This window comes from Actinomadura barringtoniae, assembly GCF_017573505.1.
Classification (GTDB): Bacteria; Actinomycetota; Actinomycetes; order Streptosporangiales; family Streptosporangiaceae; genus Spirillospora; species Spirillospora barringtoniae.
In genome coordinates, this window is the sequence record NZ_JAGEOJ010000018.1 from 114931 (window position 1) to 226550 (window position 111620).

112 protein-coding genes and 1 riboswitch (2 of these 113 only partly in view) are annotated in these 111620 nt (G+C 71.2%); of the genes, 60 read left to right on the plus strand and 52 right to left on the minus strand.

The features are described from left to right. The 6 genes from J4573_RS38060 to J4573_RS38085 all read right to left on the minus strand — a co-directional run. Nucleotides 1-859 carry the 5' portion of a YeiH family protein gene (locus J4573_RS38060; RefSeq protein WP_208260971.1) on the minus strand. Its footprint begins 218 nt before the window's first position, so only the first 859 of its 1077 coding nucleotides appear in the window; its start codon is at nucleotides 857-859; its stop codon lies off the left edge, out of view. Beyond that, a complete protein-coding gene (locus tag J4573_RS38065; RefSeq protein WP_208260972.1) occupies nucleotides 856-1401 on the minus strand; it encodes a cysteine dioxygenase family protein in 546 nt (181 codons plus the stop codon). The genes J4573_RS38060 and J4573_RS38065 overlap by 4 nt, the downstream gene beginning before the upstream one ends. Nucleotides 1402-1521: 120 nt before the next feature. Further along, a complete protein-coding gene (locus J4573_RS38070) occupies nucleotides 1522-2427 on the minus strand; it encodes a LysR family transcriptional regulator (protein ID WP_208260973.1) in 906 nt (301 codons plus the stop codon). Between the two features lie 39 nt (nucleotides 2428-2466). After that, nucleotides 2467-3045 (minus strand): copper resistance CopC family protein, encoded by a 579-nt coding sequence (locus J4573_RS38075; protein WP_243774232.1) that lies wholly within the window; start codon nucleotides 3043-3045, stop codon nucleotides 2467-2469. Nucleotides 3046-3083: 38 nt separating this feature from the next. Next, the gene (locus tag J4573_RS38080; RefSeq protein WP_208260974.1) at nucleotides 3084-3800 is read right to left on the minus strand and encodes a YcnI family copper-binding membrane protein; all 717 of its coding nucleotides are present in this window, start codon (nucleotides 3798-3800) and stop codon (nucleotides 3084-3086) included. Nucleotides 3801-3986: 186 nt separating this feature from the next. Further along, nucleotides 3987-4589 (minus strand): hypothetical protein, encoded by a 603-nt coding sequence (locus J4573_RS38085; RefSeq protein WP_208260975.1) that lies wholly within the window; start codon nucleotides 4587-4589, stop codon nucleotides 3987-3989. A gap of 157 nt (nucleotides 4590-4746) precedes the next feature. Beyond that, nucleotides 4747-5003: riboswitch (cobalamin riboswitch) on the plus strand. A 105-nt stretch (nucleotides 5004-5108) separates the two neighbouring features. Here J4573_RS38085 and J4573_RS38090 point away from each other — a divergent pair. From J4573_RS38090 to J4573_RS38105, 4 genes are all read left to right on the plus strand, one after another. Continuing rightward, nucleotides 5109-7391 (plus strand): ribonucleoside-diphosphate reductase subunit alpha, encoded by a 2283-nt coding sequence (locus J4573_RS38090; protein ID WP_208260976.1) that lies wholly within the window; start codon nucleotides 5109-5111, stop codon nucleotides 7389-7391. After that, nucleotides 7391-8386 (plus strand): ribonucleotide-diphosphate reductase subunit beta, encoded by a 996-nt coding sequence (locus tag J4573_RS38095; protein ID WP_208260977.1) that lies wholly within the window; start codon nucleotides 7391-7393, stop codon nucleotides 8384-8386. Before J4573_RS38090 ends, J4573_RS38095 begins: the two co-directional genes overlap by 1 nt. A 66-nt stretch (nucleotides 8387-8452) precedes the next feature. After that, nucleotides 8453-8602 carry a hypothetical protein gene (locus tag J4573_RS38100; RefSeq protein WP_208260978.1) on the plus strand — a complete coding sequence of 50 codons (150 nt, stop codon included), beginning with the start codon at nucleotides 8453-8455 and terminating at the stop codon, nucleotides 8600-8602. 96 nt (nucleotides 8603-8698) lie between these two features. Beyond that, nucleotides 8699-9301 (plus strand): superoxide dismutase, encoded by a 603-nt coding sequence (locus J4573_RS38105; protein WP_208260979.1) that lies wholly within the window; start codon nucleotides 8699-8701, stop codon nucleotides 9299-9301. Nucleotides 9302-9334: 33 nt separating this feature from the next. Here the strand turns inward: J4573_RS38105 and J4573_RS38110 are convergent, their stop codons facing one another. From J4573_RS38110 to J4573_RS38140, 7 genes are all read right to left on the minus strand, one after another. Further along, on the minus strand, nucleotides 9335-9868 hold the full coding sequence (locus J4573_RS38110) for a DUF6879 family protein (RefSeq protein WP_208260980.1): 534 nt from the start codon (nucleotides 9866-9868) through the stop codon (nucleotides 9335-9337). Nucleotides 9869-9899: 31 nt separating this feature from the next. Then, on the minus strand, nucleotides 9900-10415 hold the full coding sequence (locus J4573_RS38115) for a DUF6879 family protein (protein WP_208260981.1): 516 nt from the start codon (nucleotides 10413-10415) through the stop codon (nucleotides 9900-9902). Between the two features lie 14 nt (nucleotides 10416-10429). Continuing rightward, a complete protein-coding gene (locus tag J4573_RS38120) occupies nucleotides 10430-10834 on the minus strand; it encodes a hypothetical protein (protein WP_208260982.1) in 405 nt (134 codons plus the stop codon). After that, entirely contained in the window at nucleotides 10831-11031 is a 201-nt protein-coding gene (locus tag J4573_RS38125) for a DUF397 domain-containing protein (RefSeq protein WP_208260983.1), read from the minus strand. Before J4573_RS38125 ends, J4573_RS38120 begins: the two co-directional genes overlap by 4 nt. A gap of 81 nt (nucleotides 11032-11112) precedes the next feature. Then, nucleotides 11113-11469, minus strand: coding sequence for a hypothetical protein (locus J4573_RS38130; protein WP_208260984.1), 357 nt, complete (start codon nucleotides 11467-11469; stop codon nucleotides 11113-11115). A 34-nt stretch (nucleotides 11470-11503) separates the two neighbouring features. Next, nucleotides 11504-12361: a helix-turn-helix domain-containing protein gene (locus J4573_RS38135; protein WP_208260985.1), complete on the minus strand. Its 858-nt coding sequence runs from the start codon at nucleotides 12359-12361 to the stop codon at nucleotides 11504-11506. Nucleotides 12362-12367: 6 nt separating this feature from the next. Next, on the minus strand, nucleotides 12368-12871 hold the full coding sequence (locus J4573_RS38140) for a DUF6879 family protein (protein WP_208260986.1): 504 nt from the start codon (nucleotides 12869-12871) through the stop codon (nucleotides 12368-12370). A 397-nt stretch (nucleotides 12872-13268) separates the two neighbouring features. Between J4573_RS38140 and J4573_RS38145 the strand changes: the two genes are divergently transcribed. The 8 genes from J4573_RS38145 (at nucleotide 13269) to J4573_RS38180 (ending at nucleotide 21077) form a co-directional block, all read left to right on the plus strand. Next, nucleotides 13269-14870 carry a serine/threonine-protein kinase gene (locus J4573_RS38145; RefSeq protein ID WP_208260987.1) on the plus strand — a complete coding sequence of 534 codons (1602 nt, stop codon included), beginning with the start codon at nucleotides 13269-13271 and terminating at the stop codon, nucleotides 14868-14870. 5 nt (nucleotides 14871-14875) lie between these two features. Further along, nucleotides 14876-15292, plus strand: coding sequence for an acyl-CoA thioesterase (locus J4573_RS38150; protein ID WP_208260988.1), 417 nt, complete (start codon nucleotides 14876-14878; stop codon nucleotides 15290-15292). Nucleotides 15293-15309: 17 nt separating this feature from the next. Then, nucleotides 15310-16413, plus strand: a complete 1104-nt coding sequence (locus J4573_RS38155) for a zinc-dependent alcohol dehydrogenase family protein (RefSeq protein WP_307797231.1) — start codon at nucleotides 15310-15312, stop codon at nucleotides 16411-16413. Nucleotides 16414-17075: 662 nt separating this feature from the next. After that, nucleotides 17076-18203, plus strand: a complete 1128-nt coding sequence (locus J4573_RS38160) for a CopD family protein (RefSeq protein WP_243774233.1) — start codon at nucleotides 17076-17078, stop codon at nucleotides 18201-18203. Between the two features lie 113 nt (nucleotides 18204-18316). After that, nucleotides 18317-19312 carry a cupredoxin domain-containing protein gene (locus tag J4573_RS38165; protein ID WP_208260990.1) on the plus strand — a complete coding sequence of 332 codons (996 nt, stop codon included), beginning with the start codon at nucleotides 18317-18319 and terminating at the stop codon, nucleotides 19310-19312. Nucleotides 19313-19406: 94 nt separating this feature from the next. Beyond that, nucleotides 19407-20054 carry a cupredoxin domain-containing protein gene (locus J4573_RS38170; protein WP_208260991.1) on the plus strand — a complete coding sequence of 216 codons (648 nt, stop codon included), beginning with the start codon at nucleotides 19407-19409 and terminating at the stop codon, nucleotides 20052-20054. Nucleotides 20055-20064: 10 nt separating this feature from the next. After that, nucleotides 20065-20547, plus strand: a complete 483-nt coding sequence (locus J4573_RS38175) for a copper resistance CopC family protein (RefSeq protein WP_208260992.1) — start codon at nucleotides 20065-20067, stop codon at nucleotides 20545-20547. Next, nucleotides 20544-21077: a hypothetical protein gene (locus J4573_RS38180; protein WP_208260993.1), complete on the plus strand. Its 534-nt coding sequence runs from the start codon at nucleotides 20544-20546 to the stop codon at nucleotides 21075-21077. Before J4573_RS38175 ends, J4573_RS38180 begins: the two co-directional genes overlap by 4 nt. Nucleotides 21078-21086: 9 nt before the next feature. Here the strand turns inward: J4573_RS38180 and J4573_RS38185 are convergent, their stop codons facing one another. Further along, nucleotides 21087-22520 (minus strand): amino acid permease, encoded by a 1434-nt coding sequence (locus tag J4573_RS38185; protein WP_208260994.1) that lies wholly within the window; start codon nucleotides 22518-22520, stop codon nucleotides 21087-21089. A gap of 119 nt (nucleotides 22521-22639) precedes the next feature. Further along, entirely contained in the window at nucleotides 22640-23419 is a 780-nt protein-coding gene (locus J4573_RS38190; protein WP_208260995.1) for a PaaX family transcriptional regulator C-terminal domain-containing protein, read from the minus strand. Between the two features lie 74 nt (nucleotides 23420-23493). Here J4573_RS38190 and J4573_RS38195 point away from each other — a divergent pair, with 74 nt between their 5' ends. The 9 genes from J4573_RS38195 to J4573_RS38235 all read left to right on the plus strand — a co-directional run bounded on the left by J4573_RS38195 (nucleotide 23494) and on the right by J4573_RS38235 (nucleotide 33143). Beyond that, a complete protein-coding gene (locus J4573_RS38195) occupies nucleotides 23494-25278 on the plus strand; it encodes an acyl-CoA dehydrogenase family protein (RefSeq protein ID WP_208260996.1) in 1785 nt (594 codons plus the stop codon). Continuing rightward, complete coding sequence (locus J4573_RS38200; protein WP_208260997.1) at nucleotides 25275-26192, plus strand: crotonase/enoyl-CoA hydratase family protein; 918 nt, start codon at nucleotides 25275-25277, stop codon at nucleotides 26190-26192. The genes J4573_RS38195 and J4573_RS38200 overlap by 4 nt, the downstream gene beginning before the upstream one ends. 58 nt (nucleotides 26193-26250) lie before the next feature. Further along, nucleotides 26251-26814: a PaaI family thioesterase gene (locus J4573_RS38205; protein WP_208260998.1), complete on the plus strand. Its 564-nt coding sequence runs from the start codon at nucleotides 26251-26253 to the stop codon at nucleotides 26812-26814. A gap of 4 nt (nucleotides 26815-26818) precedes the next feature. After that, on the plus strand, nucleotides 26819-27589 hold the full coding sequence (locus J4573_RS38210; RefSeq protein ID WP_208260999.1) for a crotonase/enoyl-CoA hydratase family protein: 771 nt from the start codon (nucleotides 26819-26821) through the stop codon (nucleotides 27587-27589). A 144-nt stretch (nucleotides 27590-27733) separates the two neighbouring features. Then, a complete protein-coding gene (locus J4573_RS38215; protein WP_307797234.1) occupies nucleotides 27734-28942 on the plus strand; it encodes a L,D-transpeptidase in 1209 nt (402 codons plus the stop codon). 64 nt (nucleotides 28943-29006) lie between these two features. Continuing rightward, nucleotides 29007-30260, plus strand: a complete 1254-nt coding sequence (locus J4573_RS38220) for a cytochrome P450 (RefSeq protein ID WP_208261001.1) — start codon at nucleotides 29007-29009, stop codon at nucleotides 30258-30260. A 7-nt stretch (nucleotides 30261-30267) separates the two neighbouring features. Next, nucleotides 30268-31371 (plus strand): NAD(P)-dependent alcohol dehydrogenase, encoded by a 1104-nt coding sequence (locus J4573_RS38225; protein WP_208261002.1) that lies wholly within the window; start codon nucleotides 30268-30270, stop codon nucleotides 31369-31371. Beyond that, a complete protein-coding gene (locus J4573_RS38230) occupies nucleotides 31364-32011 on the plus strand; it encodes a TetR/AcrR family transcriptional regulator (RefSeq protein ID WP_208261003.1) in 648 nt (215 codons plus the stop codon). The genes J4573_RS38225 and J4573_RS38230 overlap by 8 nt, the downstream gene beginning before the upstream one ends. Nucleotides 32012-32039: 28 nt before the next feature. Next, complete coding sequence (locus J4573_RS38235) at nucleotides 32040-33143, plus strand: winged helix DNA-binding domain-containing protein (RefSeq protein ID WP_208261004.1); 1104 nt, start codon at nucleotides 32040-32042, stop codon at nucleotides 33141-33143. Here J4573_RS38235 and J4573_RS38240 read toward each other — a convergent pair. Continuing rightward, nucleotides 33140-34048, minus strand: a complete 909-nt coding sequence (locus tag J4573_RS38240; protein ID WP_243774234.1) for a 2-hydroxyacid dehydrogenase — start codon at nucleotides 34046-34048, stop codon at nucleotides 33140-33142. The genes J4573_RS38235 and J4573_RS38240 overlap by 4 nt on opposite strands. Before the next feature lie 110 nt (nucleotides 34049-34158). On the opposite strand from J4573_RS38240, the gene J4573_RS38245 reads away from it, so the two are divergent. The 6 genes from J4573_RS38245 (at nucleotide 34159) to J4573_RS38270 (ending at nucleotide 39000) form a co-directional block, all read left to right on the plus strand. Then, nucleotides 34159-34608, plus strand: coding sequence for a VOC family protein (locus J4573_RS38245; RefSeq protein ID WP_208261005.1), 450 nt, complete (start codon nucleotides 34159-34161; stop codon nucleotides 34606-34608). 3 nt (nucleotides 34609-34611) lie between these two features. Continuing rightward, nucleotides 34612-35574: a helix-turn-helix transcriptional regulator gene (locus J4573_RS38250; RefSeq protein WP_208261006.1), complete on the plus strand. Its 963-nt coding sequence runs from the start codon at nucleotides 34612-34614 to the stop codon at nucleotides 35572-35574. Between the two features lie 27 nt (nucleotides 35575-35601). Next, nucleotides 35602-36663: a nitronate monooxygenase gene (locus tag J4573_RS38255; protein ID WP_307797236.1), complete on the plus strand. Its 1062-nt coding sequence runs from the start codon at nucleotides 35602-35604 to the stop codon at nucleotides 36661-36663. Between the two features lie 240 nt (nucleotides 36664-36903). Further along, nucleotides 36904-37728, plus strand: coding sequence for a polysaccharide deacetylase family protein (locus J4573_RS38260; RefSeq protein ID WP_307797237.1), 825 nt, complete (start codon nucleotides 36904-36906; stop codon nucleotides 37726-37728). 73 nt (nucleotides 37729-37801) lie between these two features. After that, nucleotides 37802-38101, plus strand: a complete 300-nt coding sequence (locus tag J4573_RS38265) for a DUF3140 domain-containing protein (RefSeq protein WP_208261007.1) — start codon at nucleotides 37802-37804, stop codon at nucleotides 38099-38101. A gap of 122 nt (nucleotides 38102-38223) precedes the next feature. Then, a complete protein-coding gene (locus J4573_RS38270; protein ID WP_372442977.1) occupies nucleotides 38224-39000 on the plus strand; it encodes an MgtC/SapB family protein in 777 nt (258 codons plus the stop codon). Between the two features lie 9 nt (nucleotides 39001-39009). Here the strand turns inward: J4573_RS38270 and J4573_RS38275 are convergent, their stop codons facing one another. Continuing rightward, nucleotides 39010-39444, minus strand: coding sequence for a MarR family winged helix-turn-helix transcriptional regulator (locus J4573_RS38275; protein WP_208261008.1), 435 nt, complete (start codon nucleotides 39442-39444; stop codon nucleotides 39010-39012). Between the two features lie 9 nt (nucleotides 39445-39453). Beyond that, nucleotides 39454-40464: a nucleotide-binding protein gene (locus tag J4573_RS38280; protein WP_307797239.1), complete on the minus strand. Its 1011-nt coding sequence runs from the start codon at nucleotides 40462-40464 to the stop codon at nucleotides 39454-39456. A 293-nt stretch (nucleotides 40465-40757) separates the two neighbouring features. On the opposite strand from J4573_RS38280, the gene J4573_RS38285 reads away from it, so the two are divergent. The 6 genes from J4573_RS38285 to J4573_RS38310 all read left to right on the plus strand — a co-directional run bounded on the left by J4573_RS38285 (nucleotide 40758) and on the right by J4573_RS38310 (nucleotide 46048). After that, the gene (locus J4573_RS38285) at nucleotides 40758-40982 is read left to right on the plus strand and encodes a hypothetical protein (protein ID WP_208261010.1); all 225 of its coding nucleotides are present in this window, start codon (nucleotides 40758-40760) and stop codon (nucleotides 40980-40982) included. Nucleotides 40983-41120: 138 nt separating this feature from the next. After that, entirely contained in the window at nucleotides 41121-41465 is a 345-nt protein-coding gene (locus J4573_RS38290) for a hypothetical protein (RefSeq protein ID WP_208261011.1), read from the plus strand. Nucleotides 41466-41561: 96 nt separating this feature from the next. After that, complete coding sequence (locus J4573_RS38295) at nucleotides 41562-42209, plus strand: DUF4328 domain-containing protein (protein ID WP_208261012.1); 648 nt, start codon at nucleotides 41562-41564, stop codon at nucleotides 42207-42209. A 52-nt stretch (nucleotides 42210-42261) separates the two neighbouring features. Further along, nucleotides 42262-42735, plus strand: coding sequence for a nuclear transport factor 2 family protein (locus J4573_RS38300; protein WP_208261013.1), 474 nt, complete (start codon nucleotides 42262-42264; stop codon nucleotides 42733-42735). Further along, nucleotides 42732-43325 (plus strand): DsbA family oxidoreductase, encoded by a 594-nt coding sequence (locus J4573_RS38305; RefSeq protein ID WP_208261014.1) that lies wholly within the window; start codon nucleotides 42732-42734, stop codon nucleotides 43323-43325. Before J4573_RS38300 ends, J4573_RS38305 begins: the two co-directional genes overlap by 4 nt. 14 nt (nucleotides 43326-43339) lie before the next feature. Then, nucleotides 43340-46048 (plus strand): ATP-binding protein, encoded by a 2709-nt coding sequence (locus J4573_RS38310; protein ID WP_208261015.1) that lies wholly within the window; start codon nucleotides 43340-43342, stop codon nucleotides 46046-46048. A gap of 3 nt (nucleotides 46049-46051) precedes the next feature. On the opposite strand, the gene J4573_RS38315 is transcribed toward J4573_RS38310, so the two are convergent. After that, nucleotides 46052-46951 (minus strand): alpha/beta fold hydrolase, encoded by a 900-nt coding sequence (locus tag J4573_RS38315; RefSeq protein WP_208261016.1) that lies wholly within the window; start codon nucleotides 46949-46951, stop codon nucleotides 46052-46054. Between the two features lie 101 nt (nucleotides 46952-47052). After that, nucleotides 47053-49737, minus strand: a complete 2685-nt coding sequence (locus J4573_RS38320; protein WP_208261017.1) for a helix-turn-helix transcriptional regulator — start codon at nucleotides 49735-49737, stop codon at nucleotides 47053-47055. Between the two features lie 78 nt (nucleotides 49738-49815). Between J4573_RS38320 and J4573_RS38325 the strand changes: the two genes are divergently transcribed. Both J4573_RS38325 and sigJ (J4573_RS38330) read left to right on the plus strand, forming a co-directional pair. Then, nucleotides 49816-50556: an SDR family oxidoreductase gene (locus J4573_RS38325; RefSeq protein WP_208261018.1), complete on the plus strand. Its 741-nt coding sequence runs from the start codon at nucleotides 49816-49818 to the stop codon at nucleotides 50554-50556. Continuing rightward, entirely contained in the window at nucleotides 50553-51431 is an 879-nt protein-coding gene (gene sigJ, locus J4573_RS38330; RefSeq protein ID WP_208261019.1) for an RNA polymerase sigma factor SigJ, read from the plus strand. The genes J4573_RS38325 and sigJ (J4573_RS38330) overlap by 4 nt, the downstream gene beginning before the upstream one ends. 3 nt (nucleotides 51432-51434) lie before the next feature. Here the strand turns inward: sigJ (J4573_RS38330) and J4573_RS38335 are convergent, their stop codons facing one another. Genes J4573_RS38335 through J4573_RS38345 form a run of 3 tightly spaced genes read right to left on the minus strand, consistent with a single transcriptional unit; the run spans nucleotide 51435 to nucleotide 53086 of the window. Further along, nucleotides 51435-52028 (minus strand): NADPH-dependent FMN reductase, encoded by a 594-nt coding sequence (locus tag J4573_RS38335; protein WP_208261020.1) that lies wholly within the window; start codon nucleotides 52026-52028, stop codon nucleotides 51435-51437. Continuing rightward, on the minus strand, nucleotides 52025-52474 hold the full coding sequence (locus tag J4573_RS38340; RefSeq protein WP_208261021.1) for a MarR family winged helix-turn-helix transcriptional regulator: 450 nt from the start codon (nucleotides 52472-52474) through the stop codon (nucleotides 52025-52027). The genes J4573_RS38335 and J4573_RS38340 overlap by 4 nt, the downstream gene beginning before the upstream one ends. Nucleotides 52475-52498: 24 nt before the next feature. Further along, complete coding sequence (locus J4573_RS38345; protein WP_208261022.1) at nucleotides 52499-53086, minus strand: TetR/AcrR family transcriptional regulator; 588 nt, start codon at nucleotides 53084-53086, stop codon at nucleotides 52499-52501. 23 nt (nucleotides 53087-53109) lie between these two features. Between J4573_RS38345 and J4573_RS38350 the strand changes: the two genes are divergently transcribed. Next, a complete protein-coding gene (locus tag J4573_RS38350) occupies nucleotides 53110-53460 on the plus strand; it encodes a cupin domain-containing protein (protein WP_208261023.1) in 351 nt (116 codons plus the stop codon). Between the two features lie 45 nt (nucleotides 53461-53505). Here J4573_RS38350 and metE read toward each other — a convergent pair whose 3' ends face one another. After that, nucleotides 53506-55773: a 5-methyltetrahydropteroyltriglutamate--homocysteine S-methyltransferase gene (gene metE / locus J4573_RS38355; protein ID WP_208261024.1), complete on the minus strand. Its 2268-nt coding sequence runs from the start codon at nucleotides 55771-55773 to the stop codon at nucleotides 53506-53508. A gap of 118 nt (nucleotides 55774-55891) precedes the next feature. Between metE and J4573_RS38360 the strand changes: the two genes are divergently transcribed. Then, nucleotides 55892-56782 (plus strand): LysR family transcriptional regulator, encoded by an 891-nt coding sequence (locus tag J4573_RS38360; protein ID WP_208261025.1) that lies wholly within the window; start codon nucleotides 55892-55894, stop codon nucleotides 56780-56782. Between the two features lie 6 nt (nucleotides 56783-56788). Here the strand turns inward: J4573_RS38360 and J4573_RS38365 are convergent, their stop codons facing one another. Continuing rightward, the gene (locus J4573_RS38365; RefSeq protein WP_208261026.1) at nucleotides 56789-57682 is read right to left on the minus strand and encodes an NAD(P)-dependent oxidoreductase; all 894 of its coding nucleotides are present in this window, start codon (nucleotides 57680-57682) and stop codon (nucleotides 56789-56791) included. 71 nt (nucleotides 57683-57753) lie between these two features. Here J4573_RS38365 and J4573_RS38370 point away from each other — a divergent pair, with 71 nt between their 5' ends. Then, nucleotides 57754-60867 carry an AfsR/SARP family transcriptional regulator gene (locus tag J4573_RS38370; protein ID WP_208261027.1) on the plus strand — a complete coding sequence of 1038 codons (3114 nt, stop codon included), beginning with the start codon at nucleotides 57754-57756 and terminating at the stop codon, nucleotides 60865-60867. Nucleotides 60868-60874: 7 nt separating this feature from the next. Here J4573_RS38370 and J4573_RS38375 read toward each other — a convergent pair whose 3' ends face one another. Further along, on the minus strand, nucleotides 60875-61855 hold the full coding sequence (locus J4573_RS38375) for a zinc-binding dehydrogenase (RefSeq protein ID WP_208261028.1): 981 nt from the start codon (nucleotides 61853-61855) through the stop codon (nucleotides 60875-60877). A 194-nt stretch (nucleotides 61856-62049) separates the two neighbouring features. Here J4573_RS38375 and J4573_RS38380 point away from each other — a divergent pair, with 194 nt between their 5' ends. Genes J4573_RS38380 through J4573_RS38390 form a run of 3 tightly spaced genes read left to right on the plus strand, consistent with a single transcriptional unit; the run spans nucleotide 62050 to nucleotide 65187 of the window. Next, nucleotides 62050-63273 (plus strand): ABC transporter permease, encoded by a 1224-nt coding sequence (locus J4573_RS38380; RefSeq protein WP_208261029.1) that lies wholly within the window; start codon nucleotides 62050-62052, stop codon nucleotides 63271-63273. Nucleotides 63274-63286: 13 nt separating this feature from the next. After that, entirely contained in the window at nucleotides 63287-64438 is a 1152-nt protein-coding gene (locus J4573_RS38385; protein ID WP_208261030.1) for an efflux RND transporter periplasmic adaptor subunit, read from the plus strand. After that, entirely contained in the window at nucleotides 64435-65187 is a 753-nt protein-coding gene (locus tag J4573_RS38390; protein WP_208261031.1) for an ABC transporter ATP-binding protein, read from the plus strand. Before J4573_RS38385 ends, J4573_RS38390 begins: the two co-directional genes overlap by 4 nt. A gap of 41 nt (nucleotides 65188-65228) precedes the next feature. On the opposite strand, the gene J4573_RS38395 is transcribed toward J4573_RS38390, so the two are convergent. Next, a complete protein-coding gene (locus J4573_RS38395; RefSeq protein WP_208261032.1) occupies nucleotides 65229-65408 on the minus strand; it encodes a hypothetical protein in 180 nt (59 codons plus the stop codon). 84 nt (nucleotides 65409-65492) lie between these two features. On the opposite strand from J4573_RS38395, the gene J4573_RS38400 reads away from it, so the two are divergent. Further along, a complete protein-coding gene (locus J4573_RS38400; protein WP_208261033.1) occupies nucleotides 65493-66674 on the plus strand; it encodes a sensor histidine kinase in 1182 nt (393 codons plus the stop codon). Next, nucleotides 66659-67291 carry a response regulator gene (locus tag J4573_RS38405; RefSeq protein WP_208261034.1) on the plus strand — a complete coding sequence of 211 codons (633 nt, stop codon included), beginning with the start codon at nucleotides 66659-66661 and terminating at the stop codon, nucleotides 67289-67291. The genes J4573_RS38400 and J4573_RS38405 overlap by 16 nt, the downstream gene beginning before the upstream one ends. On the opposite strand, the gene J4573_RS38410 is transcribed toward J4573_RS38405, so the two are convergent. Continuing rightward, nucleotides 67239-68144 carry a LysR family transcriptional regulator gene (locus J4573_RS38410; RefSeq protein ID WP_208261035.1) on the minus strand — a complete coding sequence of 302 codons (906 nt, stop codon included), beginning with the start codon at nucleotides 68142-68144 and terminating at the stop codon, nucleotides 67239-67241. The genes J4573_RS38405 and J4573_RS38410 overlap by 53 nt on opposite strands. Before the next feature lie 109 nt (nucleotides 68145-68253). Between J4573_RS38410 and J4573_RS38415 the strand changes: the two genes are divergently transcribed. After that, entirely contained in the window at nucleotides 68254-69543 is a 1290-nt protein-coding gene (locus J4573_RS38415; RefSeq protein WP_307797240.1) for an aspartate aminotransferase family protein, read from the plus strand. 28 nt (nucleotides 69544-69571) lie between these two features. On the opposite strand, the gene J4573_RS56375 is transcribed toward J4573_RS38415, so the two are convergent. Continuing rightward, nucleotides 69572-70336 (minus strand): AraC family transcriptional regulator, encoded by a 765-nt coding sequence (locus tag J4573_RS56375; RefSeq protein WP_307797241.1) that lies wholly within the window; start codon nucleotides 70334-70336, stop codon nucleotides 69572-69574. A gap of 86 nt (nucleotides 70337-70422) precedes the next feature. Here J4573_RS56375 and J4573_RS38425 point away from each other — a divergent pair, with 86 nt between their 5' ends. Beyond that, a complete protein-coding gene (locus J4573_RS38425) occupies nucleotides 70423-71217 on the plus strand; it encodes an NAD(P)H-binding protein (protein ID WP_208261036.1) in 795 nt (264 codons plus the stop codon). Here the strand turns inward: J4573_RS38425 and J4573_RS38430 are convergent. Beyond that, the gene (locus tag J4573_RS38430) at nucleotides 71184-72515 is read right to left on the minus strand and encodes a cytochrome b (RefSeq protein WP_208261037.1); all 1332 of its coding nucleotides are present in this window, start codon (nucleotides 72513-72515) and stop codon (nucleotides 71184-71186) included. The two genes, J4573_RS38425 and J4573_RS38430, sit on opposite strands and share 34 nt — an antisense overlap. A 122-nt stretch (nucleotides 72516-72637) precedes the next feature. On the opposite strand from J4573_RS38430, the gene J4573_RS38435 reads away from it, so the two are divergent. After that, nucleotides 72638-74149 (plus strand): MFS transporter, encoded by a 1512-nt coding sequence (locus J4573_RS38435; protein ID WP_208261038.1) that lies wholly within the window; start codon nucleotides 72638-72640, stop codon nucleotides 74147-74149. Here the strand turns inward: J4573_RS38435 and J4573_RS38440 are convergent. From J4573_RS38440 to wrbA, 4 genes are all read right to left on the minus strand, one after another. Then, nucleotides 74115-74507: a nuclear transport factor 2 family protein gene (locus J4573_RS38440; RefSeq protein WP_208261039.1), complete on the minus strand. Its 393-nt coding sequence runs from the start codon at nucleotides 74505-74507 to the stop codon at nucleotides 74115-74117. The two genes, J4573_RS38435 and J4573_RS38440, sit on opposite strands and share 35 nt — an antisense overlap. Before the next feature lie 2 nt (nucleotides 74508-74509). After that, on the minus strand, nucleotides 74510-74962 hold the full coding sequence (locus J4573_RS38445; protein ID WP_208261040.1) for a MaoC family dehydratase: 453 nt from the start codon (nucleotides 74960-74962) through the stop codon (nucleotides 74510-74512). Between the two features lie 79 nt (nucleotides 74963-75041). Continuing rightward, complete coding sequence (locus J4573_RS38450; protein WP_243774235.1) at nucleotides 75042-75524, minus strand: GNAT family N-acetyltransferase; 483 nt, start codon at nucleotides 75522-75524, stop codon at nucleotides 75042-75044. Nucleotides 75525-75744: 220 nt separating this feature from the next. Next, on the minus strand, nucleotides 75745-76359 hold the full coding sequence (gene wrbA / locus J4573_RS38455; protein ID WP_208261041.1) for an NAD(P)H:quinone oxidoreductase: 615 nt from the start codon (nucleotides 76357-76359) through the stop codon (nucleotides 75745-75747). 141 nt (nucleotides 76360-76500) lie between these two features. Here wrbA and sigJ (J4573_RS38460) point away from each other — a divergent pair, with 141 nt between their 5' ends. Continuing rightward, nucleotides 76501-77373 (plus strand): RNA polymerase sigma factor SigJ, encoded by an 873-nt coding sequence (gene sigJ, locus J4573_RS38460; protein ID WP_208261042.1) that lies wholly within the window; start codon nucleotides 76501-76503, stop codon nucleotides 77371-77373. A 9-nt stretch (nucleotides 77374-77382) separates the two neighbouring features. On the opposite strand, the gene J4573_RS38465 is transcribed toward sigJ (J4573_RS38460), so the two are convergent. From J4573_RS38465 to J4573_RS38475, 3 genes are all read right to left on the minus strand, one after another. Beyond that, entirely contained in the window at nucleotides 77383-78180 is a 798-nt protein-coding gene (locus J4573_RS38465) for an endonuclease/exonuclease/phosphatase family protein (RefSeq protein WP_307797242.1), read from the minus strand. A 55-nt stretch (nucleotides 78181-78235) separates the two neighbouring features. Beyond that, nucleotides 78236-78985 carry an SDR family oxidoreductase gene (locus J4573_RS38470; protein WP_208261043.1) on the minus strand — a complete coding sequence of 250 codons (750 nt, stop codon included), beginning with the start codon at nucleotides 78983-78985 and terminating at the stop codon, nucleotides 78236-78238. Between the two features lie 103 nt (nucleotides 78986-79088). Beyond that, complete coding sequence (locus tag J4573_RS38475) at nucleotides 79089-79676, minus strand: TetR/AcrR family transcriptional regulator (protein WP_208261044.1); 588 nt, start codon at nucleotides 79674-79676, stop codon at nucleotides 79089-79091. Nucleotides 79677-79783: 107 nt separating this feature from the next. Here J4573_RS38475 and J4573_RS38480 point away from each other — a divergent pair, with 107 nt between their 5' ends. Then, on the plus strand, nucleotides 79784-80830 hold the full coding sequence (locus tag J4573_RS38480; RefSeq protein ID WP_208261045.1) for an aldo/keto reductase: 1047 nt from the start codon (nucleotides 79784-79786) through the stop codon (nucleotides 80828-80830). A gap of 37 nt (nucleotides 80831-80867) precedes the next feature. Here J4573_RS38480 and J4573_RS38485 read toward each other — a convergent pair whose 3' ends face one another. Continuing rightward, nucleotides 80868-81836: a hypothetical protein gene (locus tag J4573_RS38485; protein ID WP_243774236.1), complete on the minus strand. Its 969-nt coding sequence runs from the start codon at nucleotides 81834-81836 to the stop codon at nucleotides 80868-80870. Nucleotides 81837-81937: 101 nt separating this feature from the next. Here J4573_RS38485 and J4573_RS38490 point away from each other — a divergent pair, with 101 nt between their 5' ends. After that, nucleotides 81938-82549, plus strand: coding sequence for a TetR/AcrR family transcriptional regulator (locus J4573_RS38490; protein WP_208261046.1), 612 nt, complete (start codon nucleotides 81938-81940; stop codon nucleotides 82547-82549). 19 nt (nucleotides 82550-82568) lie between these two features. On the opposite strand, the gene J4573_RS38495 is transcribed toward J4573_RS38490, so the two are convergent. Then, nucleotides 82569-83405, minus strand: a complete 837-nt coding sequence (locus J4573_RS38495; protein WP_208261047.1) for a hypothetical protein — start codon at nucleotides 83403-83405, stop codon at nucleotides 82569-82571. Nucleotides 83406-83502: 97 nt separating this feature from the next. Next, a complete protein-coding gene (locus J4573_RS38500) occupies nucleotides 83503-84132 on the minus strand; it encodes a DJ-1/PfpI family protein (protein WP_208261048.1) in 630 nt (209 codons plus the stop codon). Between the two features lie 92 nt (nucleotides 84133-84224). Between J4573_RS38500 and J4573_RS38505 the strand changes: the two genes are divergently transcribed. Next, nucleotides 84225-85187, plus strand: a complete 963-nt coding sequence (locus tag J4573_RS38505) for a GlxA family transcriptional regulator (protein ID WP_208261049.1) — start codon at nucleotides 84225-84227, stop codon at nucleotides 85185-85187. A gap of 10 nt (nucleotides 85188-85197) precedes the next feature. Here J4573_RS38505 and J4573_RS38510 read toward each other — a convergent pair whose 3' ends face one another. Then, nucleotides 85198-85950 (minus strand): aminoglycoside phosphotransferase family protein, encoded by a 753-nt coding sequence (locus J4573_RS38510; protein ID WP_208261050.1) that lies wholly within the window; start codon nucleotides 85948-85950, stop codon nucleotides 85198-85200. Between J4573_RS38510 and J4573_RS38515 the strand changes: the two genes are divergently transcribed. From J4573_RS38515 to J4573_RS38530, 4 genes are all read left to right on the plus strand, one after another. Then, nucleotides 85949-86251: a hypothetical protein gene (locus tag J4573_RS38515; protein ID WP_208261051.1), complete on the plus strand. Its 303-nt coding sequence runs from the start codon at nucleotides 85949-85951 to the stop codon at nucleotides 86249-86251. The genes J4573_RS38510 and J4573_RS38515 overlap by 2 nt on opposite strands. Further along, nucleotides 86248-86625 (plus strand): MerR family transcriptional regulator, encoded by a 378-nt coding sequence (locus J4573_RS38520; protein WP_307797245.1) that lies wholly within the window; start codon nucleotides 86248-86250, stop codon nucleotides 86623-86625. Before J4573_RS38515 ends, J4573_RS38520 begins: the two co-directional genes overlap by 4 nt. 5 nt (nucleotides 86626-86630) lie before the next feature. After that, a complete protein-coding gene (locus J4573_RS38525) occupies nucleotides 86631-86963 on the plus strand; it encodes a YnfA family protein (RefSeq protein ID WP_208261052.1) in 333 nt (110 codons plus the stop codon). 165 nt (nucleotides 86964-87128) lie between these two features. Next, nucleotides 87129-88274: an FG-GAP repeat domain-containing protein gene (locus J4573_RS38530; protein ID WP_208261053.1), complete on the plus strand. Its 1146-nt coding sequence runs from the start codon at nucleotides 87129-87131 to the stop codon at nucleotides 88272-88274. Here J4573_RS38530 and J4573_RS38535 read toward each other — a convergent pair. Beyond that, nucleotides 88255-89208, minus strand: coding sequence for a YhjD/YihY/BrkB family envelope integrity protein (locus J4573_RS38535; RefSeq protein ID WP_208261054.1), 954 nt, complete (start codon nucleotides 89206-89208; stop codon nucleotides 88255-88257). The genes J4573_RS38530 and J4573_RS38535 overlap by 20 nt on opposite strands. A 164-nt stretch (nucleotides 89209-89372) precedes the next feature. Here J4573_RS38535 and J4573_RS38540 point away from each other — a divergent pair, with 164 nt between their 5' ends. From J4573_RS38540 to J4573_RS38550, 3 genes are all read left to right on the plus strand, one after another. Then, nucleotides 89373-90545 carry a PP2C family protein-serine/threonine phosphatase gene (locus tag J4573_RS38540; RefSeq protein ID WP_208261055.1) on the plus strand — a complete coding sequence of 391 codons (1173 nt, stop codon included), beginning with the start codon at nucleotides 89373-89375 and terminating at the stop codon, nucleotides 90543-90545. Between the two features lie 63 nt (nucleotides 90546-90608). Beyond that, entirely contained in the window at nucleotides 90609-90974 is a 366-nt protein-coding gene (locus tag J4573_RS38545; RefSeq protein ID WP_208261056.1) for an ArsR/SmtB family transcription factor, read from the plus strand. Further along, nucleotides 90971-91612 carry an SRPBCC family protein gene (locus tag J4573_RS38550; protein WP_208261057.1) on the plus strand — a complete coding sequence of 214 codons (642 nt, stop codon included), beginning with the start codon at nucleotides 90971-90973 and terminating at the stop codon, nucleotides 91610-91612. Before J4573_RS38545 ends, J4573_RS38550 begins: the two co-directional genes overlap by 4 nt. Before the next feature lie 64 nt (nucleotides 91613-91676). Here J4573_RS38550 and J4573_RS38555 read toward each other — a convergent pair whose 3' ends face one another. Both J4573_RS38555 and J4573_RS38560 read right to left on the minus strand, forming a co-directional pair. Continuing rightward, a complete protein-coding gene (locus tag J4573_RS38555; protein ID WP_208261058.1) occupies nucleotides 91677-94115 on the minus strand; it encodes an ABC transporter permease in 2439 nt (812 codons plus the stop codon). Then, on the minus strand, nucleotides 94115-94846 hold the full coding sequence (locus J4573_RS38560) for an ABC transporter ATP-binding protein (RefSeq protein ID WP_208261059.1): 732 nt from the start codon (nucleotides 94844-94846) through the stop codon (nucleotides 94115-94117). The genes J4573_RS38555 and J4573_RS38560 overlap by 1 nt, the downstream gene beginning before the upstream one ends. 86 nt (nucleotides 94847-94932) lie before the next feature. On the opposite strand from J4573_RS38560, the gene J4573_RS38565 reads away from it, so the two are divergent. Then, nucleotides 94933-95538: a response regulator transcription factor gene (locus J4573_RS38565; protein ID WP_208261060.1), complete on the plus strand. Its 606-nt coding sequence runs from the start codon at nucleotides 94933-94935 to the stop codon at nucleotides 95536-95538. A 28-nt stretch (nucleotides 95539-95566) separates the two neighbouring features. Here J4573_RS38565 and J4573_RS38570 read toward each other — a convergent pair whose 3' ends face one another. The 3 genes from J4573_RS38570 to J4573_RS38580 form a co-directional block, all read right to left on the minus strand. Then, nucleotides 95567-96277 carry a sulfotransferase family protein gene (locus J4573_RS38570; RefSeq protein WP_208261061.1) on the minus strand — a complete coding sequence of 237 codons (711 nt, stop codon included), beginning with the start codon at nucleotides 96275-96277 and terminating at the stop codon, nucleotides 95567-95569. Between the two features lie 91 nt (nucleotides 96278-96368). Then, nucleotides 96369-98441, minus strand: a complete 2073-nt coding sequence (locus J4573_RS38575) for a sensor histidine kinase (RefSeq protein ID WP_208261062.1) — start codon at nucleotides 98439-98441, stop codon at nucleotides 96369-96371. Between the two features lie 89 nt (nucleotides 98442-98530). Beyond that, the gene (locus J4573_RS38580; protein WP_307797246.1) at nucleotides 98531-99397 is read right to left on the minus strand and encodes a helix-turn-helix domain-containing protein; all 867 of its coding nucleotides are present in this window, start codon (nucleotides 99395-99397) and stop codon (nucleotides 98531-98533) included. Between the two features lie 102 nt (nucleotides 99398-99499). Between J4573_RS38580 and J4573_RS38585 the strand changes: the two genes are divergently transcribed. Both J4573_RS38585 and J4573_RS38590 read left to right on the plus strand, forming a co-directional pair. Next, nucleotides 99500-100051, plus strand: coding sequence for a YceI family protein (locus J4573_RS38585; RefSeq protein ID WP_208261063.1), 552 nt, complete (start codon nucleotides 99500-99502; stop codon nucleotides 100049-100051). A gap of 19 nt (nucleotides 100052-100070) precedes the next feature. Then, nucleotides 100071-100937 carry a 3-methyladenine DNA glycosylase gene (locus tag J4573_RS38590; RefSeq protein ID WP_208261064.1) on the plus strand — a complete coding sequence of 289 codons (867 nt, stop codon included), beginning with the start codon at nucleotides 100071-100073 and terminating at the stop codon, nucleotides 100935-100937. Here the strand turns inward: J4573_RS38590 and J4573_RS38595 are convergent. From J4573_RS38595 to J4573_RS38615, 5 genes are all read right to left on the minus strand, one after another. Further along, nucleotides 100927-102120 (minus strand): MFS transporter, encoded by a 1194-nt coding sequence (locus tag J4573_RS38595; RefSeq protein ID WP_208261065.1) that lies wholly within the window; start codon nucleotides 102118-102120, stop codon nucleotides 100927-100929. The two genes, J4573_RS38590 and J4573_RS38595, sit on opposite strands and share 11 nt — an antisense overlap. 188 nt (nucleotides 102121-102308) lie before the next feature. Then, on the minus strand, nucleotides 102309-104195 hold the full coding sequence (locus J4573_RS38600) for a M1 family aminopeptidase (protein WP_208261066.1): 1887 nt from the start codon (nucleotides 104193-104195) through the stop codon (nucleotides 102309-102311). A gap of 103 nt (nucleotides 104196-104298) precedes the next feature. Further along, nucleotides 104299-106755, minus strand: a complete 2457-nt coding sequence (locus J4573_RS38605) for a M4 family metallopeptidase (protein ID WP_208261067.1) — start codon at nucleotides 106753-106755, stop codon at nucleotides 104299-104301. 231 nt (nucleotides 106756-106986) lie between these two features. Continuing rightward, nucleotides 106987-109725, minus strand: a complete 2739-nt coding sequence (locus tag J4573_RS38610; RefSeq protein WP_208261068.1) for a helix-turn-helix transcriptional regulator — start codon at nucleotides 109723-109725, stop codon at nucleotides 106987-106989. A gap of 127 nt (nucleotides 109726-109852) precedes the next feature. Then, a protein-coding gene (locus J4573_RS38615; RefSeq protein ID WP_208261069.1) for a DUF5682 family protein crosses the window boundary here: on the minus strand, nucleotides 109853-111620 show its 3' portion. Its footprint extends 1127 nt past the window's final position; only the last 1768 of its 2895 coding nucleotides appear in the window; the start codon falls outside the window, past its right edge — the gene reads right to left on this strand; the stop codon is at nucleotides 109853-109855.

The following is a 111620-nucleotide window of genomic DNA, read 5'->3' on the forward strand; positions in this document are numbered from 1 at the left end:
TCACCAGGAACCCGGCCACGAAGAGCGGGAGCAGCGGCGGCCGCTTGGTGCTCTCGCCCTCCTCGGACGGGGCGGCGGTGGCGCGGCGGCGTACGGTCACCGCGATGATCGCCACCAGCGGCGCCAGCATCGCGACCCGCATCAGCTTGACCAGCACGGCCTCCTTCAGCGCGGCCGGTCCGGCCGTCTGGGCCGCCGCGACGACCTGGCCGACGTCGTGCACGCTCGCGCCGACCCAGCGGCCGAACGCGGCGTCCCCGAGCCCGAGCGGGTGGTGCAGCAGCGGGAGCACGCCGATCGCGAGCGTGCCGCAGAGCGTCACCACGGCGACCGCGTTGGCGACGTCGCGCTCGTCGCTGCGGGTCGTCTGGCTGACCGCGCCGATCGCGGACGCGCCGCAGATCGAGTAGCCGGTGGCCACGAGCAGGGGCTGGTCGCCGGGCAGGCCCAGCTTGCGGCCCATCCACAGCGTTCCGGTGAACGTCACGAGCACGACGCCGAGGACCATCAGGGCGGTGAGCCAGCCCAGGCCGAGCACGTCGGACAGGCTGAGCTGCAGGCCCAGCAGCACGATCGCGACGCGCATCAGGCGCTTGGCCGAGACCGAGAGCCCGGGGCGCGCGATGCCCTGGGTCAGCGTCCGTACGGCGGGCACGTGCGCGGCGGCGATGCCGAGCACCATCGCCGCGGTGAGCGTCGGGATGGCGGGCACCAGGTCGTGGACCAGCATCGACACCGCCACGCCCAGGGCCGCCAGGCACAGGCCCGGCGCGTTCCTGCGCAGGCCTGGGGGTACGGACAGGCCCGCGGTGGGGCGGACGAGGGAGCGGGGCGGCCTGGTCCCGAGGGCCTGGCTCACGACTCGGGGTAGGTGCGTCGGATGCTGCTGCCGAGCCGGGAGATGTCAGCGCCGTACAGATGGATCGAGATCGCCTTCGCCGTACCGGAATTGCACACCCTGTGGATATCTCCGGGCGGCGCGAACGCCGAGATCGAGCCGGTCGGGTTGACCACGTCCTCGATCGGCACCAGGCGGGACGACTGCCCGTCGGAGGCCAGGAAGTAGCGGCACTCGCTCTCCTCGCCCTCGTGCACCCCCGCCACGCACCACGACACGTGATCGTGGATGCAGGTGCGCTGGCCCGGCATCCAGACCAGCGCGACGACCGAGAAGCTGCCGTCGGGCTCGGCGTGCAGGACGTGCTGCCGGTAGCGCTCCGGGTCGCCCTCGCGCTGCTCGGGCGTGAGCAGGCCGGGGTCGCTCAGGAGCGGGCGCAGCGCCTCGCCGACCAGGTAGGCGGTCGGCTCGGGGGCCAGCCCGCGGCCGACGATCTCGCGGACCGCGTCGATCACGCTGTCGAGAACGACGGTGTTCTTGGTGGCGGTGGTGAGTGCGGTCATGACCCCCAGGGTCATGACCGGAACCCATAACGTCTAACGACGATCTGTTAGGCCCTTCAAAGGGCTGGTTATGGGTCCTCTAGGGCGGCTCGCCGAGGTCAGCAGCCGACGCGGGGCGGGTCAGCAGCCGACGCGGGCGGCGGCGGCCTCCTTGAGCTCGCGCAGGACGAGCTCGACGGCCGGGATCCGCTGGTGGTCCTTCAGAACGTACGCCGACACCTTGCGCGTCGGCTGCCGCGCCACCACCCGCCCGGTGACCTTGGAATGGCACAGGAACGACAGCACCAGGGCGGGCATCAGAGCGATGCCGACCCCAGCCGCCACGAGGCTCTGGACGGCGAGGTTGTCGTCGGTGCTGAAGACGATGTCCGGCACGTACCCCTCTTCCGCGCACAGGTGCAGGAGGTTGGCCCGGCAGCGCGGGCATCCGGCGATCCACCGCTCGTTCGCCAGATCCTCTAGTCGTACGGCGTGATGGCGTACGAGGGGATGCCCGGTCGGGAGCAGCACCGTGAGGAGGTCCTCCATCAGCGGGACCTCGAAAAGCTCGTCGGGCAGCTCGGCCTGCGGGCCCGGATAGGTAAAGGAGAGCGCGATATCGCTTTCCCCGCGTACGAGCCGGTGCAGGGACTCGGGCGGCTCGGCCTCCTGCAGCTCCACCCGTACGCCGGGATGGCTGGCCAGCAGGCTCGCCATGGCGGTCGGTACGAGAGTGGCGTTCGCGCTGGGGAACGCGCAGATCCGCACCAGCCCGGTCTCCAGCTTGGCCAGGGCGCGAAGCTGCTGCTGCGCGGCGGCCAGATCGCCGACGATCACCTCGGCGTGCCGGGCCAGGACGGTGCCGGCCTCGGTGAGCTGGAGGCCGCGCCCGGCCTTGGTGAACAACGGCATGCCGACGGCCCGTTCCAGCGCCTTCATCTGCTGGGTGATCGCGGGCTGGGTGTACCCGAGCGCCCGTGCGGCGCCCGAGTACGACCCCTCCCGGACCACTTCCTGGAACGTGCGGATGTGCCGAGACTCGAGCATGCTCGAATCATAAGCAGAACTTTGAGATGATCCGTGAGATCAGCTTCGGCGTTTGAGGACCATCCCACCGCCGCCGATCGCGATCACCGCCAAAGCGATCAAGCCGATCCAGAGCCAGCCGTTCGAGCCGCCTCCGGAACTGCTGCGCTGGCCGGCCTGGGCCGTGGCCGACGAGTTCGCCGCGGGCGGCTGCTGAGCGTCCGGCGCCGGAGCCGCCGACGACCCGGCCGATCCGCCGGACCCGCCGGACCCGCCGTCTGAGCCTTCCACGGTGAACTTGTAGCTGCCCGTGACCGGGTGGCCGTCGGTGGCGACCACCCGCCAGCCCACCGTGTACGTCCCGTTCGGCAGCTGGGCCGAGAGCGGCGCGGTGACCTTGTTGTCCACCGCCTGCGCCGCGCCCACGGTGACCTGCTTGTTCGCCGAGTCGGCCAGGACGACCTTGGGGAACGAGACGGGGTCGGCGTAGGTCAGCTCGATCTGCGACGGCGAGGCGATCGTGGACCCGGACTTGGGGTTGGCCGACGTGAGCGTGGTGTGCGCCGACGCGGGGGCCGCCACCGAGGCCACGATCATGGCCGTGCCGGCGCCGATCATCGCGAGTTGCCGCATCCTCATCGGGCGCCTCATGACCTGCTGCTTCATGACCTGCCGCCTCATGACCGGGCGCTCCGCGCCCGCGAGATGCCGTAGCCGCCGACCGCGATGCCGATCACGCCGGCCGCCAGTCCCAGCCCGCCGAGCAGGCGGGCGGTGCCGTCGTCGGCGCTGTCGGACGCCTTGGACTCGGCCGCCGCCTTGACCGTCGGAGCGCCGCTCGCCCCTGTCGCTGAAGTGTTCTCCGCGGTTTTGGGGGTCAGTTTCAGGACGGGGGCCGGGTGCTCGGGCTCCTCCTGACCGGGCTGCTGGTCCTGGTCCCACTTGACGACCTCGCCGCCGGTGTAGGTCTGCTCCGCCGTGAACTTCAGGTGGTCGGTGTCGGTCGGCATCGAGCCCATCGACACGTCGAACTCCTGGAACTGCCCGGCGTCGATCTTGCCGCCGGACCAGGTGATCCGGGAGACGGCCTCGGTGATCGTGCTGCCCTCGGCCTTGATCGGGGTCTTGAGCTTGGACTTCTCGACCTTGGCCGTCCAGCCGGGGACGGGCCGTACGGAGACGAAGGCCAGCGGGTGGTCGGTCGGCAGATCCACCTGGACCTTGGTGGTGCTCGCGTCGTCCCTCTCGTTCGGTACCCGGAAGGAGACCTTCGCGAAGCCGCCCTGCTCGACCTCGTTCGGGTTGACGGTGACATGGGCGGACGCGGCCGTGGCGAAGCCGATCACGGCGAAGGTGGCGAGGCCGGTGGTGGCCGCGAACTTGCGGATGGACATGGAAACTCCGTTCAGGGGATGTTCGAGGGTGCCTGAGAGACGGAGCGGCCAGTGTGGCCGTCCGTGATGGGGCGAGAGGCGTCCCGCGCTAGGGCGCAGGCGCCACGCGGCGTCCCGCGCGGTCTGCGCGAGGGCCGTTCGGCGTCCCGCGCTGGTGCGCGAGCGCCCCGGAGGCGGCACCGCGCGCTAGTGCGCGAGTGCCCTCGAACGGAACGGAGGTCCGCGTCGTACGACGTGATGCCTGATCACACGCCCTGGGCGTGCGGCCGGGACCGGAGTCGCGGCCACCGTGCCGGGGACGGTCGGCGGAGCGGCGGGCTCGGTCAGGAGCAGGGCCAGAACGAGCCTGACCGGCCGTTCGGCCCGGTCCGCCAGCCGCCTGGTCAGCGCCCAGGCCGCCCGCTCGCCGCGGCGCAGCCACCAGGCCGACAGGATCGCGGCGGCGATGTGGGCCAAGGTCATGGCGTTCCCGGAGCCGTGCTCGGGCATGACCTGCGCGGGCATCCCGGACGCCGCGTGGTGCACGACGGGGGAGGCCGCCTTGCTGAACAGGCTGTGCAGCACGAACTGGCCGCCCAGCAGCCCGCCCATGATCGTGGGGAGCGAGCGTTCATGCCCGGCCAGCGCCCCGGCGACCAGCAGTACCCCGGCGAAGCCCACGATGACCGCCCACGCCGGAATGGACGCCGGGGACATCACCGCGTGGGCGACGGTCGCCAGCGTCATGCACACGGTGGCGAAGACCACCGCGCGCGTCAGGCGGAAGAAAGGGCTGAGGGTCAGGGGCATCGCGGGCCTATCGTGTCATATGCCGGGGGTACGGACCGCTCCGCCCTCACGGTTCAACACGCCTACATCTTGGGGTGTCCCAAGATCGGATCATCTAGATGTAGGGTCTTCCTCGTGCTGGTTCGCCCGCGTCGCGGCGGGGTGAGCTTGCGCGGGGCCACACCCGAGTCCCGGTGGCCCCACGCTTGTTCACCGCCCGCGGCGTGGGCGTCGTAAGAGGGAACCCGGTGCGGCTGTGTCGACCTGATCGGCTCCGCCAATTCCGGGACTGCCCCGCAGCGGTGAACGGGAACGACCGCCGTCATGAAGCACTGGCCCGTCGAGACGGGCCGGGAAGCGACGGCCAGTAGGCCGCACCTGTCGCAAGGTGCGTTGCTCGTGAGTCCGAAGACCTGCCATCACGGTTTCGTCCACATGGCCTCGTGGGAGGGCCGCTGGGCAGGTGCTCGCCGTCACCGGCGTGCCTCTCCTGTTCGCGTGCGCCCTTTCACGGGCCGGGCTCGCGAGGGAAGAGAGCACGTGACACAGGAACTGATAGCTCCGCCGCTGACCACCGCCATCGAGGCCGAGGTGGCCCGCGCGTGCGCCGGGCTCGCCGACACCGATCCGCGCCGCGTCCTCGATGCCGTACGCGGGAGCGATGGCCTTGAGCCGGGGGCCTTGCGGGAGCTGGCGATCGGGGAGGCGGCGGCGCTGGTGGCCGTCGAGCCCGCCTACTCGCGGGTGGCGGCGCGGCTGCTGAGCGCCCACATCGCCGACGAGGCCGCGGCCGAGGGCGTGCAGACGTTCGCCGACGCGATCGCGGTCGCGCACGCCGAGGGGCTGCTGAACGAGGCGACCGCCGCGTTCGTCGCCGCCAACGCGACCGCGCTGAACGCGTTGGTGGACGAGGCGGCCGACGACCGTTTCGAATACTTCGGGCTGCGCACCGTCTATGACCGCTACCTGCTGCGCCACCCGCGGACCCGCCGCGTTCTGGAACGGCCGCAGTTCTTCCTGCTGCGGGTCGCGTCCGGGCTGTCGGACACGGTCGCCGAGGCCGCCGAGCTGTACGCGCTGCTCAGCACGCTGTCGTACCTGCCAAGCTCGCCCACCCTCTTCAACTCCGGCGCGCGCCGCCCGCAGCTGTCGTCGTGCTTCCTGCTCGACTCGCCGCGCGACGAACTGGAGTCGATCTACGAGCGGTACGCGCAGGTGGCGCGGCTCAGCAAGTACGCGGGCGGGATCGGCATCGCGTGGACCAAGGTGCGTTCGCGCGGGTCGCTGATCCGGGGCACGAACGGGCACTCCAACGGCATCGTCCCGTGGCTGCGCACGCTGGACTCCTCCGTCGCCGCAGTGAATCAGGGCGGCCGGCGCAAGGGCGCGGCCTGTGTCTACCTGGAGCCGTGGCACGCCGACGTCGAGGAGTTCCTGGAACTGCGCGACAACACCGGCGAGGAGGCTCGGCGCACCCACAACCTCAACCTCGCCAACTGGATCCCGGACGAGTTCATGCGCCGGGTCGAGTCGGACGCCGACTGGTCGCTGTTCGACCCGAAGGAGGTGCCCGAGCTCACCGACCTATGGGGAGAGGCGTTCGACGAGGCCTATCGCGCCGCCGAGGCCGCGGGCCGGTTCACGCGGCAGGTCCCGGCGCGGCGCCTGTACGGGCGGATGATGCGCACGCTCGCCGAGACCGGCAACGGCTGGATGACGTTCAAGGACGCCGCCAACCGCGCCTGCAACCAGACCGCCGAAGCGGGCGCGGTCGTGCACCTGTCCAACCTGTGCACCGAGATCCTGGAGGTCACCAGCGACGGCGAGACAGCCGTCTGCAACCTCGGGTCGGTGAACCTCGCCGAGCACACCACGTCGCGCGGCATGGACTGGGAACGCCTGCGGGCCACCGTACGTACCGCCGTCCGCTTCCTGGACCGCACGATCGACCGCGGCTTCTATCCGACCGGTGAGGCCGAGACGGCCAACAACAAGTGGCGCCCGGTCGGCCTGGGCGTCATGGGCCTGGCGGACGTGTTCTTCAAGCTGCGGCTGCCGTTCGACTCGGCCGAGGCGCGCGAGCTGTCCACCGCGATCGCCGAGGAGATCGCGCTGGCCGCGTACGGCGCGTCCGCCGAGCTCGCCGCCGCGTTCGGCCCGCACCCCGCGTACGCCAAGACCCGCGCGGCCCGCGGCGCCCTGCACCTGGACGCCTTCCCTCACGTCTCGCCGAGCCGTACCGCCGAGTGGGACGCCCTGCGCACCCGCGTCGCCGACACCGGCCTGCGCAACTCCCTGCTGATCGCGATCGCGCCGACCGCCACGATCGCGTCCATCGCGGGCTGCTACGAGTGCATCGAGCCGCAGGTCTCCAACCTCTTCAAGCGCGAGACGCTGTCGGGCGAGTTCCTGCAGATCAACAACTACCTGGTCGACGACCTGAAGTCCCTGGGCCTGTGGACGCCCGCCGTTCGCGACGCCGTCAAGCAGGCCAACGGCTCGGTTCAGGGGATCATCGACCTGCCCGAGGAGATGCGCACCCTCTACCGGACCGCGTGGGAGCTGCCGCAGAAGGCCCTGATCGACCTGGCCGCCGCGCGCACCCCATACATCGACCAGAGCCAGTCGCTCAACCTGTTCATGGAGACGCCGACCATCGGGAAGCTCTCCTCGATGTACGCCTACGCCTGGCGCGCGGGGCTGAAGACCACCTATTACCTGCGTTCCCGCCCGGCCACCCGCATCGCCCAGACCACCATCACGCCGTCGGCCGCCGTCGCGTGCTCCCTTGAGAACCCAGAGACCTGCGAGGCGTGCCAGTAATGCTGCTCGACCCCGGCATGGACCTGACTCTGCGGCCCATGCGCTACCCCGACTTCTACGAGCGCTACCGCGCCGCGATCCGCAACACCTGGACGGTCGAGGAGGTGGACCTGGCCTCTGACCTGTCCGACCTGGCGCGCCTCACCCCTGCCGAGGTGCACCTGGTCAACCGCCTCGTGGCGTTCTTCGCGACCGGCGACTCGATCGTGGCCAACAACCTCGTGCTCAACCTCTACAAGCACGTCAACGCGCCCGAAGCCCGCCTCTATCTCTCCCGCCAGCTGTTCGAGGAGGCCGTGCACGTCCAGTTCTACTTGACCCTCCTCGACACCTACCTGCCCGACAACGACGAGCGCGCCAAGGCGTTCGCCGCGATCGAGCACATCCCGTCGATTCGGGCCAAGGCCGAGTTCTGCTTCCGCTGGATCGGCACCATCGACAAGCTGGACGAGCTCCACACCGCCGCCGACCGCCGCGCCTTCCTGCTCAACCTGATCTGCTTCGCGGCGTGCATCGAGGGCCTCTTCTTCTACGGCGCGTTCGCCTACGTCTACTGGCTGCGCTCCCGAGGGCTGCTGAACGGTCTGGCCTCCGGCACCAACTGGGTCTTCCGCGACGAGTCGATGCACATGGAGTTCGCCTTCTCAGTCGTCGACACGGTCCGTTCAGAAGAACCCGAGCTCTTCGACGAAGCCATGACCAGGGACGTCACCCGCATGCTCGAAGAGGCGGTCGAAGCCGAAATGGCCTTCGCCGTCGACCTCTGCGGGGACGGCCTGCCCGGCATGAGCGCCGGCGACATGCGCGCCTACCTGGAGTACGTAGCCGACCAGCGCCTCACCCGCCTCGGTCTCCCTCCTCGCTACGGCACCGCGAACCCGTTCGCGTTCATGGAGCTGCAGGACGTCCAGGAGCTGTCCAACTTCTTCGAGCGCCGCGTCTCGGCGTACCAGATCGGCGTCGAAGGAAGGGTCGCGTTCGACGAGGCCTTCTGATCGTCCGGAACGGTGTGCAGAGGCTGCCCGTTGTACCTGGTGAGACGACCGAGAGAGAGGAACCCCGTGGCTTCGCTCAGCGACCGCCTCAAGAAGCTCACCGACAGCCCCAAGGCGCAGAAGGCCAAGGCCAAGGCCGAGGAGATGGCCCGCGACCCCAAGAACCAGGAGAAGGTGCGCGGCCTCCTGAACAAGGTCAACAAAAAGAAGAAGTAGTAGCGGCCTAACGAGAGAGGGCGGGTGGCCCTGACCACCCGCCCTCTCTTTATGCCTGCTAGACGCAACTGCAAGTCATTTGCAATAGTGGGGATCATGTCGAACTACTCGCTGCCCGACCTGCCCTACGACTACGCGGCACTGGAGCCGGCGATCACCGGAGAGATCCTCGAGCTCCACCACGCCAAGCACCACGCCGCCTACGTCAAGGGCGCCAACGACACCTTGGAGAGACTCGCCGAGGCGCGCGACAAGGAGCAGTTCGGCGGTCTGGTCGGCCTGGAGAAGACCTTCGCGTTCAACCTCTCCGGCCACGTGCTGCACTCGATCTTCTGGGAGAACCTCTCCCCGGACGGCGGCGACCGCCCCGACGGCGACCTCTCCGCCGCGATCGACGAGCACTTCGGTTCGTTCGAGGCCTTCCAAAAGCAGCTCTTCAGCGCCACATCCCTAGTCCAGGGCTCCGGCTGGGGCGTCCTGGCCTGGGAGCCCCTGGGCAAGCGCCTGGTCGTCGAGCAGATCTACGACCACCACGGCAACGTAGGGATGAACAGCACCCCGCTCCTGGTCTTCGACGCCTGGGAGCACGCGTACTACCTGCAGTACCGCAACGTGCGCCCGGACTACGTCCAGAAGCTCTGGTCCCTGGTCAACTGGACCGACGTCAACACACGCTTCAACAAGGCCCGCGCCGCCTAAGAACGTGCGGCGCCCGCCAGGCCGGGATCGTGCTCAGAACCTTTCCTCGTGGCCCGGCGGGCGCCGCACCCCGCGGTACTCCCCGTTCGGTACGGCCAGTTCCCAGGCCCGCTCAAACGCGTCACTCAGCGCCGCGACGACCTCAGGATCACGCGTGACCTGCGCGTCCACATACTCATCGTCGCCGTCCAAAACGTTGAAGATGGCGCACTCGTCAAGGACGAAAAAGTCGTTGCCAGGCAGCAGCAAAGCCGAGGTGAGACGCCTGGGAAGCCAACGCAGCCGCTCGTGCACGCTGGCGATATCCACCGCCATCCGCTGATACTCCGACAACGGCTCCGACACCACACGCACTCGCCGGAACGGATACCCGTCCGCCTCATGCTTCTTCAGACTCTCGGTATGGGCCGAGGTCGCCTCCCGCACGACGCCCTGATCACCCGAACGCCAAGCGTTCAACAGCCCTGAGTCGACGCTGTAGCGATCGCGCATCTCGACCTTACGAACCTCCTGCGGATCGCCCGTCCAAAGCAACTCGCTCCGCTGCTGGCGAGAGATCGATTCCATGCGCTCCCTCTCGTGGAACGGTGTGAACGGCCTAGCGGGCCCGTTGATACTCGTAGTGCGGTACGGCCAGCTCCCAGGCAGCCTCGAAGGCGTTGATGCAGAACTTCACGACCTCGGGATCGCGGCTGTACTGGGGTTGGGACTTGTCGTCGTTGCCGTTCAGTACGTTGAACATGGCAGCTGTGCCGTCCATGACGAACGCGTCGTTGCCGGGCAGTGGAACGGCAGACACCAGGCGCCTTGGCAGCCACCGCAACTGCTCGCCCTCATCGACGGCCAGCCCGCTGAACCGAACCGCCATCTGCTGATAGTCCGAAAGAGGCTCGGACACCACCCGGACCCTGCGGAACGTCTGACCATGGGCGGTCATGGATGCCATCGATTCGGCCCATTCCGCGTAGCTGGCTTCCACCGTGTCGAGGTCCCCTGCGAGCCAGGCTTTGAGGTCATCGCCGTCCATGCCGTAGTTGTCACGCAGCTCCAGCTTCATCAGGTCGCGCGTGGCGTCAAGCAGCTCGCGCCTGCGCTGGATGGAGATCGACTCCATGGTGCTCCTTCGCATCAGTGGCATTTCTGGGCGGTGGATACGACAGCGGTGTGCAGGTGGACCGAGCCGCCGCTGATCCACTCGCCCCAGCAGACGTCGCTGCCTGACTGAAGATCGTGAAGGGCCTGGTCGTACGGCCGATCGTTGTTGAAGAAGCCGGTGCCACGCCACTGACCACGGAGCCACTCAACGGCGTCTCCAGGGCCCTTCGGTGTGAGCATCAGGGCACTTTGTGGCTTCTTTAGCCAGTCCCTAATGACTTTCGGCGCCGCCGGCGACCGCAGGTCTCGTCGCTCGGCTTCATTGCCGTACGTGCTCCCGTCCATGCGGGACAGGTAGCAGTGCCAGTGCAGCTCCCGCTGCTTCCAGACGTCCGGCGCCTCCTTCAGGTGCGCGTCGTAGTCGAAGTCCGGAATCACACCGGTATCCCTGCGACCGTCGGAAGGTCGAACTCGCCGGTCTTCACTCCGGCGATGAAGTCCGACCACTCCTGGTGGTCGAAGACCGACGTGCCGCCCCTCTCGTCAGTGACGACGACGGCCTCCCGAACGATCGCGACGTTGACGCAGCCACACGTCTCCTGCTGGCCGTCACACCTGCTGGACCTTCTGAACACGGGATCTCCTCAGGGATGGGACCCCGGCCGGGCCGGACAACGGGGTCGAGCTTGTGACAACTCAGCGGCCCGGCCGGGGAGCTATAGATGCTGTGCGCGGTTTCGAACCGGCTGGAGGCGAGCGCCCAGCTCTGCGGCGATCGGGCCGACCACGCTCATGGGGTCGTCTGCCGGTCCGAGAGACCGCCCGTCCTCAGCCCAGACGTACTGCCACTCGCCGTCGATGAAGTCGCAGACGATGTTGGTCTTGCGGGTCGGGTCCCGGATGTTGATGACGTTCAGCGTCACGAGCCCGAGCCGCTCGATGATGCCGCACGCCAGGCCCGGATGAACGGCGACGTACTTGTCCAGCTCCGACAGGCGAGCCCTGCGCTGACTCACCAGGGCCAGAGCGTCGGTCGAGAAGTCGGCCCTGTTCGTGGCCTTGTCGAAGCTCATGACAATGACGCTAAGAGCGTGTCAGCTTGTACGGCTACGAAATTGCGTCTGATTGCGCCAGACGTTCGCGAGCGGTTTCGATCAAGGCTCTGGCGGGGTCTCCGTAGACGGCCATGTCGTGGAGGATCGCGAACAGCCTCAAGTAGTAGGCGATCTCGTCGGGGCGGTTGGTCCGTACGCCGCCCGACCAGAATTCGGTTCGAACCAGCTGGTCATCGAAGCAGTAGAAGCCTTCACCTGCAAAGATCGTCCGAACCCGTCCCGGCGGGATGACGCCAAGAGCTACGTTGGGCAGCCTGGAGACGCGGATCAGGAAGTCATACTGCTCGTTCATCGCGCCAACACCGCCGACGATGTGGGCCAGCACTCCCGATTCGATCACGAAGGAGTACCGGTTCCTCCCTGAGGTGACCAGGTGCTGGCGGGAGAGACGCGCCTGCGCTGCCGCCTCCAGCTCATCGGTCGGCAACTCGAACAGGAATGCGGTCGATGCCATGACGCCGCGGGCGTAGCCCGGAGTTTGCAGGATGCCAGGCACTCTGGCCGATTCGTACACGCGCAGGAGCTCAGTGCGCTCGTAGAGAGTTGTAGCGCTGCCTTGGAGGTGTTTCTGCCCGGCGCGGAGTTCCTGCCTCCACTCCACCCACATCTGCTCGATCTCGCGATGAACCGCGATCAGTTCTGGGATCTGCCGTGCGACGGCGCAGGCGATGCACCATGCCCGGATGTCTTCTTCGGAAGGGTTCTGCTGCCCTGTGCCAATCCGCGAGACCTTCGAGGGGTGCCACCCGAGGATCGCTGCCAGCTCCTTGCCGCTCAGACCGGCATCGCGCCGGATGTCCCGGAGCCTGGTGGCGAACGCCTTCTTGGCGGCGGCTGCCTGTTCGGACAACGTCGGCTACGGCTGATATTCGTGATGCGGGATGGCCATCGCGAAGGCGGCTGTGACGGCATCCCGGCAGAACTTCACGGCTTCCGAGTCCCGATAGACCTGGAACTCGGCCCTGTCATCCCGACCATCGAGAACGTTGAACATGGCCACCTCGCCATCGAGAACGAAGCAGTCATTGCCGGGCAGCGGCAGGACCGACACGAGTCGCCTGGGCAGGTAGCGCATGTCCTCACCGGCGGCCACGGCCGGCCCCGCGAAGTCGTAGGCGTACCGCTGGTACTCCGAGAGCGGCTCGGAGACCACCCGAACACGCCGCCAGGTCCGGCCCTCGGTGAGATCGGAGGCGACCGTGTCGGCCCACTGCTGAGCCACCTCCGCGATGCCTGCGAACCCACCAGTGCGCCAGGCCGCGAAGTTGCCGGCGTCTGCCGCGTAGTTATCTCGCAGTTCCACCTTCAGGATCTCCTGGGCGCTCTGCAGCAGTTCGCCTCGCCGTTCGAGCGAGATCAATTCCATAATGCTCCTCCACGTACTTATGCACGAGCAGTTCGATCAGCGCGTCCGGTAGCTCCGCCGAGGTTTCTCTGGGCTTCAACGCTATGAGCTGCTCCTTGACCCCGTCGCTGCATCGATCGCCTTGCGCGATCCAGGTCCCCCGGGTGGTGCGGTAGAAGGCTGGACAGTCAGGGCCTACGCCGGAGCCGGGGTCCTTGCAATAGAAGGTGAGCCGCGGGACATCGTCAGCAGAGGGTGATTGCATCCGATTGCACCTCCTGGTTGGGACTATCACTATGGTTCGGCTGGTAGCTCCAAGCAAGACTGGTGCTCCGGTTACCGGCAGGTATGTCACGGGTCGCGCTGGTGTTGCGGGGGATTTCCTTGGGGATGAAGTGCCCTAGGGGGCTCAATGGGGGAGGTTGCGCCGCTGGCGCCGGACGATCCTCGGGAGATCGGCGGGTATCGGCTGGAGGGGCGGCTTGGGGCGGGCGGTCAGGGCGTCGTCTATCTGGGGCGCGCCAAGGACTGGACGCCGGTCGCGGTCAAGGTGCTGCACGGCGATGGGGACTTTGACGCGCAGCAGTCGTTGCTGCGTGAGCTGGGGGCGGCTCGGCGGGTGGCCTCCTTTTGTACGGCGCGGATCTTGGACGCGGGGCCCGTTGGGGAACGGGACGGCTATGTCGTCACCGAGTTCGTGGAGGGGCCGACGCTGGAGCAGGCCGTTCGGGACTCTGGGCCGATGGGCGGCGCTGACCTGCACCGGCTGGCTGTCGGCACGATCACGGCGTTGACCGCCATTCATGCGGCGGGGCTTGTTCATGGGGATTTCAAGCCGGCGAATGTGCTGATGTCGTCGGGTGGGCCGAGAGTGATCGACTTTGGGGTCGCTCGGCCTCCGGGTAGGCCGGGTGGGCTTGTGGTGGGGACGCCCGCTTATATGGCGCCCGAGCAGGTCGCGGGTGGGCCGGTCGGGGCTGAGGCGGATGTTTATGCGTGGGCGGCGACTATGGCGTACGCGGCGTCCGGTCGGCCGGATATGAGTGGGGTTGCTGAGCCTTTGCGGACGCTTCTTGGGGCTTGTCTCGCTCGGGAGCCGCAGGCTCGTCCGGCTGCGAGGGAGGTCTTGCTCAAGCTGTTGGAGCAGGGCGATCTTGAGGGCTCGGCCGGGCATGACACGAACGTTCTGCTTGCTGAGGGGGCCACGATCGCGGCCACTCGGCAGGTCTCGCCTGCGGAGATCGTGCCTACGCCTCGGGGACGGCGGCGTGCGTTGTTGCTCGGCGGGGTCGTGGGGTTGGCGGCGGGGGCTCTTATCGCTGGGCTGACTGTGGCGGCTTTGCGGCCTGGGGCGCCGTCGCACGAGGCTTCTACGGCGGCCAACTCCGCTACTCCAACGGTCAGTCCTGCCGCTCCTGCTCAGGTTGCGCAGGCTTCGTTGGCTGCCATGGCCTCGGCTGGGAAAGCCCGATTTACGTTCCAGAGCGAGGGGCAGGACGAGGACTACTTCAGTGGGGACGGTCGCTTCTCCTATGCGCCGACGGGGACCGCGGACTACGACATGAACGTCACCTACGGGGGTGACGAGTCGACGGCCGAGGTGATCCTGATCGGCGAGGACGACTATGTGAACGAGTCGGATGGCTGGGAGAAGGGGGCGGGGAGTGATGCCTCTGATGCTGCTCGGCGGATTCGCTGGGCCAGCTCGCCGTTCAACATCAGGGCGCTGACCTTGGCGTCGAACGACCTGCGTTCGGGCGGTGGCAGCGTTCTCCAGGGGACGGCGGGGCTGGCTGAGTTGGCCTCCGACGGGGCGGTGGGGGAGTACTACAGGGCTTATAGCGAGGCAGATCCTTCGGGGGTGGTCTCGTTCGCCATGGATCTGAACGGTGATCACACGCCTCGACAGCTGAAGTTGGAGCTGCCGTCGAACGAGGCTGGGAGCCTGACGGTCGTGGTGGGTTACTCGGGCTGGGGCGGGGCGCAGGATGTTACTGCCCCGTACGTACACTGACGCGCGTGAACAGCGACTACCTCCACTGGCAGAGCATCCCCACTCGGTGGAAGGACAACGACGTGTACGGGCACGTCAACAACGCCGTCCACTACTCGCTGATGGACACCGCGATCAACGAGTGGATGATCACCGTGCCGGGGTTCGATCCGCTGGAGAGCGACCAGATCGCCCTGTGCGTGGAGTCGCACTGCGTCTACAAGGCCGAGGTTTCGTTCCCGGACACCATTGAGCTGGGGCTGCGGGTCGGGAAGCTGGGGCGGTCGAGCGTTCGCTGGGAGGCGGGGCTTTACCGGAGGTCAGACGGAGGCCTGATCGCTGAGGGCTACTTCGTGCACGTGTTCGTTGGGCGCACAGATCGGCGTCCGTCCGAGATCGTCGATCCGATTCGCGCCGAGATGCAGAAGCTGGTGATCGCTTGACCGCCTCCCGTTCCGCTGTGCTCGTTGAGTCGGGGCGTTCGGCTCCGTACGCCGCCTCTCGGCCGCTGGAGGTGACCTCGCTCCGGCTGGACCCGCCCGGGCCCGGTGAGCTGCTGATCAAGGTGGGGGCGGCGGGGCTCTGCCATTCGGACCTGTCGGTGATCAACGGGTCGCGGCTTCGGCCGTTGCCCATGGCGCTGGGGCATGAGGCTGCGGGCGAGGTCGTGGAGGCGGGGGACGGGACTGAGTTCCGGGCTGGCGACCATGTTGTGCTGGCGTTCGTTCCGGCTTGTGGGCACTGCGAGCGGTGTGTGGGCGGGCGTCCGGCGCTGTGCGGGCCGGGGGCGCAGGCGAACGGGGCTGGGACGCTGTTGGGGGGTGGGCGCCGGTTCGTGGGTGAGGACGGAACTCGGCCGTATCACCATCTGGGGGTTTCCGCGTTCTCTGAATACACGGTGGTGTCGGCGCGTTCGGCCGTGAAGGTCGACCCTGAGCTGCCGTACGAGATCGCCGCGCTTTTCGGGTGCGCGGTGCTCACGGGCGCCGGCGCTGCTCTTTACAGTGCGGCGATCACGCCTGGCGACAGCGTCGCGGTCTTCGGGCTGGGTGGGGTCGGGCTGGCTGCTCTGCTTGCTGCCAAGGCCGCTGGTGCTTCGACGCTGATCGCGATTGATGTTGTTGAGGGCAAGCGGGAGCTGGCGGCCAGGCTTGGCGCTACCCACACGGTTGAGGGCGGAGCGGACGCGGTTGAACGGGTCCGGGAGATCACGGGTGGCGGGGCTGAGAAGGTCATCGACACGACCGGCGTCGTCCCCGTCCTGGAGCAGTCGTACGCCGCCACCCGGGCCGGCGGCACGACGGTGACGGTGGGACTTCCCGCTCCTGGCAAGGAGCTCACCCTGCCCGCCCTCAGTCTTGTGGCGGAGGAGAAGACCCTGAAGGGCAGCTATCTGGGCTCGTCGGTCCCGCGCCGCGACATTCCCCGCTTCATCGACATGTACAAGTCCGGCTCGCTCCCGGTCGACGCCCTGCTCTCCCACCGGCTCACGCTGGACGAGATCAACGAGGGCTTCGACCGCCTCCACAGCGCCGAGGCGGTCCGGCAGGTCATCACCTTCTGATTCCTCACTGCCCGTGTTCGAGTGAGTGCAGGGCAATTGCGGTTTCTGTAACAGCGTTGTCACCTGACGCAACGATTGCTCGGGCAACGTTGCTCCCCGTTGATCCACCATCACCGGGAGAAGCCGCGTGAACACCATCCGCCATCGCATGGAACGCGCCGGGCGGCGATGACGCCGCCATGGCCGCCACCCGCATAGACAGGCGGGGAGCGCTGGTCTCGGCGATGCTCGTCGGAACCGTCGTGGTCCTGGTCGGATACGCCTCCGGCCTCGGCGTGTCCTGGACGGCCGGGGCCACGACACCGCCGGGCGCCGCACCGGTCCCGCTCGTGCCCTCCGCCGCGCCCTCGCTCCCAGCGGCATCGCCGCCGCCCACCGACGGGCCGGCCGTTCCGCCGCCTGCCCCGAGCCAGCTGCCGACGTCCCCTGCGCCGGTCCCGACCCCGTCACCGACGCAGTCCTCGCCTCCGGCGCCGTCACCGTCCCCATCGGGTTCTCCGTCCCCCGGCCAGACCCCACCGGGGCAGAAACCGCCTGAGGATCGCGACTGTGCCGGGATCCTCGGCGCCATCCTCAACGCGATCACCACGCCGCTGATCGGTCCGTTGCTGCCTCTCGGCAACGCCCCGGGCTGCACGACGGATGCGAAGGGGTGAAGTGGAATGGCCGTTCCCCGCACGCGGCCGCTCCGGGCGCCGCTCGTGCTCCTCATGGCGTTGCTGTGGCTGGTCCTCGCGCTGCCGACCACGACACCCGCGCACGCATACGCGCATCCGAAGCCGAACCGGACCGCGACCCCGACGCACTCCGTGTCCCCGACGCATTCCACGAGCCCGGGCGTTCAAGAGCCTGCCGTTGCGCCACCCGCCGTCCCGCACGAGCATGCGGGCGTACGGCCGCTCACGGTCGCGGCCAAGGTCGCCGGCTTCCTGGGGATGACGGTGTTCGTCGGCGGGCTGGCGTTCCTCGCCCTCCTGTGGCCGGACGGAACGTGGCATCACCGTGTCCGTCGCGTCCTGGTGACGGCCTGGGCGGCTGGCGCCGGCGCGTCCCTGGTCGGCATCGGACTGCAGGGCCTGCAGAACGATATGCGCCCGCTGTCGGAGGTGTTCAAGCCCGACGTGCTCGGCGGCGTGCTCACCGAACACCTCGGTGAGGTCTGGGCGGTGAAGGGGCTGCTGTGGGTGCTCGCCGCAGTGGTCCTCGCCTGGGCGCTGCGCGCCGGTGACCAGGCCGTACGGCATGCTCCCTGGCGCGTCGCGGCGCTGGCGGTGGGCTTCGGGTTGCTGCGAACCACCGGCATGACCGGGCATGCGTCCGGCACGCCGCGGCCCGCGCTCAGCCAGGCGGCCGACCTGCTCCACCTGACCGGGGTCTCGCTGTGGTTCGGCGGCCTGGTGATGCTGCTCGCCGGGGTCGTCCAGCGGCACCGCGCCGGGGAACTGGCCCGGGTCATGCCGCGCTACTCGATGCTCGCGCTCGGCTCGGTGCTCGCGATCGCCGCGTCCGGTCTCGTGCTGGCGTGGCAGCTCGTCGGCTCGTTCGACGGCCTGGTCACGACGTCGTACGGGCGGCTGCTGCTGGGCAAACTCGCGGTCTTCGCGCTCGTCCTCGCCGCCGCGCAGCGCAGCAAGAAGTGGGTGGCCGAACGCCTGGATCTGGCCGTTCTGCTGCGCGGCGACGCGGTGACCGTGCGGCCCCTGCTCTATTCCGTCGCGGCCGAGACGGCCCTGCTGTCGGTCGTCCTGCTCGCCGCCTCACTACTAGTCACCGCCGCACCCGGCCGCTGACCCCCGACCGTCACGTCCGGGGCGGGTCCCGTCCGACCCCGCCCCGCCCCGGCCGTGGCTTCACCCCGCCATGTCCCAAGAAGAACAACGAAGAAAACCAGGAAGGAAGAACGATGCGACAACCCCCCGCAGAAGTGCTCGATCCGCCGGTGAATCCACGACGGCGGCTCGTGCTGCTGGTGTGCGCGGCCCTCGCGGTCGCGCTGGCGATGCTGAGCCTGATCGGGCTCAGCGGCGGCCACCGCGCCGCCGCGATCGGCCCGAACCGTTCCGTGGCCGCGTCGGGCGGGCTCACCCCGGCCGATCCGCGGCTCGCGGCGCCGGTCGCCTACCCGAACGCCCAGGCAGCCGCCGCGGCGGTCGTCCACATGAAAGGCAACGCCTTCGCCCCCACCACGCTCACGGTGGCGGCCGGTCAGAAGGTGACCTGGATCAACGACGACGCCGTGCCGCACACGGTCACGACCACCTCCGGTCCCAAGAAGATCGACTCCGGTGAGATCAAGGCGGGCGCGTCGTTCTCCTACACCTTCACCACGCCTGGCGCCTACGCCTACTACTGCGCGTACCACCCGGACATGAAGGCCGGGGTGACGGTCACCGGCGGGGCGCCCGCGCCGACGCCGACCCCGACCGGCATGCCCACCGGAATGCCCACCGGCACGCCGACCGCGTCGCCCACCGGGCACCCGATGCCGCCGTCGCCCACGCCGTCCCCGACGCAGACGGGCGGGCCGGGCACGCCATCGCAGTGCACGGGGGCGCTGAACGAGATCCTGACCGTCATCCTCCAGCACGTCTACACCGCTCACCTGCAGCGTTCCGTGTCGGAACAGGTCGCGGACGCGCTGGCGCTCGACAGCTACCTGAAGACCCACCTGGCCTGGGTGCAGATGATCCTGCAGTCGGGCGTGACGGAGGTGCAGAGCCTGCTCAAGGGCCTCCAGCCGTTGCTCCAGCACCTCTACGCGGCGCACCTGCAACGGTCGCCCGCCCAGCAGGTGCAGGACGCGCTCGCGGTCGACAGCTACCTGAAGAGCCATCTGGTCCTGGTCCAGGACATCCTCAAGCCCGGTCTGGACGGGCTGCTCGGCGGCGGTAGCTGCTGAGTGCGCTGAGGGCGGCGGACCGGCCGAGTCACAGTCGGCCGGTCCGCCGCCCACCGGAGATTCTGCCCGAGCCCCGATCCGATGGGAGAGACCCATGGGCCTGAGAGCCCTGGCACGGGCCGCCCTCGCCTGCGCGCTGTGCGCACCGCCGCTGCTCGTCGCCTCACCCGCCCGAGCGGCCGCGCCCACCCGCGCGGCTGCCGCCACCGTACGGGTGCAGATGAAGGGGTCCGCGTTCAGTCCCGCGACCGTGTCCGTACGAGCCGGGGACACGGTGATCTGGACGAACCTGGACCAGGTCCCGCACGACGTGGTGACCACGAGCGGCCCGCAGTCGGTACGCGGACCGTTGCTGCAGCGCGGCCGCTCCTGGAGCTTCACCTTCCGTACGCCCGGAACGTACTCCTACTACTGCTCCATCCATCCCGACATGCGCGCGCAGGCCGTCGTCCGGGAGTCGCCCACGAGCCCTGCGCAGACTCCCGCTCCCACGCCGACGACCACGGCGCATGGGAAGCACTCGGCGGCGGCCAAGCCCTCCACGGCCTCCGCCACCCCTGCACCCACGGCGTCCGCCATGACGCCGATGCCGCAGCAGCAGGCGCCGCAGTCCAACGAGGCCGCCACGACCCCGCAGAAGTCGGTGAACCCGCTGCTTCCGATCGCCGGGCTGGTCTGCGCGATCGCCGTGTTCTGCCTGCTGCTGCTCACCTCCGCCGCCGGCCGTCCCGATCACGACTGAGGAGCACCCCATGCACATCCACTACCTCGCGCACGCCGAGCTGCGCTCGTCCAACCCCTCTGAAGGCGCGGTGCTGAAGGCGCTGCCCGCCACCATGAAGCTGACCTTCACCGAGGCCCCGTCCAAGGACAAGTCGGTGGTCACCCTGGGCGGTACCCGGCTGCACCTGTCCTCATCGCCGTCCGATGCGAAGACGCTCGTGGCGGACCTGAGCAAGGTCCCGCACAACGTGCGCGGCCCGGTCGTCGTCGCCTGGCGCTCGGTGAGCGCGGACGACGGTCATGTCGCCGACGGCGTGATCCACCTGACCGTCGCGAGCGGGCCCGCCAGTCCGCGTACCGAGCAGGCGGCGCAGGTCCCCGAGCCGGACTCCGGTTCCGGCGATGTCATCTGGTACGCGGGCCTGGCGGCGGCCTTCGTCATCCTGCTCGCCATCGGGATCAGCGTGGCCCTCCGGCGGCCGGGCAAGGGGACCAGGGGAGCGGGCCGGTGACCGCCGAGATCACCGAGCCGCCGCGGCTCGAACCCGGCACGTACGTGCTCCGCCACCGCAACTGCGTCGTGGAGCTGACCGTGCGCGTGCTGGGGATGAGCACTCGGAGCCGGTTCGCCGCCGTGGGCGGGCTCTTCACGGTCGGGAACGAGCCGTGGGACGCGGAGCTGGTGATCGAAGTGCGGCCGTCCCCGCGCAGGCTGACCGGGCCGCCCATCGCGCGAGGCGTCCTCGGCACGGTGTGGCCGGGCGTCGCGCGCCGGGACACGCTGACGCTGGAGGCGCGGCGGCTGAGCCGCGTCGGTACGTACGGCTTCCGTATGCGCGGCGAGCTGCGGGCCGACGGGCAGGTGACGGAACTGACGCTCGTCGGGCGCTTCCTTCCCTCCGGCGGCGACGGTCCGATCCTGCTCGGCGGAACGGCCGTGGACACCCGCGCGACGGGCTGGGGACGGTTGCCGAAGGCCCGCCGCGCCATGCTCGGACGTCGGCTGCGCCTGCTCATCGGCGCCGAGTTCGAGCCGGAGTGAGGCCGCCCGTCAGTCCTGCGGGTCAGGCCGGTCCTGCCGGTTGAGGAGGGAGTGGCGGCGGCTGTACGCGAAGTAGATGACGCAGCCGATCACGAACCAGACGGCGAAGCGGACCCAGGTCTGCCATTCCAGGAACGTGATCAGCCAGATCGAGAAGACGACGCCGATGATGGGGACGACGGGCATGCCCGGTGTCTTGAACTGGCGCGGCAGGTCGGGCTGCTTGTAGCGGAGCACGATGACCGCGACGCAGACGACGATGAACGCCAGCAGGATGCCGATGTTGGTGAGTTCGGCGGCCTCGCCGATGGGCAGGAAGCCTGCGATGAGGGCCGAGCCGACGCCGAGGATCCAGGTGATGCGGGTCGGGACGTGGCGGGTCTGGTGGGTCTTGGCGAACCAGCTGGGCAGCAGACCGTCGCGGCTCATCGAGTACCAGACGCGGGTCGCGCCCATCATGAACGTGAAGAGCACGGTCAGGATGCCCAGGATCGCGCCGACCGCGATGATGATCGCGATGACCTTCATGCCCTGGTCCTCGAACGCCGAGGAGAACGCGGCGTTCGGGTTGATGTCCTTGTAGTTGACCATGCCGGTGAGGACGAGGCAGGCCAGCACGTACAGGACCATCGAGATCGCGAGGGAGTAGAGGATCGCCTTGGGCATGTGCTTGCGGGCGTCCTTGGACTCCTCGGCGGCCGTGCTCATCGCGTCGTAGCCGAAGACGGCGAAGAAGACGGTCGCGGCCCCGGTGAAGGCTCCGGAGAGGCCGAACGGGAAGAACGGCGAGTAGTTACCGGTGTTGATCTTGAAGACGCCGACGACGATGACCAGCAGGACGATGGCGACCTTGAGGTAGACCAGCACGGTCTCGAAGCGCGCCGCGTTCTTCATCCCCATGTTGAGGACGTAGGCGATCAGCAGGCAGAGGAGTGCCGCGAAGAGGTTGACCTTGTAGCTGTGGGGGTCGACGCCCTTGGGTTCGGTGCCGGGGGCGCCGCTCATCCACAGGGGCAGGTCGACGTGCATGAAGCCGAGGAGGTCGTTGAAGTAGCCCGATATGCCGATCGCGACCACCGCCACGATCGCCGTGTACTCCAGGAGCAGGTCCCAGCCGATCGCCCAGCCGGTGAACTCGCCGAGCACCGCGTAGCCGTAGGTGTAGGCGGATCCGGCTCTCGGGATCAGGCCGGCGAACTCAGCGTAGGAGAAGGCGGCCGCGGCGCTCGCGATGCCGGCGATGAGGAACGAGATCAGGACGGCGGGCCCGGCCTTCTCGTTGGCGACCGCGCCGGCCAGCGAGAAGATGCCCGCGCCGATGATGCCGCCGACGCCGATCGCGGTCAGCTGCCAGAGGCCGAGCGTACGGTGCAGGCCGGTGCCGCCGACGCCGTCGTCCTCGATCTGCTCGATCGGCTTGCGTCGCAGGAGCTGGTCCGTCATGGACACGGGGATCTACCTCCAAGCGGCGACCCGCCTCGTCGCGGGCCGTCGGTAGATCTCTTCCCGTTCCGGATCAGAGGATGCGGATCGGTTTGATCATGCCCCCGAGGTGTGCGGAATCAGGGCGCTAGGACGTGCTCTACGAGGAGGCGGCCGAAGTCCTGCTCGAAGCGCTCGTAGTGGCCGCGCAGCTCGGCGCCGGGCCAGGCGTCCGGGAGCAGCGACTCCGGCAGGAGCGGGTCGTTCAGCAGGTGGCGCAGAACGGCGGCGGCGACGGTGAAGCGTTCGGCGAGCGAGTCGGCGTCGTCCAGGGCGGCGCGCAGGGCGTGGGCCTTGCCGGCCCAGGCGTCCAGGTCCCAGAGGGCGGCGGTCAGCACGCGGGCGTCCTGCTCGGGGCGGCCGATGAGGAACGTGCACTGCTGGTCGACGATCTCGGGCCGTTCGCGGGTGAGGTTGGCCGGGCGCAGCCAGGTGCCCTCGCGCATCTCGGCCAGCCGCAGAGCCGCCATCGCCTGGCGCAGCGCGGCCCGGTCGGCGGCGGGACGGCGTTCGGCGGTGATCACGGCGATCTCCCATGCGCCGCCCGCGTCCTCCGCATCGCCCGCGCCGGCCGTCCCTTCCCCGTCCCAGGGGCGGGTGCGCGGGGAACGGCTCTCGTCCTGGCGTGCCTGGCGTCGCAGCAGCCGTTCGGTCAGCTCGTACGTGCCGTCCACCTGGACCAGATCCCCGGCGGCGACCATCCGTGACAGCGCCACCCGGATCGTGCCCTCGGCGATCTCGAACAGGTCCCCGACGCGCACGAGGTAGCGCGCAGCCAGGCGCGGCGGGTGCGAGCCGAGCAGGGTGCTCAGCACGACGGAACGCGCGGTCAGGGGGCGGAGTCCGAGGGTGTTCGTCATGGCCTTGCGGACCTTACCCAATCCCAAGAGATTACAGTCTTCCGTCGCGTGGCGAGAGAGCGTAATGTCCGGGTATGGCCTCTTACCTGATCGAGCCGGTCGACCGGCTTCCGTTCGGCGGCCCGGACAAGGCGCGCCGGTACGCGACCGAGCGCTACCGCGGCGCGGCAGGGCTCAACTGGTACACCTGCGACCCCACGCTGCGCTTTCTCATGCACCGCCACCTCGGCACCGAGGCGCTGGCCTGGGCCGAGCCCCGGATGGAGGCGCTCGGCGCGCTGATGGGAGGCCCGATCGCGCAGCGGGCCGAGGAGACCGACCGCAACCCGCCGCGGCTAGAGAAATATGACCGGTGGGGACGCGACATCAGCCAGGTCGTCATGCCGCCCTCCTTCGAGGCGGCGCGCGCCGACCTGGTCGCCACCTCGTTCACCCGCCCCGAGTTCTTCGCCGAGGCGCGCGAGGCCAAGGTCGACCCGGCGCCGATGGCGGTCGCCTGGAGCTACCTGCTCGACCAGGCCGACATCGGGATGGCCTGCGCGCTCGGCACCGGCGGCGACATGGTCGTCGGCCTGACCGAGCTGTTCGCGCCCGAGGACGTCAAGGAACGCGTGCGCGAGCTGTTCGCGGCCGGGATGTTCTCCGGCGAGGCCGCTCAGATGCTCACCGAACGGTCGGGCGGCTCCGACCTCGGCGCGCTGGAGTCCACGGCCACCCCGGACGGCGACGCGTGGCGGCTGAACGGCTTCAAGTGGTTCGCCTCCAACGCCAACGGATCGGCGTTCGTCGTCCTCGCCAAGCCGGAGGGCGCGGCGGACGGCGTGCGCGGCATCGCCCCGTTCCTGGTCCTCCAGGAGCGGCGGAACGGGTCGCGCAACGGCATCAGGATCCGGCGCCTCAAGGACAAGCTCGGCACGCGTTCGGTCGCCTCGGGCGAGATCGAGTTCACCGGCGCCGAGGCGTTCCTGCTCGCCCCCTCGACCACCAAGCCCGCCGAAGGGCAGGCGGGCGACGGCAAGGGCCTGGCGCGGATGATGGAGCTGACCAACGGCGCCCGGCTCGGCATCTCGATGATGGGCCTGGGCTGCGCGCGCCGCTCGCTCGTCGAGGCGCTCTGCTACACCCGCGCCCGCGAGGCGTTCGGCGCGCCGCTGTACGAGCAGCCGCTCATGCGCCGCAAGCTCGCCGAGCTGATCGTGGAGACCGAGGCCGCGCAGGCGCTCGTCTTCGACGGCTACCTGAGCAGGCCGCGGCTGCGCATCGGCGCCGCCCTCATCAAGATGCGCGCCGCGCGGCTCGGCGTCACCGCAGCCAGCGACGCCATCGAGATCCACGGCGGCAACGGCTACATCGAGCAGTGGCCGGTCGCCCGCATCCTGCGCGACGCCCAGGTCAACCCGATCTGGGAGGGCGGCGACAACATCCTGTCCCTGGACGTACGCCGCGCCATGGAACGCGAGCAGGCGCACGAGCCGTTCCTCGAACGCCTCACCCAGGCCGCCGAGGCCGCGCCGCCCGGCGACGACGCGACGGCCGACCTGGTGAACGAGCGCATCGGCCACCTCCGCCAGGCCATCACCGCCTGGCAGGGACTGGACCGCCCGACCGCCGAGGCACGCCTCTACCCGCTCGCCCAGTACATGGCCGACGTCTACGCGAGCGCGCTGCTGCTGGAGCAGGCCGGGTGGGAACGGGCCGAGCTCGGCACCGACCGCAAGGCCTTGATCGCTCGCCTGTACGCGCAGTCGCACCTCGCCGACACCGGCCCGCTGCGCGCCATCGACCGCCCCGCCGAGGACCTCGACCGCTTCAAGGACCTCGCCGACGGCGCCCTGATCGACGACCGGGAGACCCCGTGACCGACACGGAGCAGCCCGAGGGGCCGCAGCCGACCGTCCTCTACGAGGTGAAGGACCGCAAGGCCTACCTCACGCTCAACCGGCCCGATCGGCTGAACGCCATCGATTTCCACATGCCTGGGGAGATCACGGCGGCGATCCGGCGGGCCAACGACGACCCCGCCGTTCACGTGATCGTGCTGCAGGGCGCGGGCCGGGCGTTCTGCTCCGGCTACGACCTGAAGATCTCGGCCGAGGAAGGCGCCGGAACGCAGGGCGCCGGAACGCAGGGCGCGGGCACCGGCGGCGGCACGACCTGGGATCCGATCAAGGACTACCGGGCCATGAAGGGCTTCACCGACGACTACTTCAGCCTGTGGCGTTCGCTGAAGCCGACGATCGCCAAGGTGCACGGGTACGCGATCGCGGGCGGCAGCGACATCGCCCTGTCGTGCGACCTGGTCGTGATGGCCGACGACGCCCGCATCGGCTACCCGCCGGCGCGCGTGTGGGGCTGCCCGACGACCGCGATGTGGGTCTACCGGCTCGGCGCCGAACGGGCCAAGCGGATGCTGCTGACCGGCGACACGATCGACGGGCGGCAGGCGGCCGACTGGGGCCTGGTGCTGGAGTCGGCCCCGGCGGACGAGCTGGACGCGCGGGTCGAGGCGCTCGCCGACCGGATCGCGGGCGTGCCGATCAATCAGCTGGCCATGCAGAAACTCATGATCAACCAGGCGTACGACAACATGGGCCTGGCCGGCACGCAGGTCCTGGCGACGCTCTTCGACGGGATCACCCGGCACTCGCCGGAGGGCCGCTGGTTCCAGGAGTTCGCCGCCGCGCACGGGTTCCACGAGGCGGTGAAGTGGCGCGACTCGGGGCGCTGGATCCCCGAGGGCGGTGGACCGGTCCCGGACGCCGGTGACCTGTGAGGACGCGGCCGTTGAGTACCCTCAAAGCCGAACGTGATTCGGCAGTTGAAGGAGCTCCATGACCGCCCGTTCCACCGGAAGCCCCAGCGGTAGCCCGTCCGGCAGGCCCGGCCCCGCCTCGTCCCGTACGACCCCGCCGCCCGGAGCGACCGTCCCGGAACCGTCAGGACCCGACCGCCGGGACCTGGACCTGAAGCTGGCGGACTACGACGGCTGCTTCGGCTGCGGCGACCAGTCCTCCGACGGGCTGCGGGTCAAGCAGACCGGCATCACGGGCACCGAGGTCACGGGCGAGTTCACCGTGCTGGAGGCCCACCAGGGCGCCCCCGGCCTCGCCCACGGCGGCGTGCTGGCGACCGCGATGGACGAGTCGCTGGGCTCGTCGGCCTGGGTGCTCGGCAAGCGGTACGTGACCGGGCGTCTGGAGACCGACTTCATGGCGCCCGTGCCGGTCGGCTCCACGGTTTACTTGCGGTCGTGGTGCACCGGCGTCGACGGCCGCAAGGCCTACCTCCAGGGCGAGGGGCGCATCGGCGGGCCCGACGGGCCGATCGCCGTCCGCGCCGCCGCCCTGTTCATCGAGGTCCCCGAAGAGCACTTCTCAAGGGAACGTGAGGGATAGCGACATGCCTGCCGTCCGTACAGAACGCCAGGGACCGGTCACCACGGTGATCCTCTCCCGTCCTGAGGTCCGCAACGCCGTCGACGGGCCCACCGCCGCCGAGCTGGCCGCGGCCTTCCGTGCCTTCGAGGCCGACGACGACGCGGCGGTCGCCGTGCTGTGGGGCGAGGGTGGGACGTTCTGTGCGGGCGCCGACCTGAAGGGCATGGGCGAGGGCCGCGCCAACCGCGTGGACCCGCTGCCCGCCGACGGCCCGATGGGCCCGACGCGGATGCGGCTGTCCAAGCCCGTCATCGCCGCCGTCTCCGGCCATGCCGTCGCGGGCGGGCTGGAGCTGGCGCTCTGGTGCGACCTGCGGGTGGTGGAGGAGGACGCCACGTTCGGTGTCTTCTGCCGCCGCTGGGGCGTGCCGCTGATCGACGGCGGGACCGTGCGGCTGCCGCGCCTCATCGGCATGAGCCGCGCGATGGACCTCATCCTCACCGGCCGCCCGGTCACGGCCGCCGAGGCGTACGACATCGGGCTCGCCAACCGGCTCGTACCGCCGGGCAGGGCGCGCCGGGCCGCCGAGGAGCTGGCCGCGGGCATCGCGCGCTTCCCGCAGATCTGCATGCGCGGCGACCGGCTGTCGGCGCTGGAGCAGGACGGCCTCTCCGAGGACGAGGCGCTGTCGAACGAGCTCGGTCACGGCACCAACGCCCTGCACGAGGCCATGGAGGGCGCGGCCCGCTTCGCCTCCGGCGCCGGCCGTCACGGGGACTTCGCCGACATCTGATCGTTACCGGAACACCTGTCACAATTGCCACTTCTCGGACATATGGAAGTGAAGCGCCGGCTTCACAGGGGAGCGAACAGAAATCCCCTCATCGGGAGATACGTAGAGAACGATCTTCCGTTCCCCCGAGTCGTGGAGACGCATGTGACGCATGTGAAGCTCAAGTCGATCGCGCTCGCGGTCACGTTCGTGCTGGCAGCCGCCGGTTGCGGTGGCGGTTCCGGTGACAAGGACACCAGCCGCGGCACCACCGTCGCCGGGGAGGACGGCGCGCCCTCGGTGACCGTGACGCCGGGCGACGGCTCGGCGGGGGTACGGCCCGACAGCCGGGTGGCCGTCTCGGTGGGCAACGGCACGCTCTCGCAGGTCTCCGTGCGTTCCGGAGGAGCGAGCGTCGCGGGCGGGTTCAGTGCCGGTCGTACGGGCTGGAAGGCGAAGCGGGGCCTCAAGCCGGGCGCGTCGTACGAGGTGACGGCGAGCGCGACCGGCAAGGGCGGGAAGACGACGACCGTCACCAGCCGCTTCCGTACGACCAAGGGCGACGGCACGCTCGCGATCGCCGACATCACCCCGATGAGCGACCGCAGCGAGACGATCGGCGTCGGCATGCCGATCATCGTGCGGTTCAACCGGGCCGTGACCGACCGTGCCGCCGTGGAGCGGGCGCTGGAGGTGAAGGCGCAGAAGCCGGTCGAGGGCGCGTGGCGGTGGGTGGCGTCCAACCAGGCCGTCTACCGGACGAAGCGGTACTGGCCCGCCCACCAGAAGGTCCGCTTCACCGCGCGCCTGACAGGTGTGGCGGCGGGCAGGAACGTCTACGGCGCGGCCGACGTCACGCGGCGGTTCGCGATCGGCGCGGCGCAGATCAGCACGGTCGACACCAGGACGCATCGCCTGGTCATGCGCCGCGACGGCCGCGTCGTCCGGAACTTCCCGATCAGCGCGGGCCGGGGCGGCGGGCCGATCAAGAACGGGGTGGACACGTTCCTCACCACCACCGGCACGCACCTGGTCATGGAGAAGAAGCTGGTCGAGACCATGAGCTCGCGCTGGATGGGCGTCGATCCGAAGGACAAGGCGCACGGCGGCTACGAAGAGAAGATCCCCTACGCCGTCCGCATCTCCAGCAGCGGCGAGTACGTGCACTCGATGGCCGCCACCCGGTCGGCGCAGGGCGTGCGGAACGTCAGCCACGGCTGCGTGAACTCGCCGCCGGAGGAGGCGCGGTGGTTCTACGCCAACGCCCACCGTGGCGACGTCGTCACCGTCACCGGGACCGCTCGCGGGCTGTCTTGGACGAACGGGTGGAGCTTCTGGCAACTGAGCTGGAATGCTTGGCGGGCAAAGGGTTGACCTCGTAAGAGGTCGCTTACTAGCGTCCCTTTCAGACGGATTTCGTCCGGAAGGGGACCCCAGGATGAGCCTCACCGTGGCCGAGGCGGGCCGAACGCTCGCCGATCCCACCGCGTACGCCGACGACCGGCGCCTGCACGACGCGATGACCCTGCTGCGCCGGGAGTCACCGGTCCACTGGGTGGAGGACGCGCCCGGCTACAACCCGTTCTGGGCGATCACCAAGCACGCCGACGTGCTGGAGATCGAGCGCGACCACGCGCGGTTCCTGAACGCGCCGCGCCCGCTGCTCGGCACCGCCGAGTTCGACCAGATGAACCGCGAGCGCGCCGAGCAGGGGATCGCGCTGCGCACGCTCATCCACATGGACGACCCCGACCACCGGGTGATCCGGGCGATCGGCGCGGACTGGTTCCGGCCGAAGGCGATGCGCGCGCTCGAACCGCGGATCAAGGAGCTCGCCAAGCGATATGTCGACCGGCTGGCCGAGCTCGGCGGCGAGTGCGACTTCGTCCAGCAGGCCGCGGTGCACTACCCGCTGTACGTGATCCTGTCGCTGCTCGGGCTGCCCGAGTCCGACTTCGACCGGATGCTGAAGCTCACGCAGGAGCTGTTCGGCGGCGACGACTCCGACATGCGGCGCGGGGCCACGGCCGAGGAGCAACTGGCCGTGCTGATGGACTTCTTCGCCTACTTCCAGGAACTCACGCAGGCGCGCCGCGCGAACCCGACCGACGACCTCGCCTCGGCGATCGCGAACGCCAGGATCGACGGCGAGCCGCTGAACGACTTCGACACCGCCTCGTACTACGTGATCGTCGCGACCGCCGGGCACGACACCACCAGCTCGACGATCTCCGGCGGGCTGCACGCGCTGCTGGAGAACCCCGGCGAGCTGGACCGCCTGCGGCGACAGCCCGAGCTGATGCCGTACGCGGTGGACGAGATGATCCGCTGGGTGACCCCGGTGAAGGAGTTCATGCGAACGGCGACGCAGGACTACGACCTGCGGGGCGTGACGATCCGCAAGGGCGAGTCGATGCTGCTGTCCTACCCGTCGGCGAACCGCGACGAAGAGGTCTTCGACGACCCGTTCCGCTTCGACGTCGGCCGCGACCCCAACAAGCACCTGGCGTTCGGCTTCGGCGTGCACTACTGCCTGGGTGCGGCGCTCGCCCGGATCGAGGTGCGGGCGTTCTTCGAGGAACTGCTGCCGCGGCTGGAGTCGATCGAGCTGAACGGCACCCCCGAGAGCACCGCGACCACCTTCGTCGGCGGCCTGAAGCGCCTCCCCGTCCGCTACTCCCTGAAGGGCTGACCCGCCGATGCGCATCGACGCCGCGGTGCTCCGCGCCGCAGACGGACCGTTCACCATCGAACCGGTCGAGCTCGCCGACCCCGGCCCGGGCGAGCTGGTCGTACGGGTCGTGGGCAGCGGGATGTGCCACACCGACCTGATCGGCCGCATGCCCGGCGACCTCATCGGCAAGCCCGTGATCCTCGGGCACGAGGCGTCCGGCGTCGTCGAGGCGGTCGGACCCGGCGTGAGCGAGGTGGCGACGGGCGACCACGTCGTGCTGTCCATCGACTCGTGCGGCGCGTGCGCCAACTGCCGCGCGGCGCGTCCCGGCAACTGCGCGCAGATGGCCGCGCTCAACATGTTCGCGATGCCGCTGGACGGCAAGCCGCGCGCCCACGACGCCGACGGCGAGGCGGTGAACAACCGCTGGTTCGGCCAGTCGTCGTTCGCCACCCACGCGCTCGCGACCGTGCACAACACCGTGCGCGTCGACCCGGAGGTGCCGCTGGAGCTGCTCGGCCCGCTCGGCTGCGGCATCCAGACCGGCGCGGGCTCGGTGCTCATCTCGCTCGGCGTGAAGGCGGGCGACACCATCGCGATCTTCGGCGTCGGCGCGGTCGGGCTCGCCGCCGTGATGGCGGCCCGGGTCGCGGGCGCCACCACGATCGTCGCGGTGGACCTGAACGAGTCGCGGCTGGAGCTGGCCCGCGAGCTCGGCGCCACGCACACGCTGAACGGCGCCGACGACGACCTCGTCATGCGGATCCGCGGGCTCAGCTCCGACGGCGAGGGCATGCAGTACTCGTTCGACACCACGGCGGTGCCGGCGGTCGTCGCCACCGCCGTCACGTGCCTGCGCACCACCGGCGTCTGCGGGCTGGTCGGCGTCGGCGGCGAGGAGTACCGGTTGGACCCGTCGGTGCTGCTCATGGGCCGTACGGTCAAGGGCATCATCGAGGGCGACGCCGTACCGCAGCTGTTCATCCCGCAGCTGGTCGAGCTGTGGCGGCAGGACCGCTTCCCGTTCGACCGGCTGATCACCACCTTCCCGATGAGCCGGATCAACGAGGCCGAGGCCGAGTGGCTGTCGGGGAAGGTCGTGAAGCCCGTGCTGGTGCCCGGTGGCTGATGCGCCCGCGAGCGCCGGCACCAAGCGGCGAGGCCGCCCGCCGGACCCCGACATCGACCGGCGGGCGCTGCGGACGGCCCTGAGCGTGTACGGCGAGCTGGGCTGGGCGGGCTTCAGCCTCGACGCGGTCGCGCGCCGGGCGCGTATCGGCAAGGCCGCGCTCTACCGGCGCTGGCCCGACAAGGAGAGCCTCCTCGCCGCCGCCCTGGAGCTGCTCGCCGAGCCGCCCGAGGTGGACGTCGACCTGACCGACCTGCGCGAATGCATGGTGATGATGGCCGAGCAGGTCGTCGACATGTTCGTCGGGCCGAAGGCGCTCGTGCTGCCGCGCGTGCTGATCGAGGCGTCGCTCTACCCGCCGCTGTTCGACCAGACCGTGCTCACCATCGCCCGTGCGCGCTTCGACGCCGCGCGGGAGGTGGTGGCGATGGCCGTCGAACGCGGCGACCTGCCCGCCGGGACCCCGCCCGCCCTCGTCACCGACGCGATCATGGGCCGGGTGCTGAGCGGGATCGTGCTGACGCCGGGCCGGGACCGCCCGGAGATCGCCGCCGAGCCGCGGCGGCACGCCGAGGCCGCCGTCGACTTCGTCCTGGACTCGCTCCGCCGCCCCGATCGTTGGTCCTGCGCTGATCGTTGATCCTGCGCTGATCTTGCATGATGGGGGCATGCCGGAAGCCTCCCTGTCACTGCGCACCCTCAACCGGACCCACCTGGTCCGCCAGCTGCTGGTCGAACGGTCCACGCTGCCCGCGCTGGACACGATCCGGCACCTGGTGGCGGTCCAGGGACAGGAGCCCAACTGGCCGTACGTCGGGCTCTGGACACGCCTGGTGGACTTCCGCCGCGAGGACCTGGCCGCACTGCTGGACGAACGCGCCGTCGTCCGCGGCACGACGCTGCGGCGCACCGTTCACCTGACGACCGCGGAGGACTTCCTCTGGCTGCGTCCGAGCGTGCTGCCCATCGTGATGAGCGCGCTGAAGACGGCCTATTTCGCCGACGAGATCGAGGGCATGGACCTCGCCGAGCTGGAGAAGGCCGGCCGTGAGCTGATCACCGGGCGCGAGCTCACCCGCCGCGAGTTCGCCAAGCTGCTCGGTGAGCGCTACCCGGACCGCCTGCCCCGGCGGCTGGCCGAGGCGGTCGAGGTCATGATCCCGATGGTGCACGGCACGGCGGTCGGCGCATGGGGCGGTTGGAGCGGCGCCAAGAACGTCTCGGTCTCGATCGCCGAAGAGACGCTCGGCGCGCCTTTGGTGGCCGGTCCGGAGCCCGAGAAGCTGATCCTGCGCTACCTGACCGCGTTCGGGCCCGCCGGGGTGATGGATGTCCAGGCCTGGTCGGGCACCACTCGCCTGCGCGAGGTCATGAACGGCATGCGCGACCGGCTGCGCGTCTACAAGAGTGAGGAAGGACAGGAGCTCTTCGACGTACCGGACGGCCCGATCGCCGACGCCGACCTGCCTGTCCCGGTGCGCTTCCTGCCCGCGTTCGACAACGCCGTGCTCGGCTACAAGGACCGCACCCGGATGATCAGCGAGGACGACCGCAAGCAGATCGCCTGGGAGGGCTCGGCCGGGGTGCCGCTCTTCCTGGTCGACGGCTTCGTCCGCGGCCGCTGGTCCATCAAGGCCGACGAACTGCGCGTGACCCCGTTCCGTCCCCTGACGCCCGCCGAGCAAGAAGCCGTAAGCGAGGAGGCCACTTACCTCCTGGCCTTCCTCGTTCCCGACGGCGCCACGCTCGCCCCAGTCATTGAACACGTCTAGCGGACGCGGTGGAGGAGGGGGTCGCCGGTGGTGAGGCGGCGGACGTTCTCGGCGGCGACCTTGAAGTAGCGGTCCCAGGTCTCCCGGGTCAGCCAGGCGACGTGCGGCATGAGGACGACGTTGTCGAGGGCGTTCAGCGGGTTGCTCGCGGGCACCGGCTCCTCCTCGAAGACGTCCAGGCCCGCGCCCGCGAGGCGTCCTGAGGTCAGTGCGTCCACGAGCGCGGCCTCGTCGATCACGGCGCCGCGTGCGGTGTTGACGACGATCGCGCCGGGCGGCAACAGCGCGAGGCGGCGGCGGTCGAGGAGGTGGTGCGTCTCGTCGGTCAGCGGGATGTGCACCGAGACGATGTCGCTCGCCCGGAGGAGATCGTCCAGCGGGCGCCAGGCCGGATCGTGGGGGCGGGGCGTACGCGAGGTGAACAGGACCCGCGCGCCCATCGCCTCCAGCGTCCCGCGCAGCAGCGTCGCGATCTCGCCGCTGCCGAGGAGGCCGACCGTACGGCCTGCGAGCTCGCCGCCGACCATGGAGCGTTCGGCGGGCCAGCCGTGGCCTTCGCGGGTCAGCCGGTCGAACGTGGCGAGCCTGCGGAGCGCGGACAGCATGAGCAGCAGGGACGTCTCGGCGACGGCCCGCGCGTTCTGGCCGGGCATGTTGGCCACGGCGATGCCGCGTTCGGCGGCAGCGTCCAGGTCGATCGTGTTGACGCCGGTGCCGAGCTTCTGGATCAGCCTCAGCTTGGGCGCGCGGTCCATGTCCGCGCCGGTCAGCGGGCGCAGCACGTGCCAGATGACCTCGGTGTCGGGCAGCAGCTCGAAGAAGCGCTCATCGTCTTGCTCGGAGCAACCGACCACGTCCAGGCCGGGCTCGTCGTAGTCCATGTCGTAATGCAGAAGCACGCGCATGCAGCCCATCCTGCCGTCTCGTAGGATTGAGGAACCGTAGCTTCCGCAATGGCTCGTAGCGTTCTTCTCAGCACACCGAACGGCTCACCGAACGAAACAAGGAGCAGGCCATGCTGCGTGGAGTCGCCACCGTCAACTTCTTCGCCGACGACGTGAACGCCGCGAAGGACTGGTACACCCGGGTCCTGGGCGTCGAGGCCTACTTCGAGCGCCCCGGCTACGTCGAGTTCCGCTTCGGTGACCACCAGACCGAGCTCGGCATCATCGACGCCCGCTACCGGCCGCCCGCGCTCGCGTCCGGCCCCGGCGGCGCGGTGCTGAACTGGGCGGTCGACGACCTCCAGGGCTCGCTGGACCGGCTGATCGAGCTGGGCGCCAAGGAATTGCAGCCGATCACCGAGTTCGGGCCCGGGTTCGTCACCGCCTCGGTCGTCGACCCGTTCGGCAACGTCCTGGCGATCATGCACAACGTGCACTACCTGGAGATGGTGGGCCAGGAGCGAGTGGGCCAGGAGCGGGCGGGCCAGGAGCGGATGGACTCGGAGAGGGCGGGCGGCTGATCGATGCTGGAGACCTCCGTCCGGCTGCTCCGGCTGCTCGCGCTGCTCCAGACGCGGCGCGAGTGGTCGGGCGCCGACCTCGCGGGCCGGCTCGGGGTGACGGACCGGACCGTGCGGAACGACATGGAGCGGCTGCGGATCCTCGGCTACCAGGTCGACTCTTCGACCGGCGTGACCGGCGGCTACCGGATGGGCGCGGGCGCGCAGCTCCCGCCGCTGCTGCTGGACGACGAGGAGGCGGTCGCCATCGCCGTCGGGCTGTCCACGGCCGCGGCGGGAACGGTGGCGGGCGTGGAGGAGACCTCCGTACGGGCGCTGGCCAAGCTCGAACGGATGCTGCCGTCGCGGCTGCGGCACCGGGTGAACGCGCTGCAGTCGGCCACGGTGTCGGTGGCGCGGCGCGGGCCCGGCGTGGACCCGGCGACGCTGACCGGCATCGCCGCCGCCGTACGCGACCGCGAGACGCTGCGCTTCGACTACCAGGGCAGCGGCGGCGAGGCGACGTCACGGTCCGCCGAGCCGCACCGGCTCGTCTACACAGGGCGCCGCTGGTACCTGGCGGCCTGGGACACCGGCCGTGAGGACTGGCGAACGTTCCGCGTGGACCGGATGCGGCTGCGCACACCGAACGGCCCGCGCTTCGCGCAGCGTGAGCCCCCCGAAGGGGACGCGGCGCTGTACGTGATGCGCGGCGTCGGCACCCGGCAGTGGACCTACCAGGCGCGCGTGCGGCTGCACGTGCCGCTGGAGACGGCCGCCGACCGGCTCCCGCCCGAGGCCGGCCTGCTGGAGCCGCTGGACGACCAGAGCTGCCTGTTCCTGACGGGCGCGGACGTTCTGCACGACCTCGCCTCGTTCCTCGGCGGGCTCGGCTTCGGCTTCACGGTGCTCGAACCGGACGCGCTGGCGGACCACCTCCGGACGCTCGCCGACCGCTATCGAGAGGCCGCCACCCCCGACCCCTAGCATTGGTGGTGAAGGAGGCGATGCGCCGTGTCGTCGGAGACGCTGCCGGAACAACGAGCGGAACGGCTGTGCGAGATGCTCGCGAGCCGGATCGTCCAGGCGCCGATGGCGGGCGGCGGGTCCCGGCCGGCGCTGGTGGCGGCCGTGGCCGAGGCGGGCGCGCTGGGCTTCCTCGCCGCCGGCTACAAGACCGCCGCCCAGGTCAGGGCCGAGATCAACCAGACGCGCGCGGCGACCTCCCGGCCGTTCGGCCTCAACCTGTTCATGCCCGCGACCGAGCCGGTAGACGAGGTCACGCTGGCCGCCTACCGCGACCGGATGATCCCCGAGGCCAAGCGGCTCGGCGTCGCCGTCGGCGCGACCAAGGATCGTTCCGACGACTGGGACGCCAAGATCGCCGACCTGATGAACGATCCGCCGGCGGTCATCTCGTTCACCTTCGGCTGCCCCGAGGACCAGATCATCAGGGCGTTCCAGCAGCGCGGCGCGATCGTCGTCGTCACGGTGACGTCCGTCGAGGAGGCCCGGACCGCGGCCGCCGCCGACGCCCTGTGCGTTCAGGGCGACGAGGCGGGCGCGCACCGCGGGACGTTCTCCAACGAGGACTGGGGCGCGGTGGCGCTGCGGGCGCTCGTTCCCGCCGTACGGGCCATCACCGAGCAGCCCATCCTCGCCGCGGGGGGCCTGATGAACGGCGAGGCCATCGCCGCCATCCTCGATCTCGGCGCGGACGCGGGCCAGCTCGGCACCGCGTTCGTGCGCTGCCCGGAGAGCGGCGCGAGCGACGTTCACAAGAACGCGCTCGCCGACCCGCGCTTCACCGCGACGGCGGTGACGCGGGCGTTCAGCGGACGGCCCGCGCGCGGCCTGGTCAACCGGTTCCAGGCCGAGCACTCGCCGTACGCGCCCGCCGCCTATCCCGAGATCCACTACATGACCTCGCCGCTGCGCAAGGCCGCGGCCGCGCAGGGCGACGCCGAGTCGGTCAACCTGTGGGCGGGCACGTCCTGGAGGCTCGCCACCGACGCCCCCGCCGCCGAGATCGTGGAACGCCTGAAGTCCGAACTGGCCGCCTCCGCCCGCCGCTGAAGCCGTCTGGAGGCCCGGCTGTGGGGCCCGGCTGAGGCCCGGCCGGGGCTCAGCCGGGGCCCGGCCGCAGGCCCAGGTAGGGGCCGGTTCGGCTCCGCTCAGTGATCTACGCGAAGCGGACCGTATTGGTACACCCCCGCCTGCCCAATCGTGCGGTTTCACCGATACCTTTCGCGTACGGGATCTTCGGGGAGGTCGGCGTTGGCGCGTATCGGGGTGCGTGGCGGAGCTTTGCTGTGCGTGGCCGTGCTGGGGGCGGGAGCGGCGGTGAGCGGCTGCCGGGCGACCGCCGGAACGAGCCCGATCAACCCGCCGACCGTCAGGGCGTCCCCGGCCGGGGGAGCCGCCTCCGGGACGCCGGCCGACGCCGCCGTGTGGCGCCGCTGGGGACTCAAGCCGATGGCTCCCGCGCCGCCCGCCCCGGCCGAGGCCGACAAGCCGATCAAGCTCACCAAGCGCGGCGGCTACGTGCCGATCATCACCAGCGTTCCCACCAAGGACAAGGTCGTCTTCGTCACGATCGACGACGGCAAGGAGAAGGACCCGAAGTTCGTCCAGATGATGACCGACCTGCGGATCCCCATCTCGATGTTCCTCACGCGGGACTCGATCCTGGACAACTACGACTACTTCAAGCCGCTGCAGGCCCTCGGCAACCACATCCAGAACCACACGCTCACCCACCCGGTGATGAGCAACCTCGGGCCCGACGGGCAGAAGACCGAGATCTGCGGCGAGCAGAAGCTGCTCACTCAGCACTACGGCACCGCCCCGCTGCTGTTCCGGCCCCCGTTCGGCCGCTACAACGACGCCACGCAGCTCGCCGCCGACAAGTGCGGCCCCCGCGCGCTCGTCATGTGGCGCGAGTCGATGCAGATCCACGACATGCAGTACGACGAGCCGGACAAGAAGCTGCGGCCGGGCGACATCATCCTCGCCCACTTCCGCGGCCCGGACGAGCTCAAGGGCGAGTCCATGGTCGGCATGTTCACCGCGCTGCTCACGAGGATCCGCAAGCAGGGCTTCGCCGTCGCCCGCCTGGAGGACTACATCAAGGCCCCGTGAACGCAGGGCCCCGTCCCGGCCATGCATGACCGTTCGCCTGCCGGGTAGGCCGGGCCTCCAAGAGGAGGTAACGATGGGCGAAGCGTTCCCGGGCGAGTCCGAGCTGGTGTGGGAGGAGTTCCACCAGATCGTCAACATGACCTCCGACGAGCTGCGGGCCGTTCTCACCGCGGAGGTCTCCGAGGGGCCGCGCGACCTCGGCGCTCAGGTCGCGGAGGTCCTGCACAAGCGCAAGGCCGACCTCACCGGCGCGGACACCGAGGTAATGCGCCAGGTCGTCGACTTCGTCGAGGACCGCCTGGAGGAGGACCCGGCCGACAAGGACGGCTGGCGCCGGTCCCTGATGACCGTCGGCCACGACCCGTTCCGCTGACCGTCGGTCACGGCCCCGTTCCGCTGACCGTCTGCCACGGCCCCGTTCCGCTGACGGATCGGTCACCGAGGTCCGCGGGCGGCAGGCGGATCAACGGGACCGGTGCGGGGTAGGGATCATGAGTGATCCATACGCTGCCAGGTCAGGGCCTCACCGAGCTCGGTGAGCTCGCGCTGGCCCTGGTCCTGTCGGCCGCGATCGGCCTGGAGCGCGGCCTGCGCAACAAGAGCGCGGGCCTGCGCACCCACACGCTGGTCGGCGTCGGGGCGGCGCTGTTCATGCTGGTGAGCAAGTACGGCTTCGAGAACGTCCCGGGCGACCACGTCTCGTTCGACCCCTCCCGGGTCGCGGCGCAGATCGTCTCCGGCATCGGTTTCATCGGCGGCGGCCTGATCTTCGTCCGCCGCGACGCGGTCCGCGGCCTCACCACGGCGGCGGTCGTCTGGGTCACCGCCGCGATCGGCATGGCGGCGGGCGGCGGCCTGTGGGTCCTCGCGGTCGCCGTGACCGCCGGGCACTTCATCGTCGTGTACGGGCTGAGCGGCCTGTCCAAGCGCCTGCCGCTCGACCGCTTCACCCGCTTCGGCCAGAGCCGCGTACGCCTGGTCTACCAGGACGGCCAGGCCGCGCTCCGGCACGCCCTCATGGAGTGCACCCAGCGCGGCTTCTCGGTCTCGGAGCTCTCGGTCGACCGCGAGTTCCCCGACGACGACTCCGACCTCGGCCGCGACGAGCGCCGCGACCGCGACGAACCCGCGACCCGCCGCCGGCACCGCCTGGCCTCGGTCACCCTGGTCCTGGAGGGAACGGGCTCGATCCACGACCTCACCGCCGCCCTCAGCGAACTGCCCGCCGTCGTCAGCGTCACCGCGGGCGACGTCCGCGACGACAACGACTAGCCCACGGCGCTAAACGGTCAGCTCCCGCTCGTAAGTCAGCAGCGTCTCCACGAACATCCGCCGCTCATCCGGGCTGAGCGGCTCCAGCGCCTTGCGCCACGCCTGCGCCCCGCGCCCCAGCCAGTCCTTGATGGCCGTCTCGTGGGCCGCGGCGATGCTCACGATCGTGCGCCGCCGATCGTTCTCGTCCGTCTGCCGGTCCAGAATCCCCTGCCGCCCGAGCTCGCCGACCATCAGGCTCACCGTCGCCGGGGTCACCTCGAGCCGGGACGCCAGCTCGTTCACGCTCATCGGCCCGTCGAACAGCAGGTAGGCCAGCAACGACAGATGCCGGGGAGCGAGCGAGAACGACTCCAGCTCCTTGGGCACCCCGAGCCGCTTGGCGCGCCCGACCACCCGAGGCATCAGGAGCAGCAAAGCCCTGATCCCGTCCTCGACCTCCATGCCCCGAGGTTACCTGCGCTCGAAGCCGTCCCCCACGGTCGCCGCCAGCGTCAGGAACGCGTCCCGCGTACGGGCCTGCAGCAGCTCGACGTCGACCTCCGCGTCCTGCGCCAGATGCGGATCGTACGGAACGGTCACCACGGCCTGGCACCGCTTGTCGAAGTGCGTCCGCAACGCCTCGATGTCGACGCCCGCGCCCTTGCCGGGCCGGATGCTCGACAGCACCACGACCGCGTTCCTCGCGAGCCGCGTGTGCCCGTGCGCCTCCAGCCAGTCCAGCGTCGCGCTCGCCGAACGCGCCGACGCCACCGACGGGATCGTCACCAGCACGACCTGGTCCGCCAGCTCCAGAACGGCGCCCATCGCCGAGTGCAGCAGTCCCGTCCCGCAGTCGGTGATGCAGATCGAGTAGAAGTGCTCCAGCAGTCGCACCGCGCTCCGGTAGTCGTGATCGGTGAAGGCCTTCGACAGCTCCGGGTCCCGCGCCGACGCCAGGATCTCCAGCCGGCTCGAGATCGACTGCGAGGTGAAGGCCCGCACGTCCGCGTACCGCGGATGGGGAACCGAGGCCATCTCCGCCAGCAGATCCCGTACCGAGGCGGGCGTCTCCATCCGCACCTTCTCCGACAGCGTCCCGTGGTCGGGGTTCGCGTCGACCGCGATCACCCGGTCGCCCCGGATCGACGCCAGCGCCGACCCGAGCCCCACCGCCGTCGTCGTCTTCCCGACCCCGCCCTTCAGGCTGAGCACCGCCACCCTGTGATGCCCGCCCGCCACCGGCGTCCGCACCCGCGCGATCAGCTCCCGCCGCCGCACCTCCGCGGCCGACTCCGGCGGATGCACCCGCCCCCGCGAGGCCCGGTGCACCAGCCGCCGCCACCCGTGCTCCGGTACGGCCCGCCGCCCTCGCAGCAACCGGTCCGGCGTCAGCGCGTCCGTGGCTCCCAGGTAGGCATCCAGCGGAATCGTCGCGTCCGCGGGATCGGGAGGCGCCCCCACCGGCCGGCCGTGCTGCGTCACGTTGCCCTCCCCGACGATCGATCGCGCACAGTGCTCACACGTGTGCGTTCCGTACCGCCGCCCAAAGATTGTTAAACGACCCCGCCCCCTCTGCGCCACCCTGCGCGTTCACCTCCATCCCATTGCAACACTATCCACGCCGACTCATTGCATTAAATTCAGAGCAGTTGCAATGATCTCTAGCTCTCTACCTGCATCAATGCCATCTATTCGCAACGAGCATGTTGCCAGAATCATGAACGCAACGTAGCTTTTCCTAAGTCAGAAACTTTGGAACGCAAGGGAGAGGTGCGATGCGGAAGCTCATGGCGATCTGGAACTTCACCCCCGTCCGCCTTGCGGTCCGCCTGGCCAACATGGGCCTCAACCTCGTCACCCTGCGGGAGCTGGTCATGGCCCTGGTCCGGGCCGAACTGGGCGCCACGCTGATCGCGATCGCCTGGCTCATTCCCTGGGAGAAGGTGGCCGGCCTCGCCTACCGCCTCATTCGCCAGCACTACGCCGCCGCCCAGTCCTGACCCCTTCATCTAGACGTGAATCGAATGTATGATCGAAGAATGACGATCTCGGCCGCCGTCACAGCGATCAGGAGTTCCCGGTCACGTCAGCGTCCCGTCCTGTTGATCACATCCGGCCCCGGCGGACCCCGCGTCTGCGTGCCCGACTGGGGTGAGCTCCGCGTCCTCGACGACCGCCATCTCCGGGTGGCCGTCTGGCCCGCCGACCCCACCGCCCTCGACCTCGACCACGAGGTCCCGGCCATGCTGGTCGCCTCCGCCCCGACCGGCGTCTACAGCGTCGACATCAAGGCCCGCCGCCTCGAGAACGCCGCCATGGTCTGGGCCCACTACGAGCTGACCATCACCTCGGCCCGCCTGGTGGATCGAGGCACCACTCCCCGCCCGCCGAACCGCATCATCGAAGCCGAGGTCATCGAGACCGAGGTCCTCACCCACGAGCCGTCCAGGAAATGGCGAGAGGGAAAGTTCTCGCTGCGCTAGGTGCGTGGGGCGAGCCGCGGTGGATCAGCGGACAACCGGGGAGATGTCCGAAGGGTCTAACATTCGGACATCGCATTTCACGCACCGGAGTTGCTGGTGAAGCCGGTCATCGCCTACAGCGTCGCCCTGACGGCGTCGATCTCGCTCTGGGCCGTGGTGGTCCTGGGCGAGGCGATCACGGCGCAGCGGATGGCCGGGGTCGTCGGGTCGGCGACCGATCCGGACAGCATCGACCTGGCGACCGCGCAGTCGCTCGACCATATGCTGCAGGCTCTGACGCGGCTGGAGCTCGCTGCCACGGTGCTCGTGGGGGTCGCGATGGTCGCGTGGCTGTTCCGGGTGCGGGCGAACGCGGTCATCGCCGGGGGCCATCAGCGGTGGGGGCGGCCCTGGATCGTGCTCGGGTGGATCGTCCCGATCGTGAACCTGTGGATCCCCAAGCAGATGGTCGAGGACGTCTGGGTGGCCGGGCGGCCGCAGCGGGGGATCGCCGGCAAGTCGCTGCTGGTCAGCGCCTGGTGGATCAGCTGGTTGCTGTACTGCCTGGTCAGCCGGTTCGTGGGCGCGGCGGCCGACTCCTGGGGCGGGCTGCACGCCGTTCACGACTATGCGACCAACACCGTGATGGCCTGTGGCCTGGGGATTCCGCCGGTCGTTCTCGCGCTGGTGGTGGTCTGGAAGATCGACGGGTTCCAGCACGTCGAGGAGGAACGGCTGGAGCTGGTGGCGGCCGGGCGGGCGTGACCAGTCACGTGACAGATGCCGGACCGGTCGGCGGGTTCGTAGCGTTCCGGGCATGGAGAACGCAGTGGACGCGGTCCTGGACCGCTTGGCGATCATCGAGATGGTCGATCGATACATGCTCAGCCTGGACGAGGGCGAGCTCGACGAGGAGTGGGCCGAGGCCTTCCACACCGATGACGTGACGTCCTCCACGCCCTTGGGGGACGGGGCGGGGCTCGTGGGGCTGGCCGAGGCGACCCGGGTTGCGCTCGGGCGCTATCAGCGGACGCAGCACCTCGCCTCAGGGCACATCGTCGATGTGGGCGGGGACGTCGCCAAGGTGCGGTGGAACGCGTTGATGGTGCATGTGCATCTGGACTCCACGCAGGCGGCTCGGGGGGAGGAGCCCGGCGGGCACTTCGATGTCGGCGGGATCTTCGAGGGCGAGGTCGTGCGGGGAGCCGGAGGGTGGCGCTTCCGGAAGCTGGACGTACGGCCGGTCTGGTTCAGCGGGCAGCCGCCGATCCTAGAGGAGGCGGCGTCATGAAGGTCGAGATCGTGCTGGACGTGCCGTGCGTCTGGTCCTACTTCGGGTTCACGCGGTTCGAGCGGGCGGCGGCGCGGTTCCGGGCCGCGGGCGGAGAGCTGGAGGTCGGTTTCCTGCCGTACCAGCTGGCGCCGGACGCCACGGCGGAGGGCGAGCCGAAGGTGCGGGTGCTCCGGAGGTCGTTCGGGGACGACGTGGGGAAGGCGATCGCGGGGATCACTGCCAAGGCGGCCGAGGAGGGCCTGGAGTTCCACCATGAAGGGGCGATCTACTCCAACACCTTCGAGGCGCACCGGGTGATCGCGCTGGCGGCGCGGCAGGGGCTGGGCGAGGCGATGGTGGAACGGCTGTTCCGGGCCCACCATTCGGACGAGCTGAATGTCGGCGATCTTGGAGTGCTCCACAAGCTGGCCGCCGAGGTGGGCGTGGAGTGGAGCGACGAAGGGGCGGACGTCGTCCGGGAGGGGCTTGAACGGGTGAAGCGGCTCGGGATCCGCGGGATCCCGGTGTTCCTGGTCGGGAACGGGCGGCTGCACGGCGCCCAGTCGGAGGATGCGCTGGTAGAAGCGCTGGAGAGGGCCGGGGCCTGAGTAGGGTGACCGATATGCGGTTGTACGGGCGCGACGAGGAAACGGCCACGATCGACCGGCTTCTCCAGCACGCCCGGGGCGGGCGCAGCGGCGCCCTGGTGGTCAGGGGCGAGGCCGGGATCGGCAAGTCCGCCCTGCTCGAGGACGCCGCCGGCCGGGCCGAGGACATGCGGGTCCTGCGCGGCGCCGGGATCGAGTCGGAGGCCGGGCTGCCGTACGCGGGCCTGCACCTGCTCCTGCGCAAGCACATCGACCGGGTCGACGCGCTTCCGGAGGCGCAGGCGCGGGCCCTGCGGAACGCCCTGAGCGTGGGGGACGGGTCGGGCGGCGACCGCTTCCTGGTCGGGCTCGCGGTCCTGACGCTGCTCTCGGATCTGGCCGAGGAACGCCCGCTGCTCTGCCTGATCGACGACGCCCACTGGCTCGACTCACCGACCGCCGAGGCGCTGCTGTTCGCGGTACGGCGACTGGACGCCGAGGCGATCCTCTTCCTGTTCGGCGTACGGGATCCGGGGGCGCCCGAGTTCGCGGCGGCCGGGATCCCGGAGCTCCGGCTGCGGGGGCTGAACGAGGCGGAGGCCGCCGAGCTGCTGGCCGAGCGCGCGAAGGTCCTGCCCCGGGACGCGCGGCACCGGATCCTCTCCGAGGCGATGGGCAACCCGCTCGCGCTCCTCGAACTGCCCATCGCGGGCCGGGAGACGCCGCGCCCCGATCCGTCCAGCGCCTACACGCGGGTCGAGCGGGCCTTCGCCGAGCAGGCCGACGCGCTCCCCGAGGCCACCCGGACGCTGCTGCTGCTCACAGCCGCCGATGAACGCGGCGAACTGCGCGTGATTCTCCCGGCGGCCGAACGCCTCGGCGCCGCCGTCACCGACCTGGAACCGGCCGAACGCGCCGGCCTGCTGCGCACCTCCGAGGGGCGGCTGGCGCTGAGGCATCCGCTGATCCGTACCGCCGTCTACGGGTCGGCCACGCTGAGCCGCAGGCTGGACGCCCACCGGGCCCTCGCCGACGCCTACGCGGAGGCCGGCGACCCGTGCCACCAGGCCTGGCATCTGGCCGCCGGGGTGACCGGCCGGGACGAGGAGGTCGCCGCCGCGCTGGTGCGTGCCGCCGAGGCCGAGAACGGCGGCGGTGGCGGGCATCCGGCGGTCGCGGCGATGTACGAGCGCGCCGCCTCGTTCACCCCGGACCCGACGACCCGCGCCAGGCGCCTGGCGCGGGCCGCGCAGGCCGCCGCCGACTCAGGGCTGACCGAGATGGCCCTCTCGCTGGCCGACCGCGCCGCCGGTGACGTGACCGATCCGCTGGAACGGGCCGGGCTCGTGCTGATCCAGGCGACCCTTGCGGACGAGCAGGACCGCACCAAGGAGGCTTCCCAGCTGATGGTCGACACCGCGATCTCGATCGTGGAGCTCGACCGGCCCACGGCGGGCTACCTGCTCTTCCACGGCGCCGCCGCCGCGGCCAACGCCGGCGACTACGCCGCCGTCGACAAGATCGCCGAGAGGGCCGAGGGCTTCGGCCTGCCCGACGCCCACCTCGTCAGGGCGCTGGCCAGGATGTTCGCCGGACAGAACCCGCTCGGCGAGCACGACGCGGCCGACGGCCAGAAGGCCCTGCGCGAGCTCCTGGACGGCATGAACGCCTGCATCCGCCCCCGCGATGTCCTCCAGGCGGGCTGGTGGACGATGCTCCTCGGCGACATCGAGGCGGCCCACGACATCGCCGTACGGCTGGACCGCGAGTTCCGCGACGAGGGCGCGCTCGGCCTGCTGACCTCGGCGTTGACGCTCCGAGCCCGTACGTCGCTGCTGCACGGCCGCCACCGCGAGGTGGTCACGTCGGCCACCGAGGGCCTGCGCATCGCGCAGGACACCGGCCAGCGCCGGCTCGCCGTCTACCTGCAGACCGTCCTCGCGCTGCTCGCCGCGATCCAGGGCGACCAGGAACGCTGCGAGGAGCTGACCCGCGAGGCCCTCGACCGGGGCGTACCGCCGAGCAGCGTGCACGCGGCGGGCGCGCTGAGCCTGCTCGACCTGGGCCTCGGCCGCCACGAGGCCGCCTTCAAACGGCTCACCGAGATCGTCGCCGGGCCGCAGCGGCAGGGCTCGATCGCCAGCATCCCCGACCTGGTCGAGGCGGCCGTACGTTCGGGACGCCCGGAGGAGGCGCGCGAGGCGGTCGACTGGTACCGCACGTGGGCCGGGAAGTTCGGGCATGCCTGGGCCGAGTCGGTCGCGCTGCGCTGCGAGGCGCTGCTGGCCGGGGACGACGAGGCGGGCGGGCTGTACGCCAAGGCCGTCACGCTGCATAACGAGGCCGGGATGCCGCCGTTCGAACGCGCCCGGACCGAGCTGCTCTACGGCGAATGGCTGCGCCGCGCCCGCCGCCGCAACGAGGCCCGCGGCCTGCTTCGCACCGCGCTGGAGATCTTCGAGGGGCTGGAGGCCGCGCCCTGGGCCGAACGAGCCCGCACCGAGCTGCGCGCCACCGGTGAAAGCGTCGCGGACGCCGCGGGCGCCGACCGGCCGGACGCCCTGAGCTCCCTCACACCGCAGGAACTGCAGGTCGCCCGGCTGGCGGCGGCCGGGCTGAGCAACCGGGAGATCGGCGCCCAGCTCTTCCTCAGCCCCCGCACGGTCGGCTACCACCTCTACAAGATCTATCCGAAGCTCGGCATCGCCTCGCGCGGTGAGCTGGCCCGTCTGGACCTGGCCTGAACCTCACCTCGTGTGGGCGAGGATCGCGTCGGCTAGCGGGCCGTGCACCTGCGACGGCAGCGTGTGGCCCATCCCGTCGATCATCAGGAGCTCGGCGCCGGGGATCGCCTCGGCGATGAGCGCGCCGTGGCCCGGCTTGGCGGGCTCGTGCGTGCCCTCGACGACCAGCGTCCGCGCGGTGATCCCGCCGAGCGCGCCGACCGGCTCGAACGCGGGGTCGGCCATGGCGGCGAGCCGGTGGTTCACCACGGTCGCGGGGTCGCGGTCCCGGTCGAAGATCCGCTCCTCCAGCCGCCGCTGCTCGTCCTCGTCGAACGGGATCGCCGGGCCCTGCAGCACCCGCGCCGTCTCGATCGCGAAATCGATCAGCGAGCGCCGGTCGGGTGCGGGCGGGTTCACCGCCGCCTTGGCGAAGTGCTCGATGAACGCGGGCGACGGGTAGGGGAGCGCCCCCGCCGGCCGCTCCTCACCCATCAGCGCCCGCACGAGGTTCGCGCCCTCCTCGCGTCCCAGCGGCGACGACCCGATCACCGTCAACGACAGCACCCGCTGGGGGTGCTCGACGGCGATCCACTGGGCGAGCAGCCCGCCCGCCGAATGCCCGACGATGTGCGCGCTCTCGATGCCGTACGCGTCCAGCACCGCCAGCGCGTCGTTCTTGATGTCGACCCAGCTGTACGGGCTCGCCTCGAAGTCGATCGCGCTCGACCGACCGGTGTCGCGGTGGTCGTACCGGATCACCCGCCGCCCGGCGGCGACCAGCCGGCCGACGAACGCGTCCGGCCAGAGCACGCCCTGCGACATCGAGCCCATCACCAGCAGCACCGGCGGGTGGGCCGGGTCGCCGAACTCCTCGGTCCACAGCTCGACGTTCCCGTTGGTGATCATGCGGTCGGCAGCCATATGGGCTCCTTCTCAGGTCGTGCTTGTGCTGATGAGTGAGAGCTTGGACCGCCGCGCCGCCAGTGCCATCCGTAGGACCACTGGGTTACCACTGGCCAGTGTCACTGGGCCCCGCTGACCAGGCGAGACAGCTCCGTACGGGAGCTGACGCCGAGCTTCGGATAGACCTTGTAGAGGTGGTATTCGACCGTTCGGGGGCTCAGGAACAGCCGGGCGGCGACCTCGCGGTTGGAGACGCCCTCCGCCACCAGCCGGGCGATCCGCAGCTCCTGCGGGGTGAGCGAGCTCAGCGCGTCCGGCTCGGGCCGCGCCACCGCCTCCCCGGCCGCGCGCAGCTCGTTGTGCGCCCGTTCCGCCCAGGGATCGGCGCCGGCCCGCTGGAAAGCCTCCAGCGCCGAACGCAGCGGCAGCCGCGCGTCCCCGCCCCGGTGGGTCCGCCGAAGCCGTTCCCCATAGAGAAGGGCGGTACGGGCCTCCTCGAACGCCGAGTCATGCAGCCGCAGGGCCTCCTCGTAGAACGCGATGCCCGCCTCACCGTCTTCGGCGACGAGACCTCGGCAGCGGGCGACCAGCGCCTGCGACTCCGGCGTGGCCGCGTTCGCCGCCACCCGTTCATAGGAGGCCAGCGCGGCACGGGCCGTGTCCAGCTCCCCGCAGCCGACGGCGGCCTCGATCCTGTCGGGCGTCGAACGCCAGGTGGAGGCGGGATGCCCGGCCCCCGGCCCCGCGGCGGCCATCGCCTCGAAGCGCGCGTGCGCCCCCGCGAACCGGCCGAGGCTCAGATCGAGGAGTCCGAGCGCGTACGAGGCGATGCTGGCCCGCAACCCGATCCTGTGCGGGATCGCGATCGCCAGGGCGTCACGCGCGTGCCGTTCGCAGTCGTCCTCACGCCCCTGAAGGGCCGCGACGGCCGCGAGGTTCGCCAGGTGCGCCGAGACGGAGTTGGTGTAGCCGGCCTCGCGGGCGAGCGTCAGGCCCTCCTCCGAGACGGCCGCGCTGAGCGAGAGCCGCCCGGCGATGCGTTCGGCCGTGGCCACGAACTCCAGCACGACCGGGAGCTGGCCGACCATCCCGGACACCCGGGCGACCCGCCCCGCGCGGATGATGTAGCCGGCCGAGGTGTCCGCCTCGCCGAGCTGGCTCGCGGCGGCCGCCGCCCACAGCAGGTCGGCGGCCTCCTCACGCACCTGCGGCAGCGCCGCGCGCAGGATCGGCCCGCCGCGTTCGGCGTCCCCGGCCACCATCGCGCCGAGCCCCACCAGCATGGCTCTGCGGAACGGGTCGGCTCCCTGCTCTTCGTAGGACTCGGCGCGGCGGCCGATGTCCACGATCGCCGCGACGTCGCCCACGGAGCTCGCCGCCTCCCAGCCGTCGGCGAGCATCTGCAGAGCCCGGCCCGGATCGGCGTCCCGGGCGCGTTCGGCGCCTTCAAGGAAGATCCGCTGGGCCTCGGCCGCGTCCCCGGCGTTGAGCTCGAACCGGCCGCGCAGCTGCGCCAGTTCGGCCACCAACCGTGGATCCTGAGCCAGATCGCGCGCCTCGGCCAGGCAGGTCTCCGCGCGTCCGGGCCGTCCGCCCAGCCAGGCGGCGGTCGCCGCGTCGGTCAGCCGCCGCGCTCGTACGGCACGGTCGGGCGTGAGCGCCGCGGAACGTTCCAGCGCAGCGGCCGCGTCGGCGTAGCCGCCCCGCGCCCGGGCCCGTTCGGCGGACTCGGCCAACTCTGCGGCGACCGCTTCGTCCCGCCCCGCCGAGGCCGCCGCCCGATGCCAGGCGCGCCGATCAAGGTCCCCGGCCGCGTCCAGGGCGTCGGCAAGCGCGGCATGCGCGGCCCGCCGTTCCGCCGAGGTCGCGGCGGCGTGGACGGCCGAACGCATCAGCGGATGCCGGAAGCCTATCGAGTGCTCGGCGAGCGAGATCAGCCCGGCCGACTCCGCGGGCGCGAGATCCGCTTCCGAGCCCGAACTCGCCCGCAGAACGAGATCCAGATCGACGAGCCCCTCGGCCGCCGCGACCAGCAGGACGCGCCGCGTCGGCTCGGGCAGCCCGGCCACCCGTTCGCCGAACAGCGCGCCGATCCCCGCCCCGACCGGCAGTGGATCGGGCAGCGGCGCCCGGCCCGCGAGCTGATCGGCACTCAGGATCGAGGCCAGCTCGCGCAGCGCCAGCGGGTTCCCGCCGGTCAGCTCGATCAGCCGCTCGCTCACCGGCCGCTCGATCAGCTCCGCCGCGCTCTCCCGATCGAGCCCGCCCAGCCGCAGATCAGGAAGATCCCGTACGGGCGTGCCCGCGTCGTCGCGCATCGCGATCAGCATCGCCACGCCCTCGCCGCGCAGCCGCCGCGCGGCGAACAGCACCGCGTCCGCCGACGCCCGGTCGAACCACTGGAAGTCGTCGATCAGGCAGAGCAGCCCGCCGTCCGCCGCCGCCTCGCTGAGCAGCGACACCACCCCGGCCGCCACCAGGAAGCGCGCGTCGCCGGGCTGCGCCGCCGCCAGGCCCAGCGCGCCCTGCAGCGCGTCCCGCTGGGGCTCGGGAAGCCCGTCGAGCCGGTCGATGATCGGCCACAGCAGCTGATGCAGGGCGGCGAACGCCAGTCCCGCCTCCGGCTCGGCGCCGGTCGCCCGCAGCACGCGTGCCGGATCGAAGTCCGCCTCGGCATGATCGAGCAGCGCCGACTTGCCGATCCCCGCCTCGCCGCGCAGCACGAGCGCCCCACCGGCCCCCGAACGCGCGGACGCGATGACCTCGTCGACCGCCGCCCGCTCCGCCTGCCGCCCGTACAACATGGGGCGAATTCTGCCAGGTCAGAGCCATGCCCACATCCGCCGATGTCACATCCGGAGGGGCTGCGTCGTCTGTTCACCATGAGAGTCGCCGTAGCCGGAGGAACCGGCACCCTGGGCAGCCGGGTCGCCGAGGAACTGCATTCACGAGGCCACGAGGTGCGCGTGCTCGGCCGCACGTCGAAGGACTTCCCGGTCGATCTCACGACCGGCGAGGGCCTGGCCCGCGCCCTGGAGGGCTGCGAGGTGGTCGTGGACGCCTCCAACAGCCAGAAGAACCCGGCGGAGGTCATGGCCGAAGGTTCGCTCCGCCTGCTCGAGGCCGAGGACGCCGCCGGGGTAGGACACCATGTGTGCGTCTCGATCGTCGGCTGCGACCGCGTCTCCAACGTCTACAACAGGGCCAAGGTCGAGCAGGAGGGCATCGTGGCCGACGGACCGGTCCCGTGGACCGTCGTGCGCGCGACGCAGTTCCACGATCTGCTCGCCGGGCTGCTGGACGCGGCCGGGCGCTGGCGCGTGGTGCCTGTTCCGCGCGTACGGCTGCAGACCGTCGCGTGCGCCGACGTCGCGCGGGCGGTGGCCGACGTCGCCGAGGGCCCGCCGCTGAAGGGCAGGCTGGTCGTCGCGGGCCCCGAGATCACCGACGCCCGAGCCGCCCTCCGCACCTGGAGGTCGGTCACCGGGCGCCGCGCGCTCAGGATCCCGATCCCCGTTCCGGGCAGGACCGGGCGGGCGCTGCGCGGCGGCGTGCTGACCGAGGAACGCCCGGACGTCGTGGGCGAGACGACCTTCCAGGAGTGGCTGGAGGCACGGCGATGACCGCCGACCTCGCCACGGCCTTCGAGGCCGAACGCCCGCGCCTGCTCCGCGTCGCCTACTCGACCATCGGCTCGCTCACCGAGGCCGAGGACTGCGTGCAGGAGGCGTGGCTGCGCCTCACCCGGCTGGAGGACGCCGACGAGATCCGCGACCTGCCCGCCTGGCTCACCCGCACGGTCGGGCGGCTCGCGCTGGACGCCCTCGGCAGCGCCCGCGTCCGCCGCGAGCACTACGTCGGAACGTGGCTGCCCGAGCCGCTCGTCCAGACCGCCGCCGGCGCCGGCGACCCGGCCGACCGCGTCACGCTCGACGAATCGGTCAGCATGGCGCTGCTGGTCGTGCTGGAACGGCTGTCGCCCGCCCAGCGCATCGCGTTCCTGCTGCACGACGTGTTCGGCGTGCCGTTCGACGAGGTCGCGGGCGTGGTGGGCCGTACCCCGGCCGCCGTGCGCCAGCTCGCCTCCCGTGCACGCCAGGAGGTCGAGCGCGGCAAGCCCCGGTTCCCGCCGACGCCCGCCGAGCAGCGGAAGGTGATCAGCGCGTTCGCGGCCGCCTGCCAGGGCGGCGACCTGCGCAGCCTGATCGAGCTGCTCAGCCCGGACGCCGTGCTGCGCGGTGACGGCGGCGGCAAGGTGTCGGCGCTCGGCCATGTCGAACGCGGCGCGGAGAGCGTGGCGCGGATCCTGCTGGCCCTCATCAGCAGGCCGCTGGAGCACATGCGGATCGCCGAGGTCAACGGCGCCCCGGGCCTGGTCCTGGGCGACGGCGAGGGGCACGTGTCGGTCGCCTCGTTCACCATCGACGCGGGCCGCATCACCGCCATCGACGTGATCCGCAACCCCGACAAGCTCGCCGATGTGCCCTACCCAAGTTGATCGTCAGGCGGCGCGGACGGTCTTCAGCGCCGCCGCGTAGCGCACCAGCTCGTTCAGCGACCACGGCACGAACGCGGCCACCTTCGCCGCCCAGTCGGACTGCTCGACGAGATCACCGGTCTCGTCGAGCAGCCGTTCGGCATGAGCCATCGGGAGGCTCCTGGGCAGGGGCAGCATGCCGAGCTTGCTGAGCACCGCCCGCAGCTCGTTGCCTGCGATGTTGCCGCCGTGCATGGTGTTGGAGTACGAGAGGATCGCGGCCGGCTTGCCCTCGGCCTCCTTGGCGAGGAAGTCCAGAGCGTTCTTCAGCACCGCCGGGAACGTGTAGTTGTACTCGGGCGTGAGGAAGAGATAGCCGTCCATCGCCGCCAGGTCGCCGAGCCAGCACCGCACGTTCTCCGCCGGAACGCGGTCGCGGTTGGCCAGCGGAGCCTCGGCCTCGTCGAAGAACGGCATCCGGTAGCCGGCCAGGTCCAGCACGCGGAAGTCCGCGTCCGGGACGTCCTTGGCCTGCTTCATGACGAAGTGACAGACGCGTTCGCCGAGCCGCTGCGGGCGCGTGCTCCCCAGCACCACGCCGATGCGGATCCCGTTCATGACTGGTCCTCCTTATCGAGGAGCTCGCACATCACGCGCAGCGTTCGCACGGCCGCGGCGACGTCGTCCTCGTCGAACGCCTGGTCGGAGACCGCTTCGTACTCGCGCTGCACGGCCCGTCCGCGTGCGATCACCTCGCGCCCGGTCTCGGTCAGCACGAGCGCGTTCTCTCGCCGCGACACCGGCGAGGCCTCGATCGTCAGCCAGCCGTTCCGCTCGGCCGTGGCCACGTGGCGGCTGACCGCGCCCTTGGTCAGGCTGAGCCGCCGCGCGATCGACTGCTGCGAGATCGGCCCGCGTTCCCCGGCCTCGGCGATGGTCCTGAGCACCAGGAACATCGCCCGGCCGACGCCCGCCTTCGCCAGGAACCGCCGTTCGCCGACGCGGTCGCTCAGCAGCGCCGCGCGGTGCAGGAGCTGCATGAGCTCCCGGTAGGTCTCGGTCACGCCGACAGGCTACAACTCAACCGTTTACAACTCAACCGACGATCGGAGCAGGGCGCGGGCGGTCCGGCACATCGTCTCGGCGGCCTGCTCGCGGGACTGCCCGGCGATGTCGGTCAGCCAGATCAGCGACTCGATCCCCGTGGCGGAACGGATCGCGACCGCGAGCCCGTGCACGTCGACCGCTGGATGAGTCTCCTCCAGCGGCGACAGGGCGTCCTCGATCCAGGTGATCGCACGGCCCTGGCGCAGCATCGGCTGCTCGCCCCCCGGCTCCAGCGAGAGGCGTAGCGACGCGCGCAGTTGCGGCTCCCATTCGAGGGTGAGGCCGGTGAACGCCTTCATGACCAGGTCGAGCCGTTCGAGCGGATCGCTGGGGGCGTCCTCGGGTAGGAGTGACCGCCGGCCGGTCTCGGGGTGGGCGGCGGTCAGCAGGGCGCGCTGGTTGGGGAAGTAGCGGTACGCGGTCGTACGGGAGATCCCGGCGTGCTCCGCCGCGTCCTCGACCTGCGGATTCTCGCCGCGGGCCATGAGCTCGCGGGTGGCCGCGACCAGGGCCTGGCGGGTCCGGGCCTTCTGCCTGCTGCGTCCCGTGCGCTCATATGGTACCGACATACCCATCATGGTACTTTGATGCCATGAACGCGGATCCGGTGGTCTCCAACCCGGGGCTCTACAAGGTGATCTTCGAGAACGAGCGCGTCCGAGTCCTGGAGTACCGGGACCGTCCGGGCGACGCGACCACGCTGCACGGGCATCCCGACAGCGTCATGTACACGCTGACCTCGTTCCGCCGCCGCCTCACCGTGGGCGACCGCAAGGTCGAGGTCGAGCTGCCCGCGGGCGAGGCCCGGTGGGTCGGCGCGCAGGAGCACGCCGGCGAGAACATCGGTGACACCGAGACCCATTCGATCTTCATCGAGCTGAAAGAGCCCGCGCCCGACCCGGCGCCCGACCCGGCGGGCGACCCCCGACTCGGCCCCAGCTAGGACCGAGCCGAGGATCGCCTGCGTACCGAGGCGCCTCGAGGCGCCTCAGGGAGCCTGGGTGAGCACCAGCATGCGGTCGCGGGCGGCGACGACGTTGGCGAGGCTCGCCTCCACCTGCTCGTAGGTGCGGGTCTTCAGGCCGCAGTCGGGGTTGATCCACGCCCGGTCCACCGGGAGGACGGCGAGGATCGCCTCGATCAGGCCGGTCACCTCGTCCGCCGAGGGCACGCGCGGCGAGTGGATGTCGTACACGCCCGGCCCGAGACCGCGCGAGAACGACGCGACGGCCGGCAGGATCCGGCCGCCCGAACGCGCGGACTCGATGGTCGTGACGTCGGCGTCCAGCCCGTCGATCGCCTCCAGCACCTGCGCCGCGTTGGAGTAGCAGAGGTGGGTGTGGATCTGCGTCCGGTCGGCCGCGACCGAGGTGGCGTGCCGGTACGCGGCGACCGCCCAGCTCAGGTAGGCCGCCTGGTCGGCGCTGCGGAGCGGGAGCAGCTCGCGCAGCGCGGGCTCGTCCACCTGGATGATCGTGCTCCCGGCGTCCTGGAGGTCGGCGACCTCGCCGCGGATGGCGTCCGCCACCTGGCCGACCACCTCGGGCAGCGGCAGGTCCTCGCGGACGAACGACCAGGCCACGATCGTCACCGGCCCGGTGAGCATGCCCTTGACCGGCTTGGACGTGAGCGACTGGGCGTAGCGCGTCCAGCGGGCCGTGATGGGCGCGGGACGGGACACGTCGCCGTGCAGGATCGGCGGGCGGGTGCAGCGCGAGCCGTACGACTGCACCCAGCCGTGGCGGCTCACCGCGAAGCCGTCCAGGTGCTCGGCGAAGTACTGCACCATGTCGTTCCGCTCGGGCTCGCCGTGCACCAGGACGTCCAGGCCGAGCTTCTCCTGGAGCCGGATGGAGCGTTCGATCTCGGCCTTGACCTGCGTCTCGTACTGCTCCTCGCCGATCTCGCCCGCGACCAGCGCCGCGCGGGCGGCCCGCAGGTCGCCGGTCTGGGGGAACGAGCCGATCGTCGTGATCGGCAGGGGTGGCAGCCGCAGATGCTCGGCCTGCGCGGCGGCGCGTGCCGCGTAGGGCGAACGGTCGTCCCAGCGGGCCTCGGGCGCCGGTGCGGTCGGCCGCGCGGGCGGCGCGGGCATATCACCGGCCGGGGCCTGGGCCAGCAGGTTCGCGAGGGTCTGGACCTCGACGGCCTTCTGGTCGGCGAACGCCAGCCGTTCGCGCACGGCCGGGTCCAGCTCGGTCTCCTGGTCCAGGTCGTACGGAACGTGGAGCAGCGAGCACGACGTGCTCACCGACACCGTGCCGACGTGGTGGCGCAGATGCCGCAGGGTGTTGAGGGCGTCGTCGAGGTGAGTCCGCCAGATGTTGCGGCCCGGCACGACGCCCGCGACGACGGTCTTGCCGCGCAGCGCGGAGAGATCGGCGGGCAGGCCGCCCGACACCAGGTCCAGCCCGATCGCGTCGATCGGGGTGGTCGCGAGGACCGGCAGGGCCTCGCCCAGCTCGCCGAAGTAGGACGACACGAAGATCCGCGGCCGGTCCGGCAGCCCGCAGAGCCGCTCGTACGCCACCCGTACGGCGGCCAGCTCCACCGGCGTCCGGTCGGCGACCAGCGCGGGCTCGTCGAGCTGCACCCAGTCGACGCCCTCGGCGGCGAGCGACTCCAGGATCTGCGCGTAGACGTCGAGCACGTCGTTCAGGCGTTCCAGCGGCGTGAAGCCTTCCGGGCTGCCGGGCGCCGCCTCCGACAGCAGCAGGAAGGTCACCGGCCCGAGCAGCACGGGCCGCGTCGCGATCCCCAGCGTGCGGGCCTCGACGGCTTCCAGGATCGGCTTCTCGTCCGCCAGCCGGAACGCGGTCTCCGGCCCGATCTCCGGAACGATGTAGTGGTAGTTGGTGTCGAACCACTTGGTCATCCGCAGCGGCGCGATCGTCCCCGTGCCGCGCGCCATCGCGAAGTAGACGTCGAGCCCGTCGCCGTCCCCGACCCCGGCCCCGGCCCCGGCGCCGGTCTCCGCGGCGCGGTGCCGGTCAGGCACGGCGTCCAGCATGAACGCGGTGTCCAGCACGTGGTCGTAGTAGGAGAAGGTGTTGGACGGCGGGACGGCGATGCCCAGCCCGGCCAGCCGCCGCCAGGTCGCCTCCCGCAACCGGCGGCCGGTCGACAGCAGGTCGTCCCGGGTGGTCGTGCCGTTCCAGTACGACTCCAGCGCCCGCTTCAGCTCCCGGCGAGGCCCGATCCTCGGGTATCCGAGCACCGTGGCGGCGGGGAAGTCGGTGGGCAGGGCGGCGGTCATGCGCGGCTCCCTCTCAGCGGATCCAGCAGGTGAACGAGGGAGGCAGTGTGCGCAGATCAGCGGGCCCGCCGCCCGATCGATCAACGCCGCTTATAGACGCGGGACGTACTGTGGGGCGATGGAGACAGGGCCACCGCTGCGCGACATCGGCTGCTTCGCGGCCGTCGCCCGGAACCTGAGCTTCTCCCGGGCCGCGGCCGAGCTGGAGATGTCGCAGCCCGCCGTCAGCCAGGCGATCGCCCGGCTGGAACGGACACTTGATCTTCGCCTGTTCGAGCGGACGAGCCGCGAGGTCCAGCTCACCAGTGCGGGCCACGAGCTGCTGCCGTACGCCGAGGCGCTCCTGGAGCAGGCGGCGACGTTCACCACCGAGGCGGCGCGGCTCTCCGGCCCCCAGGGCAAGTCGATTCGGCTCGCTTATGACCCCCTCGTCGGAACGCTCGCCGCCCAGGTCGCCCGCCGCCTCGCGAGCCACGGCGCGCGGACCGAGGTCGAGCTGCACCCGGCCGTCTGGAGCGCGGCCACGGCCGAGCTGGTCCGGCGCACCGCCTCGGTGGCGATCATGAGTGCGCCGTTCCCGCCCGGCCTGGCGACCACGGCCCGCTTCCACGTGCCGGTCACGCATCTGGCGGTCCCGGCGGGCGGCCCGCTGTCCGGTACGGCCCCCGTACGGCTCGAACAGCTGACCGGCCACCCCGTCCTCCTGCCGCGCGCCCTGTGGGTGCAGCTCCCCGGGCGGCTGCGCACCGTCCTCCAGCCGCAGATCGCCGCGCACGAGATCGACGACCTGAACGCCGCGCTCGACCTCGTCGCCGCCGGGCGGGGGCTGATGCCGGCGCCGCGCCTCCTCGCGGAGACCGTGCGGCGTCCCGACATCGCCTTCCCGCCCCTCGGCATCGACGATCTGCGGATGACGTACGGGCTGGTCTGGGACCGCGAGCACGCCTCCACCGAGGTGATGGCGCTCGTCCAGACCGTTCAGGAGGTCCTGCGCCGCCACCTCGCCTGACGGGAGCTACGCGACAGGCTTCTTCATCGCCTCCAGGACCGAGCTGACGCCCCCGTCGCCGTGCCCCATCTCGACCGTGCGCCAGAACAGGTCGCGCAGCGCCTTCGGATAGGCGGTGTCCACTCCCGCGTCCCGGCTGGCCTCCACGAGGTGGTCGGCACCGACCGCCTGCATGCGGAGACTGTTGTCGCCGCCCGGGTACTGCCCGGCCGAGACCTCTCTCGTGAGGATCTTCAGATAGCCCATGGGCCCGTCCGAGGCGAGATCGCTGTAGAGGCCCGCCGCGTACGGCAGGAAGGCCTCGGGCGCGATGCCCGCCGAGCCGAGCATGGCCAGCGCGTGCATGTAGCTCGACGTCGCCGACCAGAACATGAACAGCGACGCCTGGTAGAAGAGCATCGCCAGCCCCGGGTCGTCGCCCATGTAGGTGGTGTCCGACAGTGCCTTCAGCGTCTCGCCATGCCGCTCCAGCAAGGCCTCCGGGCCGCTGTAGAACGTGAACGCGCCCGGCTGCCCGATTCCCGGCGGCGGGACCATGATCCCGCCGGTCAGCAGTTCGGCGCCGTGCTCGGACGCCCACCGGCCCGCGGCCCGCAGCACCTCCGGGGTGTCGGAGCTGAGGTTGACCAGCACCTTCCCCTCAAGGGCCTCGGTCGCGGTGCCGAGCGAGTCGTACATCGCCTGGTAGTGGGTCTGGCTGATCACGATCAGCTCGTTCGCCGCCAGAGCCTCCGCCGGGGTGGCAGCGAGCGTCGCGCCCTGGGCGACGAGCGGGTCGGCCTTGCTCGCCGTACGGTTCCAGACCGTGACCGGGTGACCGGCCTTGAGGAACGTCTCGGCCATCGTCGCGCCCATCGGGCCCAGTCCGATCACTGTGACCGGTGATGTGTTCGTCTGCATGACCCCACTGTCGGCTCGGCCGCTTCGGGATCACTTCCGGAGCGCTTCGGGTGCTCGAATAGCCTGGACGCATGCGTTTCGGGGTGCTCGGCCCGCTGGCCGTCTGGACGGACGACGGGACCCCGGTCACGGTTCCCGACGCCAAGGTCAGGGCGCTGCTGGCCGATCTCCTCACGCAGCCCGGCCGTCCGGCCTCGACCGACCGCCTGATCGACGACCTGTGGGGCGACCGGGCGCCGCGCAACCCGCTCGGCACGCTCCAGGCCCGCGTCTCCCAGCTGCGCCGGGCCCTGGAGGACGCCGAGCCCGGTGGACGCGGCCTCCTGGTCTCGCGCGCACCCGGCTACGTCCTCGACGTCCAGCCGGACGCACTGGACGCGAGCCGCTTCCAGGCCCTCGTCGCTCAGGCCCGCGAGCAGCAGGATCCGAGGACCCGGGCGTCGCTCCTCGCCGACGCGCTCGACCTGTGGCGCGGCCCGGCGTACGCCGACTTCGCGGACGACGAGTTCGCCCGTACGGAGATCGGCCGTCTCGACGAGCAGCGGCTCGCGGCGCTCGAAGACCAGGCCGAGGCGCGGCTGGAGCTCGGCGAACACGTCCCGCTGGCCGGCCAGCTCGCCGACCTGGTCGCCGCTTACCCGCTCCGCGAACGCCTGCGCGCCGCGTACATGCAGGCCCTCTACCTCGCGGGACGCCCGAGCGAGGCCCTCGACAGCTACGCCGAGCTGCGCGACCGCCTCCGCGACGAGATGGGCCTGGACCCCGGCGCCGAACTGGCCGCCCTCCAGCAGGCGATCCTTCGCCAGGACCCGACGCTCACCCCGAGAACGACCAGGTCGCGTGCCCCGCGCCTGCCGGCCGCGCTCACCGATCTGATCGGGCGGGCCGCGGCGGTCAGCGAGGTCAGCGCGTTGCTGAAGACCGGGCGGCGCGGCGGCCCGCGTTTGGTCACGCTGACCGGGCCCGGCGGCGTCGGCAAGACCCGCCTGGCCATCGAGGCCGCGACGCGCGTGGCGGACGTCTTCCCCGACGGCGTGTGGCTGGCCGAGCTGGCCGCGCTCCCGCCGGGAAGCGGTGAGGTGGCCGAGCTCGTCGCCGCCGAACTGGGCATCCGCGACGAGACCGACGGCGGCTCGGCGGAACGGCTCGCGGCGGCGCTGGAGGCCCGCCACACGCTCGTGGTCCTCGACAACTGCGAGCACGTGATCGACGAGGCCGCCGCGCTCGCCGAACGTCTCCTCAAGGCCGCACCCGAGCTGCGGATCCTGACCACCAGCCAGGAGCCGCTCGGCCTCGCGGGCGAGCATGTTCTGGCGGTTCCGCCGCTGGAGGAGGACGCCGCCGTACGCCTCTTCGTCGCCAGGGCCGAGGCGTCCGCGCCCGGCTTCACGTTCACGCCCGACGACGAGCCGCACGTCGCGGCGATCGTTCGCCGCCTCGACGGCATCCCGCTCGCGCTGGAGTTGGCCGCCACCCGGGTCCGCGCGCTCGGCGGCGTTCGCGAGCTGGCCGCACGCCTCGACGACCGTTTCCGCCTCCTGACCGCCGGGCAGCGCGGGGCGCCCGCCCGCCAGCAGACGTTGCGCGCGGTCATCGACTGGAGCTGGGGCCTGCTCTCGGAGCAGGAACGGATCGTGCTGCGCCGCCTGGCGGTCTTCGCCGACGGCTGCGCGCTCGACGCCGCCGAGGAAGTCTGCGACGGCCCCGATGTGCTCGACGTGCTGGCGCGCCTGGTCGACCGTTCCCTCGTCGTCGCCGCGAACGGTCGTTACCGGCTGCTCGAATCCGTCGCCGCGTACGCCGCCGAACGCCTCCGCGAGGCAGGCGAGGAACGGGAGATCCGCGCACGCCACATCGCCCACTACCTCGCCCTCGCCGAGCGCGCCGACCTGCGCGGGCTCGGCCAGTGCCCGTGGCTGCGCAAGCTCGACCACGAGGTGGCCAACTTCCGTACGGCCCTCGACAACGCCGACGCCCATCAGGCGCTCCGCCTCGCCAACGCGCTCGCCTGGTACTTCTACCTGCGCGGCCGGTTCCACGAGGCCCGCCGCTTCCTGACGTTCGCGCTGGCCGTCGAGGGCGAGGCCCCGGCCGCCGTACGGGCAGCGGCGGTGACCTGGCAGGCCGGGATGACCATGCAGCTGGGCGAGGGAGCTGACTCGGCGGAGCTGGCCGAGACGGCCCTGCGTGCGTACGACGGCGTGGACGATCCGCACGGCCGGGCACGGGCGGAGTGGTTCCTGAGCCTGGTCACCTGGGCCTACAGCGACTTCGGCGCGACCGAGGAACGGCTCGAAGGCGTCCTCGACACGTTCACCACCTACGACGACCAGTGGGGGGTCGCGGCGACGCTGAGCCTGCGCGCCACGCTCGCCGTCGCACGCGCCGACCTGCCGATGATGGAAGGCGACGGCGAGCGGAGCCTCGCCCTGTTCCGCGAGCTCGGCGACTCGTGGGGGATGCTCTCCGCGAACGACGCCCTCGATCGCGTCGCCGAGGTGACCGGCGACTACGACCGTGCGGTGGAGCTGCGCGAGGAGGGCGTGCGGCAGGCCGAGGAGCTCGGCATGTGGGCCGAGGTGTCCTACCGGCTCTCGGGGCTGGGCCGCCTCGCGATGCTGACCCGCGACCTGGAACGCGCCCGCGAACTGCACGAACGGGCTCGTACGCTGGCGGTGAAGCACTCCAGCAAGTCGGCCGAGGAGTTCGCCGAGGTCGGGCTGGGGCTGGTGGCCCGCCGCGACGGCAGGCTGGGCGACGCCGAGTCCCATCTGCGCACCTGGCTGGGCTGGCTCGGCCGTGTCGGCGGCCAGAGCGGCACCGCGTTCGTCAAGGCCGAGCTCGGCTTCGTCGCCGAGCTGCGCGGCGACGCCGAGACCGCGCTCGCCCTCCACCGCGAGGGCTACGCGGAGGCGTACGCGACCCGTGACCCGCGCGCCGTCGCGCTCGCTCTCGAAGGCCTCGCGGGCGCGACCGTTCTCGCAGGTCGTGCCGCTGAAGGTGCCCGCCTGCTCGGCACCGCCGCGGCCGCCCGCGCGTCCGTCGGCGCGCCTCTGCCCACGGCCGAACGCGGCGACGTCGATCGCGTGACCGCCGCCGCGCACAAGGCCCTCGGCGAGGACGACTTCGCCGCCGCCTTCGCCGAGGGTCAGGCCATGGCCCCAGAGGACCACGCGATCGCCTAGGGGAGGATCAGGGGAGGATCAGCACCTTCCCGATCACCGCGCGGTTCTCGATGGCCGTGTGCGCGCCCGCCGCGTCCGACAGCGGGAAGGTCTTGCCGATGACCGGCCTGAGCCTGCCCGCAGCCACCTCGGCGAGCGCGGCGGCGGCCAGCCGCTGCCGCTCGGCGAGGTCGAGCTGCACGTCCCCGATGCCGTACAGGGTCACGCGGCGGCGTTCGACCTCCTGCGGGTCGAGCTCGGTGAACCCGCTGATGGTCGCCCCGTGCGCGGAGAACCGCCCGCCCTCCGCCGTCGCGTCGAACGCGGCGCGCCCGATCTCGTCGCCGACCCCGTCGAGGACCACGTCGGCGCCGTGGCCGCCGGTCGCCTCCAGCACCCGTTCGGCCCAGCCCGGCTCGGAGTAGTCGACCGTGACGTCGGCGCCGAGCTCACGCGCGAGCTTGAGCTTCTCGGCGCCGCGCGCCGCCGCGATGACCTGCGCTCCGGCCGCACGAGCGAGCTGAACGAGGAGAATGCCCATCCCGCCGGTCGCGCCGACGACGAGCACGCGTTCGCCGGGCTTGATCGCCACGTTCTCCATCAGGCGCATGCCGGTCACGCCGTCGTGGATGAGCGACGCCGCGTCGTTCAGGCCGACCTCGTCCGGCAGCGGGATCACCGCGTCCGCCGAGACCGCCACCCGCTCGGCGTAGCCGCCCTTGCCGCCCAGCCCGTTGGTGTACGTGGCCACCCTGCTGCCGACCAGGTCCTCCGGCACGCCGTCACCGGCCGCGATCACCTCGCCGGAGAGCCCGCCGCCCGGGATGTACGGCGCCGTGATCCCGAAGAACTCGCCGCCCCAGCCCGAGCGGATCCGGGTGTCCACGAAGAGCGTGTCCACCGCCGCGACCCGCACGACGACCTCGCCGGGCCCCGCGTTCGGCTCCGGCTCCTCGCGCGCCACCAGCACCTCGGGCCCACCGAAACTCGCTGCCTCAATGACCTTCATGTCCGCTCCCCATTTCGTCGTTGGGAGCAGTTTTCAACCTCAATCGAGCTTGAGGTCAACTCGCCGTCAGGGACTTCCGGATCAAATGCATACTCAGTATGGCGTACCGGATTGGCCTGCTGTATGGTCCTTGATCACTGCAATCCGGCAGGACTTTCACCAATGCCGCCTATGCCGTTCGGGGGCCTGTGGCCATGCCCGTCTGGGGGATGCTGCTCTCCGCGTTCGCCGAGATCCGCACCAGCAAGGTCCGCGTGGGCCTGTCGCTGGTCTGCGTGTCGGCGATGGTCGCGGTGGTGACGCTCGCGATCGCGCTCGGCGGGCTGGCGCAGCAGGCGGTCGTGCAGACCTTCGAGCAGGAGGTCGGCCGCCCGGTCACGCTCGACATGCAGGTGCCCGACAACAACGGCAACTCCGCCATCTCGACCGACACGATGGCCCAGATCCAGCGGGACCTGCACCGCTACCACGTCGTCGGCAGCCCGCTCCGGCGCGTGGAGCAGCTGCCCGTGCGCCAGGTCCTGCCCGGCGGCACCCGCCCCATCAAGGGCAACCCCGAGACCGGCGAGCCGCTCGTCACGGTCGGCACGAACCCCGTCCTGGACAAGATCCGGCGCCTGCACGTCGGGGCCGGGCGCTGGTTCGACCCGACCGACGACCACCGGTTCGAGCCGCAGCTGGTCGTCGGCGAGAACGTCGCCAAGCAGCTCGGACCGAAGCCGCTCGGCGCCGTCGTCGAGCTCGCCGGGCCGCGCAGCTGGATCCGCGGCCGCGTGGTCGGGGTGTTCTCCAAGTCCACGCCCTGGGCGCCCTCGGAGATCTACATGCCCTACAGCGCGATGGTGCGCTGGAACATCGGGCCGGGGAACACCTCGCTGATCGTGCGGGTGCCGAAGGCCGACGCCAAGCGCATCACCAAGCGGCTCAAGGACGACGCCGCCCGTTCCTGGGGGCTCGGCAACACCCAGATCATGGCGCAGGAGGGCGACACCTCGTTCATCAGCGGCACGTTCGGCAAGGTGCTGGTCGCGGTCGCGGTGTTCCTGCTGCTCCTCGGCTCGCTGCCGGTGCTGGTGCTCGGCCTGATGGCGGTGCGGCAGCGGCGCAGCGAGCTCGGCGTGCAGCGCTGCTTCGGCGCGACCGGGCCCGACCTGTTCCTCGGCGTGCTCCTCGAAGGGCTCATCGTGTCGTGCGCGGGCGGCCTGCTCGGCATCGCCGGGGTGTACGCGATCAGCGGGCCGCTCTTCGACGTCCTGTCCCACCGCGGCCCGTTCGGCGAGGCCGACCTCCACAGCAGCTTCCCCTGGCGGGCGGCGCTGCTCGGGATGGGCGTCGCGGTGTCGGTGGGGCTGTTCACCGGACTGATCCCGGCGCTGCGCGCGATGCGGCGCTCGGTGATCCAGGCGATTCGCAGCTAGGAGACTTCGATCCATGCCTCGTTGGGCGAACCGGCTGGTGAAGGCCGGGATCATCGCGGCGGTGCTCGCCACCGTCGGCGGCACGGGCTGGCTGGCCGGGCACGGCGCGGCCTCCCCGGAGCGGCCCACCGACGACCTGCCGGTCGCCGACCTGTCGCCGAAGCCGATCACGGTCACGAAGGGCGAGATCGTCAGCCGGCTGACCGTCGACGCGGTGGTACGGGCCGACCCGTCGACGCCCGTACGGTCGACCAAGCAGGGCGCGGTCGCGGCCGTCTACCGCAAGAACGGGCAGAAGGTCACCAAGGGCCAGACCATCCTCACCGTCAAGCTCCCGAGCGCGGATGAGGGCGACGGCGGCGACCCGGGCCAGGACGGCACGGCCAAGAAGCCGGCCAAGAAGCCGAAGGCGAAGATCGTCAGCGTCACGGCCCCGGTGTCGGGCACGCTGACCGGCCTGAACGCGGCGGTCGGGCAGGACATCAACCCGTCCGAGCCGGTCGCCCAGATCGACCGGGGCCGCTTCCAGGCCGTCGCCACCATCGCCGGCAAGGAGGTCTACCGGCTCTACAACAAGCCCGAAGAGGTCAAGCTGGCGATCGATCACGGGCCCTCCCCGTTCCGCTGCAAGCTGCTCGCCTACGGCGCCGGGGCCTCCGACAAGGGCGGCAAGGGCTCGTCCGGCGGGGGCGGCGGTCCGCAGGACGGCGGCGGTGACAGTGGCGATGGCGGCGACCAGGGCGGCGGCGGTGGCGACAACGTCGAGGTGACCTGCCGCATCCCGTCGTCCGAACGGGTCTTCGCCGGCATCCGCGGCAAGATGGCGATCACGACCGACTCGGTGCACGACGCCGTGGTGGTCCCGCTGTCGGCCGTGCTCGGCGAGAACGACAAGGGCCGCGTCACCGTGATCGGCGACGACGGCAAGCGCGAGATCCGCAAGGTCACGCTCGGCATCAACGACGGCAAGCAGGTCGAGGTGACCGACGGGCTCAGCGAGGGTGACAAGATCCTCGACCGCGCCCCCGACGACCCCTCGTTCGACGCGCCCGGCAAGCCCGACGACGGCGGCGGCGACGGGGACTCGCCCCCCGACGACGGCGGCATGGACGGCGGCGACGGCGGCGGTGGCGGGGACGCGCCGGTCATGGTGCCGAGCGGATGAGCCACCGGGCCGGCATCGACCTCCCCGACCTCCCCGCGTCCGGCCGTCCGGCCGGGGAACCGGTGCTGGAGATCGACGGCGTCACCAAGCGCTTCAAGCTGCGCCGCCGCAAGGAGCCGCTGACCGTTCTGGAGAACGTGTCGCTTACCGTGCGCCCCGGCGCCACGGTCGCGATCGTCGGCCTGTCGGGGGCGGGCAAGTCCACTCTGCTCAACATCCTCGGCCTGCTGGAGCGGCCCGACCGCGGCACCGTGCGCATGTACGGCCGCGAGACCACGACGATGCGCGAACGCGACCGGGCACAGCTGCGCGGCGAGACGATCGGCTTCGTCTTCCAGCAGCTGAATCTGCTGCAGCGCCGTACCGCCCGCCAGCAGGTCGCCGCGCCGCTGCTGTACGCGGGCGGTGACCGGCTCCGGCGCCGCTACGCCCTCGCCGACGAGGCCCTGCGCCGCGTCGGGCTCGGCGACCGGCTGCACTCGACCCAGTCCAGCCTGTCGGGCGGCGAGCAGCAGCGCGTCGCCATCGCCCGCGCGCTCATCCGCGACCCGCGGCTGATCCTCGCCGACGAGCCCACCGGCGCCCTCGACCCGGTCACGGCCGGGCAGGTCATGGACCTGCTCTTCGACCGCGCCCGCGAGGAGGACCGGGCCCTCGTGCTCGTCACGCACGACCACGCGCTGGCCCGCCGGGCGGACGCCGTCTACGTCCTGGACGCCGGCCGCCTCACCGCCGGTGCCCCTGACTGACCGGCGGTGCCCGGCCGACCGGCGGTGCCCGGTTTCGGTCTCTAGGCCTTCGTGGGGCGGCTGAACATCCCGAACAGGGTCCAGAGGATGCCGATGACGATGGCGCCGATGATGGCCACCAGGCCGGTGGCGCCGCTGTCGAACATCGCCATGACGCCGACGAGCACGCCGTAGCAGATGGACAGGGCCAGCATGATTCTGCGGAAGAGGTCCTTGTTCATGGACATAACGATCGCGCCAGGTCGATCCTTGCCATATCCACCGTTCGGTGGACACGGGCACCGGAGACGAGGACGCTGCCGATCATGACTGACCGCAGTCCGGCCGCGGCGCGGTCGGAGAACGTCTGGAACCGTTCCTACCCGTTCTGGGACGCCTACTTCGGCATCGTGCTGGTGGCGAGCGTCGCCGCGATGGCGCAGGACGACGACTCGCCGTGGTCGCGGGCGTCGGCGATCGCGCTGCTGCTCGCGCTGACCGTGGCCTACGTCGCGATCGGCCGGAGAGCCGTGCGCGCGGAGGGCCTCGGCGCACGGGCGGGACTGGTGTACGCGGCGGTCGCCATCGCGCTCTTCCTCCCCGCCGTCCTGCTGGAGTCCACCAGCGCGATCGCGCTGTCGGCGCTCGTGCCGCAGATGTTCATGGTGCTCTCGACGGTGCAGGCCACCGCCGTGCTCGCCGTGCTCCTGTCCGGCCCCGGCGCCGAGTACCTCCTGCGCAGCGGGAGCGACCCGGTGTTCGTCGCCCTGGCCATGGTGATCGTGATCGCCAGTGCCGCCCTGCTCGGCACGTTCATCGGCCGGCTCGGCGTCCAGAACCGCGAGCGCGCCCGGCTCATCGAGGAGCTGGACCGGACCCGCGACGAGCTCGCCGAGGTCAGCCGGGAGGCGGGCGCGCTGTCGGAGCGCGAGCGCCTGGCCGGGGACATCCACGACACGCTGGCGCAGGGTTTCACCAGCATCGGCATGCTGCTCGAGGCGGCCAGGCCGGCGACCGGCGCCAACCATCATCTCGACCTCGCCGCGCGGGTCGCCCAGGACAATCTCGCCGAGACGCGTGCGCTCATCGCCGCGCTGGCGCCGCCCGTCCTCGCCGGGGTCTCGCTGGAGGAGGCGCTGGGCAGGCTCGCGAAGGGCTTCGACCTGCCCGCGGAGCTGACCGTTCACGGCGAGGCGCGGCCGATGGAGACCGCGGCCGAGGTGGTCGTGCTGCGCGTCGCGCAGGAGGGGCTGGCGAACGTTCGCAAGCACGCGCAGGCCACCTCCGTTCGGCTGACGCTGACCTACGAGGCCGAGTCCGTCGGCCTGACCCTCACCGACGACGGGTGCGGCTTCGACCCGGCCCGCGCCACCGACGGCTACGGGCTGAACGGCATGCGGAACCGCGTCGCGCAGATCGGCGGAACGGTCGGCGTCGACAGCGCGGCGGGCGCGGGCACCACGGTCGCGCTGGAGGTCCCGGTGGAGGTCCCGTGCTCCGAGTCATGATCGTCGATGACCATCCGATCGTCCGCGAGGGGCTGCGCGGCATGCTGGTCGCCGAGCCCGACATCGAGGTCGCCGGGGAGGCGGGCTCCGGCGACGAGGCGGTCGCGACCGCGCCGCGCCTGGCGCCCGACGTGATCCTCATGGACCTGCGGATGCCCGACGGCGACGGCGTGAGCGCGATCCGGCGGCTCGGCGACGCCCATCGCATCGTGGTGCTCACCACCTACGAGGACGACGCCGACATCCTGCGCGCGGTCGAGGCGGGCGCGGCCGGCTACCTGCTCAAGAACGTCTCGCGCCACGAGCTCGCCGAGGCGGTGCGTTCGGCCGCCGCCGGGCGGACCGTCCTGACCCCGTCGGTGGCCGCGCGCCTCACCGAGACTCGCAAGGCCCCGGCGCCCGCCGTGCTGTCGGCGCGCGAACGCCAGGTGCTGGAGCTGGTCGCCGAGGGGCTCACCAACGTTCAGATCGCGCAGCGGCTCTTCATCGGCGAGCCGACGGTGAAGACCCATCTGCTGCGGCTGTTCGGCAAGCTCGGGGTGTCCAACCGCACCACCGCCGTGATCACTGCGATGGAGCTCGGACTGCTCGGGCCAGCCCGTCCCGGACGGCCCTGAGCGCCGGGCGCGCCAGGCTTCCCTCTCGTACGGCGGTCAGCACGCGCCGCACGACCGGCGGCCCCGCCACGGTCACCGCGGCGACGCCGGGCTCGCGTTCGGGGCGGGCGAGGTCGGCGAGCAGCGTCACCGCCTGGCCGGACGCGATCAGTGCGAGCAGCGACAGCGCGTCCGACGACTGGTGGCGCAGGTCGGGGGCGAAGCCGTGGCGGCGGCAGACGTCGCGGACCATGCGGCCGTGGCTGGTGTCGGGCGGGCCGCCCGCCCAGATCTCCGACTCCAGGTCGTTCAGGCTCACGCTGGGCAGCCGCGCGCACGGATGGTCGCTGGGAACGACCAGCCGGACGTTCTCCACGTGCAGTTCCTCGAACGCCAGCCCGCCGGGCCTCGGGCGACGTGAGCTCTCGTACTCGTCGATCACGGCCAGGTCGAACTCGCGGCGTTCCAGCGCCTGGAGGGTGTAGTCGGGCTCGGAGATCTGCGTCTCCAGGCGAAGGCCCGGGTGCTGCCGGGCCAGGTCGGCGAGGGCGGGGGCGAGCAGGCGGGCGGCCGTCTGGAACGCGCCGATCCGCACCACCCCGGTCACCGCGCCCGCTGCCGCCGCCACCTCGGCCTCGGCACGTTCCACCCGTTCCAGGATCGCGTCGGCGTGCCGGGCCAGGACGTGCGCGGCCTCGGTGAAGCGCAGGCGGCGGCCGTCGCGTTCGAACAGCGTCGCGCCCGCCTCCCGCTGCAGCTCCGACAGCTGGTGGGAGACGGTGGACGGGCTGTAGGACAGGGCCTCGGCCACGGCGGCGATCGTGCCGCGGCGGTGCAGCTCGGCGAGCAGGCGGAGCCGCTGCAGATCCAGCATGCTTCGAATTCTTCCACGGGTAAGCGTCGAAATTATGCGCTGGACCCGATGAGTTACCGCCCGCACGATCGATGGGACATCGAAGGGACAGCGCCGAGGAGGGACCACGGTGGACGCACGAGCCGAGTTGATGATCCGTTACGCGGGGGAGTTCTGGCCCGAGGTGATCGAGCGGGCGTCCGGCTCGTGGCTCACGACCACCGATGGGCGCCGCGTCCTCGACTTCACCTCGGGGCAGATCTGCGCCACGATCGGCCACAACCACCCGCGCATCGCGGCCGCGATCGAGCGGTCCCTGAACGACGCCGTCCATCTCAACTCGACGATGCTGTCGACGCCCGTCCTCGACCTCGCCGAACGCCTGGTCGGCACGCTGCCCGAGGGGCTCGACCGGGTGATGCTGCTCAGCACGGGCGGCGAGGCCAACGAGGCGGCGCTGCGCATGGCCAAGCTCGCGACCGGCGGCTTCGAGGTCCTCGCGCTGACCCGCAGCTGGCACGGCATGACGGCGGGCGGCCAGAGCGTGACGTTCGCCGCGGGCAGGCAGGGCCACGGCCCGACGCAGCCCGGCATCTTCGCACTGCCCGCCCCGTACGCCTACCGCTGCCCGGTCAGGCACTGCGACGGCACGTGCGACCGCACCTGCCTGGAGGTCGGCTTCGACCACTACGACCAGCAGACCACCGGCGCCCCGGCGGCCGTCATCGCCGAGCCGGTGCTGTCGGCGGGCGGCATCATCGTGCCGCCGCCCGGCTACTTCGCCCGCCTCACCGAGCTCGCCCACGAGCGCGGCATGTTGGTCATCCTGGACGAGGCGCAGACCGGCTTCGGGCGGCTCGGCACGATGTACGGGCTCGACCAGCTCGGCATCACGCCCGACTTCATCACGCTGTCCAAGACGCTCGGCGGCGGCCTGCCGATCAGCGCGGTCGTCACCTCCGCCGAGATCGAGCAGGCCGCCCACGAGCGCGGGCTGCTCTACTACACCTCCCACCAGTCCGACCCGCTCCCGGCCGCCGCCGCGCTCGCCGTCCTGGAGGTCGTCGAGGAGGACGACCTGGCGAACCGGGCGCGCGAACGCGGCGAGCGGCTGGAGATGCGGCTGCGCGAGCTGGCCGAACGGCACGAGTCGATCGGCGAGGTGCGCGGCCTCGGCCTGCTGTGGGGCGTCGAGCTGGTCAAGGACCGCGAGACCAAGGAGCCCGCGCTGGAGCTCGGCGACGCGGTCACCAAGAACTGCGAGTTCGCCGGGCTGTGCATGAACATCGTGCGGGGCGGCGCCGGCGGCAGCAGCGCCTGCCTGCGCATCGCCCCGCCGCTCACCGTCTCCGAGGACGAGATCGACACCGCCGCCGAGATCCTGGACGAGTCCCTCGCCAAGGCCGAGGCCTCAGCCTGACCCTGCCGGTGGTACGCGCGAGCGGGGGCTAGGTCGCCCGCAGGCCGGCCTCCGCGCGCCATGCGCTCGGGGGCCGGCCGTGTGCTCGGCGGAAGGCCGTGCTGAACGCGAACGCGTTGGTGTAACCGACCTTGCGGGCCACGCTGTCGACCGTGGCACCGGGGTCGCGCAGCAGCTCGGCGGCGAGCGCCATCCGCCGCCCGGCCAGGTAGGAGAGCGGCGCCTCACCGACCACGGCCTTGAACCGCCGGTAAAGGGTGGCCCTGGAGACCGACGCCTCGGCCGCCAGCGACGCGGAGGTCCACGGGCGGCTGGGCTCGGCGTGAACGGCCTCCAGGACCGGGCCGACGACGGGATCGTCTCTCGCCGCGTCCCGAGCAGGCTGGTCCCAGGTCCTCAGCGCCCGGACGAGGAGCAGGTCGAGCAGCCGGTCCCGGACGAGTGCGTCGTCCAGGTCCTCGCCGGCGAGCAGGGCCGGGGGAGCGGCGGGAACGACGAGGTGGCGGGGCAGCGAGTCCAGCAGCCGCCGCCCCACGTCCGCCGAGATCCGGTAGGCCCCGGCGAAGAGGACGGCGGGAGCTTCGTGCGCCATCGTGTGCGGGTGCCGGACGACCGCGACCTCGCCGGCCTTGAGAGTGATCGGGGCTTCGCCATCCGGGGTCAGCCGGGCCGTGCCGTCCAGGACCGCGTACACCGTCAGCGGTGCGGCCCCGCCCCAGGACCCCGGTGGCCCCGGATCGACGCGGCAGACTCTGGCGCCGTTCGCCCGGATGCCGCGCAGAAGATCGTCCACCCTGTCGAACGTACCTGAGACGATCGCGAAGGCCCGCGAGCCGTCGGCCCATGCCCGGCGGCGCCCGGCTCGGGTTGGCTGGTCACATGAGCGACGGAACGATTCTCGTGCTGGGGGCGACGGGCAACACCGGGCGTCTGGTCGTCGAGGGACTGCGGGCGCGTGGCCGATCTGTACGGCCTGCGGCCCGATCGCTGGGCTTCGACTGGCACGACCCGGGGACGTGGCCGGCCGCGCTCACAGGGGCTGCGGCCGTCTACATGGTCACGCCGATGCTGCCGGACTTCCCGGCCGAGCTGGTCACGGACTTCGTTGCGGCGGCCGATACGCAGGGCGTTCGGCGGCTCGTGCTGCTGTCCGGGCTGAGCGCGGGCTACGGCAGCCGCCCGTTGCTGTCGCGCGAGGAGCCCGTCAGGGCGGCGAAGGCGGACTGGACGATCCTGCGGCCTGGGGCGTTCGACCAGAACTTCTCGCTCGACGGCGTCCACGGCCCGGCGATCCGGGCGGGCGAGGTGCGCATGCCGCTCGGACCTGGTCCCGGGCCGTACAGCGCGTTCATCGACGTCCGCGACATCGCGGACGTCGCCGTCGAGGTGCTGATCGGGGAGGGGCACGCGGGCCGTGTCTACGACCTCGCGGGGCCGCGAGCGCTGACCTACCCCGAGGCGGTCGCGATGGTGGCGGAGGCGCTCGGCCGTCCGGTGCGGTTCGTGAACGTTCCGCTGGACGAGTGGACCGGCCATCCCTGGTCGGCGGAGACCTATGAGGCGATCCGTCGTGGAGAGTACGCGCCCCTCCACGACGGGGTCCGCCGGGTGCTCGGCCGGGACCCGCGCGACTTCGCCGACTACGCCCGCGAACTCGCGGAGGCCAGCTCCTGACGCTGAGGTTCCCGATCGTCCACGGGCTCGGTGATCTCGCTGAACGCGCCGTTCACCGACATCACGATCCGGCCCGTCTCCCGGCCGTGCTCGGCCTCGTGCCGCTCCCGCCAGGTGAGGCCGAGGCAGAGCCGCTGGGCGAGGGTGTAGGCGAGCAGCGGCCCGGCGAAGATCGCGATCCGGAAGAACCACGTGACCGCGTACAGCGAGACGTGGAAGTGGAAGGCGATCTGGTCGTTGGCCGCGGCCGCCCACAGCAGCCCGTAGAACGTCACGCCCGCGGCGCCGACCGCCGTGCGGGTGGCGGCGTCGCGGGGCCGGTCCAGGTAGTGGTGCAGGCCGCCGTCACCGGTGAGGCGCCGTTCGATCCACGGGAACGCGGCCAGCACGGTGAAGAAAGCGCCGGGAACGATCAGCGCGGGGACCAGGACGGCGAGCGTGAGCGGGTGCCCGGCCACGTACGGCTCCCAGTTCGGCATGATGCGGATCGCGCCGTCCATGAAGCCCATGTACCAGCCCGGCACCGCGCCCGAGGTGATCGCGCCGGGGCGGTACGGGCCGTACTGCCAGACCGGGTTCACCTGCGCGAACGTGCCGAGCATGAACACCACACCCGTCGTGGCGAAGAACAGCGCGACCGCCTGGCCGAGGTCCCCGGGGAGGCGGCGGGTCCGTACGGCGACGCGGCGCAGCAGCAGGAGCAGCCCCGCCATCGCCAGCGGGATCGCCAGCACGTGCAGCCAGTAGAACATCGGGATGATCCGGTCGCCGGGGAAGTCGCCGCCGAACAGCAGATCGCTGAGCCGCGTGCCGATGAACGGGATCGACTCGGTCACCCCCTGGATGAGGCCGAGGCTGCCGCCCGACAGCATGTCGTCCGGCAGGATCGTGCCGGTCAGGCCCGCGGCCATGCCCAGCACGAGCAGCGTGATCCAGATCAGCCAGCGCGGCACGTGCGGCCGCCGGAACGCGCCGGTGAAGAACAGCCGCATGAGCAGGAGGCAGACGGCCGCGATGAAGATCAGCGCGGACCAGTGGTGCACCTGCCTGATCAGTAGCCCGCCGCGCACCTCCAGGCTCAGATCGACCGTCGCGTCGTAGGCCTTGCTGACCGGAATCCCCTTCAGCGGCATGTAGGAACCGTCGTACTTGACCATGGTCATGTCGGGTTTGACATAGACGGTCAAGAAGGCTCCGGTGGCCACGAGCAGCGCGAACGTGGAAATCGCGATCTGCCCGAAGAGCCTGATCCAGCGATCTCCTGACGGTAGAGCCCGCGCCGTTACGGTGTTCTTCATCCGTCACACTCCTCCGTCGTGCTTCGTCATACAGGTGACGGAATCGCTGGACCGATTCGTGACACGCAACCGGCGTGACGCCTCTCACTCAACCCTTCGAACGCACATCCCTAGGTGGACCCATGCCTGAAACAGCCCGGCGGCGCGGCCTCGCGCTCGCCCTCCTGGCGGCGACGCAGTTCGTGCTCGTCCTCGACGCCTCGATCGTCGGGGTGGCCCTGCCGTCCATCGGCCGCGACCTGAAGTTCGCGCCCGAGGACCTGTCCTGGGTCGCCAACGCCTACACCCTCACGTTCGGCGGCCTGCTCCTGCTCGGCGGCCGCGCCGCCGACCTGTTCGGCCGCCGCCGCATGTTCATGATCGGCATGGCGATGTTCGCCGCGTCGTCCCTGGCCGGGGCGCTGTCGGTGAACGCCGCGATGCTCGTCGGCGCCCGCGCGGTCCAGGGCATCGGGGCCGCGGTCGTCGCGCCCGCCGCGCTCTCCCTGATCATGACGATCTTCGAGCCGGGGGAGGAGCGCAACAAGGCGATGGGCGTCTTCGGCGCGGTCGCCGGCGCGGGCGGCGCGGCCGGGTCGATCCTCGGCGGCGTGCTCACCGAATGGTTCGGCTGGGAGGCGACGCTCTACGTGAACGTGCCGATCGGCGCCCTGGCGATCGCCCTCGCGCCCCGGCTGCTGCCCGAGGCGTCCGACGAGAACGCCCACGGCTTCGACGTGGTCGGCGCGGTCACCGCGACCGGCGGCCTCGCCCTGCTGGTCTACGCCCTGGTCGACGCCAACAACGCCGGCTGGAAGTCCGCGCAGACCATCGGCTTCATCGCCGTCTCACTCGTGCTGATCGCGCTGTTCTTCGTCATCGAGGCACGCTCGAAGCACCCGCTGATGCCGCTGCGCATCTTCCGCCAGGCGACGCTGCGCAGCTCCAACATCCTGGCGTTGCTGCTGACGCTCTCGATGTTCCCGCTGTTCTTCTACCTGACGTTCTACCTGCAGCAGGTGCTCGGCTTCGGCCCGGTCAAGGCCGGTCTCGCCCAGCTCCCGATCGCGATCACCATCGCCATCACCGCCGGGGCCACCTCGTCCCTGATCGGCAGGGTCGGCATCAAGCTGCCGACCATCGCCGGGCTGCTGGTGACCGGGGCGGGCCTCGCGTGGTTCTCCCGGATGTCGGCCGACGGCAGCTTCCTGGGGGACGTCCTGGGCCCGACGCTGGTGATCGGCGTCGGCAGCGGCCTGGCGTTCGTCACGACCACCGTCGGCGGCACCTCCACCGACCGCGCGGACGAGGCGGGCCTGGCGTCCGGCATCTTCAACACCGCCCAGCAGTTCGGCGGCTCGCTCGGCCTCGCCGTCGTGGTGGCCGTCGCGACCGCCAAGACCAACGACGTCTTCAAGGGCGGCGAGCGCGTGGCCGCCGTCGCGCTGACCGAGGGCTACCGCGCCGGAATGCTCACCGCCGCCGGCATCGCGATCGTGGCGGGCCTGGTGGCCATCGTTCTCCTGCCGGGTCGCGCCAAGACCGCCGTCGCCCCTGTCGACGTCGACAGCGACTCCGGCTCCGGCTCCGGCTCCGACTCCGGCGACGCCGGGCCCGAGGTCACCCGATCGGAAACGAGTGATGCTCGTGCGTGATCACCCAGCGGCCGTCGTCCTTGCGCAGGCCGAACGTCAGGCGCAGGCGGTTGTCGGGGTTCTCGGTGAAGTCCTCCGGAAAGCCGCAGCGCAGCAGGGCGTACGCGAACGCGACGTCCTCGCCCGCGGTGACCTCCAGCGACTCGATGTCGAACGAGGCGCCCTGCGCCTGCCACTCGAAGAACGGCGGCCAGACCTCCAGGTAGGCCGCCAGCCCGCGCACCCCGGCGTACGGCGGCGGCACGTCGAACATCACCACGTCCTCGCCGTGATCGGCGGCGACCCGTTCGATGTCGCCGCCGTGCACGGCCTGCGCCCACCCTGAGATCAGGGCGCGGATCTGCTCCTCATCGGTCATGGTCACTCAACGTAGAGCGAAAGAGTCTCGGCCACGCACGCCGGCCGCTTCTCCCCCTCGACCTCGACGGTGACCTTGACCGTGGAAAGCTTCCCCGCAGGGGAGTTCTTGAACTCGATCAGCTCCGCGCCGCCGCGCACCCGCGCGCCGACCTTCACCGGCGCCGGGAAGCGGACCCTGTTCAGCCCGACGTTGACGCCCATCTTCAGCCCGTCGATCCAGAAGATCTCCGGCATGAACGCGTTGACCAGCGACAGCGTCAGGTAGCCGTGCGCGATCGTGGTCCCGAACGGCCCGTCCTTGGCCTTCTCGGGATCCACGTGGATCCACTGGTGGTCGTCGGTCGCCTCGGCGAACAGGTCGATCTGCTTCTGGGTGATCTCACGCCAGGGGCTGTAGCCCAGGTGCTCACCCTTCATGGCGGCGAACTCGGCGAGGCTGTCGAACGTTCTCATGCCCGCGATCCTGCTCAACGTGCGAGAACGCGGGCAAGAGCGCTGATCGACAAGCCTCGCCGAGCCGCCTTTGGACGGGCTAGTTCTTCACGAACCGGAACGTGGCGGTCTCCCCGTCGCCGTTCCACCGTTCGAAGCCGGCCTTCTCCAGCACGCGGACGGACGCCGGGTTGGACACCTCGACCGTCGCGAACACCGTGTGGACTCCGGCGGCCGTGAGCGCGAACTCGCTCAGCGCCCGCGTCGCCTCGGGGGCGTACCCGCGTCCCCGCCGCGACAGGACGACGCCGTAGCCGATCTCCAGTTCCCCGGCGTCCGGCGGCCAGAACAGCCCGATGGAGCCGACCACCAGGCCGGTCTCCCGCTCGACGATCTGCCGGTGGCCGTACGGGCCGAGCCACTGGGGGTTGTCGGCGAACAGCTTGACCACCACGCGGTCGCCCTCGGCGGGAAAGTCGTCCGCCCAGTGCGCGGGCCGTTCACCCGCGAGGACGGCGGCCACCTCGTCGTCGGTCCAGGGGCGCAGGCTCAGGCGGTCGGTCTCGGTTGACGCGTAAGGCAAGTGACACTCCAGGTCGTTGTTCGGGAAGGACGAAAACGACTGATGGCAGCCATATTCATCAACCTCCCTCCAACTCGACCGGAGCCAAGTAGATCACGCCGGCCCCCGCGTTCGCCCGCCGTTTCGCGGGCCGCAGGGGACGACGGCCTCGATCGGTCAGGGCGGCGCCGCGACCGCTCAGGCCGCGGCGGCGCGACGGGTCAAGCGGCGGTGCGACCGCTCAGGCCGCGGCGGCGCGACCGGCCTTGAGCGCCGCCGCGGTGTCGACGACCCGCTGCCCCTGGAAGCGGGCCGCCTGCAGGGTCACATCGCTGGGACGTCCGGTGCCCGCCACGTGCGAGGTGCCGTACGGGTTGCCCGCCTGGAACTGGATCGGGTCGGTGTAACCGGGGGGAACGATGATGCCGCCCCAGTGGTAGAAGGTGTTCCCCAGCGCCAGCAGGGTGGACTCCTGCCCGCCATGCGCGGTGTTGGAGGCCGTGAAGGCCGAGTACACCTTGTCGGCGAGCTTGCCCTGGAACCACAAGGGCCCGGTGCTCTCGATGAACGCCCGGAGCTGGCTGGTCGGGTTGCCGAACCGCGTGGGCGAGCCGAACAGCACCGCGTCCGCCCACACCAGGTCGTCATGACCGGCCTCGGGAACGTCCGCCGTCTCCCGCACGTGCTGGGCCCACTCCGGCCTGGCGTTGATCGCCTCCGCCGTGGCGGTCTCGGCGACCTTGCGCACCCGTACCTCCGCGCCCGCCTTCTCCGCGCCCTCCGCGACGGCCTGCGCCAGCGCGTGCAGGTTCCCGGTGGCGCTGTAGTAAATGATCGCGACGTTCACGCGCTCCATGATCGGTTTCCTTCTCTTCAGGGTCGGCTTCACCCGGTACGACGAAGCGCCCCCTCGAGCTGTGAGGTGAGCAGCCCGGCCTCACAGTTCGAGGGGCCGCTTCGTCGGATTAGATGAGGAGCGATCAAAGGGAGCCACATCATGACCGACGATCCGGGCCTGACCGCGATCGTGCGAGAGCGGCGGCAGTTGATCAACCTCGCGTACCGGCTGCTGGGCTCGCTGGCCGAGGCCGAGGACGTCGTGCAGGAGACCTACGCCCGCTGGTACGCGATGACCCCGGAGCGGCGGGAGGCCGTCGAGTCGCCCGGCGGCTGGCTGACGACCGTCGCCAGCCGCATCTGCCTGGACCTGCTCGGCTCGGCGCGCGTCCGCCGGGAGAGCTACGTGGGCGAATGGCTGCCCGAGCCGCTCCCCGACGGCACCGCCGCCGACCCCGCCGACCGCGTCACCCTGGACGAGTCGGTCAACATGGCGTTCCTGGTCGTCCTGGACGCGATGACCCCGGCCGAACGCGTCGCGTTCATCCTGCACGACGTCTTCCGCTACTCGTTCCCCGAGGTCGCCGAGATCGTCGGCCGTACGCCCGCCGCGTGCCGCCAGCTGGCGACCTCGGCCCGCCGCCGTCTCCAGTCCGCCCAGGTCACCGAGACCCCGCGCCCGCAACGTTCCGAGGTCGTCAGCGCGTTCAAGCGAGCGTGGGAGACCCAGGACATCCGCGCCATCATCGGCCTGCTGGCCCCCGACGCCACCGCGATCGGCGACGGCGGCGGGCTCGTCTCGGCCGCGCTCCATCCGGTCGTCGGCGCCGAGGAGATCGCCCGCTTCTACATCGAGCACCCGCCGGCGCCGAACCTGACGCTCCTGGAACGCACGGTCAACGGCCAGCCCGGCCTGGTGGCCCAGCTCGACGGCGTCACCGTGTCGGTCCTGTCGTTCGACATCGCCGACGACCGGATCAAGCACATCTGGGCCACGCTCAACCCCGACAAGCTCCAGCCCTGGAGGCCCTGACTCAGCCCGTCAGACATCAATGACCAATGCGCGATGGTCGGAAACCTCAGGTTCCGCGACGATCTCGAACCGCCGTACGGCCGCCGGGTCGGACACCAGCAGATAACTCGCATGGCGCAGCGGCTTGGCATAACGTGACGTTCTGGTGTCGGCGTCGCGAACCAGATCGACGAGCCCGAGCCCGCCGAGGACCTCGAAGGTCTCGCTCTCGGGCAGCAGATTGAAGTCGCCGCACACGACCGTCAGATCGCCGTTCTCGCGGGCACTCGTGACAAGCTCGGCCAGCCGTTTGGCCTGCGTCGAACGAGCCGGAGTGTCGCCCTTCCCCTGCGGGTCCCGCAGCCCATGCAGCTGAACGACGCTGACGAACCGTTCCGCCGCGCGATCGAAGACCCGCACTGCCAAAGCGGCCCGCGGCCGCCCGTCGTTAGGCCACTCGTCCCCGTGCTCGGCGTATTCGCCATGCACGAACCCCGACCGCATTCCCACAACCGGAAGGGTCTCGGCGACAAAGCTGGCAACCCCGAAATCCTGCCGATGCAATAGCCCGTCGTCATCACGTACAGGCCCTGCATCGCTCGCCACGAAAAGCCCCTGATGACGAGGAAGCAGAGCCCGCACATCGGCCATCAAATTGGCCCGCTGCGGCAGCGACCGATCAGCGTCGTCGAACCGCGTCCAACCGCCCAGCCCAGCCGTATGGGTCATTTCCTGAAGACAAAGCACATCCGCGCCGCACGTACCGAGCCAGGGGGCGAGCTCGTCGTACATCGCGCCGCCCCACGCGTTGAGAGAGATGATCCGCACACCCCAAGTGGATCACGCTCAGACCACCGTTCCAGATTCGTCGCTGAGGCCCGCGCTACCAGGGGACCGGTCCGGCCTGGCTGAAGAACCCTGCGGTCGGCCCGTCCGCGCCGAGTGTCGCGAGGCGGACGGGGGCGGCCGCGCCCTCGGCCGTGGTGAGGTAACCGGTGCGGCCGTTGATGTCGGTCTCGACGAAGCCGGGGTCGGCGATGTTGACGAGGAAGCCGTCCTTGCGGAGCTCGTTGGCGTACTGGATGGTCAGCGCGTTCAGGGCGGTCTTCGAAGGGGTGTACGCGGCAGAGGTGAAGTCCGCGAGGGGGCCGTTCGGGTCGCTGTTGATGGTCAGCGATGCGGCCGCACTGCTGAGGTTGACGATGCGCGGGGCCGCCGACCGTCGGAGCAGGGGGACCATCGTGTTGGTCACCGTGATCACGCCGAAGACGTTGGTCTCGAAGACCGCGCGTACGACGTCCAGGTCGACCGAGCTGGGGGTCCGGTCGAGCGCGTTCTCGGGGGTGCTCTGCCCGGAGCCGCTGATGCCGGCGTTGTTGACCAGCACGTCCAGCCGGCCGAAGCGCTCCTCGATCCACCGCGCGGCCTCCTGGACGGTGGCCGGATCCGTGACGTCCAGGACCACGGCGTGCGCTTCGCCGCCTGTGGTGCGGATGGCCGCGGCTGCTTCTTCGCCGCGTTCAAGGACACGGGTGCCGATCAGGACCGTCATGCCCCGCGCGGCCAGCTGCTCGGCGGTCGCGCGGCCGATCCCCTTGTTGGCCCCGGTGATCAGCGCGATGTCGTTGTTCATGGTCAGCTCCTGTTCGGGTGAGCCTCCTGATGAACACGAGATGTCGGTGGCGTGGTTCTTGTGACAGGGCGATCGTGTGACGGCCGTCACTCTGGTTCGGCGGCTACAGGTCCGGGCGAGGTGTCATTCCGGTGAAGACCGAGTCGACCATGGCCTCGATGCGGGCGGGTTCGGGGGCGCGCTGGCTGAGCAGCCAGCGGTGGTAGATCGGCCCGTACAGCAGCTCGATGGCGAGTTCGGCGTCGAGGTCGCCGCGGATCTGGCCCTGGCGTTTCGCGAGTTCGATGCGGTCGGTGGCACGGGCCATCATCGGGCGGAGGAGACGCTCCTGCAGGGCCTCGGCGAGAACGCCGTCGTGCTGCACCTCGCCGAGCAGGGCACGGTAGTGCTGGCCCAGCTCTGAAGAGAACGCGCCCACCGCCGCCTTCATCTGGGTCTTGAAGTCGGCGACGGCGTCGCCGGTGTCGGGGAAGGGCGCGGCCTCGCCCCAGAGCTCCAGCAGGCCGTCCAGCAGGACTGCGCCCTTGGAGGGCCACCAGCGGTAGATGGTGTTCTTGCCCACGCCGGCGCGGGCGGCGATGCCCTCGATGCTGAGCTTGGCGTAGCCGACCTCCTGGCACAGCTCGCGTGCGGCCTGGATGACGGCCTTGGCGGCCTCTTCGCTACGGCGCTCGGGACGTCTGGGTGACATGCCCCCACCTTAGCGGCACGGAACGTTCCGTCTTGACAGGTGCGCCGGTGAACTGCATGCTCATGGCGACTCGGAACGATCCGTATCGCCTAATTTCGGGAGCAGTGATGCAGCATCGGACGCTCGGCCGCACCGGCATCTCCGTCAGCGAGTTCGCCCTGGGCACCATGCGGCTCGGTGCGTGGGGGAACACCGATCACGCGGACGCGATCCGCCTGGTCCACACGGCATTGGACGCCGGGATCAACCTGATCGACACCGCCGACCAGTACTCGAGCGGCGAGGCCGAGCAGATCATCGGCAAGGCGATCCAGGGGCGGCGTGACGAGGTCGTGCTCGCGACCAAGGGTCATTTTCCGCTCAAGCTGGGGGACGGCGACCCGAACCACAGGGGCAACTCGCGGCGCCACCTCACGCGGGCGGTCGAGGACAGCCTGCGGCGGCTCGGCACCGACCGCATCGACCTCTACCAGGTGCACCGGCCCGACCCGGGCACCGACATCGACGAGACCCTCTCCGTGCTGTCCGACCTGGTCCGCGCAGGGAAGATCATGGCCATCGGGACGTCGGACTTCCCGGCCGAGCAGCTCGTCGAGGCCCAGTGGGTCGCCGAACGGCGCAACCACGTGCCGTTCCACACCGAACAGCCGCCGTACTCGCTGTTCGTGCGCGGCATCGAAGCGGACGTGCTGCCCACCGCGCAGAGGTACGGGCTCGGCGTGCTGACCTGGAGCCCGCTCAACAGCGGCTGGCTGACCGGGCAGTTCCGGCACGGGGACGAGATCGAGCTGACCGAGTTCCGCCGGGTGGTGGCGCACAAGTTCGACCTCGACCTTCCCGGCAACCGCCGCAAGCTCGACGCCGTCGAGGAACTCCTGGTCGTCGCGAAGGAGACGGGCGTCTCGCTGACCCATCTCGCGCTGGCGTTCGCCGCGACCCATCCGGGGGTGACGTCGGTGATCCTCGGCCCGCGCACGATCGAGCACCTCACCGACCAGCTCGCCGCCGCAGACCTCCGGCTGGACGACGACGTCCTCGACCGCATCGACGAGATCGTGCCGCCCGGGGTGACGCTCAACCCCGCCGACATCGACTACCGCCGCCCGTCGCTGACCGACGCCGACCTCCGGCGCCGGCCCGCCCGCCACCGCTGAACGCCCCGAACGAGAGCGGCCGCCAGGCCCGACCGGGTCAGGACACGAGCGCGGGTTCGTGCTCGCGGGCGGGGGCGCCGCGGACGGAACGCAGGCCGCCGATGGCGAAGAGCAGGAGCGCGGCGGCGGACCAGGCGCCGAGGATGATGAGCGGGGTCGTGGCGTTCGCGCCGTCGAAGAACGCGACCGAGCGGAAGAGCGTCACGGCGGCGCCGGGCGGCAGGACCTGGCCGATCTCGCCCCACGGCTGGGGGAGCAGCTCGGGCGCGGAGGTCGCGGCGGAGAGCGGGTTGCCCAGGAGCAGGAACGTCAGCGCGCCCAGGCCCAGGCCTGCTCGGCCGATGGCGGCGCCCAGGCCCGCGACGGTGCCGCTGACGGTGACGATGGCGAGTGCGGTGACGCCGGCGATCTCCCAGTAGGAGCCGGGCAGGAGCGACAGCCAGTTCTGCGAGATGAGCGTCGTGGCCAGGCCGCCGAAGACGGCGAAGGCGAGCACGCCGACCAGACGCCAGAAGACGGACCGGATGAGGAGCGTCATCAGAACGGCGCCCGCGATGCCGGACATGATCAGCGGCAGTGCCATCGTGCCGAAGCCGGTGCCTCGGGGGTCGTCGGGATCGGCGGCGACGGCGTCCTGCACGGGCACCGGCTTGGCGCCCGAGAGCTGCTGCGCCAGCTGCGTGAGCTGCTGGGAGATCAGCGGGCTGGCGGCGGAGGCGACGATCACGTGCGGGCCGGTGGGGGTACTGACGATCGCGCCGTAGGCCTTGCGGTCGGCCAGGGCCCGGCGGGCGGCGGCCTCGTCGGCGCGCTGCTTGATGTCGAACGCGCCGGGCTGGCGTTGCTCGAGCGTCCGGGCGAGCGTCGAGGCCTGCGGGCCGGCGACGACGAGCGGGACGTCGCGCGGGGCGATGTGCGACGACGGCCAGGCGAACGCGATGACCATGACGGCCTGGAGGGCTGTGGCGGCCAGGGCGAGACCCAGGGCGCGAATCGGGGACTTCATGCTCGGCTCCATCAAAAGCGGATGTCCGTTCTCTATGAACCCGAGCCTGGCAAGGGCGAGCGCGGTTGTCAAGAACGGATGTTCGTTTTTATATTGCTGGCATGCCCCGAATCAGCGAAGAGCACCGCGAGCGCCGCCGGCAGCAGATCCTCGACGCCGCCCAGATCTGCTTCTCCCGCAAGGGATTCCACGAGACATCGCTCCAGGAGATCTTCGCCGAGTCCGGCCTGTCCGCCGGGGCCGTCTACCGCTACTTCAAGAGCAAGGACGAGCTGGTCAGGGCCATCGCCGAACGCAGCCAGCCGGTGGTCGTCGCCGTCCTGGAGGACTTCCTCACGCGGGACGTCATGCCCCCGCTGGACGAGATCGTCGAACGGTTCGCCGACGCGGTGGTCGAACGGATGGGGGTCGGCGGGCCGGTCACCGTGGCGCCGCAGGGCTGGGCGCTGGCGACCTATCACCAGGCCGTCCGCGACTGTGTCGCCTCGCTCTACCTGAACACGCGGTCCTGCTGGGTGAGGGTCGCCGAGCGCCTGAAGGACGACGGCCGGCTCCCCGCGGGCTCCGACCCGTTCGCCGTCGGCGTGCTGTTGACCGCCGCGCTGCCCGGCTTCATCCTGCAGCGCCTCCTGTTCGGCGACGTCGCGCCCGCGACCCTGAGCTCCGCCATCCGGTCACTCGTCGGCGCCGAGGCCGCGATCGCCCACGCTTGAGGCGTCAAAGCTTGAGCCGTCAGGGCTTGAGGCAGTCGGTTTCGGCGAAGAGCTGCATGCGGCCGTTCCGGTGGCCGCCCGGGTGTTCGGCGGAGGCGGTCAGGCGGCCGACGTCGCGGGCGGTCGCGCGGACCGTGTCGTCGTTCCCGTCGAACAGGCCCGAGGTGTCGACGCGCAGGCCCTGCCCCGACCAGTAGGACGCCAGGCGGATCAGCGGGACGATCTCGTGCGTTCCGCCGGGGATCTGTGGCTCGAGCGTGCTGGAGACGCGGTGCTTGCCGTTCGGCTCGTTGTCGAGCAGGCCGCCTGCGCACTCGGTCTGCTCGCCCTCGACGGGCGTTCCGTCCACGCCGAAGACCTGCTTGCCGGTCGTGCGCAGCAGCCCTGCCAGCGTCGCGGAGCCCTCGCGCATGTTCCGCGCCTTCTTGCCGCTGAACGGCCCCTTGCCGGGCTTGGGCCCACGGGTCGGGCGGATGCCGCGCCCCTCGTCGAGCCCGCCCAGGCGCGGACCGAACGCCGACTCCAGATCGGTGCGCCGCCACGAGCGGGCGTTGGAGTGCCCGCTCTCGTCGCTGATCGCGACGCGCATCGACATCACCCGGCCGGGATGCGTACGCCAGGCGATCTTGGCGATGCGCTCGCCGAAGCCGACCTGGTTCTTGTCGTCCTCCAGCGGCAGGTCCGTGCGCGCCGACACCGTCAGCGAGCCGCCGCCGCCCTCGCTCACGCGCGGTTTGTCGACGCCCGCCGCGCTCCACGGGTCGTCCTGCTCGACGGGTCCCGACCCGTCGCCGCATCCGGCGGCCGAGGTGACGACTAACGCAACCAGGAACGCCGAACGCGGGAGCAGTGTCACACCACTAACGTAACGTCACCGACCATGTGATCTCGGCTCACCCGTGAGTTCCGCCAGAACGTGACGGTCATGACGCTCTCCTTCAGCGGACTCGCCTTCAGAGGGACTCGTCGTACTGGCGGGCGAAGTCGACCAGCGCGGCCGGGGCCTTCTCGACCGAGCCGGTGTCGAACGGAGGCTGCGGGTCGTACTCGGTGACGAGCTGGATGAGCTTGGCGCGGTCGTCGTCGAAGAGCTCCGCGACGAGGGTCAGGCCCATGTCGAGGCCGGCGGAGACGCCCGCGGCGGTGACCACGTCGCCGTCGACGATGACGCGCTTGCTGCTCACGGAGGCTCCCAGCTCGGCCAGAACGTCGCGCGCGAGCCAGTGCGTGGTCGCGGGGCGGTCCTTCAGGATCCCGGCCTTGGCCAGGAGGGTGGCGCCGGTGCAGACCGAGGTGGTCCAGGTCGCCGTCGGGTGCGCCGCCGCGAGCCACGCGACCAGCGCGTCGCTGCTCTCCAGCACCGAACGCCAGCGGCTGCTTCCGGGTACGACGATCAGATCCGGCCGGGGGAGTTCGGCGAACGTCGCGGTCGCGTTGAACTGCAGGCCCGCGTCGGCACGTACTGGTCCGTGCCGTTCTGCAATGAAATGCGGCGTGATCTCGGGATTTGCTGCGAGCATCTCGTACGGACCGACCAGGTCGAGTGCGGTCATCTGCTCGTACAGCACGAAGGCGGCGTCCATGAGGGACTCCCTCTCTTGAGGCGGTGTGGACCAGCATGAAACGCTCACCCGGATGGCCTCAATGACACACTTCCCACGTATCAGGACAAGCCATGCGTGACGTGCTCGTGGTGGTCTACGACGGAATCCAGCTGCTCGACGTCGTCGGTCCGCTGGAGGTGTTCGACGCCGCGACGCTCCGGCACGGCGGGCGCGGCGGTGGGTACCGCGTGCGGCTGGCCTCGGTGGGTGGGCGCGACGTGGTCTCGTCGTCGGGCGTGCGGCTCGGCGTCCACGCCGACCTGGAGGCCCATCCGCCCGACACGCTCGTGGTCGCGGGCGGCTGGGGCTACCCCGAGGCGGCCCGCGGACCCGACATGGTGAGGGGCGTACGCCGCCTGGCCGCCGGTTCCCGCCGTGTCACCTCGGTCTGCACGGGCGCGTTCATCCTGGCCGCCGCCGGGCTCCTGGACGGCCGCCGCGCCACCACGCACTGGGCGTTCTGCGACGCGCTCGCCGACGCCCACCCGTCCGTCACCGTCGTCCCGGACGCGATCTTCGTACGCGATGGAACGGTCGTCACCGCGGCCGGAGTCACGGCCGGGATGGACCTCGCGCTCGCCCTCCTCGAAGAGGACGAGGGAGCCGAGGCCGCACGGGAGATCGCCAAATGGCTGGTCGTCTTCCTGCAGAGGCCGGGCGGCCAGTCGCAGTTCAGCGTCCACAACCGGACACCGCCCGTGCAGGACGGCGCGCTCCGCCGCCTTCTCGACCAGATCGCGGCCGATCCCGCCGGTGACCTGTCGGTCGGCGCGATGGCCGACAGGCTGTCGATGAGCACCCGCCACTTCAGCCGCTTCTTCACCAAGGAGGTCGGCTGCAGCCCAGGCCGTTATGTCGAACGTGCCCGCGTCGAGGCCGCCCGCCTCCACCTGGAGACCGGCGACGCCGGCGTGGACACCGTCGCGCGGCTGAGCGGCTTCGGCACCACCGAGACGATGCGCCGCACGTTCCTGCGCGAGATCGGCGTCCCGCCCAGCGCCTACCGCGCCCGCTTCCGCACCGCCGTACGGTAGGCCGGTCCGGCTAAGGCGGCGTCTCCCAGGCCCGTTCCCGCTGAACGTGGAGGAGCTCCAGCGGGCTGTCGTCTTCGCCCAGCAGGCGTTCCGACAGCCTGATCAGCGTGTCGCACCGTGCCAGGAACAGCCCGCGCGCGACTACCTCGGGCCCGTACGCCGCGGCCACCCGTGCCGCCGCTTCCGCGCCCACCGAGATGGCCAGTCCGGCGACGTCCTCGGCCGGGTCGCCCACCGCCGCGTCCGTCCAGTCGAGGACCCCGGACACCCGGCCCGCCTCATCGACGAGCAGGTGTTCGCCCTTCAGGTCGTTGTGCAGCAGGACGGGAGGACGGTCGGGCGTGCCCTGTGGACCGGCGTCCGGGTCGAGGGGCGCGTCCCCGCCCAGTAGCGCGGCGGCGCCCAGCGTGAGGGCGCCCAGCGCTTCGAGATTGCGCGGCGGCGGCTCGTCCAGATCCAACGCGCGGGCGGCGTCGAGAGGAACAGAACGCAGGGCTTCCAGCAGGGCCGTCAGGTCGCGTTCGCCTGCCGCCGAGATCGCCCGGAGCTCGGCGGAACGGCCCGGGAGCCGGGTGTCGAGCGTGTAGGTGAGGCCGGGCGACCACTCGCCGGTGGCGACACTCCCGGGAACGGCGATGGGCAGATGCGGGCGGATCAGGTCGCGCAGGGCGATCTCGCGACGCTGGCGGGCGCTGCCGACCTCGATCTCGACATCCGAGGGGTTGCAATCGGTACCCCGGTACGGGCTTACCGTCGAGGCCATGGACTGGATCGCTGATGAATGCACGCTCCCGACGGCCGACCGCCCGCTGCGCACGGCGCAGTTCCGCGAGGTCTTCGGCGAGCTGACGCGGACGATCGAACGCCTCGCGCCGGAACGGCTGCGGCTGACCCTGGTCACGTCGCCGGAGGTCGCCGGTCGCGTCGCGGAGCTGGCGGTACGGGAGATCGAGTGCTGCTCGTTCTTCGAGTTCACGCTCACCGCCGGGAAGGGACTGAGCCTCGACATCGCTGTACCGCAGGGGCGGGAGGCGATATTGGACGCGATGGCAGGGGCACTGTGAGCGGATTGCGAAGCGGGCAGCTGGCCGAGGCGGTCGGCGTCAACCCGCAGACGCTGCGCTACTACGAGCGGCGAGGGCTGCTGAACGAGCCCGAGCGCACACTCGGCGGGCATCGGCTCTACCCGCCCGAGACCGTGACGATGCTGCGCGGTGTGAAGGCGGCCCAGCGGCTCGGGTTCACGCTGGACGAGATCGCCGTGCTGCTCGCCCGCGCTGGGCTGCGCGACCGCGCCCGCGACAAGCTCGGCGAGATCGAGACGCGGATCGTCGAGCTCACGGCGGTCGCGGACATGCTGCGCGCGGTCGTCGACGCCGGCTGCGACGACCTCGAGGTGTGCGCGACCGTGCCCGAATGCCCGCTGCCTCTAGGCTGACCTGCATGGACGTGCTGCGCTCGATGGGTCTGTTCGTGCTGGCCGCGGTCGCGGAGATCGGCGGCGCCTGGCTGGTGTGGCAGGGCGTACGGGAGCACCGCGGCCTGGTGTGGGTCGGCGCGGGCATCGTGGCGCTCGGCCTGTACGGCTTCGTCGCCACCTTCCAGCCCGACCCGAACTTCGGGCGCATCCTCGCGGCGTACGGCGGTGTCTTCGTGGCCGGGTCGCTGGCCTGGGGGATGATCGCCGACGGCTTCCGCCCGGACCGCTACGACGTGATCGGCGCGCTCGTCTGCCTGGCCGGGGTGGCCGTCATCATGTACGCCCCGCGCGGCTGACGCTGGGTGCACGCGTACCGGCCCGAGCACGCTGGGGCGCCTCCTGTTGACGCTTGGTCGCTGTGCACAAACGGGCGCGGGAAAGGTTGCCTTGTTTGCGCACAGACCGGGACCAGGGGCGACGCGATGATGTGCGCACCATCCCACCCCAGCTGGAGGACCCCCTTGCGCACCCCATCCCTGCGTACCTCTGCATGCTCACTCACCGTCGTCGCCGCGATACTGGCCGCCGCCCAGGGCACTGCCTTCGCGGGAGCGATCGCGTTCGCGCCCAAGGTGACCTCGCCCACGGGAGGCAATTTCCCCTCGTGGGGGCCGGGTCCCTCGCCCGTCGGTACGGTCACGGCCGATTTCAACGGGGACGGCATCCCGGATGTGGCCGCGGCCGACTTCCAGGGGAGCGGGCCCGTCGTGATGACCGGACGCGGAGACGGCACGTTCAACAAGGGCACCCGTACGGCCGACATCGGCGTCGGCAACGGCGCGGTCGCCGCAGGGGACCTGAACGGGGACGGCAAGCCGGACCTCGCCGCGCAGTCGTGGGTCACCGTGACGACGCTCATCAACAAGGGCGACGGAACGTTCCGCAAGGGCGCGACCTACCCGACCGTCGAGGGCGCGCAGCAGCAGGTGGCGATCCTGGACGTGAACGGGGACGGCAGGCGCGACCTGCTCAGCATGATCCCGAACGGGGTGCAGACCTGGTTCGGCGAGGGCGACGGCACGCTGCGGTCCGGCCCGTCGAGCACGATCCCGGGTGCTGCGGCGGCGTTCACGACCGGGCGCTTCAACGCCGACGGCAACGTGGACCTGGCCGTCAACAACGACGTCGCGCAGCAGGTCCAGGTGTTCACCGGCGACGGCGACGGAAGCTTCACGCGGCGCGGCGGCAGCACGTCCGGGCTGATCACCGAGGACATCCGGGCCGGCGACTTCAACGGGGACGGCATCGACGACGTCATCACCGCGGACTCGTTCTCGTTCAGCACCACCCTGCTGACCTCGGACGGCAAGGGCGGCTTCAGCAAGACCTACCGCGTCCTGGCCTCCGGCCTCGGCCCGACGAGCATCGCGGTCGCCGACTTCAACGCCGACGGCAGGCTCGACGCCGCCATGTCGGCCGTCGTCAGTTCCAAGATGGTCGTCTTCACCGGCAACGGGGACGGCACGGTCGCCAAGACCGGCGAGGCGGACGTGACGCTCGCGCCGCAGACGCCCGTCGCCGCCGACTTCAACCGGGACGGCAAGATCGACGTGGCGGTGGCCGGGGCGGTCAACGCGGTGTCGTTCCTCAAGAACGTGTCGTCGTAACGACGTCAGGTGGTTCAGGGGCGGCGGTGCCGGAACCGGTGCCCGTGCCGTCGGTCATCGCCGCCCACACCCCGAGCGACAGCGTCATCCGCACCGTTCCGCTCACCCACAGCATCAGGCCGATCATCGCCACGACGATCCCGTAGACCGTGTTGGTGAAGGCGTACTTCAGCAGGTAGAGGCCGACGAGCACCAGACCGGCCAGGGCCACGCCCGCCATGATCGAGGCGTGCCGTACGGCGGCTGTACGCGGCGCCCGGCCGAGCCGGTGGTAGAGCGCGGCGGAGATGAACGCGGCCCAGGCGGCCGTCGCGATCCCGGCGGCGATCCGCGCCGTCACGACCGCCCAGGTGCTCAGGCCGTGCCCGTCGGCCGCCATCAGCCGGTACGGGGCGTTCGTCGCCAGGATGGCCAGCGCGAGGAGCACGATCACCGAGAGAGCGACCAGCGTGAAGACCAGCATGTCCCGCATGTACCGCCAGACGAAGTTGGACAGCGTGAGCGGCACCGGGTCGTTCCATATCGTTCGCAGCGCCCGCCGGTAGGCGTCGACCCAGTACCGCCCCGCGTAGACGAAACCGGTCACGCCCAGGACCGCGAGGATCGCCTGGATCGAGGCGCGGGCCTGGGCCGAGAAGAACTTCCCGCCGAGATCGACGTCCAGGCCGAGTGCCTGCGCGACGGCTTGATTGCTCTCGGTCCGCAGCCCCGGATGGTCGACCACGATGTTCGACGCGAGCAGCAGGAGCAGGGCGAGCACCGGCAGCAGGGTCAGGATCCCGAAATAGGTCACCGAACCGGCGACGTGGTGCATCCCGACGGCGTAGTAGCGCTGGTAGGTGTCGTAGGCGCAGCGGAGCCGGGGGCGCTCCAGGGCGCGCTCCTGGAGCCGTTCGGCCCTGGCCTGCCAGGCCGCCACCCGCTCGGAGATCACTACCGCTCCTTTCCCAGCCCCCTGACCAGCCCAAACGCTCCGAGATCCTTGCCGTGCGCTGCCCAAGACTTGAAGTGCTATTTGTCCATATCTGTACGTTTCGTACGTAGGGTCGGCAGCGGCATGTGGTAACGGACCGACACCGAGTGGACACGGAAACTCCGATGCAGGATCCAATCGTCAGCGAGGCCGAACGCCTCGCCGACCGCTGGCGGCTCGCCGAACGGCTCGCCGGGGTCGGCTGGGGCGAGTGGGATCTGGCCACCGGCGAGATCTCCTGGACGCCCCGCCTCTACGAGATCTACGACCGCACCCCCGAGGAAGGCCCGCTCCGGGTCGACCAGCTTCCCGAGGTGGTCGAGCCCGAGGATCGCGCCGCGGTCGTGGAACGCCTCCGGACGCTGTTCGAACGCCGCACGCCGGTGGACGGCGAGTACCGGATCCGCCATCGCGGCGGCCCGCGCCACCTGCGCGTTCTCCATGAGCCCGTCCTCGACCAGTCCGGGCGGCCGCGCGCCATCCAGACGCTCGCCGTCGACATCACCGAGCAGCGCAGGGTGTCCGAGGCGCTCGCCGAGACGCGCGAGGACGTGGCCCGTGAACGCCGCGTCGCGCGCCGCCTCCGCCGCGCCCTGCTCCCGCTCCGCGAGGGGGTCACCGAGCCCGCCGGGCTGCGCGTGGCCGTCCGCTACCTGGCCGGGGAGCCGGGCCGGGTGGGCGGCGACTGGTGGAAGGCACGCGAACTGCCCGACGGCCGCGTGCTGCTCGCGATCGGCGACGCGGTCGGGCACGGCCTGGAGGCCACCGCCGCGATGACCCAGATGCGCGCGGGCCTCGCCGGGCTCGCCTACACCGGCGCCGACGCGTCCACGCTCGCCCGCTGGCTGAACGAGCTGGTCTGCGACATGTCGCCCAAGCTCGCGGAGCTGGAGGAGCCGGTGACCGGGTCGGCGGCGCTCGGCCACTTCGACCCCGAGAGCCTTGAGCTGCGCTGGACCAGCGCCGGCCACCCCGCGCCCGTCCTGCTGCGCGACGGCGCCGCGACCCTCATGGACGGCCTGCCGCACGGGCCGCTGCTCGGGGTCATGGAGGAGGCCGGGTTCCCGATGACCGTGACCATGCTGAAGCCCGGCGACGTGGTGCTCTTCTACACCGACGGCCTCCTGGACCGCGCGGACCGTGACCGCGAGGAGCTCACCGAGACCATGCTCGACGCCCTGCGCGACGGCGCCCGGTCCGGCGCCGATCCGGAGCTCACCGCCGAACGGGTCATGCGCGCCCTGGACGCCGAGAGCTCCGCCGACGACATCTGCGTCATGGCCGTCGAGATCCGCTGAGGCCTGCCCACCCCACTTATTTCAGCCTTGACTTATATAAGTGGCGGTCGATAATCTCGCGGCGTGCACGCGTTCGATGTTCTGGGGGATCCGGTACGGCGCCGGATCCTGGAGCTGCTCGCGGACGGCGAGCAGACCTCGGGCGAGGTCTGCGCGGTGATCCGCGAGGAGTTCGGGATCTCACAGCCCGCCGTCTCGCAGCACCTCAAGGTGCTGCGCGAGCACGGTTTCGCGACCGTTCGCCCGGACGGCACCCGGCGCCTCTACTCAGTCGACCACGAGCCGCTGCGGGACGTGGACGAGTGGCTTGGCCGGTTCCGGCGCTTCTGGACCCCGCACCTGGACGCCCTGGGCACCGAGCTGGCCCGGGGCAAGCGCGAACGCCGCCTCAAGAACTCAGACGAGCACCAGGGCAGGAGCGACTCATGATCGATGTCACGGAGCAGATCAACGCCGTCCGCCGCCGGGTCGGCGCGCGCATGATGGAGGCCGGCGAGGCGCGCACGATCACCATCAGCCAGACCTACGACGCCGAGCTCGATGACGTCTGGGACGCGATCACCAGCCCGGAGCGCATCTCGCGCTGGTTCCTGCCGGTCTCCGGCGAGCTGCGTCTCGGCGGCCGCTACGCCATCGAGGGCAACGCGAGCGGCACGATCGAACGCTGCGACCCGCCCAAGAGCTTCTTCGCGACCTGGGAGTTCGGCGGCGACACCAGCTGGATCGAGGTCTCACTCAGCCCGGCCGAGGACGGCCGCACGGTGTTCCAGCTCGAGCACATCGCCCACGTCGACGACGAGCGCTGGACCGAGTTCGGCCCCGGCGCGGTCGGCATCGGCTGGGACATGGGCCTCATCGGCCTCTACGTTCACCTCACCGGCGGCCAGGAACTCACCTCCGAGGAGGGCGCGGCCTGGGCGGGCTCCGATGAGGGCAAGGCGTTCATGACCGACAGCAACGAACGCTGGCGCGAGGCGGACGTCGCCTCCGGCACCGACCCCGGCGACGCCAAGGCCAGGGCGGACCGCACGATCGCCGCCTACACCGCCGCCCCGCCCGCAGAGTGACCCCATAGGCGAAGGCCCTGGACTCGCGGAGGAGTCCAGGGCCTTGGCCGTTCAGCGGGCGCGGCTACTCGCGGGCGGCGAGTACCTCGGCCGGTGCGTTCCGCAGGGACGCCCGGGCGGGGAGGGCGGTGGCGGCCAGGGCCAGCAGTACGGCAGACCCGACGATTCCCAGGTAGCCCAGCGGCGGGATGTGGGGGCTCGCCGAGCCGGTCATCCCGGCGCTGAACCCGGTCAGGGTGGCCAGCGCGATCCCGGAGCCGAGCGCGGTGGCGATCACCGCGACGACGGCGGTCTCCCAGCGCAGCACCCGCAGCACCTGGCGGCGGGTCGCGCCGGCCAGCCGCAGCAGCGCCAGTTCGCGGGAACGTCCGGCAACCGCCATCGCCAGCGTGTTGACCATCGAGATTCCGGCGAAGCCGACGATCAGCGCCAGCGACAGGTAGTTGACCGCGGTGCTGTTGTCCTTGGCCGGGGCGCTGACGGTGTCCTGCACGCCGACCCCGGGGAAGCCCGCGACGGCCTTGGCGACGGCGGCCCGCTGAACGGCCGGCGCGGAGACCAGGACGGTGCCGAACGGGGCGTCCACGTGCTGGGAGACCAGCGAGTACGGCAGCGTCAGGTCGCCGAAGCCCAGCCCGCGGCGGTAGACGGCGATGACCTTCATCGTGACCGGTGTTCCGTCGGCCATCGCGAACGACCTGGTGTCGCCGACCTTCATGCCCAGCCCCTCGCGGACGGCCATCGTGCCGTCGCCGAAACCGTTCAGCGAACCGGAGCGCACATCCAGGTCCATGGTCGAGGCCAGCCCGGCGGGGGTGACGCCCTGCGCGTTGTACGGGGTGGAGGTGGCCCGCACCCGGGTGTGCAGGACCTCGGTGACGGTCTTGACGCCCCGCACGTGGCGCACGGCCTCGGCGGCGGGAGCGGGCACCATCGGGCCCATCACATAGTCGGCGACGTTCCCGGCCTTGACCTGCTCGGCCGCCGCGCCCTTGATCGTGGTCTCGGAGAACAGCAGCGTGGCGGCCAGCGCGATCATCAGGGTCAGCGGTGCGATGACGGCCGCCAGGCGCCGCGACGAGGTGCCCAGGTTGCCGGCGGCCAGGTCGCTGGTGCGGGTCATCGCCCGCAGCGGCAGGGCCAGCGCCCCGACCAGGACGCGGGCCAGCAGCGGGCCCAGCAGCGCCACCGAGGTCGCCCACAGCAGCGCGGTGGCCGGGGTCAGCGGTCCGGCGGCGGGCTCGGTGTGGATCGAACGCAGCAGGATCGTCATCACGACGGCGCCGGCCAGCGCGACCACTCCGGCGAACAGCCGCAGCCACGGCACCCGCGCCGGGCTCAGCGCCGCCTCGCCCAGCGCCTCGACCGGCCGCAGCCGGGAGACGCGCCGCGCCGACACCCGCGCCGCGATCCACGCGGCGGCCACGGTCACGACCACCGCGACGATCGGGGCGAACGGCCCGATCACCGGCGGCAGGTTGTCGGGGATCGCCTTCAGGCCGACGAACTCGCCGTGCAGCCAGGACCCGCCGAACAGTCCCGCGACCGCGCCCGGCACGGCCGCGACGATGCCCAGCAGCAGCGCCTCGCGTCCGATCATCCGGCGCAGCTGCCGCGGTGTCGCCGCGACGGCCCGCAGCAGGGCCAGTTCGCGTTCGCGCTGCTGGATGGCCAGCCCGAACGTGCCGACGACCGCCAGCAGCGCGACGATCAGCGAGGTGCCGCCCAGCGCCGCGCCCATGCTGATCAGCTTGATCCGGCCGCTGTCGGCGCCCAGGAACTCCACCCGTCCGCGCCCGACGCCGGTCTCCACGACCGCGCCGGTGCCGCTGCCGCGCACCATGTCCCGTACGGCGGGCACGGCGCTCGCGGGCGACACACCGACCGCGCTCAACCGGCCCGAGTGACCGGCCAGCCTGCGTGCCTCGCCGCCGGCGAAGAACGTCGCGCTCTGGTGGTCCAGCTTCTGCTTCGTCACGCCGACCACTCGGTAGACGCCCGGCCCGTTCGGCGTCACGACCGTGATGCGCGATCCCAGGGCGGCCCGCGACCCGGCGTCCACCACGATCTCGTCGTTCCGCGCCGGGGCGTGCCCGGCCCTCAGCGTGAACGGGGTCAGCGCCGCCGACTCCCACCCGTGCCCCGACGTCGGCCCGCCCGCAGTCAGTACGGGGAACTCGACCTCGGTCACCACCGACCGCACGCCCGGAGTCGCCCGCAGCCTGTCGGCGAGCGACGCGGGGATCCACGCTCGCGCGGTGTTCGGCTTGGCCTTCTTCTTGGTCTTGCCGTTGCCCTTGTGCTTCAGGAAGTGGCTCTGCGGGTCGCCCGCCACGATCACCGGCGTCCCCGCGTACCGTTCCGGCGCGACCTTCCCGCGCAGGCCGGTGTCCATCAGCACGCCGCAGGCGGTGACCAGCGCGGCGGCGAAGAAGAGCGCGACGACCGCGCCCGCGAACGCGGCCCGCCGGTGCCGCAGCGTGTTCAATGCGAAGGAGAACATCAGACGTACGCCCCCAGACGGGTCATGCGCTCGGCGACGGCCCCGGCCGTCGGCGCACTCATCGAATCGACGATCCGGCCGTCGGCCAGGAACAGGACGGTGTCGGCGTACGAGGCGGCCACCGGGTCGTGCGTCACCATCACCACGGTCTGGCCCAGCTCGTCGACCGTCTCGCGCAGCAGCGTCAGCACGTCCTTGGCGGTCATCGTGTCCAGCGCGCCGGTCGGCTCGTCACCGAAGACGACCTCCGGCCTGGTCACCAGCGCCCGCGCGATCGCCACGCGCTGCTGCTGCCCGCCCGACAGTTCCGCCGGACGGTGCCCCGCCCGGTCGCCCAGCCCGACCCGCCGCAGCACCTCGGCGGTCCATGCCCGGTCGGCCTTCACCCCGGCCAGCTTGAGCGGCAGCGTGACGTTCTTCTCCACGGTCAGCGACGGCACCAGGTTGAACGCCTGGAACACGAACCCGATCCGCTGCCGCCGGAGCTCGGTCAGCTTGGTCTCGTTCATCCCGGAAAGCTCGGTCCCGCCCAGCCGCACCGAACCCGAGCTCGGCGTGTCCAGCCCGGCCGCGCAGTGCAGGAACGTGCTCTTGCCCGATCCCGACGGCCCCATCACGGCCGTGAACCCGCCCTTCGGCAGGCTCACCGACACCTCGCGCAGGGCCGCGACCGCGCCCCGGCCCTTGCCGTACACCTTGCTCACCGCGTCCAAGACGACTGCTTCGCTCATGTCCTCTACTCTGCTGACCTGCGGCTTCGTCCGGCAGAGCGTCCGTCACCGATCACCCGTGACCTCGTCATGGGTAGGCTCGTGACGTGATCCGCGTCCTCATCGCCGAAGATCAGCACGTGATCAGGAGCGCGCTGGTCGCGCTGCTGAGCCTGGAGGACGACCTGGAGGTCGTCGCCGAGACCGGCACCGGCGCCGACGTGGTCTCCAAGGCGCTGGTCTTCACCCCCGACATCGCCGTGCTGGACATCGACATGCCCGAGGTCGACGGCCTGACCGCGGCGGCCGAGCTCGCCGTCAAGCTGCCCGCGTGCCGGGCGCTGATGCTCACCGGGAACGGCAAGCCCGGCCACCTGCGCCGCGCGCTCGCCGCCAAGGTCGGCGGCTTCGTCCTCAAGACCGCGCCGCCCGACGAGCTGATCGCCGCGATCCGCAAGGTCGCCGCGGGCGAACGCGTCCTCGACCCGAGTCTCGCCGTCACGGCCTGGGATCTGGCCGACGACCCGCTCACCCCGCGCGAGAAGGACGTCCTGCGCCTGGCGGCGGACGGCGCCGAGGCCACCGACATCGCCAAGGAGCTGCACCTGTCGGCCGGAACGGTCCGCAACAACCTCACGGCCATCGTCGCCAAGCTCAACGCCCGAGGCCGCACCGACGCCGTCCGCATAGCCCGCGAGGCCGGCTGGATCTGATCGACCTGGATCAGGTGCTCGCTCGGCGCTAGGTGCTCGTCTGGCCGGGTGTGAAGAGGTCGGGGAAGTCGCCGCCCGCGGCCATGTCGGCCATGGCCTGCTTGAGGAAGTCGGTGTCGTTCAGGTGCGGGAACGGCTCGTCGGGCACGTCCACGCCGAGGAAGCCGCACAGCGGTTCCCAGCCCTCGCGGACGTCGAAGACCAGCAGGCGTTCGGGTGGCAGGCCCGCCCGCACCCTCTCGATGTGGCGCTGATAGCCCGCCACCGCGACCGCGTCCGGCATGTCCTCGGCGCGCCCGCTTTCGAGGTCGAACGTCTCGTTCCGCATCCGGTCGAGCAGCGGCCGCATCCGCTGCATCCCGCGGAACATCGGCGCCGCGTTCTCGGGTACGCCGTCCGGGTCCACGGCGGCCGCGCCGTTCCGCATCAGCGTCTTGAAGCTGATGGCCCACCTGTCCGGATCGCGAACGGTCAGGACGACCTTCGCCTCGGGATAGGCGCCCGCGAGCTCACGCCAGAAGAACCCGGACGGCCAGTCGTGGGTGGCGTTGTAGCCGGCGAGGACGGCGTCCCAGTCGACCGGCTTCCCGTAGGCGAGCGGCAGCCAGCGATCGACCTGCTCGGGGTGAGCGATGATCTCGAACATGTGGTGGCACGGGCCGAAGCCGAGCCTGTCCAGCGCCGCCTTCATCGAGGTCGTGCCCGTCCTGGGGAGTCCCGCGCCGATCACCGTGACCATGCCTGGCGTCCCTTCGCCCGCAGCTGGAGAGGACGCCCTTGACGCTAAGCTGACACCTGCGTCAAATCAAGAGAAATCGGATCAAGTCGCGCTATCGCGCGAGGGTCGCCGTCAGGCGGAAGCGGCCGTCGCCGAGGGGGCGTGCGTCGAGCCGGCCACCCTCGGAGGCCAGCCGCGTGGACAGGTTGCCGATGCCCGATCCGGGCGGGGTGACGTCGGCCGGCGTGCCGTCGTTCTGCACGCTCAGGCGGTCGGCCGCGACGGTGATCTCGACGTTCTCGGCGGTGCTGTGCCGGAGGATGTTGGTGACGGCCTCGCGCAGCACGGTGCTGAGGACCGGTGAGGCCTCGGTGGGCGGCGCGTCGCCGGTACGGGTCACGTGAACGGTGATGCCCGCGGCCTCCAGCACCGAGACGGCCGAGGCGAGCTCCGGGTCCAGCTCCAGGCGCGGGGCGGCGCCGGTCACGGTGTCCATGTCGGCGCGGGCCCGTTCGGCCATCGCGGTGACGTCGGCCAGTTCGGCGCTCGCACGGCCGGGGTCCACGGCCTGGAGCCTGCGGGCCAGCTCGCCCTTGAGCAGGATCGCGGCGAGGGTGTGGCCGAGCAGGTCGTGCAGGTCGCGGGCGGCGCGCAGCCGTTCCTGAACGACGGCGGCCCGGGCCAGGCCGTCGCCCGCGGCGCTCAGCTCGTCGGCGAGCTGCGCCAGCCTGATCAGCCCGTACACGATCAGGCCGGTGACCAGGGGGCTGATGAACGAGTTGACGATCAGCCCGGTGTCGGACCCGACCGCCCAGGCGATCATGGCGACGCTCGCGGCGGTGGCCAGGGCGAGCGGCCAGGCCACGGCGGCGGGCAGCAGGACGAGGATCGAGCCGACCAGGAAGCCCGGCGTGCCGCCCCACGCCTTGCCGAAGAGCGCGATCGGGGCGTAGCTGAGCACGGTCTGCGCGGCGAGCGCCCACGGCCAGTGGCGGGCGCGCGTACGCACCCAGTGGACCTGGATGACGCAGATCGCGGCGAGGCACGGCACGGCGATGACGTAGTCGCCCAGGGACAGCTGGAGCAGGCCCTTGATGCTGAAGCCGACCAGGATCGCGGCGAGCAGGGCCAGCGAGAGCCGGTGCTCGCTGCTGGCGCGCGGCGCGGGCGTCTCGGCCGTCGTCACCTGGGTCTCTACCGTGAACAGGCCGTTCGGGGCCAGGCCCATGGTGAGCCGCCCGCCTGCCTCCTCGACGCGGTCGGCCAGGGGTTGCAGCGGCTCGGCACCCTGGGCAGCGGTGGACACCCCGTCGCTGGTGATCGTGAGGGTGAGGAGGGCGTCGCGTTCGGTCGTCTCGATCGAGCAGTGGCGCGCGGTGCCCTGCCGTACGACGTCGGTCACGGCCTCGCGGAGCACGGTCGCCAGGAGCGCCCCGGCCTGCCCGAGCGGCTCGGTGTGGCCGATCCGCACCGTCGCCTCGACGTCGGCCGCCGCGAGCAGGCCGCGGGCGGCGGCCACCTCGGGCGCGAGCGAGAGGCTGCGCAGGTCGGCGGCGGCGGTACGGGCGGTGGCCAGCGACTCGCGGGCGACCGGCAGGACCTCGTCCAGGGTGTCGCGGCGGGCGGCGGCGATCTCGTCGAGGCCCTGCCCGATCCCCTCGTTCAGCTTGGCGGCCATCCGCAGCCGCTCCTCCTCGACCGCCGACATCGCCAGCGTGAGGCGCGCCGCGTACACCTCCTCGATGCGGTCGGTGAGGCGGCACAGGCCGTAGATCACCAGCCCGCCGACCAGCGACATGATCGAGACGTCGAGGACGTGGCCGGGCGAGCCGCCGCGCGCGATCTCCACGACCGGCGCGGTGGCCACGACCACGCCCGCGGCCCAGGGCGCGGAGCTGAGCAGGAGGGCGCCGGCCAGCGGCGACAGCATGCCGACCGAGACGCCGAACGGGATCACGGCCAGATAGGTGAGCGCGGCCTGGAGGATCATGACCGGGCGGGTCTGGAAGCGTTCCAGGCGCGGCAGCACGAAGCGCAACTGGAGGACGAACACCGCGACCGTCAGCGGCACCACGGCGGCGGCCCGGCCCGGACCGGTCAGCGCCGCCAGGGCGTACACGCTGACGAACGTCGCCAGCGCGGCGACCGTGATCGTCCGCGCCGTCCGGGGATGCAACCCCGCCACGCCGCCACCAGCCCTCACCGAACCCCCCGATCAGCTCAAAGGGGATTTTATGCGGCTTGGCGGAGGTGGCGCGTCGGCTGCGGCGGGCCTCAGCCGATGACCGCGCGGAGGGCGCCGGGCTGGCGGCCCGCGAGGCGGTCGAGCGCGACGGCGGTGGCGTCGTCGGCGGGCAGGTAGACCATCAGCCGCATCTCCTGGGCGCCGGGCAGCTGGAGCGTCTCGTACGCCAGCCGCAGCTCGCCGACCTCGGGATGCACGATCCGCTCGACGCCGGTGGTGTGCAGCGGCCCCATGGGGGCGGCGATCCGTTCCTTGAACGGGGCGCCCGCCAGCAGCGTGAGATGGTCCGACATCCGCGTCATCTCCGGATCGGAGAGGGTCAGGTCGAAGTGCATCTCGGCGACCCGCTCGTCGGCCACCCTGTCCCAGTCGGGATAGGCGATCCGCGCCCGATCGTCGGTGAAGACGTAGGCCAGCAGGTTCGGCTCGTCGCCGTCCAGCATTCCGAGCGGCCGGGTGATGCGCTCGTAACCCCTGGTGTAGGCCAGCACGTCGTTCAGCTGGTTGAGCAGCACGGCCGGGGCCGGTTCGAGGCTCTCCAGGAGGGCCCGCACGGTCGGGCGCACAGTCCGGGCCGGGCTCCGTCCGGCGCAGCACAGCGAGGTGTTCGTGCCGTCGGCCGCCTTGGACAGCCGCATCAGGTGCATGCGCTCGTCGACGCCCATGAGCAGCGCGTCCGCCAGCGCCGACAGCACCTCGGGGGACGGGCGGCGGTCACGGCCCTGCTCCAGCCTGGTCAGGTACTCGACGCTGATCCCGGCGAGCGTGGCCAGCTCGGCCCGGCGCAGGCCCGGCGTGCGGCGCCGCGCGCCGACAGGCAGGCCCACCTCGGCGGGACCGACCGACTCGCGCCTGGTCCGCAGGTACGCGCCCAGGTCGTTGTTGCTGTTTCCCACTCCAAAAATGTACCTGGAGTCCGTTCCGCGGATCGTGGCCCTGTCAGGGCCAGCCTCAAGCCGGTCTCCCTACGGGTCGCGCAGATCGGCAGGTTGGACGGCATGACCAACACTGACACCGCGCAGACGACCGCCCTTCCGCTTCGTTCCGGCACCTGGGCGTACGACCCGTTCCACTCCTCCGTCGGCTTCCAGATCCGGCACCTGGGGATCTCCAAGGTCCGCGGCCACTTCGGCACGTTCGAGACCGAGCTGACCGTCGGCGAGACCGTCGGCTCCATCGCGGTCACCGCGACCGTCCAGCTGGCTTCGATCGACACCGGCAACCCCGACCGCGACGCCCACGTGTGCTCCTCGGACCTGCTCGACGTCGAGAAGCGGCCGACGATGGCGTTCCGTTCGACCCGGATCTCCGGCGACGGCGAGGACTGGACGATGGAGGGCGAGCTCACCATCGGCGACGTGACCCGCCCGCTGAGCCTCGCCGTCGAGTTCGGGGGCGTGGTGGACTCGGCGGTGGACGGCCGCCGCCACGCCGGTTTCGAGGCGACCGGCGAGATCCGCCGCAAGGAGTTCGGTCTCGACTTCGCCCCCGGCGTCCTCGGCGACGTCGTCAAGATCAACCTTGACCTGCAGTTCGTCGAGCCCCAGTAGGCCCGCATAGCATTCAGCCGTGGAGGTACTGGAAGCCGCTGACTGGAGAGCACGCGAAGAGGCGCACCACCGCCGCGTCGACGCGTGGGCGGGCCCCCACCTGGCCCGCCGGGGCCGCGGCAAGGCTCACCCGGTCGAGGACTTCCTGTTCACCTACTACAGCTTCCGTCCAGCCCGCCTGCGCCAATGGCACCCCGGAGCCGGCATCGCCCTGGCCGACGCGCCCGACCGCGGCCGCGACTACGTCTCCACCCCACAAGGCGCCCTGCTGGACACCGCATCGCTCATGGAGCGCCGGCGATCCTCCGTCGAGTGGATCGCCGGCCTCCTGGCGGCGACCGCCTCCCGCCCCGCGCACCTCGGCTGCTTCGGCATGCACGAGTGGGCGATGGTCTACCGCACGCCCGAGGTCCGCCACTCCACCTGGCCGCTGCGCCTCACCCCGCCCGAGGTGGCCGCAGTGGTCGACGAACGCGGCGTCCGCTGCAGCCACTTCGACGCGTTCCGCTTCTTCACCGACGCCGCCCGGCCGCTGAACGTCCTCCAGCCAACCCGCGACCGCCAGCCCGAGCTGGAGCAGCCGGGCTGCCTGCACGCCAACATGGACCTCTACAAGTGGGCCTACAAGCTCTCCCCGCTGGTCGGGAGCGAGCTCGTCGCCGACTGCTTCGCCCTGGCCCGCGACATCCGCGCCGTGGACATGCGGGCCAGCCCGTACGACCTGAGCGAGCTCGGCTACACCCCGATCGAGATCGAGACCCCGCCGGGACGTGCCGAATACGCCGCCCTGCAGCGCGACTTCTCCCAACGCGCGGAGCCCCTGCGCGCCCGCCTGCTGGCGGGCTGCGAGGGGCTCCTGGAGAAGACGGCCGGGCTCACCGCTTAGGCGCGGTCATCACCGCGGCGGTCGTCAGCAGGCTCACCACCGCGCCGAACCACAGCACGCCGTTGGTGGAGACGCCGTCCACGACCAGCCCGCCGAACAGTGCGCCCAGCGCGATCGCCAGGTTGAACATCGAGGTGTTCAGTGCCGTCGCGGACTCGGTGGCGTCCGGCGCCGCCCGCAGGATCCAGGTCTGCACGGCGACCGGGACGCCGCCGAACGCCAGGCCCCACACCAGCAGCAGCGCCACGCCCGTGACGGCCGTGCCGCCGATGACCGGGAAGAGCGCCAGCACGCCCGTGAGCAGCAGGCTGTTGGTGATGATCGCGACGCGGACGTTCCGCCCGGCCACGGCGCCGGTGATGAAGTTGCCCGCGATCCCGGCCGCGCCGAACGCCAGCAGCAGCGGCCCGACCAGCTCCTCGTCGATGCCCGAGACCGACTGCAGGATCGGGCTGATGAACGTGAACGCCGCCATGTGGCCGCCGACCAGCATGAACGTGGCCAGCACCCCGGCCCGGACGACCGGGTTGCGCAACTGCTCGGCCAGCGAACGCAGCCGTACCGGATCGGACGCGGGCATCGCCGGCAACAGCATCACCAGGGCGGCGATCAACGCCAGGCCGAGACCCGTCAGCGTGAGGAACGCGATCCGCCAGTCCGTCAGGCCGCCGATCAGCGTCCCGGCCGGGACACCGAGGACGTTCGCGGCCGTGGCGCCGCCGAACGCGATCGCGGTGGCGCGGGGGACATAGCGGCCGGGGACCATGCGGACGGCGATCCCGGCCGCCAGGGCCCAGAAACCGCCGATGCTGATGCCGATCAGGAAGCGCAGCGCGAGCAGGATCCCGAAGTTCGGCGCCACGACCGACAGGAGGTTGGCGCCGACCATGAGGCTGATCAGGCCGATCAGCACGATCCTGCGGTCCAGGCGGCCGATGGCGACGGGGAGGAGCGGGGCGGTGGCGGAGGCGACCAGGCCGGGGACGGTGACCATGAGGCCCGCGGTGCCCTCGGAGACGTGGAGGTCGCCGCCGATGGTGGTGAGCAGGCCTACGGGCAGCTGCTCGGCGGTCACTACCGAGAAGGTTCCGGCGGCGATCGCCGCTACGCCCAGCCATCTCCGGAGTGGGACGTGGTCTTCGGCTGATCGTTGGGCGGCTGTCTTCTGGGCCGTGGCGGTCATCGCAATCACCTCACATTGATAATCTCAATGTTGAGATAAAACCATCGAGGTGTGCGAACGTCAAGTCTCTTAACGTTGAAGTACTGGTGATGTGGGCCACGGATGTGGGTCATGACGGACGAGGGCCCCGTCCGCGAGCGGTGCGGACGGGGCCCTCTGACCGGCGGGGGACGGCCGGTTTCAGCGCATCAGCCTTCGATGCGGTGGGTGCTCCAGAAGGAGGTGAGGTCCGTCGAGGTCTTAGCCTGAGCTGCGGCCTTGAACTCGGCGGTGGTGGAGACGCCGTACCAGTGAGCCTGCGCGTAATCGTGCAGCAACGAGGTCATCGCCGAGTCGCCGAGCGTGCGCCGCAGGTCGTGCAGCGCGCACTTGCCGTACCCGTAGACGACCGTGGAGTAGCGCGAGGAGTGCGCGTCCCAGTACGCCATCGAGTTGGTGATCTTCTCGGCGGAGGACTGCCAGGAGACGCTGTTCCAGCAGCCGGAGCCGGTGATCCCGTTGTAGAGGTCGGTCGAGTAGTCGGCGAACGCCTCGTCCAGCCACGGGCTGTTGTACTCGTCGTCGCCGACGATCCCGTACCACCACTGGTGTGCGAGTTCGTGCGCGAGCGCCGTGGAGCTGACCAGGTCCAGGATGAACCCGGGGTACTCCATGCCGCCGAACCAGAAGTTGTTGTCCAGGATGACGTCGGCCTCGCCGTACGGGTAGTTCCCGAACCGGCTGGAGTGCTGGTCGAGCGCCGACTTGGCGACGTTCAGCATCGACTGGGCCGACGAGCTGCTGATGCCGCTCACCCAGTAGACGTTGACGTTCACGCCGCCCGAGGACGTTCCGGAGATCTTCTGGAACGGCCCCGCGCCCCAGGCGAAGTCGCGGACCTTGGTCGCGGTGGCCGTCGTGATCGTGCGGCCGGACGACCCGGGGGTGTCCACGGACGTGCCGGTGGCGGGCACCGACAGCGACGTCGGGTGGTCGAGCGTCACCTTGAAGTCGCTCGCCAGCGAATAGAACGACTCGCCGTTGTTGGTGTACGGGTCCAGATGCCAGCCGGAGCCGTCACGGATCGCCAGCACGGGCAGCGCGTTGCCGATGAAGTTGTACGCACCGTCGTGGCCGAAGCGGTCCGCGCCGTTCGGCACGACGATCTTCAGGTCGAAGCCGACCGTTCCGGACTGGCCCTGGTTGATCGGCGCGGGCAGGGTGACCTTGAGCGCCGTGCAGTTGACCGAGAGCGGGTCCGCCGTGCCGCCGGTCACGTTGGTGACGGTGATCGGAGTGGACGGGCAGCTGCCGTGGTAGTTGTCCCACAGCCGCAGGTAGACCTCGGTCAGCGGGGTCGGCGAGGCGTTGGTGAAGCTCGCGCTCTCGTGCCCGGTCCAGGTGACGCCGGAGGCGTCGCTGGTCAGGTTGACGGTGTAGGAGGGGGACGCCGGGGTCCGGGTCGAGTCGGCGGGCGGCGTGGAGTCGCCGGAGACGTCGAGCGCCACGTCGTCCAGCACGAAGCTGGTCTGCAGGCTCGAGTCCTCGGTGCCGGTGAAGGCGAGGGTGACCGTCTGCCCGGCGAACTGGGAGACGTCGATCGTCTTCTTCACGTAGCCGGAGGCGGCGTTCAGATTGGAGGAGGTCGCCAGCGTCGTGCTGCCGATCTTGGTGGTCAGCTTGTCGTAGGCGACGCTGCCCGTCGTCTCGGCCGTGTCGATGTGCAGCCAGTACGACAGCGACGCGGTCGAACAGCCGGCGGGCAGCGTCACCGACTGGGTGAGCGTGTCGGTGTGCGTGCCGCCGGTGCCGTCGAGCCGGGCGAACCGGCTGCCGGAGTGGGCGGTCTGGTTGCCGCCCGTGAAGATCACGTTGGTGGACGCGGTCCAGGGGGTCGTGCCGCTCTCGAAACCGCCGTTCTGCACGACCTGGGCGGGCGTGCACGCGGCGGCGGCCGATCTGGGGTGGGGGGACGTGCGCTCGAGGGAAGTGCGCTGAGGGGATGCGCCCGGGGACGCGGACGCGCTCGCCGCCGGGACGACGAGGCCCGCCGCGACGGTGACTCCGCCGGCGACGAGCGCGATGAGCCTTCGCATGAGGCCTTCCTCCGGGAGGGAGGTACCCCGGGACGCGGCGGCGGCAGGGACGGTACGACCGCCGCGCCCCGGGGGAGGGGACAGGACTAACAAGCCAGGAGGATCAGCTCGCGTTCACAGCCACGTCGTCGACGACGAAGCTGGTCTGCAGCCCCGCGTCCTCGACGCCGCTGAAGGAGATCGTCACCGTCTGCCCGGCGAACTGGGAGACGTCGAAGGTCTTCTGCGCGTAACCGCTGGCGGCGTTGAGGTTGGTGTAGGTCGCCAGGGTCGTGCTTCCGGCCTTCACCGTCAGCTTGTCGTAGGCGACGGCGTCGGTCTCGTCGGTGTCGATGTGCAGCCAGTAGGTCAGCGAGGCCTTGCACCCGGAGGGGACGGTCACCGACTGGGTGGCGCTGTCGGTGTGGGTGGTGCCGTAACCGTCCAGCCAGGCGAAGTGCGTGCCGGAGTGGGCGGTCTCGCCGCTGCCGTTGGCCGACACGACGCCGGACGTGGTGGTCCAGGGCGTGGTCCCGCTCTCGAACCCGCCATTGGTGATCTTGTTACCCGTGCTGGAGCACGTACCGCCGCCGGCCGGGTTGATCGTCCAGGTGAACTGCGTGGTGCCCGACGCCTTCGAGGGGTTGGTGGCGGTCACCGTCACGGTGGAGGTACCGGCGGTGGTGGGCGTACCGGAGATGAGGCCGGACGAGGCGTTGATCGACAGCCCGGCCGGGAGGCCGGAGGCGCTGTAGGTCAGGGCCGCGTTGCCCGGGTCGGTGGCCTTGATCTGGAGGCTGGCGGCCGTGCCGACCTTGCCGGTCTGGTTGCCCGGGTTGGTGACGACGGGCGAACCGGGCTGGCTGCTGCAGGTGCCGGGAACGGGGTCGGTGCCGGTCACGCTGACCGCCGCCCACGCCGCGTCCACGGTGTTGTACTCGGTGCAGTGGGTGCCGTACAGGTCCGCGGCGGCCTTGAGGGAGTCGATGCGGGCCTGGTGGTAGTCCTCGCTGCTGTTGGCGTACGACGCGAGGGCCTTGAACCAGATCTTGCCGGCCTTGTCGTTGCCCAGCCCGGTGACCGTGGAGCTGTTGCAGGTCGGGCTGTTGCCGTAGCCGTGGTCGCCGCTGCCCTGCGCGAGCAGGTAGTACCAGTGGTTCAGCGGGCCCATGGAGTAGTGCGGGTCCAGGCCGCCGTTGCTGCTGTTCCAGCAGTTGGGCGAGGTGCCGTCGAGCGAGGGGTTGTACATGTAGCGCAGCGGCTTGTTGTCGCCGTTGATGTTGATGAGCTCGCCCATGGTGTAGTCGGGCGTGTCCTTCGGGTTGTTGGCGTAGAACTCCACCATCGTGCCGAAGATGTCGCTGGTGCCCTCGTTCATGCCGCCGGTCTCACCGGTCTCGTCCCAGCCGGTGAGGGCGCCGCTCACGCCGTGGCTCATCTCGTGGCCGGCCACGTCGATCTCGACGAGCGGACGGGCGTTGCCCGAGCCGTCGCCGTAGGTCATCTGCGTGCCGTCCCAGAAGGCGTTGACGTAGGCGTTGCCGTAGTGCGTGCGCGAGGGCACGCCGGCGCCGTTGCCGAAGATGCCGTTACGGCCGTGGACGTTCTTGTAGTAGTCGAACGTCTCGGCGGCACCGTAGTGCGCGTCCACGCCGGCCGAGGCGGCATCGCTGTTGGTGCCGTTGCCGAAGGTCCCGGTCGAGTTGCTGAACGTGGTGCCGGTGCCGCTCGTCGCGTGGTTCAGGTTGGTGGTGTAGCCGTTGCCGTGCGACGGGTCCTTCATCGACCAGGTGCTGCCCGACTGGGTCAGGTCGATCGAGACCGAGCCGCTGTAGATGCTGTTACCGGTGCCCGCGGTGTCCAGCGCGGCGGCGGCCTGCTGCCTGGTCTGGGCGGCCTTGGCCGCCTGTGCGGGCGACAGGAACGAGCTGACCTCGTCGCGCCTGGTGACGACCTTGCCCTTGCGGGTGTCGACCAGCACGTGCAGCACGGTGGGCGTGCCGTTCTTCTGCGCGCCGCGCACGACGGTCTCCCAGACGAGCTGGGTGGACCGGCCGGAGTTCCACACCGCCAGGTGCGGCTTGCCGACCGAGGCCACCGAGCCCTTGACCTGGGCGCGGGAGGTGGCGGCGGCGGCCGAGGCGCTCACGCCGGGCGAGGTGGAGATGGCGGGGGTGGCCTTGGCGGCGGTGCCGAGGCCTTCGTAGGAGCCGCCGGGCTTCAGGTGCACGATGACGTCGCCGCCGTACACCGGGAGGCCCTTGTAGGTGCGGTCGAAGCGGACGTCGGCGGCGCCGCTCTTGTCGACGACCACGCTGCGCGGGCTGAACGCGTGGCCGGAGACGGTGTGCGCCTGCTTGGTGTGGCCGGCGAGCGCCTTGCGGGCGTCGGCGATGGCCTTCTTGCGCTGGCTGGGAGACGGGTTGAGGGTGAACGCGTCCTTGCTGAACGCGTCGTGCCCGGCGGCCTTGTCGGGTTTCGGCTTCGGCGCTGCCTGGGCTGCGGTGGGGATCGCGGCGGTGCCGGCGGCCGCGGTCAGCAGCACCGCGCTGGTCACCATCGCCACTCTTCGTCGGGTCATGCGTTACCTCTCGCCTCGTGGGCGGCCCGCCCGTCGGCGGGCAGACGGTGGACGAACAAGAGGAGAGGGCTCCCCGGCGTGCACCCGAACCTCTCCTCAATGCGGCAAACGGGGTGATCTGCCGCAACTCAGGCCAAAGGAAAGTTTCTGGAGCCGGGGAGATAAGGAAAAGGGTCGGTCGGGCGTCGTAGGGATATCCCTATGTCTCTTAGGGGCCGCGGAGGGGGCCCGCTACGCCCCGGCGATGGGGCGGCCGGCGGCCAGGCGCGCGAGGTCGACCCGGGAGCGAACGCCCAGCTTGCGGTAGGTGCGGGTGAGCGCGGCCTCGACGGTCTTCACGCTGACGAACAGGCGCGCGGCGATCTCCCGGTTGGTCGAACCCTCGGCGACCAGCGCGGCCACTTTGCTCTCGATGTCGCTCAGCGAGCCGATCAGGTCGTACGAGGCGGGCGCGCGTGCGGGATCTTCGCCGTTCGCGTGATCGAGCGCGGCGGCGACCAGTTCCAGCCACGGGCGCGCCTGGGCGTGAGAGAACACGCGCCGCGCCTCGCGGAGCGTCAGCCGCGCCTGCTGGGTCTCGCCGCGCCGGGCGAACACCTGGCCCAGGGTGAGCCGGGCGCGGCCCTCCTCCAGGCGGAAGGGCAGTTCGTTGAACGTCCGGACCGCGTGGCGCAGCAGCCGGACGGCCTCGTCGAGGTCCCCGCGTTCCTCCGCGACCTGTGCCGCCGCGCGATCCATCACGGCCAGCACGCTGCGCCGGTCGAGCCGCCTGGCCCGCGCCCTGGTCAGCTCGATCAGGTCAGCGGCCTCGTCCGCGTTCCCGGAACGGGCGAGGGCCTCGGCCAGGTCGCCGTGCCAGCGGCGCATCGCCGGGTCCATCAGGCCTTGGCGTTCCTCCAGCCGCCGTACGCGGCCCAGCACCTCGGCGGCGTCCGCGTACTGCCCGCGCATCAGGCGTACGAGCCCCTCGGCGTGCAGGGCCTGCGGCAGGAACAGCAGGTCACGATCGTCCTCGCTGTGGCGTTGGGCCCGTTCCGCGGCGGCCATGGCCCGTTCCAGGTCACCGCCCGCGGCCTCGGCGAGCGCCATCGAGTACCAGGACGGGCCGGGGCTGAGGCCGGTGTCCTCGGCCAGGCGCAGGCTCTGGCGGGTCAGCTCCAGGGCGCGCTCGCAGCGGCCCCGGTGGATCTCGATGCGGGCCAGGTTGTGCTGGAGGTTGACCAGGCTCTCGACCACGCCGCGCTGCCGCACCACGTAGATCAGCGAACGCAGCTCGGTGCGCGCCTCCTCCAGCCGGTCGTTCAGCAGGTGGTGGCGGTGCTTCTGGAACGCGGGGCCGTTGTGGTCGATCATCACGCGCGGCTCGTGCGGCTCGGAGAGCGCGCGCAGCAGCGTCGCCTCCGCCTCCGGCCGCCCGAGGAAGAACTCGATGTGCGCCTGTTTGGCCAGCGCCATGACCTCGGTCCGCCGGTCGCCGGCCTCGGCGGCCAGCTCCGCCGACCGGATGGCGTGCTGGAGCGCGTTCGTCGCCGATCCCTCCGCCAGCCACGCCCGCCAGGCGAGCCGGTAGTGCAGGGGGGCCAGCAGCGCCGGGTCGTCGCGGGCGTCCTTCAGCGCCTGCGAGAACACGTCGCCGACCTCGGAGATGGCCTGGCCGGAGGCGTCCATCACCACGATCCAGGCGCGGACGCGCTGGGCCGGGTCGGCGGACACCGCGAGGACCTCGTGGGCGAGGTCGCGGGCCGCCACGAACTCGCCGGACGCCGCCATGTCCTCGGCGGCGGTGAGGCGGCGGTCGGCGGCCGGATCCGGGGCGGGCGTGTGGTCGGCGGCGAGCCTGCCCAGCCGCGCCGCGACGGCCGGGGCCCCGCGACGCCGGGCGGCTGCTGCCGCCTCGCTCAGCGTCGCGGCGATGCCCTCGTCCGGTCCGGGCGCGACGATGGCCAGGTGGCGGGCCCGTTCGACCGGGTCGGTGACGGTCGCGGCGAGCTCGGTGTGGACGCGCAGCCGGTCGGCCGGCTCCGCGTCGGCGTAGACGACGGCGGCGAGCAGGGGATGGGTGAAGCGCACGACGTGGCCCGTGGTCACCTCGAGGATGCCGTTGCCGACGGCCTCGGCGACCTCGTCCGCGGCGTCCTCCCGCCCGGCCTGCAGCAGCAGGTTGATCGTCGGCCGTGCCGCCGCGCTCGCGGTCAGCAGCGTCCGCCTGACCCCGGGCGACAGCGACCCGAGCCGTTCGCCCATGAGTGCGCGCAGGCTGTCGGGCAGTGGCAGCGGATCCTCGGAGTCCCAGTGCGACTCGCGTTCGGCGAGGGCGCGGCCGAGCTCCAGTGCGAAGAACGGGTTGCCGCCGGACGCCTCGTAGATCTTGCTCAGCACCGGGCGCGGCCAGCGCCGGCCGAGCAGCGCCGTCACCTCCGCGACGGTCATCACCGGCACCTGGAGGGTCAGCACGGGCGCGGGATAGAAGTCGGCGTGCGAGCCGCCGCCGGGCTCGGCCCGTACGGCCGCCAGGACGCTGATCGCCAGCCCGGTCGCGCGGCGCGCCACGAACGCCAGCAGCTCGGCGCTCGGTGGGTCGAGCCACTGCGCGTCGTCGATCACCAGCAGCACCGGGCGGTCGGCGCTCAGCGTGCGGAACAGGTCAAGGACCGCGACCCGCAGCGGCAGCAGCCCCGGCTCGGCACCGGGGTCGCCGCCGCGCAGCAGCGCCGAGCGCAGCACGGTCCGCTCGTGCTCGGGCAGCTGCTCCAGGACGTCGTCGCCGACGGCCGCGAGCAGGTCGATCAGGCCGAGGAAGGGCAGCTGGCTCTCGGACTCGGCGAGCGAGCAGCGCAGCACCAGGTGGTCGTCGCTCTCGGCGGCGACGGCCGACAGCAATGTCGACTTGCCGATACCGGTAGGACCGCTGAAGAGGACCGAGCCGCCGCGGGACAGGTGGGAGCATGCTTCGGAGATCAGTGCGCCCATCCCGATGACCATCTGCGCGGGGCCTCTCCGGACTCTGCTCACCATCAAGCGCGAGTTCCAGGCGGAAGTTACTCCTCGGTCCAAGACCGGTCAATGGTCATGTAAGCGACATATCCCATGTGACCTATTACGGCCTCTGGTGCACGAGGTGCGCAACGGCGTGTGCGGCGGCGGGATGGCGATCGATCAACGCCGTGACCTCGGGCTGGCCGGATGCGGCCACGCCCTGGGCGGCCTCCGCGATCTCCTTCCACCCTGACTCCACACCGAGAAGGTCCGCCACCGCGTCGCAGGACGCCGGACGGCTCGCCAGCAGGTCCGCCACCGGTCCTCCCACGGCCGCCGCCATCCCATGCGCGGCCGCGCTTGCCCCCGTTCCAGAGCCGAGGCCCGAGCCGGAGCCAGAACCTGAGTCAGAGCCAGAACCCGAGCCGGACGCGGTCCAGGGCGGGGTCCAGGCGTCGAGGCCGGCCAGGTCGGCGGGGAACGTGCGGGCGGCCTCCCGTACGAGAACGGGCACCAGCTCCCGCGCGTGCTCGCGCAGCGTCGTGATCAGCTTGGGCAGCCACGGCAGCAGCACAGTGTCAGGAAGCCGGGCGAACGCCTTGGACATCGTCTCGACGACGAACGGCGCCAGCGCCGGGGCGGGCTCCAGCGCCTGCACGAAGCCGCTCAGGTACAGCGGGAACGCGGGGATGACGAGCGGGTTGTCCAGCAGCTCGTCCACCCGCGCCCGCAACTGGTCCCGCGTCATCAGGCCGAGCTGGGTCTTGGCCGCCCACAGCAGCGCGACCTTCGCGGGCGCCTCCGGATGCGACTGCTGAACGGCGAGCTCCAGCTGGGCGTGGTCGCAGCCGAGCGACAGCGCCAGGCTCTCCATGCTGAACAGGAACCCGAGCATCGCCGCGACCTGCCGTACGCCGGTGTCCTCGTCGACGAACGCGACCGGCAGCAGCGTGCAGTAGTGCGCGTAGCCCGCGGTGACGAACGACTCGCACCACCCTGGCAGCGCGGGCTCGGTGGCCCGGTAGTGCGCCAGCAGCCGCCGGATCCGCCGCAGCACCTCGGGGGCGTCGTCCACGGTCCGTTCGGCGGCCAGCAGCTCCACCGCCCGCGCGCCGAGCTCCTCGGTGAAGCGCCGCGAGCCCAGGAAGAGGATCGAGTCCTCGACGGCGGCGAGCGCGACGGCGGCGGTTGCCTTCGGGTCCCGGACGTCGCGGCGCAGCCGCTGCTCCAGGACCTGCTCGACCGTCACGCCCTCGTAGCCGAGCTCGACGAGCGACCGCTGGTTGCGGCCGATCGCCAGGTCCCAGCTCTCCTGGATCGAACGTTCGCCGAGCCGCCGCGAGCCCATGATCGGCCGTACGGCGTCGTGCGGCATGAGCCGCCGCAGGATCCACAGCAGGTCCGAGCACGGCACCAGCTCGGGCCTGGCCCGCAGGTCGAGCAGCGCCCGCTGGATCGTGCGCTTCTCCAGGTCGAGGCCGAGCGGCTCGAGCCGGTCGAGGACGTCGCGCGCCAGCGGCGGGAGCGACTCGTAGCCGACCTGGCCGACGCGGTCGCCGCCGAGCAGGATCTCGCACAGCCGCCGCACGTCGCGGCGCCCGGGCACGGTGTCCTTCTCGATGCAGGTGACCGCCGCGTCCTGGAAGTCGTACGGCGTCGGGCGGGCGCGGTCGCGCAGGTTCGCCAGCAGGATGGACGTCTCGAACACCGCGATCGCGTCGGCCGTGCTCGCCAGGTAGCCGTTGCGGCGCGCGAGCCGGACGATGTCGACGCACCAGCCGAGCAGCTCGGCCTCGTCGAGACCGTCGAGTGCGGGCGGCTGCGACAGGAACCCCGACAGCCGGTCGGCGAGCTCTTCCTTGGGCTGAGTGCCGGCGGGCTTGAGAGCC

Excerpts from the sequence above, each read along its gene's own strand:
- J4573_RS38065 (WP_208260972.1), bottom strand. The coding sequence starts at position 1,401 with ATGACCGCACTCACCACCGCCACCAAGAACACCGTCGTTCTCGACAGC.
- J4573_RS38070 (WP_208260973.1), bottom strand. The coding sequence starts at position 2,427 with ATGCTCGAGTCTCGGCACATCCGCACGTTCCAGGAAGTGGTCCGGGAG.
- J4573_RS38075 (WP_243774232.1), bottom strand. The coding sequence starts at position 3,045 with ATGAGGATGCGGCAACTCGCGATGATCGGCGCCGGCACGGCCATGATC.
- J4573_RS38080 (WP_208260974.1), bottom strand. The coding sequence starts at position 3,800 with ATGTCCATCCGCAAGTTCGCGGCCACCACCGGCCTCGCCACCTTCGCC.
- J4573_RS38085 (WP_208260975.1), bottom strand. The coding sequence starts at position 4,589 with ATGCCCCTGACCCTCAGCCCTTTCTTCCGCCTGACGCGCGCGGTGGTC.
- J4573_RS38095 (WP_208260977.1), top strand. The coding sequence starts at position 7,391 with ATGCTGCTCGACCCCGGCATGGACCTGACTCTGCGGCCCATGCGCTAC.
- J4573_RS38105 (WP_208260979.1), top strand. The coding sequence starts at position 8,699 with ATGTCGAACTACTCGCTGCCCGACCTGCCCTACGACTACGCGGCACTG.
- J4573_RS38110 (WP_208260980.1), bottom strand. The coding sequence starts at position 9,868 with ATGGAATCGATCTCTCGCCAGCAGCGGAGCGAGTTGCTTTGGACGGGC.
- J4573_RS38115 (WP_208260981.1), bottom strand. The coding sequence starts at position 10,415 with ATGGAGTCGATCTCCATCCAGCGCAGGCGCGAGCTGCTTGACGCCACG.
- J4573_RS38130 (WP_208260984.1), bottom strand. The coding sequence starts at position 11,469 with ATGAGCTTCGACAAGGCCACGAACAGGGCCGACTTCTCGACCGACGCT.
- J4573_RS38145 (WP_208260987.1), top strand. The coding sequence starts at position 13,269 with ATGGGGGAGGTTGCGCCGCTGGCGCCGGACGATCCTCGGGAGATCGGC.
- J4573_RS38160 (WP_243774233.1), top strand. The coding sequence starts at position 17,076 with ATGGCCGTTCCCCGCACGCGGCCGCTCCGGGCGCCGCTCGTGCTCCTC.
- J4573_RS38165 (WP_208260990.1), top strand. The coding sequence starts at position 18,317 with ATGCGACAACCCCCCGCAGAAGTGCTCGATCCGCCGGTGAATCCACGA.
- J4573_RS38170 (WP_208260991.1), top strand. The coding sequence starts at position 19,407 with ATGGGCCTGAGAGCCCTGGCACGGGCCGCCCTCGCCTGCGCGCTGTGC.
- J4573_RS38175 (WP_208260992.1), top strand. The coding sequence starts at position 20,065 with ATGCACATCCACTACCTCGCGCACGCCGAGCTGCGCTCGTCCAACCCC.
- J4573_RS38185 (WP_208260994.1), bottom strand. The coding sequence starts at position 22,520 with ATGACGGACCAGCTCCTGCGACGCAAGCCGATCGAGCAGATCGAGGAC.
- J4573_RS38190 (WP_208260995.1), bottom strand. The coding sequence starts at position 23,419 with ATGACGAACACCCTCGGACTCCGCCCCCTGACCGCGCGTTCCGTCGTG.
- J4573_RS38195 (WP_208260996.1), top strand. The coding sequence starts at position 23,494 with ATGGCCTCTTACCTGATCGAGCCGGTCGACCGGCTTCCGTTCGGCGGC.
- J4573_RS38205 (WP_208260998.1), top strand. The coding sequence starts at position 26,251 with ATGACCGCCCGTTCCACCGGAAGCCCCAGCGGTAGCCCGTCCGGCAGG.
- J4573_RS38210 (WP_208260999.1), top strand. The coding sequence starts at position 26,819 with ATGCCTGCCGTCCGTACAGAACGCCAGGGACCGGTCACCACGGTGATC.
- J4573_RS38220 (WP_208261001.1), top strand. The coding sequence starts at position 29,007 with ATGAGCCTCACCGTGGCCGAGGCGGGCCGAACGCTCGCCGATCCCACC.
- J4573_RS38225 (WP_208261002.1), top strand. The coding sequence starts at position 30,268 with ATGCGCATCGACGCCGCGGTGCTCCGCGCCGCAGACGGACCGTTCACC.
- J4573_RS38235 (WP_208261004.1), top strand. The coding sequence starts at position 32,040 with ATGCCGGAAGCCTCCCTGTCACTGCGCACCCTCAACCGGACCCACCTG.
- J4573_RS38240 (WP_243774234.1), bottom strand. The coding sequence starts at position 34,048 with ATGCGCGTGCTTCTGCATTACGACATGGACTACGACGAGCCCGGCCTG.
- J4573_RS38245 (WP_208261005.1), top strand. The coding sequence starts at position 34,159 with ATGCTGCGTGGAGTCGCCACCGTCAACTTCTTCGCCGACGACGTGAAC.
- J4573_RS38250 (WP_208261006.1), top strand. The coding sequence starts at position 34,612 with ATGCTGGAGACCTCCGTCCGGCTGCTCCGGCTGCTCGCGCTGCTCCAG.
- J4573_RS38265 (WP_208261007.1), top strand. The coding sequence starts at position 37,802 with ATGGGCGAAGCGTTCCCGGGCGAGTCCGAGCTGGTGTGGGAGGAGTTC.
- J4573_RS38275 (WP_208261008.1), bottom strand. The coding sequence starts at position 39,444 with ATGGAGGTCGAGGACGGGATCAGGGCTTTGCTGCTCCTGATGCCTCGG.
- J4573_RS38285 (WP_208261010.1), top strand. The coding sequence starts at position 40,758 with ATGCGGAAGCTCATGGCGATCTGGAACTTCACCCCCGTCCGCCTTGCG.
- J4573_RS38300 (WP_208261013.1), top strand. The coding sequence starts at position 42,262 with ATGGAGAACGCAGTGGACGCGGTCCTGGACCGCTTGGCGATCATCGAG.
- J4573_RS38305 (WP_208261014.1), top strand. The coding sequence starts at position 42,732 with ATGAAGGTCGAGATCGTGCTGGACGTGCCGTGCGTCTGGTCCTACTTC.
- J4573_RS38310 (WP_208261015.1), top strand. The coding sequence starts at position 43,340 with ATGCGGTTGTACGGGCGCGACGAGGAAACGGCCACGATCGACCGGCTT.
- J4573_RS38315 (WP_208261016.1), bottom strand. The coding sequence starts at position 46,951 with ATGGCTGCCGACCGCATGATCACCAACGGGAACGTCGAGCTGTGGACC.
- J4573_RS38320 (WP_208261017.1), bottom strand. The coding sequence starts at position 49,737 with ATGTTGTACGGGCGGCAGGCGGAGCGGGCGGCGGTCGACGAGGTCATC.
- J4573_RS38325 (WP_208261018.1), top strand. The coding sequence starts at position 49,816 with ATGAGAGTCGCCGTAGCCGGAGGAACCGGCACCCTGGGCAGCCGGGTC.
- sigJ (WP_208261019.1), top strand. The coding sequence starts at position 50,553 with ATGACCGCCGACCTCGCCACGGCCTTCGAGGCCGAACGCCCGCGCCTG.
- J4573_RS38335 (WP_208261020.1), bottom strand. The coding sequence starts at position 52,028 with ATGAACGGGATCCGCATCGGCGTGGTGCTGGGGAGCACGCGCCCGCAG.
- J4573_RS38345 (WP_208261022.1), bottom strand. The coding sequence starts at position 53,086 with ATGTCGGTACCATATGAGCGCACGGGACGCAGCAGGCAGAAGGCCCGG.
- J4573_RS38350 (WP_208261023.1), top strand. The coding sequence starts at position 53,110 with ATGAACGCGGATCCGGTGGTCTCCAACCCGGGGCTCTACAAGGTGATC.
- metE (WP_208261024.1), bottom strand. The coding sequence starts at position 55,773 with ATGACCGCCGCCCTGCCCACCGACTTCCCCGCCGCCACGGTGCTCGGA.
- J4573_RS38360 (WP_208261025.1), top strand. The coding sequence starts at position 55,892 with ATGGAGACAGGGCCACCGCTGCGCGACATCGGCTGCTTCGCGGCCGTC.
- J4573_RS38365 (WP_208261026.1), bottom strand. The coding sequence starts at position 57,682 with ATGCAGACGAACACATCACCGGTCACAGTGATCGGACTGGGCCCGATG.
- J4573_RS38370 (WP_208261027.1), top strand. The coding sequence starts at position 57,754 with ATGCGTTTCGGGGTGCTCGGCCCGCTGGCCGTCTGGACGGACGACGGG.
- J4573_RS38375 (WP_208261028.1), bottom strand. The coding sequence starts at position 61,855 with ATGAAGGTCATTGAGGCAGCGAGTTTCGGTGGGCCCGAGGTGCTGGTG.
- J4573_RS38380 (WP_208261029.1), top strand. The coding sequence starts at position 62,050 with ATGCCCGTCTGGGGGATGCTGCTCTCCGCGTTCGCCGAGATCCGCACC.
- J4573_RS38385 (WP_208261030.1), top strand. The coding sequence starts at position 63,287 with ATGCCTCGTTGGGCGAACCGGCTGGTGAAGGCCGGGATCATCGCGGCG.
- J4573_RS38390 (WP_208261031.1), top strand. The coding sequence starts at position 64,435 with ATGAGCCACCGGGCCGGCATCGACCTCCCCGACCTCCCCGCGTCCGGC.
- J4573_RS38395 (WP_208261032.1), bottom strand. The coding sequence starts at position 65,408 with ATGAACAAGGACCTCTTCCGCAGAATCATGCTGGCCCTGTCCATCTGC.
- J4573_RS38400 (WP_208261033.1), top strand. The coding sequence starts at position 65,493 with ATGACTGACCGCAGTCCGGCCGCGGCGCGGTCGGAGAACGTCTGGAAC.
- J4573_RS38410 (WP_208261035.1), bottom strand. The coding sequence starts at position 68,144 with ATGCTGGATCTGCAGCGGCTCCGCCTGCTCGCCGAGCTGCACCGCCGC.
- J4573_RS38425 (WP_208261036.1), top strand. The coding sequence starts at position 70,423 with ATGAGCGACGGAACGATTCTCGTGCTGGGGGCGACGGGCAACACCGGG.
- J4573_RS38430 (WP_208261037.1), bottom strand. The coding sequence starts at position 72,515 with ATGAAGAACACCGTAACGGCGCGGGCTCTACCGTCAGGAGATCGCTGG.
- J4573_RS38435 (WP_208261038.1), top strand. The coding sequence starts at position 72,638 with ATGCCTGAAACAGCCCGGCGGCGCGGCCTCGCGCTCGCCCTCCTGGCG.
- J4573_RS38440 (WP_208261039.1), bottom strand. The coding sequence starts at position 74,507 with ATGACCGATGAGGAGCAGATCCGCGCCCTGATCTCAGGGTGGGCGCAG.
- J4573_RS38445 (WP_208261040.1), bottom strand. The coding sequence starts at position 74,962 with ATGAGAACGTTCGACAGCCTCGCCGAGTTCGCCGCCATGAAGGGTGAG.
- wrbA (WP_208261041.1), bottom strand. The coding sequence starts at position 76,359 with ATGGAGCGCGTGAACGTCGCGATCATTTACTACAGCGCCACCGGGAAC.
- sigJ (WP_208261042.1), top strand. The coding sequence starts at position 76,501 with ATGACCGACGATCCGGGCCTGACCGCGATCGTGCGAGAGCGGCGGCAG.
- J4573_RS38470 (WP_208261043.1), bottom strand. The coding sequence starts at position 78,985 with ATGAACAACGACATCGCGCTGATCACCGGGGCCAACAAGGGGATCGGC.
- J4573_RS38475 (WP_208261044.1), bottom strand. The coding sequence starts at position 79,676 with ATGTCACCCAGACGTCCCGAGCGCCGTAGCGAAGAGGCCGCCAAGGCC.
- J4573_RS38480 (WP_208261045.1), top strand. The coding sequence starts at position 79,784 with ATGCAGCATCGGACGCTCGGCCGCACCGGCATCTCCGTCAGCGAGTTC.
- J4573_RS38485 (WP_243774236.1), bottom strand. The coding sequence starts at position 81,836 with ATGAAGTCCCCGATTCGCGCCCTGGGTCTCGCCCTGGCCGCCACAGCC.
- J4573_RS38490 (WP_208261046.1), top strand. The coding sequence starts at position 81,938 with ATGCCCCGAATCAGCGAAGAGCACCGCGAGCGCCGCCGGCAGCAGATC.
- J4573_RS38500 (WP_208261048.1), bottom strand. The coding sequence starts at position 84,132 with ATGGACGCCGCCTTCGTGCTGTACGAGCAGATGACCGCACTCGACCTG.
- J4573_RS38505 (WP_208261049.1), top strand. The coding sequence starts at position 84,225 with ATGCGTGACGTGCTCGTGGTGGTCTACGACGGAATCCAGCTGCTCGAC.
- J4573_RS38515 (WP_208261051.1), top strand. The coding sequence starts at position 85,949 with ATGGACTGGATCGCTGATGAATGCACGCTCCCGACGGCCGACCGCCCG.
- J4573_RS38510 (WP_208261050.1), bottom strand. The coding sequence starts at position 85,950 with ATGGCCTCGACGGTAAGCCCGTACCGGGGTACCGATTGCAACCCCTCG.
- J4573_RS38525 (WP_208261052.1), top strand. The coding sequence starts at position 86,631 with ATGGACGTGCTGCGCTCGATGGGTCTGTTCGTGCTGGCCGCGGTCGCG.
- J4573_RS38540 (WP_208261055.1), top strand. The coding sequence starts at position 89,373 with ATGCAGGATCCAATCGTCAGCGAGGCCGAACGCCTCGCCGACCGCTGG.
- J4573_RS38550 (WP_208261057.1), top strand. The coding sequence starts at position 90,971 with ATGATCGATGTCACGGAGCAGATCAACGCCGTCCGCCGCCGGGTCGGC.
- J4573_RS38555 (WP_208261058.1), bottom strand. The coding sequence starts at position 94,115 with ATGTTCTCCTTCGCATTGAACACGCTGCGGCACCGGCGGGCCGCGTTC.
- J4573_RS38560 (WP_208261059.1), bottom strand. The coding sequence starts at position 94,846 with ATGAGCGAAGCAGTCGTCTTGGACGCGGTGAGCAAGGTGTACGGCAAG.
- J4573_RS38570 (WP_208261061.1), bottom strand. The coding sequence starts at position 96,277 with ATGGTCACGGTGATCGGCGCGGGACTCCCCAGGACGGGCACGACCTCG.
- J4573_RS38585 (WP_208261063.1), top strand. The coding sequence starts at position 99,500 with ATGACCAACACTGACACCGCGCAGACGACCGCCCTTCCGCTTCGTTCC.
- J4573_RS38595 (WP_208261065.1), bottom strand. The coding sequence starts at position 102,120 with ATGACCGCCACGGCCCAGAAGACAGCCGCCCAACGATCAGCCGAAGAC.
- J4573_RS38600 (WP_208261066.1), bottom strand. The coding sequence starts at position 104,195 with ATGCGAAGGCTCATCGCGCTCGTCGCCGGCGGAGTCACCGTCGCGGCG.
- J4573_RS38605 (WP_208261067.1), bottom strand. The coding sequence starts at position 106,755 with ATGACCCGACGAAGAGTGGCGATGGTGACCAGCGCGGTGCTGCTGACC.
- J4573_RS38610 (WP_208261068.1), bottom strand. The coding sequence starts at position 109,725 with ATGGGCGCACTGATCTCCGAAGCATGCTCCCACCTGTCCCGCGGCGGC.